This window comes from Paenibacillus albiflavus (genome assembly GCF_004344915.1).
Taxonomy (GTDB): domain Bacteria; phylum Bacillota; class Bacilli; order Paenibacillales; family NBRC-103111; genus Paenibacillus_AM; species Paenibacillus_AM albiflavus.
In genome coordinates, this window is the sequence record NZ_SKFG01000001.1 from 57,672 (window position 1) to 173,014 (window position 115,343).

Sequence of the window (115,343 nt, forward strand, 5' to 3'; positions counted from 1 at the left end):
AGCTTCTCGCTGGTAAATGTGAATAGGTTTGTAACAATTCAGCATAGTTTAAGGCTATTCCACGTTCTTTCAAACTTTTTAAAATATAATCTAATTTAAATGCAAAGACTCCGCTATTCCATAGGGCTCCTTCTGAAATTAGTTGTTTCGCCTGTCCATAAGTCGGCTTTTCTTTAAAACAACGAACAGTCTGAACATTTTTATTTTGTTCTGGCTTGTTGAAATCAGAAGGAACAATATAGCCATATTTTTCTGATGGAAAAGTAGGGTTTATTCCAATTAATGCAAGATCAGCATTGGAACCCTGTAATATTTCTCCTAAATTTTTTACATGCTGAAAAAACTCATCTTCTACGTAGGAATCAACGGGCATAACGACTACAATTTCATCCTCTGGTACACTTTTGACTGAATATAAATATAAAGAAGATAACGCAATTGCTGGATAAGTATCTCTCTTACTAGGCTCAATAACTAAAGGGACGCTAGTTCCTATTTGATTATGGATCATATCAATCTGTGATTTACTTGTAGATACGACCGTACTTCCCGTTAGATTTGTGTTTTGAAGCTGCTGCCAAGTACGTTGAAGCATAGAAATTGGCCTATTCAGCTTTTTATCTGAAGGCAATAGTTTTAAGAATTGTTTTGATCGTGAATCATTGGATAAAGGCCAAAGACGCTTTCCTGAACCGCCAGATAATAATATAAGATGCAGAATTTATCACCCCACTTTTGATAGTACGCCCTTCATTGATGTTTTCATTATCTTATGTAAATTGTAAAAAGGGGGTGAGATAGCTCTACGCCCTAAATGACTGGTTAATAACTGAATTTTGGAAAACTTTTCAAATTTGGACCCATTATCCTCTCAGCTAGCACAACGCGGCTGGATCTTCAATCCAAATAAACTTTCCAAATTCATGAATCTCTAATTACTTTGCAAGAGGTACACCAATATGTTCAAGATGCTTAATAGTCTCGTTCAGATTATGTACTTGGAAATTTAACATCACTTGTCGTTCTATTGGAAAATAACTGTCATTCTCGGTAAAGAATGAAAAGATAGTCTCATTTCTATCCTTCATCGGATATTTCGTGTGATGAATCGGCGTAGAGGGCGAGAAAAAAGAAACAGGGAGACTGCAAGGTTGGCGCCTCGTCTCCCTGTTCAACAATCATCGTGGCTTTCGCCAGCGAAAGACTAACAAGCCGTAGTTAAGTATTTCGGGAAAGAGATCGATTGCTATACCGCTTCGGCTTGGACTTGGCCGGAGGGATACGCTTCAAGGCTCTGGCGTAACTTAGCACTTTGCGGGCGATGCTCTTGTCGGCTAAGTGCCGGAAAAAATAAGGGTCGGGATTCGTGTTCAGCTCGATGATCCAAGGGCGCAGTCGGTTGTCCAATCCAATATCCGCGCCGACCATGTCGAGTTCGGGATTTGTATGGCTGAGAGCTTTGGCGGCGTCATATCCGACTTTAGAAAGGGTCTTCTCGATTTTGAACAGGTTCTCTCCGGAAACAATTGGCTTCAGTAACGTCCGAACTGCCGTCGGTTTGCCTCCGCTATGGTAATTCGTCACGATCTTCCTCGGGTGAGCGACCCTCCCGATCATGCCGGTCATCTCCCAAGCGCGCTTGCGATTGCGTTGGACCATAACGCGGATATCGAACCTGCGTCCCTTGTATTTCAATAGATGGATTCCTTTCTGAACCAAATACGGGCGTTTGCGTTTGTTGCGAACAATAGACTGATACATGGAAGAGAACGAATCGAACATGCGTTTCTTTTCTTTCCTCTGATACGAATAGGAGCCGTTGCCTTGTTCTACGCGCATGACTCCTTTGCCGTAAGTGCCCTTTTCCGGTTTGATGTAAACCATGGAATAGCGGCGAAGCATCTCACGAAGCAACTTCTCGTTCATTCTGCGGGTTTCAGGTACCAGCTTGCGGACTTTCGGGTCTTTCAAAATATCCTTTGTTTTCAGCCATTTGCTTTTGCTTAAAACGTTTTTTCGAGCGGATGTTTTCAAGCTTCGGCACCTCCTACCATGTAATATATGCCAAGCTCTATCCCCCCCAGATTCAGGCAAATGTAGAGATGGCGATGAAATTTGGGCATATAAGAAAGCTGGCTTCATCTGCGAGATTGAAGTCAGCTTAATTTACGTATGGCCTATCCGGCTACTTTGCGCTTCGGACGTAACTCTTTCTTTTGTGAAAAGACAGTGATCGATAGCGCTGGGCCAGTTTCTCGACGGTAGACTCCGACAGAGCGGATGGGCTGGTCGACAGACTTTTGTTAAGTGCGCTTTTGAGTTGAACTTTCCCGGGGTGAACGGAATATACGTAATTTCCGTACGTCTCAAATTCTGAAAATCCGAATTGCTTTTTTCGGTTGATGCTTTTCAGAATGGCTTTAAACCACTTCGCTCCGTGCCTCGCTTCGATTTTGTTCTTGAGCAACCGCAGCTTCGTTTTGTCGAATAACATGTAGTGCGTCACGAAAGAACGGGGACGTGGAGGTTTTGTTCCGAGTAGCTTGCGATAGGTGACGAAATATTCAGGCTTGCTCCAGTTCCGGCAATAGAACAGTTGCTTGCCGTCGGCGTAGAATCGGTGTGGCCGGATCAATACTGTATCGGCGTCGATAATCAAGAAATGCCGCTGTCTCGCAACGGAACTGCTGCCGAGTTTCAACAGCTGCTGGTATAACCAGCCGGATCTCTCCCATCTTTTGGAACGGTAAGCGATGTGCTTTTTTCGCAGGGGGAGAACCGTACTTTCATGAATAAAGGTACAGCCTTTGATATGGCAGACGGCTTTGATTTTGGGGCTATCCGGCGCCACGACGAAAATCCGGCCGATGGGATGCTGCACGTGTTTTCTTACACTGTCGATAACAAAGGGAAGCGTGCCCAAATCTTTGTCGATGGCCGGAATGACGACGTCGATTTTGATATCAGAGTTCGAGACCAATGAGAATTCGCTCCTTTCATAGTGGATTCTCATCAGAATATGCTTAGCCGATCTTTTTAGATTGGGGCTGTCGACCCCTCACTTTCCTGTCGACAGCCATTTTTTCCACCATGGCTCTTCGGCATTCTGGACGTATGCTTATATGCCGGAGTCGATGCACCTGATCGAAGTAAAAAGGATGAGTTAGATCCACCACCAGACGTGAAAGTGCTCATCCTTTTTTTATAGGCTACTATTCTTATAACAGGGTTCTCAGCAAGCACTTATGCTACTAGTGAATACTTTAATATTCTCTCTTAATTACAAAAAACGAGCCACGAATGGTTCCGGCCAGTTTAGATTTCTGTCTGGCAAACTTAAACTTCTCATCTAACTCCTTTGGTACCTCCATCCCCTCAGAAAGCTTAAAACCAACAGCCCGCTTCTTAGGATCATCAACCGTATACATAACATTTAGTCCAAGACCATCCTCATAAAATACGTAGGTGAACTGGATATTTTCCACCTGAAAACGGGACGTTTCTAATGGTTTGGCCGCAAACTCAATACCACGTTCTTCTTTCAAAATTCGGTTCACGTAATCAAGGTTCTCCTGACTTTCACTAGCGGGTACAACCGTAAATTCATGCTTGTATTTGTTCATAAAGTAACGGGCTTCATTCGCACGTAAACCTGCCAGCGCTTCTGCTACAGGTGAAGATTCTAAACCTACTGTAGACACATTTTTAAAATCAACGATATAGGACAACTTTATTCCTCCTCAATGTATTGCAAGCTTTACGACTTAAAACCTTCTTCGAGCAAAACTCGCATCGGAAGCATTTAGCTTTTCACAACAGGAATCCACATTTCACCAAACACTAAGCCGTCTCGCTGCCCCATCTCAACCGTTGCATTTGGCCCACCAACATAGGCATAATTCTTGATTTCTGCCAAGGCTTGACTAAAAGCAATGCCAGTAAGCTTATTACTGAGCTCATCAGCCGTCTCTGCTTCCCCTTTAACTACGAGATATTCCCCCTTAGGAAATTGGATAACTCTCGATGCTTCTGGTAACGATTTCTCTGTCATGACGCCAGCATAATGCATCATCTTGTTATTTACCGCTTCGTTCACGGCAAAAATGTAGTCATTTGTGGCTACAGCTTTCAAAGTATCAAGCCTTCCATCTTGTTCGACGGCCGACCAAAAGTCTGCCTTTTCCTTATTTATGCCGACATAGTCTGTGTAATGGCTCTTAAGCTCCGTTCCAATCCCCAATACGATAAAACTGTCTTTTTCTTCCAATGTAAATTGTGCCATATCAATACCATTCTCCTCTTTAATGATTAAATGATTTGTCTTTTCAGTAAGAAACATACCCATCCAACAACGACGGTGAAATTGTTTCTTCTAGCTTGATAGGTTTATAATAACCTTAAATCATGTCAAAAAATGATACTGTTTAGGAGCCTCTATGAAAAAAGTTGAACGGATTAATATCATCATGCGGTACATCAACAATCGCGCCCACTTTACAATTACTGAAATCATGCAAGAATTTAATATCTCTCGTTCGACAGCTATTCGAGATATCAGAGAAATTGAAGCCATGGGGATGCCACTTGTCGCTGAAGTTGGGAGGGATGGGGGTTATTTCGTCATGAACAACTCTGTCCTGCCCACTGTTCGCTTTACCGATAATGAGATTAAAGCTCTATTTATTGCCTTTATGGCCACAAGAAATCTACAACTCCCTTATCTGAAAAGTCGTCAGTCTTTAGCTGAAAAATTACTAGGACTCATCTCAGAAAACCAGCAAGATGATCTAGTTCTTTTAAATCAAATATTACTCTTTGAAGGGACGAACCCCAAAAATCCAGATCTGCTTGATCTGTCAGACCTAACCCATCCAATGTTAGAAAAACTCATTCAAATCCTTCTTCTGGATAGCTATTTATTGGTTACCATCCAAGAAGAGAGTGCAATAAGTTCTTACCCAATTTATCTGTTGCACCTTTATCGTGAAAAAAGCGTTTGGCTGATCGAAGGCTTTGATTTGAAGGAAGAAAAAAGGAGGATATTCCCTGTTGATGATCTCACTAATGTAGAAACTTACCCTGAGAAAAAAAGAATAAGTAAAAAAAAGATTTTAGAAAAGCTAAGTAAGCAGGAAGAAGTCATAAACCTTGTCGTTGAACTTGGTCCAAAGGCAATTACCCAGTTCAAAAAATACCATCCTATAAAAGTTTCAATTTCCTATACGAATCCTTACCAAACTACAGCCATTTTGAAGACTTTTATCAATGTAAACAATTCAGAAGAAATTACTGAAATAACAAACTGGCTGCTTTTCTTAGGTGGGGATATTAAGATCAGAGATGTGCCGAAAGAAGTCTTAGAAGGTTTACAAGAGAGATTATGCTTATACACCAGTAGCATTCCCAGCAATAATTTTTAAGCAAAAAAATGCGACTACCTAATAGTGGCAGTCGCGTCTGCGATACTTGTTTTCTAAGTTAGTTCTACATCTTTCTTATTTTCCCAAGGATTGCTCATATTTAGCTCGAGCTGCATTGGTCGCCTCAACCATATTGTGCAAGGAAGCAACTGTCTCCTCGAGTCCACGTGTCTTAAGTCCGCAGTCTGGATTTATCCAGAACAAATTAGGATCCAGTACCCGCAAGGCCCGATCTATCATCCCCGTCATCTCTTCTACACTCGGAACGCGAGGACTATGAATATCATAAACGCCTAAGCCTATTCCCAGCTTGTAAGTATTTTGTTCGAAGCTATGAATCAGCTCCCCGTGACTACGCGATGTTTCGATCGAAATAACATCAGCATCCATCGCCTCTATTGAATCGATCATGTCATGGAACTCGCAATAGCACATATGTGTATGAATCTGAGTTGTCTTTTGAACGGTACAAGTAGCAATGCGGAAAGCTTTTACGGCCCACGCAAGATATTCGAACTGTTCGACTGCTTTAAGCGGCAGTCCTTCGCGAATCGCAGGCTCATCAACCTGAATCATGCCAATGCCGGCCTTCTCCAACGCCTCGACTTCCTGTCTGAGAGCATAAGCCAATTGGTAAGCAATTTGTTCGCGCGGGATATCCTCACGGACAAATGACCAGTTCATGATTGTGATAGGTCCTGTTAACATTCCTTTTACAGGATGGCTTGTTTGAGATTTTGCGTACTTGGTTTCTTCAACGGTCATTTCACCAATGAAAGCTACGTCTCCGTAGATTACCGGCGGCTTAACACAACGGGAACCGTAGGATTGCACCCAGCCGTTTTGTGTAAATGCAAATCCTGCAAGCTTTTCGCCAAAAAACTCCACCATGTCGGTTCTCTCAAACTCCCCATGCACCAGAACGTCGATACCGATTTCCTCTTGAATCTTGATCCAGGCATCAATTTGCTCCCGGATAAATTCAGCATATTGTTTGTCGCTCCATTCACCTTTACGCCAGGATTGGCGCGCTTTGCGCACTTCTGTGGATTGTGGGAAGCTACCGATGGTTGTTGTCGGAAATAGCGGTAATTGCCATTTCGTCTGCTGGGCTGCATGACGTTCTGCAAATGGCGCGGAACGCACCGGCTCTTGAGCGCTGATTGCACTTACGGCTGTCTGAATCTCTTTGCGATTACGCACTGCTGATTGCTGCAGCACTTGAATGGCACGATCATATTGTTCCAGTTCCCCTTGGGTTGCCTCTTCTGAGGAGAACGCTTTGGTCATTAGAACCAGTTCGTTCAATTTTTCATCGGCAAAAGCAAGGGCGTCCTTCAATTCGGATGTGAGGTTTGCCTCGCTTTCTACAGTAACCGGTACGTGAAGCAAGCTGCACGAAGACTGAACAATCAAGCGGTCAGAAGGAACAGCCTTCGCAAGCTCTTTTAACAGCTCCAACTTTCCAGTTAACGAAGCCTTCCAAATACCGCGACCATCAATGACTCCTGCTCCCAAAACCTTTTCCTGAGGGAATCCAAATGCACCAATGGATTGCAGGTTACCTGCATAACCGTGAACGAAATCAAGCCCTATTCCATGTACAGGCAGTTTAATAATGTCACAGTAGTTCTCTACCGATTCGAAATACGTTTGCAAGATGAGCTTCAAGCCCGGTACAGCGTCGGCAAATGTTGTATAAATATGATGCAAGTGCTGTACGTCCGCATCGGATAGCTTGGTTACAAGAATCGGTTCATCTATCTGCACCCATTGAACCCCTTCTTCTGCAAGCTCCTGAAGAATTTGTACATAAAGCGGCAGCAGCTTTTCCAACCAAGCATCCGTTTCCGATGGAGCGTACCCTTTGGAAAGCTTTAAGAAGGTTAGTGGTCCAACAATAACTGGTTTTCCTTCAATACCGAGCTTTTCTTTCGCTTCACGATAAGCTGCAAGCGGTTTATTCTCGGTAAGTACCGGTGAAGCCCCTGACAGTTCGGGAACGATATAGTGATAGTTCGTATTGAACCATTTGGTCATTTCACTAGCGGCGGCATCCTTGGTTCCCCGAGCAACCCCGTAATAGACAGACAAAGGAACGACTCCGCCTGTATACGAGAAACGGCTCGGAATAATGCCAAACATCGCTGCTGTATCCAGTATATGATCGTAATAGCTGAAGTCATTGACAGGTATGAGATCGATCCCTTTTTCCTGCTGCTTGCGCAAATGATTTAACCGAATATCCTGCAGTTGCCGAAGAAACTCCGGTTCTTCCAACTTTCCTGACCAGAACGCTTCAAGCGCCTTCTTCCATTCCCTATCTGCACCAATACGTGGATAACCTAATACACTGCTTTGTACCATCGTGAGCAACTCCTCTACCAATTTGTTATAAAGAAATCTATCACACGTTGGTTGGTATAGAGTAATTGGATTAATCTATATCTAGTTATAGCCGCAGGCTATATCCTGAATTATTAGACAATAGCTTGCTTCAAGGCCTCGATATAGGCAGCTCCCAGTTTGGTTAGCACGGAATTTTTATGAGCAATCCAGCCCACATTGATGCTCTCCTCACAATCTAACGGTACAGGAATAATTTCATTTCCGTTCAAATCAGCGCTTAATATCCCTGTTGAGATCGTGTAACCGTTCAAGCCAATCAATAAATTAAAGAGTGTAGCCCTATCATGAACTCGGATGCTTTTTTGATGTGATAACGTACTAAGAATTTCTTCTGAAAAATGAAAGGAATTATACTCGCCTTGATCAAAGCAAAGGTACGGATATTGCTGCAACTGATCGATGGTCACGACCGATTGATTCGCTAACGGATTTTTGATGCTGATAAAAACATGCGGTTTGGCGGTAAACAAGCTGTGGAACTGCAAATTTGCCGCTTTGAGCAGTTTGTTAATCACTTTTTCATTAAACTCGTTCAGATATAAAATTCCGATCTCGCTGCGCAATTGTTTGACATCCTCGATAATCTCGTAGGTTCGAGTTTCCCGTAAAGCAAACTCATATTCCTCTAAGCCATGTTCTTGCACCAAACTGACAAATGCATTTACCGCAAAAGAATAATGCTGTGTGGACACAGAGAAATGTTGGGGAGAGGGCTTAGCATTAAGATATCGGCTCTCTAGCAATTCTGCCTGCTCAACTACCTGCCGCGCATAGCTTAAGAACTCCACTCCCTCTTTGGAGAGTGATATTCCTTTATTAGATCGTTCAAAAATAGAGATGTTCAGCTCTTCTTCTAAATCCCTAATTGCGTTTGAGAGGCTTGGCTGTGTAATAAACAACCTCTTGGCCGCTTCGTTAATGGAGCAACGATTGGCAACCTCAATAACATATTTTAGCTGCTGTAATGTCATGCGGATTCATCCTTCCCCATCCGTAGCAGATCAGTGGCATTATTTTAACGTTCAATAATTTAACCAAACAATAAATCTAATATCTTTTCATTCGCTAATCTATTCTTACCTATATAGGGATAGCAATGAATATGAATGGCTGGGTTGAAGTTAATTTCGATGATACTATAGTTTATATCGGATGCTTCTTCCTGTATATTCTCAATCATCATATCCACACCGCAGAATGTTGCCCTTGCAGCTTTAGCAGCTTGAATAGCAAGTTGTTTATAACTGAACGGAATATCATCAGTAAAATCGATACTATCCCCGCCTGTACTAATATTGGAGTTTTCTCGGAGATAAACCACCTCTCCAGGCTGCGGGATATCATTCCATTTCATGGAATGATTCTTTAAAAACATCTCTTCGGCTTCCCCTAATTGAATTTTCTCAAGAGGAGTTTTATAACCGCGACCTCTTAGAGGATCTTTATTCTTGTGATGAACCAACTGCTCAATTGTGTGAATCCCATCCCCCACTACATTAGCTGGTACACGATGAAGAATCCCTACCACTTCATCTCCCATAACCAGAAAGCGATATTCTCTTCCAGTCACGAATTCCTCTAATAGTACAGTTTTATCATGAGTAAACGCCATTTCAAATGCCCTAAGCATATCATCTTTTGAAAACTCACGGTTAAAAATAGTAATTCCTAATCCAAAGTTCGTGGACTTCGGTTTGATCACAATTGATTTACCACTGTACGTATCATAGCTAGATATCGCCTCATCCAAACTGTGGAATGCTTCACCAGACGGTACGCGAATACCATGCTGAGATAGGACTGCTTTCGTAATAATCTTATTCTCCATGATAAGCACCGTACTATAGCTGTCTAAGGAAGTTTTCGTCGCCTGCTTAACATACTCTTGGTGGTTACCTTGGGATAGAAGCAAGAAATTCTCTTCTCGATCCATTAAAGTGAACCTAATGCCACGTTTAACAGCTGCCTTTAGAAGTAATTGCGTCGACAATTCAAGATCTTCAAATCCAGCAAATCGATAACCAGTACGAGCACTTTCCTGAGCGTATTCTTTGGCTTTATCCAAGTGATATTCACGATAGGATGAGGTTTGGATTTGGGACTTCACGATAGATGAAAAACTCAAATCTGCATTTAATATCTTCTGCTTTTCACCGTCCAAAATGTCCAGAAATTCTTGAGCTTTAGGGAACAAAAGCTCTACCATCACTCGCATCTCATCCATACAACGTATAGCGACATTTTTCATCGGAATACAATTCTCTTGATCTTTATGAAAAGCATCGATGCTGTTCATTATCAATTGATCATGATTCAGGTTAGCCAATTGTTGATCTTCTTTCTCAAATGGTTCATCTACTTTAAGCAGCATCAAAAGAATAAATAAATGGATGAACTGCATGGTTTCTTTACTGATCCCTACTTTATGAAGAGGATTTAAATCAAGAAAACGCAGCTCCAAATATGCTACTCCATCCTCTAGAAGCTCCTGCAAAGGATCAATCCCTTTTGCGGTTTTGATGCGAACTGGACTATAAAATTCCTTTACACTCAGCAATTCGTTTGTATGGATCAACTCTGTCAGATCATGAACATAGTCATTAACTGAATGATATGAGACAGCGTAAGGCTTTGCGTTTCGATAACCGCATACGCTATTCCGAAGCGAATTCATATTGGGAAAATAATAGCTTATGTTGTCTTCCGATTGGCCTAGCGAGACACATCTCTCAATATAGGTCTTATCGAACACAGGACTCGCTCCTGTTAGGTAGATCAACAACCAGCGGTATCTTAGCAAATTACGAGCAACCCGAAAATATAGCCCATCTTTAAATTCTTTATAGGTCTCAAGTCCGTTTTGAAGGTCATAAAGTTTTCTTAGAAGTTTCTCATCAAACGAGAAATTGTAATGAATGCCACTTAGCAATTGCCTTTTACGGCCATATTTATCCGCTAATTCATGTCGATATTCATCCGCTATGGGATCATCCATTTTGGCGATGGGGATCTCCGTCTCCTTCGGTAGCATCGGCGGGTTACTGCTTGGCCATAAGTACTCTCCTTGCTCGATTAATTCCAAAGATACGATATCCTGCAAGGCTTCTAAGAAATGATAGGTCTCTTCAATGGAGCTAAAGGTTGGTGTAATCATCTCAATTTGGCTTTCGGAGAAATCCGTTTGAATATAAGGATTTTCTGTTTTACTTCCGAATGCTTTGGGATGCGGGGTTAATGCCAACTTTCCTTCTTCATCAACTCGTACATTTTCCTTTTCCAAGCCGAATTGACCTCGCAAGAGATCATCATTCACTGAATTACTGATTATATGCTCTATGAGTTCACGATTTAACGATATCATCTTCAGGACCATCCTTTATCCTTGTCTTAACTCATTGCTTGTTGAACATTCAATTTTCGCAACGATTTTTTAAACCACAAGACCAGTACAACCCCTTTAAACACACTGCTTAACGCTATTGCCATCCAAACGCCATTTAAACCAAAAGGAATGGATAAGCCTAAAGCAAGCGGAATCCTTAATGCCGTAAAAGTAATGCTAAAAATCGGTGGAATGTGGGTCTTACCTATACCGTTAAATGCTCCAACTGTCATGAGCTCCATGCACATGAACAACTGGGAGAAACCAATAATCCGCATATAATTCGCACCTAAAGCTAGACTTGCCTCATCCGATAGAAATAGGGAGAAAAGTTGCTCAGGAAATAGAATGAAAATAAGTGATATGACAAAACCGAAAACAGATGTCAGCGTTAGTGCTTTATCATAACCTTGCTTTATTCGATCCATTTTACGTGCTCCATAATTTTGCCCAAAGAAAGCCGCAATAGCACCTTGCAGACCACCAATTGTCATAAAAGAAATCGATTCAATTTGAATGCCGATCTTCTGAACAGCTATGGCATCAGCACCAAAACGAACGATGATCTTCGCAATGATGATTGAAATTATCGTAAAAGTAACCCGTTGAATGGTAATCGGAATTCCCATTCGGATGACTTCTTTCATGCGATTAGTATCCCACGCTAATGATCTGGTGATAAGCTCGGAACTCCGTGTTTTCAAGACAAATAATATCGTCACCACTATATTTGCAGTTAAAGTAGCAGTAGCTGCACCTGCGACTCCCCATCCATCAAACTTCCCGATGCCAAATATGAGGAATGGATCCAAGATGATATTCAAAATGAGACCCACAGAGTAAATATGAAAAGGCTGCTTACTGTTGCCCATAGCGTTCAGTATGGTCGCATACAAGGTGTTTAGGATCGAAAAAACGGTTCCTAAGATTGAAATGAATAAGAACTTCTTCGCCATTAACTCAATTTCAGCACTTCCCAAATCAAAGAAACTGATGAGCTGATCCCGAGCTAGTAGGATAAATAACATGTATACTAAGCTAAGCAGTATCGACATGATAAAGCCATTTTTGACATATATCTTGGCTTGATTTACCTGTCCTGCTCCCATAGAGTGAGATACTTTGATTCCAGTACCGATTGTGATCATAGTCGATAAAGCAATTGCTAAATTGATAAAGAAACTGGCAGTACCAATCGCTGCAACTGGCCCACTTCCAAGCCTGCCAACCCAGATCATATCGACAAGCCCATAAGTTGTAGAAATAAAATTAGTGGCGATTATGGGCAAGGTTAACCTCATCAAGGTTGTCATGATCGGACCTTGTGTTAAGTCTTTTGTGCCTTTCATAGCAAGTTACTTTCCTTCTCTTAAAAATAGTTCAATTCTCGCTTTAATGTCGTCTCTTACCTCACGGAATTTATCCATAATTTCTTCTTCAGTTCCTACTGCTTTCGCAGGATCATCAAATCCCCAGTGCCACTTTTGCACGTTAGGATTTGTAATGACAGGACAATGTTCATCCGCATGACCACATAGCGTTATCACATAATCTGCATGATTTAAAGTTTCAGAATCAATAACATTGGACGTATGAATAGAAATATCAATTCCAGCCTCATTCATGACTTGAATTGCTTTCGGGTTTAAACCATGAGCTTCAAGACCAGCACTTTCTACTTCATAACGATCGCTGCCTAGAGCTTTTAGCCATCCATCCGCCATCTGGCTACGACAAGAATTTCCTGTACAAAGAAAATATATTAATGGTTTACTCATCCTTTTTCTCTCCTATACCTGACTTATTTTAAGCAAGCTCGTAATACTTTCGCTTAATCCAAAGCGACACATTGACAAGCCCAATTAATACGGGAACTTCAACTAACGGTCCAATAACTGCGGCAAACGCAACTCCAGAATCCAAACCAAATACACCAATCGCAACAGCAATGGCTAATTCAAAGTTATTGCTTGCAGCCGTAAAGGATAGCGATGTGGCAACTGGATATGGAGTTCTAGATTTCTTGGATAAGTAGAAAGAAACTACAAACATAACCACAAAATAGATGATCATAGGAATGGCAATTCGCACTACATCAAGCGGCAGCTCTACAATTAATTCTGCCTTCAAGGTGAACATTAAAATGATCGTAAACAACAAAGCTATTAGTGCAAGGGGACTAATCTTTGGTATCAAAACTTGTTCATACCACTCGCGGCCCTTTATCTTAATCCCAATTATGCGTGTTAGCAGTCCAGCGGCAAATGGAATCCCAAGATAGACCAGCACACTCTTTGCAATCTGCCCCATAGAGACTTCAACAACAGCACCTTCTATACCAAACCAACCTGGTAACACAGTAATAAACACATAAGTAAAGATGGAATAGAACAAGATTTGAAAAATCGAATTAAACGCTACAAGACCTGCTGTATATTCAGGATCTCCTTTTGCCAGGTCACTCCACACCAAGACCATCGCTATACATCTTGCTAGGCCAATCATGATGAGCCCGATCATATATTCTGGCATATCACTTAGGAATAATATCGCCAATAGGAACATGAGAATCGGACCGATAATCCAGTTTTGTACCAAGGATAATATCAATACCTTCCAGTCTCTGAAGACTCTTCCGAGCTTCTCATACTTCACCTTGGCTAGCGGTGGATACATCATTACAATGAGACCAATTGCAAGAGGTATGGAAGTCGTTCCAATTTGCATACTGGATAATACTTCAGAGAAATTCGATACTAAATAACCTAATCCTAAACCTAAAGCCATTGCACCAAAAATCCAGAAAGTTAAGTACCGATCGAGAAAGGAAAGTCTTTTTGTCTTCTCTCCACTCACTTGACTCTCCTCCTATTCACATTTCATCGTTTGCAGTTTTTGCTGAATTTCTTCATCAATATCCGGTAAGCATTTAAGCGCCTCTTGGATAAATGGTTGATCAGACACATGAAGGGAGTAATAGATCCATTGTCCTCTTCTTTCCTCTTTTACAAAGCCTGCATCTTTTAGCTTACGCAAATGTTGGCTTATGTTGGGTTGGGTCGTCTGTAACAATTCAACCAAATGGCACACGCACATATCGTGTTGGTTTAAGATGGCCACAATTTTAAGACGAGTTTTATCACCAAGCAGCTTAAATTGATCTGCCATTTCCTCTATTGAAATCATTTCCCTATGTACCTCCTTCTTGTTTTACATCATTATATAATTATTTACTTATATAATCAATTGCTTATATGATATAATGAACCAAAGGAATGAATTGTCAGGAGGTACAATCATGCTAGAATCCATTCAAGTTGAATATGCAAAAGAACAAGATCTTCCACAGATCCTCGAAATTTATAATCAGGGAATTGAAAGATCGAATTGCTACTTTGGAGGAAGATATTAAGGATCTGCCTTACATGAAACAATGGTTTCTAAATCACGAGCAACGCTACTGTGTTCTAGTTGCTAAAATAAGCAATCAAATTTGTGGATGGGCTTCTCTCAATCCATATTCCCATCGTAGAGCTTATCAAGGTGTTGCAGACCTATCTATATACATACATCGGGAATATAGGGGCAAAGGTGTTGGCAAGCAACTACTCCTTCATTTGGAGGCTGCAGCTAGGCAGAACGGAATCTATAAAATTGTACTCTTTACGTTCCCGTTCAATCAGGGCGGACAAGGACTCTATCGTAAATCTGGATACCGTGAAGTGGGGATTTTCGAAAAACAAGGAATATTAGATGGAAATCCAATCGATGTCATGATTATGGAGAAGCTTTTGTAAACAAACAAAAAAATTAAAAACGGCACCTTTAGGTGCCGGTTCTGGGCTAATATAATAACCACACGAGCTTAAATGTATAAGAAAAATGCCTTTTAATTAGATATTTCCACGATGGCTTGGTAAGTCGCCTCATCTTGAACAGATTTGATCATTTAGTCGGCCAAATCTGCCCGCGTAATGCCCCGTGCCTTAGGTAGATGCTTATTAATCGTCGTTCTGTATGTCCCCGTCTTTTGTCCATTCGTCAGCCGTGGAGGGCGAACCACGGTCCAGTTCAATCCGGATTTTTGCAGCTTCTCCTCCATCCGAGCCATGTCCTCATAAGCGTATTTGAACATCGGTTGGATCACAAGCTTGATCGTTTGACGTACCATCCACGGCGTATCACTAGGAATTTCCAAGCCAGCGGAGGACAGAGAGATCAATCGGTGTACCCCCACCTCCTGCATCGCTTTCGCGATATTTCCCGTTCCTTCGGAATAAACGGACGTAGGTTTGCGATGATTGACGCCAAGCGCGGATAATACCGCGTCTTGGCCGACAATTCGTTTGCTAAATGATGCTGGATCGAGCACGTCTCCCTGAAAAATTTCCAATCGTTCGCCATGAATATAGAGGGCTTCTGGATTCCGCGCGATGACGGTCACTTCGTGGCCCGCCTCGAGCGCTTGGATGACGACTTGGCGGCCGGTTCCACCCGTAGCTCCGAATACGACTACTTTCATCGTTCTTTGCCTCCGGTAAGGCTTTCGACAACCCAACGGACAATCGCTTTGTGGCCTTCAAATGAAGGGTGAACTCCATCAATGCCCATGTATTTTGCATGCGCCGGTTGCCCGAAACCTGCTTGCGTATCGACGACCGGATCGGACATGCCACGGATCAAGTCACCGACTGCGAGAATATCTTCGTTTCTCCAACTAAGTTGCCCCATTTGAAAATACGTAAACGCGGCGACCCGCTCTTCGTCGAAGGTCGGCGGCGTGACCCATACCCAGTTGGATTTGGACCGCGCTGCGGCAATTTGCCGAATCTCATGCAAGTTCTTGGCCGTTTCCCCCAAGCTCACAAGCGGTTTCGCGGAGTCTGGGCCAACGCGCATCGTATCGTTAGCCCCGATCATGCATAAAATCCAATCAGGTTGTTTGGCGACGATTCCACTGAATCGGCTAAGAACTTGGGTGGTCGTATTACCTGAAATCCCTTCGTTAATCAGCTGAATTCCGTCCTGCGGCCTTTGCAGCTCAAGCAGGTGTCGGAGAATTTCAAACCACGAAAGCAAATCGTCCATTGTGCTTTCGCCAACTCCAACCACAGTTTCGCCCGCCTTGATCGGCAAACGGTCGACCCGAGCGGCAAAATCGGGGTATTGCAGCAGCTGCTCCGCGGCTTCTTTCGCTTGTTGCGTCAACTGGCTTTTAATGAGCAGATACGAATCGACATCCATGCCGTAAATCGCCGCCAACACTTTGTCGTCCATATTACGTGCGAAAGTCAATACTTTCTCAGGATGCTGCGATTGCACTAGTTTCGCCAATTGCGGATTCAAATTTGTTTTCATCCGTATTCGATTCTCCTTTTTTACGAAATATGAACTCTCTACTTGAACGGCTTAGCGCATGGACATGCCGCCGTTAATCTCGATAGTCTCCCCTGTCACGAATGCGGATAGGTTGGAAACTAGATATAATACGCCACCCGCTACGTCTTCTGGCAGCCCTTCTCGTCCAAGCGGGATACCCGCGATAATGGACTTGCGGATTTCTTCGTTTTTGAAACGGTCGTTCGACGTGTTGGCAATGACGCCGGGAGTGATGGCATTGATGCGAATTCCGTGACCGGCAAATTCCTTAGCCATGTTCTTCGTAAAGGCGAGCATTGCCGCTTTAGCCGACGCGTAAAGTGAGACGCCGAGACCTCCTCCGTTGTGGGCCGCGAGAGAGGCGATATTTACGATTTTGCCTCTTTTCTTTCCCACCATCCCCGGCAGAACTGCTTTGGATAAGAATACACTGGACTTGAAATTGACATCCATCATCTCGGCATAATATTCTTCCGTAAGTTCTAGTACTGGTGCCCTGCGGCTCATCTGACCGGCGTTGTTCACCAAGATGTCGATAGATGCGCCGAAGTAGGCTTGAATTTGGACAATCAAGGCGTTAATTTGATCAACCTTCGTCAAATCGGCTTGAAAGGACTCAGCCTGGCCCCCCGCATCCCGGATCTTGCGAACTGTCTCGTCCGCACCTTCCCGATTCTGCAAGTAATGGACGGCGACTAACGCCCCTTCGGACGCAAGCCGCCATGCGATCGCGCTTCCGATGCCCCCGCTACCTCCGGTTACTAGCGCCAACTGTCCGTTTATACGTATATCCATCATTTCACCCACACTCCTTTTCATCTTTTCGCTTGAATGTCTTTCGGATCATTCTTGACCGTTATGACCGAACCCCAGAACAACAGCAAGGCCACTACTGGATGTAACGCCGCAATTACACCTGTAGACGAGAAAACTTGCATCGTTAGAAACTGGAACACGACGAGAGCGAACAACCCTAAACTCACCCAGCGTTTAAACCCCTTAATTCCGCTAACGAAAGTAAGCAGGAACATGAGCAATGGAGCTAGGGCGAATATTTGGACGAACGATTTGTGTACCTCCCAATTTGAAGCATCCAAGAACGTGGCCAATCCAGCAATGAATACTTGCATCACGATGCAGGCCAGAAATGCCCAAGCTACTATTTTGAAAATGAGTCCACCGACTTTCATGCACTATTCCTCCCCTCTAACAATGATTTTGTATTGTGACAATGCTAACGATAACTTTCGGATATCACAAAGCATTGCGCATAAAAGTCACAAAACGCTCAACATGCGGTATCATTCCGCTCAATCGAATCACAAGCCAGAACGGATATGCTACAATGGTGACAAATCAGGGTAATTGGGTAAATTTGGGGGAAACAACATGAATATGAAACGCACTGTATTGATCGTCGACGATGACCATGAGATCGTGGAGTTAATGAGGGATTATCTCGAAGATGAACAGTTCGAAGTCGTGGAGGCATATAGCGCAGATCATGCGATTGAAGCATTGAAGCGCAATCGGATCGATTGTATGTTGTTGGACGTGATGATGCCCGGTCAGAGCGGGCTGGAACTTTGCAGGCAAATTCGGAAAACGCAAGATACACCGATCTTATTCCTTAGCGCGCGCGGCGAGGACATGGACAAGATCAGAGGTCTCAGTTTGGGCGGCGACGATTATATCGTGAAATCCGCGACACCCGAAGAAGTCATCGCTCGTATTAAAGCCGTGCTCCGTCGTTATGGCAAGCATGACAAGGATGCTAAGCTCGAGCTGGATTTCGGCCGTCTCGTCTTGGACATCATGGCGCACGAAGCGAGAATCGACGGCGTTCCAGTGTCTATGACGCCCAAAGAGTTCGATATTCTGTGCTTGTTCGCAGAATACCCTCGCCAAGTGTTCACGTATGAGCAATTGCTGCAGCGCTTCTGGGAAGGGATTGGAGACAAACATACTGTAACCGTTCATATCGGGAGAATTCGTGAAAAAATCGAAGAAGATCCGAGAAAACCAACGTACATCGCCAACGTTTGGGGCGTCGGTTATCGTTTCGAAGGGGTGCGACGATGAAACCACTCCGCATACGCCAGTGGATGGTGATCGGCATGCTGATAGTGCTCATCCTTCCGCGATTATCTTATGAAATACCGGGCTTGTTCGACCGGTATGTTTTGGAAAATTCCAAGTATTCTCGGCAGCAGACGGCCATGAACGACTTGATGCGCGAAGTCGGCGAATCTGATGTCGCTCGCTGGAGCGATCCTGCCTGGCAGGCTGGGATCGAAAAAACGATCGCCGCATCGCACTCGGGAATCGTCTTGTTTGATACTGATGGCCACGAATATTATCGATTTAACTCTTCGGGATCGAAATCGACCGCTGAGCGGGAATTAATCGTCATGGAGCAAGGGCAATTGCGGGGAAAAGCCCTCTTCTACGCCCCTAAACAAACGAGCGAATTGGCAACGGCGTTTGCTATTTTCGCTGGTATCTTCGCCATTTTGTTCATCGGATTTCAAATGGGGCGCGTCGTCGTGAAGCCATTGGAAGCGATGAGTGCCGCGGCTAGACGAATCGCAGACGGTGATTTGGATTTTGAGCTTCCCGCATCTACTGTTATGGAAGTAACGGACGTGCGCGCCGCTTTTCAAGCGATGGGCAAGGGGCTTCAGGAATCGCTCATCCGTCAATCCGAACTGGAGGAAGAACGACGGTTCTTCATTAGTTCGATTGCTCATGATTTAAGGACGCCCTTATTCGCGTTACGGGGGTTTTTGACGAGGCTGGAACGCGGCGATAACCCTGAGAAAGCTGCGAGATATGCCGCCATTTGCAGCAAAAAGGCCGATCAATTGGAACGTCTTGTGTCCGATCTTTTTTCATACGGACAGATGTCGTCCTTGGAGCAATTGCTGCGGCCATTGCCGCTGGACATTGGCTCTTTGTTCGAGGATATCGTAGCAGATTTTTTACCTCAGGCTAGGGACAAAAATATCAATCTTACATACGAAGCCCCGTTGGAAAACCGTGAGCTTCAAGGAGACGCCCATCTGCTGCGGCGCGCGATCGGCAATCTGATCGATAACGCCCTTCGTTATACGCCGGCAAACGGCAACATTACAATCCGATTGCGAATGGAGAAAACCCGAGCCCACTTTACTGTCGAAGATAGCGGGCCAGGCATTCCAGACCAGCAGTTGTCCCATATTTTCGATGCGTTCTACCGAGGGGACGATTCGAGAAACCCGGCAAACGGCGGGACTGGGCTTGGTCTTACGATTGCGCGTAGAATTATAAGAGCTCATAACGGTGATCTTATTGCCGAGAATCACAGCCAAGGGGGTGCCATCTTTACGGGCTGGATCAAATAAGCTCGGATGCTGTATAGTTCCTTATTAAATGAGATCCTATTATTGACCTTGGATCGGCAGCCAGCATTAACTCGCTCCAGCTTGTAATGCTCCAAGCGCTTCGCGCAAATGTTTCAATGCTTTTAGGCCATTGGTTTCCGCCTTCTTGGCCTCTTGTAAGAGATTAACTGCTTTCACGATGTTTTGTGGATCACTAGGATCTCCTCCATCAGGGAAAGGAAACAGATCAGAAAGTCCTTGTAGTGCCGATGCCACAGTTTCATAATGATGTAGAGCATCCGTTATGAATGTCCAATCATACGCTACAAATTCTTCCTTTATACCACGAAGAAATTGTACAGCAAATTGACGTAACTCCGAATAAACTGCAATATTATACGCATTAAAAAACGGGACAATCTTATCCCCTCTAAAAGCTTCGATCCAAGCATCATAAGCAGCAAGCCCTTTTGTTAAATCGCCATCTACATGTTTAATGGATTCCTTCATGTTCCCATGCTCCCATACCATATCGAGCATATTACATAATGCTGTCAGTCGGTCAATATTGTTTGGCTCGGTGAAGGCAATGAGTCCGACTTCAGAGGTTTCTCCCTTTCCAATTTGTTTGTATGGTAAGGTCTCCTCTTTTATCTTGTCTAGTGCATATAGCTGTTGCTCTTTATCATTATAACCATATACGAGTCCGAACTCCGCATGGAACAAATCCCACATGATCACCGGAAGTCCTCTATCAATCGATTCGTGAATTGTGTTGAGAACATCAGTGACGATCAGTGGTTCCACAGGAAGAAAGCTTAATACTTTTACATCATTGCCAAGATTGGATAATGCTTGCGGGAAGTTCTCTTCCCCAGCAAAAATGAACGGACCACCAATATGAACCGTTTCTTTGAAAATATTAAGAGAAAAAGCATACCCTGTCAGCGCATTGACTTCAGCAAGGGAAATACCCTTCTTTTCGCTATACTGCATCAACCCCCACAAGCAATAAGTGACCGATGGTCTTGAACCTATAAAATGACTATCACCAACCCGCTCCGTATATATTATAGGCCGTTCCAAAATTCTTTTTGTCATACATTTTTTCTCCCTTCTCTTAATCAGATGCTCGTTAATAAGATCCTTCATCACTCGACATTCGTCTATATCATGATAGATGCCATAACAGGAAAATTTCTATCATGTATTTTGAAAAAAATTAATTTTTCTAAATTCTTTTTATGTACTACGACTATTTCTAGCTGCGACATGATTATCCTGTTTTGTAGTTCAATCGGGTAGGAGGCTTCCCATTAGTTGAGTAGCCTACCTCCCATACCACTGTACGGTAGCCGTTAAAAATATAACGCAACACCATTAGAGAAATTACTCCAACCACTACAGTTCCTAATAAGCTGCGTGTAAATACAGCTGTTGCAAACGTTGGTAATGATGCAAACAAAAAAAAGTTGTTTTTTAAAGGTGAAAGTTCCCCGTTATGTATGAATAACTCTTGCCCTACCAAAGCTGCCATGACTGCGATTGGAATATATTTCAGCCAGCGCATTCCCCAATCAGGTAATTGTAGGCGGCTAAGAACAATAAGTGGCAACACTCTAGGAATGAATGTAACTATAGATGCCCCTATAATAATCAACAAAATTGACCATCTTACTTCCATTTTTCCACCACCATTCCTATTATTGCGGCAATTATTGTTGCCACTATGACACCTACACTTGCTGACGACACCAAAGTTACTCCGATAACAATGACTACAGCAATTATCGCAACACAGACATCTACAAAAATTTTCGCTCGGCTAACCATCATTAGAACCAGAAGTCCTATAAACATAGCTGGTAGAGCAAAATCTAGACCAAGCTTCTGGGGATTTGTAATCCATTCACCTAAAAACGCACCGGCTATAGTGGCAACAATCCAGTTTATATAAGCTGCTATATTTAGACCATGCATCCATCTTTCACTAATCAATTTCTTATTCGCTGCTTGATTAATGGCGACACCAAATGTTTCATCTGTGAGTAAAGAACCAATTATCATATTCTTTAAGGGTGTAAGATGACGAAAATAAGGTGATAAAGCTGCACTAAGTAAGAGGTGGCGGAGATTAACGAAAAAAACAGTAAAAATAATAGCTGCTGCCGAGGCGTTCGTTGTAACCATTCCAGCTATGATGAATTGCGCTGATCCAGCATAGACAAGTAAACTCATGAGTGTGATTTCAGCTATGCTTAGTCCTGATGTTTTTCCTATTACACCTGCAGCAAATCCTATACTCAGGTAACCTAACAACGTAGGAATGCAGTCTTTTACTCCTTGGAAGAAACTCTCTTCACTAATTACTATCCCATTATCATTAATGTGGGAATTCTCTTGCATCTTCTGATCCTCTCCTGCTGTTATTCATAATGCCCTCCATACCAATTGATTGTCCATTATATCGTTCATTCTGTTTGAATGTCTACATCGTTTTTATTAGAGTTCTCTTTTTTTATGGATCAGGTAACAAAAAAACTGACGACTCATGGTCGTCAGTTTTTCCAATTCAAATGATTGGTTAGGATGCAGAAAAGCAATAATAAACTGTGATTGAATACCATTTATGAAAAGGAGATCTCTCAGCATGCATTCAGATTTCGAAAATGCTTTTACACGAATTCACCTGTTGTATCATGCGAATCAACATGCACTTACACCCGAGGAGATACAACCCGAAATTAACAGTCACGGCTATCAATTTAGTCCAGAGAAAGTTAAACAAGAGTTGGATCATCTGACAGGCGAAGGTTACCTATCTAACGCGGGTTCCCAATACGATATAACAACAAGCGGCAAAGATGAACTGCGAAGTGTCCAGCAGCATTTGGAAACATTATATCAAGAAGTTGCAAAGAAACAAATATAAGTAGTCTTCTTATGAAGTTCGAAATCAATCTCCCGTGCGTTTTGTAAAATCGGACAGGAGATTGATTTATGTTCGATAAAGTTCTGTTGGATTTGGGATGAATTGAGACAATTCATAAATACCTAAAGTTCCTTCAATTTGAGAGATTTGTTGAACGATCCGTTCAAATCCATTCGTTTCAAAATCTTCGCGTTGGACCAGATCCAGATAACTTTGATTTTAAGATGAAATGACTTAAATTATTTTTCCATATTAAACTGTTGGAGGAATGCGCGTGCAGCTTCATTTAGAAGGAAAAACAGTACTTGTTACAGGGTCTACGTCAGGAATCGGAAAAGCGATTGCCACATCATTAGCGGCAGAAGGAGCGATCGTATTTATTAATGGTCGCAATGAAGAAAAAGTGATGAACACGATTCATGAAATTCGAAGCAGGCATGCCGGCTCTAAACTCGAAGCCGCAGTCGCGGATTTAGGAACAAAGCAAGGATGTCAACAGGTGATTGAGAAATATGCTGACGTTGACATTCTGATTAACAATCTCGGCATATTCGAAGCTACCGAATATTTTGATATTCCGGATGAAGATTGGTTTAGATTCTTCGAGGTCAACATTATGAGTGGTATTAGGCTCTCTCGCCACTACCTAAGCCGAATGATTCAGAAAAAAGAAGGCCGAGTCATCTTCATTGCCAGCGAGGCGGCCATCATGCCTTCGCAAGAAATGGCTCATTATAGTGCAACCAAAACCATGCAGCTTTCGATTTCCCGGAGCATAGCCGAGCTAGCTCGTGGAACTAATGTAACAGTCAATACCGTTATGCCTGGTTCGACTTTAACTGAAGGTATGGAGTCTTGGCTAAAGACACTGTATCCGAATGAAAAAATGACAGTAGTAGAAGCTGAGGAACGATTTATGAGAGAGAATCGACCAACATCCATCATTCAAAGGCTTATTCGACCTGAAGAAATAGCCAATCTTGTTACCTTCCTAAGCAGCCCTCTTTCCTCGGCCATTAACGGTGCCGCTTTGCGGATTGACGGAGGACTAGTACGCAGCGTGTTTTAAGATTCGCTTTTAAAAATGGATTGAGGAATTTCCTCAATCCATTATAGTATTCATGAAAGAGACCATATAGAAGTCGATCTATACGGTCTCTTTCAGCTTCTTCAATAACATTGTGGGGCCGATCACCGCCTTATACCTGAACAGCGGCACGGGCTCCTTTCTCAACAAACTGATCAGCTCCTGCTAGGGGAACTGGCATTCTTCGTTATAGCCTGACTTAGAAGTCAAAATTGTCAGGGTCCGGTCCAACCCGAAGGTTCTGGTTCAGTTCATCCATGCGTGCCATCTCTTCACTCGTCAGCTCGAAGTCGAACACCGAGGCGTTTTCGATAATCCGGAGAGTCTTCGTCGACTTGGGAATCGTGACGATACCGTGCTGTAGATCCCAGCGCAGGATAACTTGGGCGACCGATTTGCCGTGACGGATGCCGATTTCTTGCAGCATCGGGTTGTCCAGCAATTGGCCCTGCATCAGAGGCGACCATGCCTCGATCTGAATGTCATGTCGGCCGCAGAAGTCGCGGAGCGCTTGCTGGCTGAGCCGCGGATGGAGCTCGATCTGGTTCACCATCGGTTTGATCTCGGCATCTTTCATTAGGTCCTCCAGATGATGAGTCTGGAAGTTGCTGACACCGATCGCTTTGACGCGTCCGGCCTTGTACAGCGCTTCGAGCGCACGCCAAGCGCCCTTGTACTTGCCAGCCACCGGCCAATGAATCAGGTATAGATCTAGATAATCCAGCCCCAGCTTCTCCAAGCTGGTCTCATAGGCAGCGAGTGTCGCTTCATATCCGAGATCGGCGTTCCATACCTTGGAAGTGACGAACAGGTCTTCTCGGGAGAGTCCCGTTTCTTGAAGGGCTTCACGGATGGCCTGGCCTACACTGCGCTCGTTGTCATAGATGGCCGCCGTGTCGATACTGCGGTAGCCATGGGCGACAGCCGCTTTGACCGCGTCTATGAGCTCGGGACCGTCCGCGACTTTGAATACGCCGATGCCAAGCCAAGGCATTGCCTTTCCGTTATTTAGAGTCGTAGTTGCTTGCAGATGCGTTGTCATAGATAAAACCTCCAGTAAGGAAAATAGTAGATTTGAATTCATGATGTCTTGTTGTAGTTGGCAGCAGCCCTAGTCATTTTGCCGTGGCTGCTTGTGCGGCGCGAACGGACATGCCCTTGCGTTCCAGTGCCATGCTCCAGCTGGTCAGCAAAACCGCGGTAAGGACCATGACAGCGCCGATCCAGGTGGTATGAATCAAACCCATCGAATCGGTGACCACACCACCCAGATAGGCCCCAATGGCGATACCCGCATTGAATGCAGCAATGTTAACGGCGGAAGCGACATCCTTAGCTCCCGGCGCGAAGCGCTCGGCCAGCATGACGACATAAATCTGCAGCCCGGGAACGTTCATGAAGGCCAGTAGGCCAATGAAAAAGATCGTGATTAGCCCAGCTACCTTGAATGGCGCGGTTATCATCAACACTAGCAGCACAATCGCCTGCAGTATGAACATATAGAACAGAGCATTGAGCGGTCGGCGGTTGGCCACCTTTCCCCCGATAACATTGCCGATCGCAATCGCAACGCCGTAAATCAACAGAATGACCACTACTGTGCTTTCGGCAAATCCGGTTATCTCATGCAGCAATGGGGATAAATAAGTAAATACAACAAAGGTGCCTCCATATCCGAAAGCCGTGATGGCGAACGCAAGCAGCAGCCTTCCATTCGTCACCAACTTCACCTGCTCACGCACCGGGGTTGGAACTCCCTTACGTAGCGAAGCGGGAATCAAAATCAGGTTCGCGATCAGCGCGATCAGGCCGATGACGGCGATGGTGACGAAGGCCGTCCGCCAGCCCATCTGCTGGCCGATCCATGTACCGAGCGGAACGCCGGTGACGGTAGCAACCGTCAGACCAGAGAACATCATGGAGATCGCACTAGCCCGTTTGTTCTCCGGCACGAGATCGGCGGCGATGGTCGATGCAATCGACATAAATACGCCGTGCGACAATGCGGTTAGCACGCGGGCCGTCAATAGGATACCTATACTTCCGGAAACCGCCGCCAGACTGTTGCCGGCGATAAAAACAACCATAATGGCGATCAGCAGCAACTTGCGGGACACTCCTGTGGTGAGTGAGGTCAGTACAGGAGCCCCAAAGGTGACACCGAGCGCATACAGGGTTACGGTCAGTCCTGCTGTTGTTACAGATATATGAAGGTTTTCAGCGATTAGAGGCAGCAGCCCCACGCTGATAAATTCGGTAGTTCCAATCGCATAGGCGCTAATGGCGAGGGCCAGAAGCGCGAGCATACTTCGTTTTTCCATTTGCATGTTTTCTCACCTCTAATCGTGTTAATGATCAATCGTGGTACTCATCGGCCGATATATGCTATTATGAGAGGTGCAATCATCTTTGGCTAGTACGCACTTTAAAGTACTATAGGTACTAAAAAGTTCCTATAGTAAATGGAGGGCTCCGCATGAGCACAGGAATCAATAAGAAGTATAATATTTCGGTGGAAGCGACCTTGGATGTTATCGGAGGAAAATGGAAGTGTGTGATTCTTTGTCACTTGACGCGCGGAAAGAAGCGGACGAGTGAGCTTAAGCGCAGTATGCCCAGCATTACCCAGAAGATGCTAACCCAACAACTGCGGGAACTGGAGGCAGACGGGATCATCACCCGAATTACGTATAATCAAGTCCCGCCCAAGGTCGAATACGAGCTGAGCGAATATGGGTGGAGCCTTAAGCCGATTCTGGATGCGCTTTGCTCCTGAGGAGATAGCCATATTATTAAAGAATACGGCGATAAGCTCACTGTTTTGGAGGACAATATATTTAATCATTGAGATCTGAACATGGATCTTTCCACGATTCCTTTGAACAATAAAAAAAGGAATACTTGAGCTGATGCTACAAGTATTCCCGAGAGAGTACCGAGCCTAGGTACTCTCTTTCTTTGTGGGATTCAACTGAAATTTTCTCTTCGACCGGACCAACCGAATAATCTCCATGCTCCCTTCAATGCCATAAGAACAATCATCTTCTTAAGCCATCAATCATTCAATCGTACCGGTGCGGGCAATATTTACTTGCACATCCGTTTCAATCTTCGCCTGCGGGAACATGTCATGCCATTTCGCTCTGCTTAGCTCTGCGTGCCTAACCGAACTTCTGTAGATTTCGCCAAATCCAACAGTATCCGAATTGAGGCGCTGCAGCTTCTGAATCAGGTGGTTGAATTCTTCAGCCATCGACTTGGATATTTCCTGCTGCAGCAGTACCGTTGCCTCAGCGTTATTGAAGTCGTACTGATCGGTGATTTCCTGGACCTCCACATTTAATTTTACATTCACCTTAAACTCCAATTTTTCTTTAGAAATGAGCTTTATTCGAGCATTTTTATCCAAGGTAGAGATCACCACTTTCACATCACTATCAGGCAAATTCTCCCCATGAATGTATGGAAGAAGCTTTTCTCGCTTTATCCTCAACTCCTTTAACTTGGTTTTCTGTCTACCCCGCAATAGCTTGAGTAAATACCCCTCGTCCGGACTAATAGAGCCTACGAGATGATCATCATGGAACACAGCTAGACCTGAAATCTCTATTCCCCCCTCACGCTGTTTTATCATTGGAAGAACAGGATCTTTGCCGGCACTGTAAAAATCACTGCGAAAATCGTGCATGGTGCAGGAAGGAACCCACTCCTCCGTTATATGATGTTCAAGCATTTCATACAAAAACATGCCAATATTCGTAATTTTGGTATTTTTGATGTTCAGCAATTCATGCGATGTACCCTCACTTACTGACAAATAAATCATATCCCCAAAAAGCGGATCACGGGCCATATTTTCCACGATTTCAAGAATCCCTTCCTTACTCAGTTCCTCACCAAACATTACAACCCGAACCTGTCCGCTCACGATCTTATGGGACAGTTGGTTATTGCTATTGATACGTGCGCCTTTACCGCTGTTGCCGTAAGAAGAAACGATTTTCATTTTCTCTTTTGCCTGTGCCTCAGGGTTAAGGAGAGCAGATGTTATATAAAGCTCACCTTTCGATGTTCTATCAAATCCGAGTGCGATCGTTAATCCTAGCTTCTCTAGGACATTCGATTGAACACAACCTGAGAGCATACATATGCTTAACATGACAAGTAGAAGTCTATGCCATAAAGTTCTCATCCCCCATCCCTCCCTACTGCTTTCGCTTTTCTCCATTCAGCAAAGTAGGTGATTGCAAGCAGTAAGCACGGATAAACGTAGGACGCAAATAGGGCAATGACGCCGATATAATCATTCAACGCATTGATTTGTCCTCGATTTTGAAGCAGCGTCGATGCTGCAAACACGACAATAGCCACCCCATACAACGTCGCTTTTTGAGGCCAGCCAAACAATAATGAAGTACCACGGAGGAACGACCATGCCAGCAGCATCACCCCAGACAGAACAACAAACATCCATAAAGGTGTGATAACAAACTCTATTCGCTCCAAGAACGGATACTTAATGATTTTAAGTTGAGTAGTCGAACCCCAAATCGTCTTTAGTAGCTGCACGTCACTATAATAGATAATGGAGACTATCATAAGAAAGAGATACAGTATATTGGTATATAACACACTTCCCTGTGCATACTTCATCACATTTTCTTTATCCTTGACCCGCTTGTACACAAAATAGATGGCTTCAAATCCTGCTATCGTAAGTCCCATCTTCATCGCTCCGGAAAATAGCTGCGGAAGCGTAGCTTCATATATTGGCAGCATTCTGCTCCACACCGCATATTTCAGAGGATTATAATACAACAACGATATGCTCACGATGATAATAAGGCTGATGCAACTGAGCTGCAATACAACGCGGATCCCACCTAAGCTGCCATAGACCGTTAAAATGACCAAGATGAGCGAGAGCAGCCAAGTCGGAAAATCCGGGAAGACCCAGGACTGCACGATCTCTATATACGTCCGTACAATCGTCGTCATGTCGAGGAGGATATATATGAGAAACAGGATGCTTAACCCCCCGCCAATCCATCTGCCAAAGAGCTTTTGATGAATCTCATACAGATCGAGTGACTGATGTTTTCGCAGCGTAGTTACGATCGCCCAGACAGAAATGTGGGTCGCTATTCCTGCTAGTATGACTGATATCCATGCGTCTTGATGAGCAGCCTTGTAAACAAAGCGTTGGAATCCAAGTATGCCAACGCCAATTTGAGCATTGCATATTAGGAAGAACAGCATATAGGCCTGAAAATAAAATGGTTGTTTTGTTTGTCCCCCAGTTTTCATCCTTTATTACCAAAGTTGTAATTAATCATCGATATCTCCCATCCATAAAGAACGAAGCTTGAAAGACTTAACAAGCTTGCGTAGATTATGTCCCTTCGAGGTTAACCCGTGCGGCTCCGGGAGAAGCAGTTCATGGTGCGCATCTTGTTCTCTCTTCGAAGGTTTAATTGGATTAAAATACGCCTTGCCAAGGCTCGTCTGTCGAATTAAGTGCAAGGTAACGAGCAGCGAAATGAACGCGATGCCAATTCCCCCCCAAACCCCCGCAGATATGATCATGGGATAGTGAACTAGTCTTAGACTACTGCTCATCGTATAATCTGGGATTGCAAAAGAACCAAGCGCCGCCAGTGCAACGAGCAAAATAAGTATATTGCTTGTAAATCCAGCTGCAACTGCCGCCTGCCCGATAACGATACCGCCTACAATACCCATCGTTTGTCCTACCTTGGTAGGCAGTCTTGCTCCTGCTTCGCGAAGCAGTTGCATCGTAAACTCCAGAATAAGAGCCTCGAATAGGGGAGGGAATGGAACTCTTGAACGCGATTGGATTAGAGAAACAAGCAAAGATGATGGGATAATTTCATAATGGAAGGTGAGTGCTGCAACATAAGCTGGAGTTGCAAACAAAGAAATTATTAATGCCACCAATCGCAGTGCACGAAGGAAGGTCCCAAGGCTCCAACCTATATAACGATCTTCAGGTGATAGAAAAAAATCGATGAACTCATTTGGACCAATAATCGCAAGCGGACTACCGTCCGCAATAAGAACAACCTTCCCTTCCAGTAGGGAATTGCTCGCCAAATCAACACGTTCCGTCAACCTCAACTGAGGAAATACACTACCATCGTTATCCTGCAGCATATGCATCAATTCTGAGCTTCCCGTAATGTCGTTGCCCCGAATCGATTGAATTCGTTCACGCAATTGCGCTGCACACGACTGCTCTACTCGATTATCCATGTAGAATAGACTAACTGTTGTTTCTCTGACATTTCCTATTGTGTACTGTTCGTTGCACAACGCAGGGTCAGGAATAGATGAACGCAGCATCGCAGCATTTGTCCCCAAATCTTCTGTAAAACCAAGCATCGGACCAAGGATGGTCGCTTCATTCTCTGGGGCAGCCAATGACCGTTTGGGCATATTGGAAATGTTCGCTGCAACGCCACCCTGTGGAGTTGCAATATATACCCAGCCTCTCGCTACTAATGGAATGGCTTCATCCAGAGAGTTCGCTGATTGGACTTCCCCAATTGGCAGCAGGTCAGCAAGCTGATCTCCTAGCGGTGTCTTATCTAAGCACTGTAGAGGGTATACAATGAATTCAGCTAAATGTGCCTTGTCAATAAGCTCTGACACAAAGCAAACGGCTATCTCAGAAGAGATTGAGCGCACTACCACATCTGCACTTTCGTGAAAATGCATCTGTAATTGTTCTCGCAGCGCTGCCGAGAATTGGTCCATTGATCGAATCCCTCCTATGAATTAATGGCAGCAAATGAGATTAGCTGTGTCTAAATGGATAGTTAGACAAATTATTCCCTTTTGCATGAATATCATGCGGAATTGAAACGCTGGACATTGCAAACACAAAAAACCGCCACCTGAATGTATCAGGTAACGGTTCCGACTCACTAAAGCTTAACATTATAGTATATATTAGAGAATGCCCAGCCTGCCAAATGAATGAACAATACAATCCCCAGTGCAGGAGCAGCGGACAATTTGACACCACTTGCTATTAAGATAAACAGGATATAGATCGCTGCGAGCGTAATTTTCCATGCGACTGCTTGAGATTTATTTGAAATAATATGATATCTTTCATCAAGTCCCCTTCGACGTGCTGATTGCTTGCGCCCCCACCATATCCCCAATAATCCTCCAATTACAGCTAACAGTATCAGTAGTAAGACTCCAACTTGATCCCAATTCATGATTACTCACTTCCCTTATCAAAAATAAATACATCTTCTATGTAGCGATCAAACACTTTCGCAATTTTATAAGCCAATTCCAAGGATGGATTATATCGACCATTCTCAATGGATATAATCGTCTGTCTCGAAACGCCTACTCGTTCAGACAACTGTTCCTGTGTTAGCCCTAATGCTGCTCTTAGTTCTTTAATGCGATGTTCCATCCAACCCCTCCTCTATGTAAAAGAAACTTTACGTAAAGCATACTTTACTTTTAACCGTATGTCAAGCATGCTTTACATAACATTACTTTTCTTCAATTAGCCCCCATAATAAAAAGGCCTATTGTATGCAAAATATTAAGCATACATCGGCCTAAGTGAAATAAACTCTACATCAAATCACCTTCTTTGTTCCCCTCTTTTTCATATACTTGTTGCGTAAAATGATTTAGTGAAGCGATGCATTCATCCAATTTATTTTGACTTTCTACACTGGAATGCGATTGGAAAAAATCACGGTTCAAAATTTTTCGGTGCCACCTTTTGAGCCGAACCAATTCTACTTCATTTTCTTCTACTTCGTGATATGTGAATTTCCCCCTACTCGTTTCCTTCTTAATTTCTTCAAAAAAGGCATTACAGTTCTCGATAAATTCCGCATATTCGACTTCACGTTGTTGATTAAATGCGTGGATCATCTCCTCTTCAGTAATATCCGAAAACTGTTCAACCTCTAACACAATAACCTCGCCATGGTTTTCGGAAATGAGATTTTGAAGTTTAATTGCTTTCTCTTGGATACTTGATGTAAGTGGAAGTACGCATACGGATTGCTGTAAATAAAAAGCCCCAATTGATTTTAGCGTCCGCCATATACGAACACGCAATGTAGATGGCTCTGCAGGTACACGATATGATAATATAAGCCATTTCCGCTTTTCGCTCAAAAATATTTCCTCCTATTCCTTATTTTAAAAATGAAACACTTGTTGCATTTATCAAAATGTTATACTATATATAAATGTAACATTTGTTTCATTTTTGTACAACTTTAAGGGGGAATCGTCTTGGTCGTCTTGAAAATGTTTGCTTTGATTTTATCACTTGGAATGGATACGCTTATGATTTCAATGACTTTAGGGTGTATTAAAACTAAAAGTAAAACGAAAATCGCACTTACATTTGCATTTGCAGAGGCACTAATGCCATTAATTGGGCTATTCATCGGAAAAGGCGCAGGTCAACTCATTGGTAATTGGGCTTCATTAATTGGGGCAACTGCTCTATTGACGGTAGCCATTTGGTTAATCTTCTTTGAGGACGAGGATAACGCAGAAGAAAAGTTGGAAGGGAATTTGATTGGTTGGACATTATTCATAACAGCACTTAGTATCAGTTTGGATGAATTGGCAGTTGGCTTCTCAATCGGTCTTGTTGGAGTACCTATTGCGTTAACCATCAGTTTAGTTGCGCTTCAAGCATTCATTTTTACGTTTGTTGGACTTACGTTTGGTTCAAAGTTGAAAAGATATCTTGGTGAATGGTCAGAGAAATTAGCTGGCATTATTCTTGGATTGCTTGGATTGTGGATACTAGTTGATGCCATCACACATTTATTACATCATTAATCATTTTTGAGATATGTGTACACACAAAAGACTGATCCTCATGTACAGGATCAGCCTACGTTTAGCGATTCTTTTAATATACAACGATAAAAATAGGTTAGCAGCAGCTTTATCATCGGGATTTTACCTTTGCAAATGATGCTTCTCATGAATTACCTTCATATAATACTGCAAATAACCTTCAGTCATGTTGTTGATGTGAAAATGCTGGGATACGTAGTTCCGAAGTTCCCATGGTGTATACATATTCTGAATATACCGTAACTTTCCGGCCATTTCACTTGGTGTATTACATATATAGTGTGGCAGGCCATGCAGCACTTCTTTTACAGAGCCTTTGTTTAATGCAAGAACAGGGGTACCGCATGCCAGCGATTCGATCATGACCAAGCCGAAAGGCTCACTCCATTGAATTGGAAATAATACACAACGCGCATATTTCAACAAATCCTGCCGCTCCTGACCTCCGACAGGCCCAACGTAAGTCAGCTTATGGTTATTTTTCAGTTTTGGAGAAATATAGCGATTGAAATAACCCGTATCATGTTTCGGTCCTGCGATTATTAGTCGACTATTGGTCTGTTCCGCCACCTCTATAGCTTGGGCGACTCCCTTCGAAGGAACAATCCGTCCTAAAAATAACAAATAATCTTGTTTGGTAGGACTAAATTGATACGCTTCAGGAGATATGCCATTATAAATAAAAGTTCCCTTCCCCCTGCCAACCGAGTGCAAAGCCTCATTGCTTACATATACTGGATGAGATGCATCGGTCATTTTGGGAATATGGCGAGTTGATACAATAGGAATCCCCATAGATAAACTGCTCATGATTGAACTGAACGTATGATCATGGATAATGTCAACGTTCGGAGGAAGTGTTTCTTGAACATATCTTCCTATTGTGAAATCGAAAAATTCATCAAAAGGGTAACTATATAACGTACCGCTGCTGCGACTTCCGCCACGTGCATACAAGATAACCTCATGCCCTCTTTTGGCGATCTCCTCACTCAATTCGAAAACGATTCGTTCAGTCCCGCCATCTCTTGGTGGCGGTAAAATTGTAGTATTGGAGGATACTACAGCGATTTTCATGCATGGTCAGCTCCTTTCGATGTAGACATGATCTGCCTATTGCTGAGCTCGAATGGATTCGCCGGGACATGATCGTGGTGCAAATCTCGAAATTTGATTCTTGCTTCATCAGCTATCTTCTCTCCGCTTTGGTAGCTACCATAACTCCATACAGCGTGTTGTCTTAATCCATATGAATCATGTGAATTTATGTTCGTTTGATAATGATTTCTAAGAATTTGCATCCTCATGCTTTGTCTTTCTGACAAGGAATCAAGGTGCAGATCAAAATTGTTGTTCTCATTGCCAAAATTCATCAATCGTAAAGGTCCACCCTTTAGCATAATGCTGTTATTGCTTTGAGATTCAATTTCTCGCGATTGTTCATAAAAGTTCCAAAATCCGACTTGATATCCCGAATGCCTGAGTATGCCCGCATTAAAGAAAACATTCGCAAAATTCAACCATTTCTGATCAAAAAAGTTACTTGCGTACGGATCGCGTATATCTCTATTCAGTTTGTCAGACCACCACAATAGAAAGTCCTTTGCTTCATCGCTCCGTTTGAGTGCAATAAAACCACCAAAAAAAGTTCCATCATTTAATAGACTCATTTCGCGTTCATAGGCATCTGTAAAATGAACGTCTATTAGATGAGGTGTTACAACGATCGGATAATGATCTAACATGTGAATAGCTTCAGGAATCGGTCCGCAAAAATAAGTAAAACAATCTACGTAAACAACAATATCGGCACTGCGGTCGGTTTCAAACAAATGATGAAGCAATTGTGCCTTAATCGAATTTTGACTTAATGGGACAGTAAGTTTGAACATAAACCGATTAAAGTTAGGGATCGACAAGTTTTTGGCAAGAATGATCTGATCGAACAATACAGAGCTAGAAACCGCATTCGGTACTTCTTCCTCTACAAGTCCAAGGACTATTTTGACATTGGAAATATGCTTGCGTAGAGATTTGGCCATTTCCATCGCATATGGTACATGAGATAAGGTTGCCGTTGTACATACGATCATATAGTCCTGCTCCTCTTCAAATGAAAATGTCGAGTCCTTGTCTTTTTCCCCAATTTAATAATTACTTTTACTAATATGACAATACGTAAACGTCTTCTTAAATGTCTTCTTAAACGTCTTCTTTTATTAAGAGCTACTTTAAATTGCCTGGAAGTGACCTTTGATCGACCTTTAAGTACTAATGCAAGCTGTCGTTTCCTTATCGCTATCTTTCTTCTCATTCTAAATAAACGTTTGAATTTCTTCTTCATGAGTACTTTTCTCCTCCTCTTACTCCATCTGATTCTTCTTCTTTTGGTTATTCGTCGCTTACGTGGTTGTTCGATATTTTCCGGTTTCTCTTGATATTGGCCAAAAAACTCATTGTTAAGATGAAATGGATTAGGATGTTCTTTTTCCAATTTCAAATTATTGCGATAAATTAATCTGGATGCTCTTAAAATGGAAGTACCGTTTGTAAAAAATTGATACCCCCATGGGATAGAAGAAAACCGATGTCTCCCCATATCATTCAACTGTTTGACATATTCTGTTGTTAACTCGCTTAATACTTGGTGATCTTTTACGAAGTCCTCAGACTTAACATTATTCTCCATTTCGTTGATTCCATGATGATGAAGGATATACAATGGCTCACCATTAACCACAATCTGACCATTTTCTCTTCGTGAGATTTGCCGCTCGTTAAAGTTCCAACCTGCAATGTTATAGCCAGGATGCTTAATAACTTCGACATCATTAAAAAATGCGGAAACAAGATTCAGCCACTTCTGTTCTGCAAAAAGCGTATCATATTCAGCAAAATAGGCGTGCCGTTCAAGCCGCTTTGACCACCAATTAATAAAATTTTGGCCCTCGCTTGACCGCGAAACCCCAATAAGTCCTGCATTATACACGCCATATTTGAAATTGTCGTATTCATTGCCTTTGTAAATGTGTTGTGGCGTTAGGAGGATGGAGCTTCTATTAAATCGTCCTGAAAGATCATCTAACGGAGCTAAAACTTGCATATCGCTGTCCAAAAATAATACATGGTTTTCTTCCTTATATTTATTGAAAATGTAGTTCAATAGCGGAGCTTTAGCGAAACAACATGCTTCCCATGCTTCATATTTGAAAATCATTTGATCGAAGTTACCTTTCCAAGTATCCTTGCACAAAATAACTTCATCAAAAAATGGAAATTCGGCAAACTCCGGGTTCAAGCTGCGTTCCACTAGACTAACAACTACTTTGAACTCGGGGTGATGCATTTTAATAGACTGTGCCAATACTTTAGCTCTTGCTATATGGCTATTTGTCACTACTGTGCCTATAATCACGTATTCAGCCAACTCCTTTCACAGTGCCTTATAGTTTTCTAACCAATATATGCAAGTCTATTTGTAAAGTAATAGGCTATTAATCTAGGAAAAAGACCTATTTAAGGCCCTTGTCCCATATATACACAAAAAATCCTCCCACTTCGGCGTAAAGCCTTAGAGGAAGGACAACTAGTTGTCATTATGATGTAGATTCAACGAGTTTGGTAATGACCATTGTTACTTGGGAGAACGGAGTGATCGGTCCACCCTGCGTATCAACACGCAGTTCCAAAGTAGCGGTAGCTGCTGTAACGATAAATAGAGCATCTCCGGAAGTATGACCATCACCATCGAATGTTGGGCCTGCTGAGAAGCCTTGATCTTGGAATTGTCCGTTTACAAATAGCGCCATTTTAATAGTTTCATTGGCATTGAAGATACTAACCGTATAGTTAACTACATATCTTCCTGTCTTCAATACAATCGTAGAATTATCGGGTAAAAGGGTAATATCTGTTTCTCCAGCTGGTGAAAAAATATTTTCATTAAACATAACTGATGAACCTGGATTAAACGATTGGCTTGAACTAAGCGTAATATGAAAACTAGCAGCTGATACAGCCATTAATAGATCACTCACTTTCTGTCGTTAATTTTTTCTCTATCTGATCGTATTATATGAAAGTGAATTCTATCTGCTACTAATAAGAGTCTAATAGATTGTAAATAGATCGTTTAATTAATACTAGAAGAATCACCAATGATGAATTTGCTAGGTTTATTTGAGTTAATAGAACTAGAGATTTCGACTTTGGATCCGAAGATGCTTCCGTGTGCATTGAGATTTGACAGGTGAACATGATCGATCAGAATGCTGTTCTCTATCCGACAGTCGGTCAGGAAACAGTTGGGGCCAATATAAACATAAGGTCCGATAACGCTTCGAACCAGCTTTGCTGAGGGATGAATATTAACAGGTGGAATAAGCGTAACGTTTGCTTCGCGAAGTGATTGTTCATGGGTTGAAGGCATGTGTTCGTGACCTGCATCCAATTTGTATCGATTAACAGCCAGCCAACGATCCGTATTGCCAATATCAAAGAATGGCTCTGTCGTAATGCTGTACGTGACCTGTTTCCCCACATTGATAAGCATCATAATGGCATCGGTCAATTCATACTCCCCGCGCTTAGACGGCTTAAGCTGATCTATTGCCTTCCAGATATCACTACTATAAAAGGCATAAGCACCCACTATTGCCAAATTGGACTTAGGCTCAAGCGGCTTCTCTTGCAAACCAACGATTGTGTTGTTGGAAATATGAGCAATGCCGTATTGCTGTGGATCCTCCACTTCAGTTAGTAAAATGGACGCCGCGATATCTCTGTTGTCCGGTAATGCTATTAATGGCTCCAGTGCGCCTTCTATCAGATTATCACCTAGCATTAAAAAAAAGGGAGCTTCATTAATAAAGGAGTGGGCAGCTTTAACGGCATATGCTAATCCCAGCGGCTCCTCTTGCATTATATAAGTGAGTGACACCCCATAAGCTTCCCCATTACCCAGCGTTTCTGGTATCAGCTTTTGGGTGGGACTCATTACAATCCCGATTTCCCGTATCCCTAGCCTCGCAAATTTACTAATGATAGAGATAACGATAGGTTCACCGTAGACAGGAATCAAACATTTGGGCTTCGTATAAGTGAACGGCTGGAGTCGCGTACCTTTTCCAGCACATAAAATTAATCCCTTCAATAAAATAACCTCCTAACGCTAATTACCAACATCGCCTTTCTTCTAAATGGTTTTGGAAACATACACTGTTCTTGTAAATTACTATATGAATGTGATATGTATCTGCTACTAGTAAGAGTCTAAGTAGAAAGAAAAATACGCCAACACCAAAAAACCTCCGTCAGCTGACGAGGGTTTGTTAAGTTATAACTATTTTTATGTTCATCAGTACAAGAAGAACATTATTTGGCTGCAGATTTAATCGGATACCCACTTTAACCTGGCTTTGTTTTTTAAGTGATCGGGGTGCAACCGTTTTTATCGACTTCCGTGGTGTTCTCCCTCTGGCACAGATCTTTCTCTTCAATAATCTACGCTTCACTGGCTGCATCAGCTGCACTTGAGAAAATCTCCAGGGGGTTAGGTTTAGATTCTCTGTATAGTGAAAAAAACCAAAGGAAAGTGGATTCCAGCATTTGATATCACCGGCAAAGTGTACGATTTTGTTCTGAAAGTCCTGATCTGCACCAGGCAACCTGTCTTATGAGCATCATGCCCCCACAGATTTGCTGTAGGGGTATTGTTTTTGGCTCAGATGAATAAGATTAATCGATAATTTAATCTAAGGCGGAGCAAGTACTGCTCAAAGGAGGAAAGTTATGCCTAAGATGGTCTACATGATGACTAATGGGGAATCGATGAATATGGTTCTTGCTTTTAACCGAGACTTAAATGGTTTACTAACCTTTATGGGTTCTTTCCCCACATATGGCAGAGGTACTGGTACAAGGAAAATTTCACCTGTAACAGCAAACGATGGCATCGACCCCCTTGAGTCACAAGGATCGCTGTCTTTATCCCGTGATGGCCGGTTCTTATTTGCAGTTAATGCAGGCAGTAATAGTATCAGCAGCTTCATCATTACCGACAGTGGAGGACTTGTTCTCGCCGATGTGAAGCCTTCGGAAGGTATTCAGCCTAACAGCGTAGATGTATTTGGTAACCTTCTTTATGTTTCAAATGCAGGTAATGCTTCCAATCATATTGCATCCAATATTACTGGTTTTCGCATAGAAGATAATGGACGACTTACTCATATTCCGGGGTCCATCCATTATCTAAGTACGATGAATGCTCAACCAGCGCAGGTATTATTCACGCCAGATGGCAGTAAAATCGTTGTATCTGAGTTTACAACAGACCGTTTAAGTGTATTCCATGTACATAACAATGGTACTGTTACTGGACCAATCATTAACGGTTCTAATGGCACGAGACCGTTAGGTTCTTGTTTTCTATCTTCAGGAATCCTTTTAGTTACGGAGGTAGCTTCTAGCGCAGTGTCATCGTACTCTATGAGTAACAACGGGATACTGAGTGTTATCAGTGGCTCTGTTCAGAACGGCCAGCAGACAGCATGCTGGATTGCAATTACAAGGAATGAACGTTTTGCATATACCTCGAATACCCTAAGTGGCACAATATCTACCTACCGTATAGATGATAACGGAAAGTTAACGGTGCTCAGGCATATTACAAGTACACCAGTTGGCGCACCTACAGGTATACCAATAGATTCTGGAGTCAGTAAAGATGGTCGCAATTTTTACACCCTAAACGGTAATCAGGGCACAATTTCCGTATTTAGTATCCAGGATGATGGTAATCTAGTTAGCTTGCAAGTCGCTGCTTCGAGCCAATATCCATATTTTGGATCACAAGGTTTAGCTGTTCTATGATTTTCCCGATACTTTCAAAACACCAAAGAACCAACCAGAGAATTACTTCTTGGTTGGTTCCATTTCTTCTGATTTAACTGTTTCGTTCAGCAAACAGTTTCTGGAAATACTCTTTATTATACAGCATGCTTGGATGCGTAGGATGATAGGATAGTGCGATCTCATTATGTTCATTCGCCTTCTCATGATGCCCTAGTCGATCATAACAAAGGCATAGCTGCACATGCGGCAACCACGTATAAAAATGCGGATTATTCATGCCCATATTACGGCTATCCGGCTTGTAGTTTGTTGCTTCTGTATACCAGTATATCGCGGTTTGATAGTGATTTTGCTCTAAAAAATGGCTTCCCATCGTACAACAAAATTCAGCTCTCGGCTTATCGTACAACAAAGTCAGGCATATGGATTGTACCAGCTTATCTTTGTTGCCCAGCTTTGCATAGCATTCCCCCATCTTCATGCACGCTTGAATATTGTCCTCTATCCACCCTTGCTTGCCATCCAGAAATTTTTCGTAATACTGGATTGCCTTGTTATAGTGAGCATGATCGCGCAGTTCATTGGCAAAATAGTATAAATCCCTTGGTGTAAACGTCTTATCCTCTTGCTCTCGTTTGGTATAAATCTGCAAGTTGCGGTCGGTATACACTTTATCTTTACTGTGCGTAATGCCAATCTCACTGCTCTGTATATTCCCGTAGACAGCCAAGTATTCATGTACAGCACCAATCCATTGGAAGTAGCAGTCTCTTCGGACCAGACGGTTTCGCTTTAAGCTGGAAGTCACATTGCCCGCCTCGTCGAAGCCGAGATAATAATGCATGGTCACGCTATCCACATGAAGAGATAGCTTTTTCTTTAGTTGGATAAACAACAGCCGATCCTTCTCCTTAATGAAATCATCCGCGTCGAGCCATAATATATATTTTTTCGTTGCTTTGCTAAATGCATAATTGCGGGAGGCTGCGAAATCATCAATCCACTCGAAATCAAAAATTCGGTCTGTAAATTGCGCTGCAATGTCCTTCGTTCGATCCGTTGAGCCTGTATCCACTATGTTAATTTCGTCGGCGATTCCCTTAACGGATGACAAACATCTCGCAAGTGATTCTTCTTCATTCTTAACGATCATACATAAACTAATCGTGATCAATGTGTCTGCCCCCCCATCAAGCATGTCGGAATTTGAAATCCAGCATCTTTTCTATATAAGAAGGTATCACCCTGCAAAGCGATCTTATCTTGGTTCCCCTCAATCGTAAATTTCAAGCTGCAGAGCTTTTTCATGAGTTTGCTGGTAAACACCTGACCCTGTTCGAGCCAAATGACATACGACCCTATTGCTTGAGTGAACGCATAGCGGTAAGGAGCTTCCTCATCTTCCTGTATGGGAAATCTAAATACATGAGGCGTATAGTTACTGGCAATCTCGACCGTCTTGTCAGTCGAACCCAAATCAACAATAATAATTTCATCTACCTCGTCCAGAATCGATTCCAAAGATCGACTAAGTGTCAACTCGGCATCTTGTGTAACCATGCACAGGCTAACCTTTGGTAGTTCCTTATAAATAAGCTGATGAATGTCATTCCCCCACTTCTCCCATGCTCTGTGGCTATTTTGCAATAACAAGATGCCCAGACTGGTTTCCTGCAAATGTTTCATCGTCGCATGACCAATATGGTGAATAAAGGAATCATGGACCACTCTTAGCAAATATCCGCTGCGTAAAGCGCGTAAGCAAAGATCATCGTCCTCGTAGTTGCCCAAACCAAACGTTTCGTCAAAAAGTCCAATATCATCCAACACAGAGCGTTTCGTTAATAAACAAAACCCAACCAAACGCCTTACATCCATATAACAACCTGCGTTCTCTTCACAGTGGCGCCGTGCGAACGAGTCTATTCCGCTCACATCGGTATAAGGTATTGGAATTTGCTGATGGCCGCTCGAATAATTCGTAACAGGGCCAACCATTCCCACTCTTTCATCTTCATACAGAACACTCAGCATATTGTCCAGCCAATGTTCCGTTACGATCGTATCGTTATTTAGAAAAAGAATGGTCTCTCCCTTTGATAATTCAATCCCCTGGTTGCAACCTTTGGCAAAGCCAAGATTTTCGTTATTGGCATGAACGATTACATCGGGCTGTGTGTTTAAAAAAGCAACCGTACCGTCCGTCGATCCATTATCGATAACAATAAGTTCATAATCCTGGGTATGTTCACGAATGCTTAGCAAACACTTATTAGTTAATGGAAGCTGGTTATTGGTCAATATTATGATGCTGGTTGTCACTACATCACCTCTTTATTAGTAGGCTCCAAGCTGCATGGATAATGATTGCACGTACTATTAGAGGTATATGCTGGTAGTTGATATTGTGTAACCTATTTTGGAGATCAAGGATTCATATTGGGTATTTTACGTGTGGATTCCCCTAAAATTTACTCTGGCGCTTTACCACAAAAAAGTGTATGATGGGAACTTGTCAGTACACTTTTCGTAGATAAACAGATTTAATTTCATACTTTTCAACATTTGCAAAAGGGGTTCTTCATCATGACTAGACATAAATTAGGATTTTGGCTTCTGACAGCTCTTGTGGTCGGCAATATGGTCGGTTCCGGGATCTTCATGCTGCCTCGATCTCTTTCGGAAGCGGCAAGTCCTGCCGGCGTCATTCTCGCTTGGACTGCAACTGGACTCGGCGTACTTACACTAGCGTTAGTCTTCGGCAGCTTGACTGTCCGTAAACCTGAACTTAGCGGAGGTCCCCAAATCTATGCCAAGGAGCTGTTTCGTGAAGGCTCCAATAGATCCCTATTAACTGGCTTTATGGCTACTTGGGGATATTGGATCGGTAATATCGCAGGTTTTGTGGCGGTGATCACGACCTTCGCGAGCTACCTATCCGCTTTTTTTCCGGTCCTTACTAGTGACAAGGAATGGTTCAAATTGGGAAGTATCACGATACAAGCCGGCAATGTACTAACGTTTCTCGTTTGCTCAATACTGCTGTGGGGGACGCATGCCATCTGTCTCAAGGGTATGAAAGGTGCAAGTTTGTTAAACCTCATTGCCACCACGACCAAAGTCATTGGCTTTGCTCTTTTTATCATAATTGCCCTGTTTGCGTTCCAAAAGAGCAACATCGGACCATTTCTGGCTCCGCGTACAAATGACAGCGGCCAGACACTCGGTTTACTATCTCAGGTTAATGCTGCTGCGATTGCAACGCTGTGGGCTTTCATCGGCGTGGAATCCGCCATGGTATTTGCCTCGCGTGCCCGCCGCAAGCAGGATATCCGCCGTGCGACAATTGCAGGGCTGCTAATTGCCATCGTACTTTATGTCGGCATCAGCGTCTTGACGATGGGGTTGCTTACACAAAACCAATTGATAGCTTCCCAAAACCCGCTGGTGGACGGCATATCTAGTGTGCTTGGCCCAGTCGCTGGTAAACTGCTCGCCGGTCTTGGCTTAGTCAGTCTGCTCGGCTCCACAATCGGCTGGGTGCTTCTAAGCAGCGAGGTACCGTTCCAGGCAGCCAAGCTGGGTGTGTTCCTGCCGTCTTTTAGCAAAGAAAATAACAAGGGAATGCCTAAGAAATCACTTTGGGTCTCCAACACAATCGGTCAGATATTGCTGTTCTCCACGATCTCTGGCTCCATCTCGGTTGCGTTTGATTTTATCATCTACATCGCTACGCTCGCCTATTTGCTGCCTTACCTGATCGCATCGATATATCACCTCAAGCTAACCTGGACCGGTGAAACTTACTCACTGCGTAAAGAACGTGTGACCGAAGGAATAATAGCGGCTCTGGCAGCTATTTACTCACTGTGGGTCATTGTAGCAGGCACGGCGAACCTCAAGACATTTCTGCTTGGTGTTGCGTTGATTGCGAGCGGCATTCTATTCTATCCGCTTCTGCTGCGCTATCGGAAATTGTAGTTAATAACAATATGGAATGCTGAAAAGGCGATCATCATCAGATGGACGCCTTTTTTGGGGTTCAAACCTCATCCCGAATGTTGAAAAATTGTAGCATCACAGAAATTTGGACGTATCCTATACTAACGATTTTAGAAAGGAGTTAAAAATGAACATAAACGAAAATAATCCTCCATTACAAATTAGTCAATTGTATGGATTCATTGATCAGGTAGATGGTTGGTTGACCGGCTATGAACAATCAGCACTTCTGCATTTACCGGCTTTAGTTGATCATTTAGATGGGGAAATCATTGAGATTGGTTCGTTTAAAGGAAAAAGCACAGCAGCCCTTGGTCTCGGGAGTAAGTGGATTAGTAATCAAAAACGTTCGATCTATGCTATTGATCCTTTTATTCCAAGTACTGAATATGGAGAATACTATAATGATTTTCAAAAAAATATACTAGGATTTCAACTTGAGAATTATGTCGTTATCATAAAAAAATATAGTCATGAAGCACTCCTTGAATGCCCTAAGCGTATTTCAGCTCTATTTATTGATGGAAATCACAACTATTTAGACGTAAAGAGAGATATAGAACTTTATTCGCCAAGAGTTGTTGCCGGTGGAATGATTGCATTTCATGACTACAATGTTTATCACGGTGTCCAAAGAGCAGTTGATGAACTTTGTGTGAGTAAAGAATATGTATATGTTTGTGATTACGACAGTTTGCGTCTCATTCGTAAATTAAACTAGACTTCATAATATAATACAAACCCTCAATTCTTTATTAATAAGAAATTGAGGGTTTTTCAATTCTGAGGGATTCATGGCAATACAACTATTTTGTCACTGCAAGAAGAGCATAGGTTGGCATACTCAATACACCTTTCTAAGGAATCATCCGATTCCATTGGCCACCACCTGATCGCCCCCACCCGCGACTTTGATGCAAAGGTTTCGACTTCTGCTGGAACATTGCCTACAACCACGACTTCAAACTCTTGAAAGCCCGTTTCTATTCCCTTTTGAAGCGTCTTTAGTAATTCAGTATGCTCTTCTTTAGAAGAGGAATAAGGAATCGGAAAGAGAATCGATTTTTTTGAAAAGTCTTCGCAATTCACATGAGCGGATTTCCGTGCTGGATGATCTGTTGTTGTCTCCCATACACGACTATCTTCTACACTTTCAGGTAGATCCAATTCTATCAATCTTTCCTGTATTTTCTGATGATAATAACTTTCTAGTTCATTGACGAGGATTTGTATCTGCTGATTTCTATGAAAAGTAGAGTTATCCCCATCTTCATTTCGATATTGGATATAAAGTAAATGAGGAATCAATACAAATTTCGTGGAAAGAAAAGTCCGCATGAGTATATCGTAGTCGTCTGAAACCAATAGTTCCTCACGATGACCTCCGATCAGATGATAACATTCCCTCGTCCATGCACGAGGATGATTCGGTAACCCTACCAAATGACGAATGGTAACCCCGTTAATTGTAGTTTGTTTCAACACATTTTGCCATCGATTCATTGCATGGATCCATACACGGTAATACACACTGTATCCAAAGCCGCAATCCCAACCATACCATTGAGCATAATTGTTCTCTGCATATACCTCTACGTTCTCCCCATAAGCAAAACCACACTCAGGATGCTGCCTAAATGCCTGGACAATCTTCTCGAGACAGTCAGGGGTTAACTCATCATCATGATCTAACTCGACCAATATTTCCCCTGTGCATAAACCTGCTGCATACCGTTTGGTTGCTCCAATGTAACCATTGCGAGAATCTTGGCGATACCTTCTTACCCGAGGATCTTTTAAAGGAAGTAAGTATTTGCCATAGGTTACATCCTTATCACCGGAGTCATCAACAATCACCCATTCCCAATTAGAGTACGTTTGATTCAAAAGAGAATTATAAGGTCGCTGTATTTTTTTATTAGATTTAAAGCTAGCTGTGAATACAGATATTAGAGGAGTGTCCGAAGAAAATCTAGTTAAAGGTATAGCTTTGTTGTCAGGTAGTGGATCTGTACTGCTCAGCCAACAAAAAAATAATTTATCAGGTTGTATTTCTTCCGGAGAATTATAATGTAACCATCGTTTTCTTTCGTGATAAGGTAATGAATTCAACGTATGAAATTCCTCAAGCTCAGTTCCCAATGATAGATAGACACGGGGGTTTTTAGGTTTTATTTTCACCAATGAATCGTTAGCTTTATATATTTTCAATGTAATACCAGATTCACCCAGTCTAATGAGCATGTCTTCCCATCCATCCCATGATTTCATTCCAGAAATAAATAGATGAGCTGTCAATAGTGGAGTATGATTCGATAACATATTCTTCCACCTCTTCATAGTTTTCTGTTCCATTTCTTCTTTATGTTATGAAAGAAAGAGCACATTGTTTAGACTAATGTCTGCCTATCCCCATCATTTTATTGCAATTTCAGGTATATGCCTTTACTCATTTATAGCTTTAATCATACGATACATAAGTTTAAGAGAAGGAGGTTAGAAAAATGACTCCTAGAGATGATCAATCCAAAAAGGTAAGTATAAAATTAAGGATTAGCGATTGTGGTTGCAAGCGTAGAAAACGTAAATGTAAGCGTAAGCGTAGAAGATGTAATTGCAATGTGAAGCAAAAAGTTAATGTAACGCAAAAAGTTAATGTGAAAGTTAAAGGTTCAAGTACCTCTGTGAATTAAACAAGCGAAATGCGCATCAATAGAAATGGTGGTATAGAGGGTTATTCCTGTATCGCCATTTCTTTTTTATTCGGGTTTTCATCTCTATGGGACATCCCCTTTCTGAATTAATATAATATCTATATCAAAAAGAGGGCCAATCCATCATTTATGTTGCTAGGTTAGGTAAATACCTTTACTCATTTATAGTTACTTTCATACCATACATAAGTATAAAAGAAGGAGGTTAGAAAATGCACCCCATACGACCCAAAAAGGAATGCAATAAATGTGGGAAAAAAATTTGCAGATGCAATGTGAAGCAAAAGGTTAATGTGAAGCAAAAAGTTAATGTGAAAGTAAAAGGGGTTCAGGGGCCACAGGGGCCACAGGGACCTCAGGGACCTCAAGGGCCTCAAGGGCCTACTGGTGCTACTGGTAATACTGGCGCTACTGGTGCTACTGGTAATACTGGTGCTACTGGAGCTACTGGAGCTACTGGTGCTACTGGTAATACTGGCGCTACTGGTGCTACTGGTGCTACTGGCACTACTGGTGCTACTGGAGCTACTGGAGCTACTGGTACTACTGGTGCTACTGGTAATACTGGCGCTACAGGTGCTACTGGAACTACTGGAGCTACTGGTGCTACTGGTGCTACTGGTGCTACTGGCGCTACTGGTGGTACAGGTGCTACTGGTGCAACGGGTGCTACTGGTGCTACTGGTGCTACTGGAGCTACTGGCGCTACTGGAGCAACGGGTGCTGGAGCTACCGGTGCTACTGGTGCAACGGGTGCTACTGGCGCTACTGGTGCAACGGGTGCTGGAGCAACTGGTGCTACTGGTGCTACTGGTGCTACTGGCGCTACTGGTGCAACGGGTGCTACTGGTGGTACTGGTGGTACTGGCGCTACTGGAGCTACTGGTGCTACTGGTGCAACGGGTGCTACTGGTGCTACTGGTGGTACGGGTGCTACTGGTGGTACGGGTGCTACTGGCGCTACAGGTGCTACTGGTGCTACTGGTGCTACTGGTGCAACGGGTGCTACTGGTGCTACTGGCGCTACTGGTGCTACTGGTGCTACTGGTGCAACGGGTGCTACTGGTGCTACTGGCGCTACAGGTGCAACGGGTGCTACTGGTGCTACTGGCGCTACTGGCGCTACTGGTGCCACTGGTGCCACAGGTGCTACGGGAGAAGAAGAACTTGTGATTTTCTTGGCTTCAGACCAATCAATTGGCAATGGCGATTTCATGGGATTAGGTACGTCACAGGGTGGAGCAGATGGATTTGTAAGGGATACTGTGGTTATACCACAGAACTCAACAATTACAGGCTTATTTTTCAATATACGCGATAAAGCTTTAGACGCTACTGATACGATTAGTGCTGAGATCTTTAGGAGTACGGACGGCGGGTTCACTTTTGCAGGTACAGGGATTATAGCGACAGTAAATGGCCCGAACCCCCCACATTTCTTTGCATCAACGACCGCAAGTTTTCCAGTCAATATAGGCGATTTGTTATCTGTACAAGTAAATTCTAACGCTGGGGCCTTATCCCATGGAGCAGCAGCTACTATCACATTAAGTATACCCTAACGGGTAACCCCAACTACACGAGAATACGATAAGCGGTAAAGTGGCATGAAAGGTGACTTTTATGCCACTTTGTCCCTTTCAGGAGTAAAAAATAATGCTCGTTCTATCGTACAGGGTGGGGTGGCGAACGTACAAAACAAAAAACCACCAAGATCTTGAACTGCACCCCATTGTTAGTCACTCTCTAACTATTGGGCACACAGTTCATTTGATAGGTGGTCTATTTCTCAACTCATCATCATTTATTTGGAATGGTAATTCCATTCAACTCTAGTGCCTTTTTTACCGCCTCCAGGTATTGATATCCATAGCGGCTATCGGGTTCCAGATAGGCTCCTTCCCCCCATTCATTCCACGCATTAATAAATACAAAATCACTATTGTACAGTGTTCTAGCACGCAGAATTTGTTGACTGAGATAGTTAGTGAATTTTCCAGGATTTGCACCCTGAAATATGAGAGCTTTATTTCCTAGACGGGGAGTATTATCCCAATCCACAAACGCTCCAGGGAAGACCTGTTTATTCGTTTCGGGCGGATTCCTAGACAGAAGCGATGTCCATAATTTGTCGTAGTCCATCACCCCAATATCCTGTTCTTGATTATCTTTTATCACTTTCCAGAGATCTTGGCATCCCCCATGAATCCACGTATAATGAGGTTCAAACTCGACGCTGGCATCGAATCCGTTAACGTTCGGAATAGGAAATCCATTTAATGTCTCTACAAAGTAAATACCATCGAGCCCGTTTTCTGTGGCAAGCTGGTTCCAATATTGAAGCATGGCTTCGCACTTTGGTATACCACCTGGTTGGTAAATGATAAAAACAGGCTTGTTATCAACCCGAATATATCTTTCATCCTTAAAAGCTTGTAATAAATAGTCAAAGTGCTGCTTCCAGTCTTGTTCGTCACCATAATCTTGTGGCATAAGCACATGACCGCTTAATCCGTCCCATCTGCGGGTCCATGGTTCATTGGCCCACGAAAGGCAAAAGGGCAAGTCAGGTTCACCCGTCCTCAGTACTTCGTTAAACGGTGTTTCCAGTAATTGCTTTCCTTTAAACCAGTAATGATAGTAGCAAAATCCGTAGATTCCGTATTGTTTTGCCAGCTCGGCCTGCCTCTTACGCGCGGAGGGATCAGATAAATCGTAGTAGTAGTTCTGATAGGGTTCACGCGGCTGATAATGCTGTGGGAATCGTGAGGAAGCTTTTTTCGTATTTGTCCATTCTGTAAATCCTTCTCCCCACCAACTATCATTTTCTGGAATCCTGTGAAATTGGGGTAAGTAAAATGCAATAATCTTCACAATTTTTCCCTCCTCGTTAGACAACAATCCAACCCTTACAGGCCTAGACCCTCAAAATCAATGCTACTTGCCAGTTTGTTCGCTTTGGCCAATGATCCGTGAGTACCAGCATCTGTCCACCAGCCTTGAATCACATCGTATGTTAACTCATTATTCTCAAGGTATTTATTATTAACATCCGTTATTTCGAGTTCTCCACGATCAGATGGTTTAAGAGTTTTGATAATATCAAATACTCGGCTGTCATACATATAAATGCCAGTTACCGCATACCCACTCTTCGGGATTTTGGGCTTCTCTTCAATAGATATGATTCGATCATTCTTAAACTCAGGTACACCATACCGCTCAGGATCAGAGACCTCTTTAATTAGAATTTTGGCGCCTTTCGACTGCTTAATAAAATTTTCCACGTATGATCCAATATGGTCATTGAAGACATTGTCACCCAGTATAACGGTAAAGAGATCTGTCCCGATAAAGGTCTCAGCCAATCCGATCGCTTGGGCAATCCCACCTGCCTCATCTTGAACCTTATAAGTAAATTCTGTTCCAAACTCTCGCCCGTTCCCTAAGTGATTTACAACAGAGCCCATATGTTCCTTACCCGTCACGATAAGGATTTCGTGGATGTTGGCCTGCAGCAGTTTATATATAGGATGATAGATCATGGGATACTTTCCTACTGGCAATAAATGTTTATTTGTGACTTTTGTAAGGGGGTACAACCTGGAACCGGTCCCTCCCGCAAGAATGACACCTTTCATTGTCACCATCCTTTTTTATTCATGTTATGTTTCTCAAACTGGTTTGTTACGGAAAAAAATGGTTTCATTCTGTAGTGATGAGATTTTCAACGAGCATTGTTAGAATGAGCTTTATAACTAAAAGAGCTGTCCCTAGATCGGTCAAGATCTTGGAACAGCTCTCTTTTGATAGGGCTTTTTTCATAAGAGCCCTGATTATTTTAAGATATGATAACTTCGAATGAATGCTGTTACATTGCCCAAACAACAAGCTCCTTGTGGATTATTAACGTCACAACCACAACGGTTAGCTTGCACTTGATCTCGTATATGGTCAATTGGATGCTGACTTTTCAGATCAGCTTGCATTAATCGTTCTCTTGTCCATCCAAAGCAGTAGCAAACAGGAACATCCACTGCATCGTCCTTTTGGAATACAGTGACTTTGACCATATCTTTGCTAAAGGTCTGTACACTGCTAAAATACACAACATCGCAAGACGAATTTCCACAAAAAACGTAGGTCAATTCAGGTTGAATCCTTTCTAGCGCTGCTGGTTTAAGCATTGCTTTTAACGTAATCAATTGAACACTTTTACCCTTTTGCTTGCATACAGGGCATAGATTAGTTGTGGTTGGATTCTCGATAGACGTTTGACAACAGCTATCCATTTACGATCACTCCTCATGCAATATTCATTACCTTCAATGATACCACGTAATATTGTTATGATCATAACTAAATCATTTGCAGATTAATCACTAGTATTGGTATTCTTTCGAATTCAATAGATTTCGTACAGTATCTTAAAACATATGAATTTTCCACGGTAGTTTAATAACCTGCTAGACAAATAGACAGTTCCACTTAAATGCAGTCTTCATATCATACATGGAAGAGCATACTACCATTTAGAGATGCCTATCACAAAATAAAAGAATAGGAGTTGAAAGAAATTGGCAGACTTTATTTTTGTGAATTTTGTGCTTGTACCTGGTGAGGTGATTACTAACGGATCTCCAATCAGAATCGGTGACGGGATCGTTACTCAGCAAGGTTCTGCGATCGTGCGTAACAATGACACAGAACTCAACCTGACGCAAGCCGGATTTTATCTAGTAAATTACTCGGTTAGTAATTTCACCCCAGGCAACACACGTATTGAAACTATTATCAATCTGCGTAACACCAATCTAAACGAAACTTTAGCCATCGGACCTTCGTCAACCGTTTCAGGTGACACCGTTGCTACAGCTGCTTCTACTGAGATTCTGCAAGCATTTTCTGGTATAAACAATATTTTCAAAGTTCTCAATCATTCAAATAACAATCTGACAGAAGGCGCTCGTATAAACTTAACTATTTTTAAAATCGCTTAAATGCAATACGCCAATCCAATGTTCTGCATAGGATTGGCTTTATCTTTATAGGAAAAAAGAGAGGCATTGCCCCTCTTTATTCCTATATTTAATTTACTTCAAGTATCTACCCGTAATCGACTGCTCCGCATGGATGATCTGTGAAGGTATGCCCTCGAACACCACCTGGCCGCCCTTGTTGCCTCCGTCCGGTCCCATATCGATGATCCAATCCGCTTGGCTGATCACATCGATGTTATGCTCGATGACTATCACTGTATTGCCAGCGTCCACGAGTCGGTTCATGATCCCTAGCAGATGATCGATATCTGACATATGCAGTCCCGTCGTAGGCTCATCCATTACATAAATGCTGCCTTTCTTATGCAGCTCGCTTGCCAGCTTGATGCGCTGACATTCCCCGCCTGAGAGCGTGCTTAGCGGCTGGCCGAGTGTAATATAGTTCAGCCCCACATCGCTCATCGCCTGGAGCTTGCGCACAACCTCTTTTAACTCGAAAAATTCCAATGCCTGCTCCACCGTCATCTCCAGCACTTCTGCAATTGATTTACCGTTCAACTTGTAAGCAAGCACCTCCTCCTTGAACCGTCTTCCTCCGCATACTTCGCATGGCAGCTTCACGCTGTCAAAGTATGATAGGTCGGTATACACAACACCCAGCCCTTGGCAGTTCTCGCAAGCCCCCTTGGAGTTGAAGCTGAACAAGCCTTGGTTCACCTTATTCGCGGAAGCAAACGCCTTGCGCACATCATCCATTATGCCCGTGTAAGTCGCAGGATTCGAACGAGTTGACACCCCTACCGCCGATTGGTCGATAACAATTGCGTCTGTATGCTGACTGAGGAATACTTCGTTAATGAGCGTACTCTTACCCGAGCCGGCAACACCTGTAACTACTGTCAGCACTCCGGTTGGAATATCTACGCTTACGTTCCGCAGGTTATGAAGTGTGGCATCCTTAATGGATAACTTGCCAGTTGGCTGCCTGCATTCATGCTTGAGTTGGAGTGGTCGCTTCATATGAGTTCCTGTCAGTGTACCTGCCTCCAGCAAGCCTTGAACGTCTCCCTCAAACACGATGCTACCGCCGCGGCTGCCGGCGTGTGGCCCAACATCGACGATATGATCCGCGATCTTGATCACATCGGGATCATGCTCGACGACAATCACGGTATTTCCCTTGTCGCGTAGCTTCTGCAGCAATTCATTTAACCGGTGCACATCGCGGGGGTGCAGGCCAACACTTGGCTCATCAAAGATGTAGGTGACATCCACCAGACTTCCGCTCAGATGCTTCACCATCTTGACGCGCTGTGACTCCCCACCAGATAATGTATCCGTCTCACGGTCTAGCGTTAGGTAATCAAGTCCAATATCGACCAGATGCTGCAGCCGCTCTCTCAGTGATTTGACGATTGGCGCTGCGACAGCATCGTCAATCTCTCGAATGACGCTGATGAGCTGGCCGACCTCCAAGGAGGACATCTCTGCAATGTTGAGTCCATTGATCCTGCAGCCAAGCGCGGCCTGACTGAGTCTCGCTCCGTGGCAGCTTGAGCAAGTACCCTCGATGATGAATGGCGCAACAGTTTGTTGCGTGCGCTCAGACATCGTTTTCACATCCCGTTTGATGTACTTGTTCGTAAACTTCTCGATGCAGCCTTCCACCGTAATGTTCACAGACTTCCCGCCAAACTGCGTCGCCACCTTCTTCGCCTTGCCGTATAGCAGTTGATCAAGCTCCTCCTCCGAATAATCACTCAGCTTCTTGTCAGGATCAAATGGCCCCGATTGCACAAGCATCGTCTGATCTAAACTGTCCGCCGAATAACCCGGTAACATGATTGCACCTTCATTTAAGGACTTTGACTTATCCAGCGCCTTGCTCATGTCAACGCGTAAGCTGCGACCAATTCCGTTACACTCAGGACACATGCCTTGCGGATCGTTAAACGAGAACATTTGCGCCGGTCCAACATAAGGCTGTCCCACTCGGGAGAAGAGAAGACGGAGAATCGGAGAAATATCGGTAATCGTTCCCATCGTAGAATGAGAACCGCCACCCAGCCGCTTCTGATCCACAATAACAGCCATGCTCAGGTTCTCGATTGCGTCTGCATCCGGTTGAGGGAAACGCGGGAGAAAGGTGCGTACGAACATGCTGAAGTTTTCGTTTAGCAAACGCTGAGATTCGGCAGCAATCGTATCGAAAACAATGGATGACTTACCAGATCCGGATACTCCTGTGAAGATCGTGATCTTCCGCTTAGGAATGCGCAAGGATACGTTCTTCAGATTGTTTTCCCTCGCACCCGAGATTACGATATATTCCTGATTAGATTCGCTCATGCTTATCAACCTTTCGATCATGTTAATTTCAAATAATATTAACATTGTACCATTTATCGTACATTGATAGTCGAGCAAACCGAACTTGCACCTATTATTGGTCGTAGCATCCAGTATTTTATTCTATACTTTTCAATGATCCAATCATATTGATATTAGTCACTTTTCTCCTAAGCAGTAAGTTAGCTAGGATGGTGAGTATGAATGCAAGAATAACGGCTATCAATATAACAAATATATTAAATTTATCTGGGATTTGTTGATGGGTACTAGACAGTGCCTTTACAATAAAAGTATAAATATAGCGACTGATCGGTATAGCTACAATTACCGATAAGGTGGTTAGTATGATGTTTTCAAAAAAGATAAGTCTGTTTATTCTATTTTTTTGATAGCCTAATACCTTAAGTGTTGCAAGCTCACGATTCCTTTCATAAATGTTGATGGAAGATATCGTATATACGGCGCTAAAGGAGAGTATGACGGCACAAATGGTAAACATGATAAATACAAAACTGTTTTGTTTCAAAATATATTGAGCTGATTTCTTTAGACCCGTCTTATCTGCAATTGTATCTACATGAGGATCTTGTTCAAAGAAGTTACGAACACTTATAAGATCTGTAGAGCTATTTGCTTCAACTAAAAGCGAGGTTGGACTATAGTTGATGTCAAAGCTTTTTAAATAGGCTGGTGTCATATAAAACGACGGATTCGAATACTGTGAAGATATTTGTAAAACCTTCGTATCTACAGTTTTATTATTAAGCTCTGGTGCTGTGAACTTTATTTGGATGATATCCCCTTCTACAATATGATATTTGTCGGCGTAAGATTTGGGTACCAGCACACCATTGTTTTCTAAAGATATCTCATTGTCATTTTCGTCAAAGAAATGAATGAGACTATTTTCTTTTTCAGTAACAACTAAAGTGGCATTTTCTTTTTTATCATCTTTTATGAATTCAACAGGAAAGTAAGATAAATCATAACTATTTTTAATACTGGAGGGTAGTTTTAACGTATCAGAAGATGTTCCGATCGTATAATCTACTCTTAAATCATAGGTATAAACATCTTCAACTTGGTTCGCTACTTTTTGCAAGGCCGCTTGAGTGCCAAAAGCAGTGATCAATAAAACAGTGCTTACAATAACACCGATAGAGCTCGCTAAAGCTTTTGGTTTATTTAAGAAAATATTTCTCAAAATGAGTTTATAACTGTAGGAAATGCGGCTCCATAGACCTGGAACTCTTTCTATCAATAGCTTTTTCATCGTCTTTGGCGGTTTAGGACGCATAGCCTGAGCAGCACGTTCTTTTAAAATGGTTCTACCACTTAAGTAACATGCTAGGACTCCAAAAGCACTAGAGAAAATGATGGGGGGAATAATTGAATAAAAAGAAAGTGAGTATGTAATGTCAGGCAGAGAGTGAGACCTTGCACTCGACCCAGTTATCATTGGAATAAATACAGTAGCGGCAATGGCACTACCTAGGATTGAGCCTATTATACCTGCCAGTACAGGATATCCCATGTAATGTAGCCTGATTTTTCTGTTTTTTATACCCAAAGCTTTCATAATACCTACTTGATTTCTTTGAGAATCTATAATCCTCGACATGGTTAGAAATAGGATAGTAGCTGAAATCAAAAAGAGAACTAAAGGTACAACCTTACTCATCATACCATTATTATAAATCGTTTGATTTAATTTAGAATAACTGAAAGTCCGTTCTTTACTTACTTGGTTTAAATAAGAAAGTTGTTTGGATTGTACTTCAATGGATTGACCTAATTTATCAATATTGTAACCATCTTGCGCATCAATCACGATTTCATTATAGTAAAAGCCATCTGCGATTTCAGGTATTGTCTCCTCCGCAATATAAGCTACTCCGTAGGCTTTATGGTCTTGTGTTTCGTTCTTTTTTACATGTTCAACATTCTCGCACAAGCCGCTAATGATAAACTTTAAATCTCTTCCATTCGTATTTATACTGATTTGATCACCGACATGATACTGATGTTCTTTTGCATAATGGGAATCTAATAAGATTTCATCCTTTTTTGTCGGAATACTACCCTCAATCATAGTAGGCGTATTTATTTCATTGTTTACAGGGATCGAGTGAATTTTTATTGAAGTTTTATAATCTTCAATGGCTTGCGTGGCATCAAAGGTATAACGTCCTTCTATTTTTTTAATACCTTCAACTTTGCTTAAACCAGCTACATCATCTTTGGAAATTTGACTATAATACACATTTAAGTCACTTAAATTATGTTCTTTATAGTAATCCTTCGTATAAGCACTAAGCTTATCGCTATAAGTTACCAGCCCCCCATAGAAAAAAGCTCCTACAGCGATAACCAAAACTAAGGCTATAAATTGCCCAATCGATTGTTTAATATCCCTTACTAATTTTAAAAATAATTTCATAATTACCACTCGATCCCTTCGACACTTTGTTTTTCATCATTAATTGTAATGCTTTCTATCATTCCGCTCTTCACTTTAATAATTTTATCGGCCATAGGAGCAATTGCGGAATTATGCGTTACCAAGATGACGCACTTTTTCGTTTCCTTGTTCAAATCCTGAAGAAGCTTCAAAACGGACTTGCCCGTCACATAATCCAAAGCGCCAGTTGGTTCATCACAGAGTAAAAGTAAAGGATTTTTGGCAACAGCTCGAGCTATAGCCACTCTTTGTTGTTCTCCTCCAGAGAGCTGGGAAGGGAAGTTTTTGATTCGATTCGTCAATCCAACTTTATGTAATATGTCTTTAGCATCCAGATGGTCTTTACATACTTCAGTGGCAAATTCAACATTCTCCAGCGCGTTTAAATTCGGAATTAAGTTATAGAATTGAAATACAAAGCCAACTTTCTCTCCGCGATATGATGTTAATTTCCTTTCTCCGAAGCTTGTTATTTCTTGTTCACCAACAAACACTTGACCTGAAGTAGCCGTATCCATTCCGCCAAGTATATTCAAAAGTGTACTTTTGCCGGCACCGCTTGCACCCAATATAACGACGAATTCTCCCTCTGATATAGAAAAATTAACACCATCCAAAGCCTTGATTGGCACTTCTCCTACTTTGTATTCTTTCGTTACTTGTTTGAATTCGATTAGTTTTTTCACTTCTTACATCTCCTCGTATCGTATTAATTGAAATTTCTGAAGTTATCCTTTGCTAAGTCTTTTTGCCATTAGCATATTAGTATGTTACTCATGTAGCATACTATAATGCACGTGCAAATTATTGTCAATTACCGATCGAATGTTCGTAATATCGATCGAGCCAACGGATATTGACAATTGAATGCACATAAACTATGGTATGTTAGATAGGTAACATACTAATAAGATGAATGGTGAGGCAATGAACGTCACTTTCGACGATAAGCAACCGATTTTTCAGCAGGTAGCCGATATAATTGAAGACGATATTCTGAACGGCACTTTCCTAGTGGACGAGCAAATTCTTTCTGTGGCTCAGTTTTCTCAGCTGTTTCAAATCAATCCGGCAACCGTAGTGAAGGGGATCGGCCTGCTCGTAGATGAAGGTATCCTATACAAAAAAAGAGGGCTTGGCATGTATGTCGCTGCTGATGCTAATCAGAAGATTCAGATTAAGCGAAAAGATCGTTTCTATAAGGAACTGCTGTCCAATCTGCTTAATGAAGCCGACAAACTCGGGCTGACAACCGAACATATCATTGACATGATCAGACAGTTGAGGAAGGAATGAACGAACCTTGAGCATTGCATTAACTTGCCACAATTTAAACAAACAATACGGTCGAACTTACGCATTGCGTAATCTGGATATGCAGTTGGAGGAAAACGTCATTTACGGCTTGCTCGGACGAAATGGCGCCGGCAAAACGACTTTGCTTAACATGATCGCAGGTGGTGCCTTCCCGAACAGCGGCACAATCGAGGTACGAGGAAAAAAGCTGGGCAAAGGAGAACTTCCGAAGGATTTCTGTTTCGTACGCGAGAATTACAAACACTTCGGAGGAGCGCGGGTTATCGAGACTTTGCAGTTTGCTGCGAATTTTCATCCCAATTGGGACTGGACGTTAGCTCATGAGTTACTCAAAACATTTCAGCTCGATCCGCACAAAAAAATCAAACAGCTCTCAAGAGGCACGGAATCGATCGTGGGTAACATTATCGGATTGGCCAGCCGGGCACCGCTGACGTTATACGACGAGCCGGTACTCGGACTCGATGTCTTGATGCGGGAAAAGTTTTACAAGGCGCTTCTAGAGGATTACGCCAATCACCCTCGTACGATTTTACTGTCTACGCATTTGATTGACGAAATTGCCCCAGTCGTAGAAAAAATTTATATCGTTGATGCTGGCTCCCTCCTGCTTCATGATGAGATGGATCGGATACGTACGGCAGCTCATCTGATACGGGGAAATTTGGAGGCAGTAGCTTCGTTTATAGAAGGTAAGCGCGTATTGCATACGGAAACCTATGGCCGCGGCACACTTGCCGCTATTTACGAAAAGTTGGACGATGGGGACAAGCAACAGGCGCGCGAGTTGGACATTTCGATTGATCCTCTGTCGCTTCAAAAGTTTTTCTCGTATTTGGTCGAAGGAGGTCACTAGATTGGGTGCATTGGCCGTTCATATAAAGGCAACCTATTTGCAACTGAGGATTTATATCTTGAGCATAATTATTTTTATCCTGATTGGAAGACTGACGCTTTTCATTTTTAGTATCTTTATAGATTTGAGCCAAAGTAAAGGCCTTTCGGTAGGCAACATGCTGATTATTATTTTGCTCCTTATCGCTATCGCGCTGCCGCTCAGTTATTACAAACGTATCGTACATGTGGGCGCAAGCAGGGAGCAATATTTCAAGGGACTTCAATTCGTCTTTGCCGTCTGGGCAGCAGCCATCGCTTTGTTCAATTCTTTATGGCTTGTGTTTGAAGTGAATGTGCTCCATACGAACACCGTTGATCTTATTAAAGCATTTCATTGGGATGACTTTGGCTTGGCTGGTTCTTTTCTTTACCAAACCGCCTTTTATTTGATGGTGATGGCGCTTCTAAGCATGTTGGTCTCTGGTTACTACCACCCTGTCGGTTGGCTACTGTCGGCTCTGCTTATTGCGGCGATCCCAATCGGAACGGCGATTCCTTCGCTGCGCGTTCATGTCGTCTTTTTTTTCAAAACTCTGTTATTTAGCAGCTCGCTGCTGGCGGGTGTCGGAATTAACCTTATGTTTTATATCATTTTCGTAGCCGGCGGCTGGTTTTTTACTAGAAAAAGAACCTACTAAAAGCCCTAAAAATTTATCGCCCAAGAAAAGTGGCCTATTACCCGAAAGAGATGATGCTTATTAGGCATTATCTCTTTTTAAATCGAAACAAAAAAACGGCATCTCTGCCGTTCACGGCTTTGAAATAATTTTGATTAATACACTTGACCTTAGGTCTGACCTAAGGTGTATGGTTAAGATATTCCAAGCCTCATCCCTAGGAGTGAATTTTATGAAGAGTGAAATTACGATAAGTGAATTAGCCAAGCTTATGAATGTGTCTGTTCATCAACTTCGTTATTTTGAAGAAAAAGGAGTTCTTCAACCTGCTTACACCGGTAATAATCAGTATAGAATGTACAGCATCGATCAAGTTTACCAACTAGCGCATATTTTATTGCTTCGCAGACTGGGTGTACCTGTTCAGTCCATTAAAGAATGTATGACCTCCTATTCTGCGGATCAATATCGGAAGCTTCTTCATCACTCCCTGCGGGAAGTGGATGCTGAGATGCAACGACTCAAAGAGCTTCATCAGTTCATCAACAAAGTTTTGCATGAACAAGAAAGCTTTAGCTTGCACCCAAATCAATACCAAATAAAGTGGCGAGATACTTCCTATTTTACACGTTGGATTGAAATGGATTCACACACAAAGCTTAATGCCACACTACTGGTCGGACAGGCGGAGCGTGTTCCGAATTTATTTGAATCGGACATTCATTATTTGTATGAGTCGAACACCGTTACCTTGTACCTGGAAACGCAGGCGACTGGCGATTTTTCTTTACCTGAGGGTAATTACCTTTCCATACAGTGCCTTGATAATGAAGATGATGAGCTCGAGCATATGATTGAACAGTTTTACGACTATGCTGCTGGGCAGTCTTATGTCATAGCAGGACCACTGATCCTTATTGAAAAATCCTATTTATCCTTATTTAGCCAAAGCAAGTTGCACTATGAGCTACAAGCCTTGATTGAACCAACTGCAAATTCCGAAAGGAATGATCGACAATGACGGTATCGACAATAACCATTGAACCTATGCAAGTTAAGTACAATCCACAGGTCAGCCGATTGCTTGTTCATGGATTTCGCGGGAAATTTCATAATCTGACGAACATGAATGATGACGATCTCTCTCTTTTTTTTGAAAAGCTATTGGACCATTATCCTACGGAACCAGCAAGTCAAAGAATGGTCGCCCTACAAGAGGGAGAAGTGATCGGAACGATATGTATCAAATGGAAGCCTGAATCTGACATGAAACAAAGGCAGGACCGCCCTTCGTGGAAGAGCTTCAATAGGTTTGGTAAATGGAACCTGTTTAAAATGTTGATCGGTTTATATTTACTAGACCATAAACCACAGGCTGGAGAATGTTATATTGCAGACGTTGTTGTCCATCCGGATCATCGAAGCAAGGGAGTTGGAAAGCTGTTTCTGCAGTGGGCACAGCATTTTGTGCAAACGGAGCCGAACTTAGATGTGCTGTCCTTGCACGTCGTAGGCAATAATCAACGTGCCAAGCATTTATACGAGCTCCATTCATTCCAGACTCATTTACAAAAGAATAGCTTAGTGGGGCATCTTTTGTTCAATGAATCAAAATGGGATTATATGGTCCTCAAACTAAAATGACCTATTCTTATTTGCTTTTGAGCTTGCTTATTGTTTATCCTATACGAGAAAGTCAAAAAGGGATGTGATATCGATGAATATTGAAGCACTGTTTGAGCAATATGGATATGCATTCCTGTTCGTAGGATTACTGCTGGAGTTCATTGCTCTTCCCTTTCCAGGGGAATTAACAATGCTGTACGTAGGTTATTTGTCTTATCTGGGTGTAATAGACGGATGGACGGCACTTTTATTAGCGTTTACTGGAACTACCTTAGGAATGACCGTGACGTATTTTGTCGGTCTAAAAGTAGGAATGCCTTTTATTCAACGCGTTGGCAAATGGGTGTTTATTACACCAAGCAAATTCGATAAAACGCAAAAATGGTTTAACAAGCGAGGTAATTTCCTTATATTCATCGGTTATTTTATCCCTGGAGTTCGGCATGTGACTGGTTATTTGACAGGCATTTTGGGCTCTTCGTTTCGGACCTTTGCGACCTATGCTTACAGCGGCGCCTTATTTTGGTGTATTTGTTTCATCGGCTTGGGATACGTGTTTGGCTCACAGAGGGACAATTTGTTCTACGCCGTTGAGCGTTATTCTTGGCGTATCGTAATCATCTTGGTCTTGATTGCAGCTGTTGTCTGGCTAGTAAAACGAATGGTTCTATCGTCACGTCACAAAATACCAAAAAGCGATGAAGTCGAATGAGTCAATCGAAAGCGCATCGAATGATGATTACACAACAAAGAGGACGCTTTGCGACCAAAGCATCCTCTTCATTCATGATCTTCCTATTCTCTTTCACTTCATTGCAATTATTACTTAATTAACTCTAGTGGAACAGGAACGAATGCCTCAACTTTCTCTCCGTTCAGCACTCTCTTCGCTGACTCAATACCCACACTACCGATCAATTCCGGTTTTTGCGCGACAGTTGCCGACATTTCTTTATTTTTCACGGCTGCAACTGCATCGCTCGTCGCATCGAACCCGATCACAACAATATCTTTTAATCCAGCGGCTTTAATCGCTTGCAATGCACCAAGTGCCATTTCATCATTTTGGGCGAACACACCTTTAATGTTTTTGTTGCCTTGAAGAATGTTTTCCATGACAGATAAGCCTTGTGCGCGGTCAAAATTAGCCGTTTGCTTAGCTACTACATTCAAATCGCTGCCAATTGCTTTCTCAAATCCTGCTCCTCTTTCACGAGCTGCGGAAGAACCTGGTACGCCTTCCAATTGAACAACGTTAGCGCCTTTGCCCACCAATTCAAGCATATATTGTCCAGCCATTTCTCCTCCCGCTGCATTATCGGAAGCGATGTGAGACACAACCTCTCCACCATTCGCGCTGCGATCGAGCGTGATAACTGGAATCTGCGCTTTGTTCGCGGACTTAATAATCGAAGATACCGCATCGGAATCAGTTGGATTGATAAGCAATATCCCTACTTTTTTCTGAATTAAATCTTCAACATCACTCGCCTGCTTCGCAGCATCATTCTGCGCATCAACTACGATAAGTTCCATGCCGAGTTCCTTCGCCTTCTGCTCAGCGCCTTCTTTTAGAGATACGAAGAAAGGATTGTTCAATGTCGAGACCGAAAGGCCGATTTTATTCGAAGACGTTGTAGTTCCTTCATTTCCGTCCGTGCTTGTTTTTTCGCCCGGTGCAGTTGTTGAGCAACCTGCAATTAGGACCATGACCATTACTGTAGCTAGCAGCAAAGAAGTAAATTTTTTCATTTAAAAATCCCCCTAAGATGTTTTAGTTACGCAGCTTTCTTGCGATCAATCAATACCGCCAACAAGATGACAGCACCTTTGACGACCTGTTGGAAAAACGAGGACACCCCTAACAAATTCAGACCATTATTCAGTACACCAATAATTAGTGCACCTACTAACGTACCGACAATCCAACCTTTTCCTCCCGACAAGCTTGTCCCACCTAATACAACCGCTGCGATGGCATCAAGCTCGTACGATCCTCCTGCGGTCGGTTGAGCGGAGTTCAATCTCGAAGTAAGGACAATACCTGCAAGTGCAGCAAGCAATCCTGACAACGAATAGACCCACACTTTAATCTTAGTTACCTTTACTCCAGCTAATCTAGATGCCTCTTCATTCCCCCCAATGGCATACGTTTGGCGGCCAAACGTTGTTTTCCGCAGAATAAAATATAAGATGAAAAAGGTAATAAGCATTGTAATTACAGGAATCGGAATTCCCAAGAAATAGCCTTGTCCAAACATCATAAAGCCAGCATTGTCATCAAACCCGGTAATCGGCTTTCCATCCATGTACACTAACGTTAATCCCCGATAAATGGTCATCGTAGCCAGCGTTGCAATAAATGGTGCCACTTTTCCTTTGGTGATGACAAGGCCATTTATCGCGCCCATAACCAAACCTGCTGAGAGACCAAGGAATACTGCTAGAATCGTAGGCATCCCCGATACCATACTGCCCGCAACAATCGAGCTAGATAAGGCGAAAATCGAACCGACAGACAAGTCAATTCCGCCTGTAAGAATAACAAAGGTCATCCCGAAGGCAATGAGCGCATTAATAGAAACTTGGCGCAAGACGTTAAACAAGTTAGATGGTTCGATAAAACTCGGATTGAGAATAGTAATGACAACAATAATAAGCGCTAGACCAAGAAACGAACCGAATTTTTGCAAAACAGCCGAATTTATTCTGGCAGTCTTCATGATTATTTTCCTCCCGTTGCAAGACTCATGATGCTTTCTTGTGTTGCTTCTTCTCGTGACAAGATACCTTTAATGGTACCTTCATGCACAACTGCGATCCGATCGCTCATTCCAAGCACTTCTGGCAATTCGGAAGAGACCATAATGATTGCCACGCCTTGCTCGGTTAATTGATTCATAATAGAGTAGATTTCTTTCTTAGCGCCGACGTCTACGCCGCGTGTTGGTTCGTCGAGAATTAGTAACTGCGGCTGCGTCCCGAGCCACTTGGCAATGACAACCTTCTGCTGATTGCCTCCACTCAAAAACCTAACATGCTGCGATGATCCCGAAGCCTTTACATTAAGCTGCTGCATGAGCTGATCGACAAGCACCTTTTCCTTCGGGCGGTTGATCACGCCTGCATGAGATAAACTCTCTAAATTCGCCAATGCAATATTATCGTTAATAGAGAAGTCAAGCAGCAAGCCCTTCGTTTTGCGATCCTCGGTAATATATCCGATCCGCCGCGCTATCGCATCGTGCGGACTCTTCACTCGAACCGATTCACCCTTGATTTTGAGTGTTCCTCCTGTCGTCGGCTCCAAGCCAAAGATCGCATTCATGATTTCCGTGCGACCTGCACCCATCAGTCCTGCAAAGCCCAGGATTTCACCTTTACGTACTGTGAAGGATACTTTATCGAATTTACGTGACGACAATTGCTCCGCTTCCAGAAAAACATCTCCAGGCTTGCTAGTCCGACTAGGAAAGCGCTCTCCAATACTGCGACCAACCATCATCCGAACCACATCATCAAAGGAAGTATCCACAATTTGCTTCGTATCCACATACGTCCCATCCCGTAAAATGGTAATTCGATCACACATAGCGAAAATTTCTTCCATCCGATGTGAAATGTATACAATGGACACTCCGCTTGCTTTCAGCTTCCTCATCACATCAAACAAGGTTTGAATCTCACGTTCTGTTAATGCTGCGGTTGGCTCATCCATAATAATGACCTTTGCGTCAGTCATAAGCGCCTTTGCAATTTCGATCATTTGCTGTTGTCCTACAGACAGCTCTTCCGCAAGCTTCTTCGGATCTAACGAAATGCCGAGCGACGCCATCTTCTCTGCCGTAATCCGATTCATTTCTTTCGTCTTCATGATTCCCAAAGAACCTGATTTAAGCTCCCGTCCAAGAAATAAATTCTCTGCGACAGTCAAATACGGTAATATATTCAACTCTTGATGAATAAACGAAATGCCATTCCGTTCTGCATCCTTCGGATTTTTGAAAGTACGCGGTTTGCCATCGATAAGGATTTCTCCTTCATCATGCGCATACATACCAGTCAATATTTTCATTAAGGTCGATTTCCCGGCACCATTCTCCCCCATCAAAGCGTGAATTTCACCTTCAACTAGTGAGAACTTAACTTGACGTAGTACTTGGTTGCCATGAAATGCCTTGGAGATTTGCTTCATTTCAATGTTCATCTGCAAGCACCCCCTTTTTTTAAAAAATAACGCCTGAGTAAAGAATAATATTGGCAAAAGGTGTAGCTTCTCCAGTTCTAATGACCGCATGCGAATCTGATGATCGTTGTTTCAGTTCGCTATGGGAAACCAGTTGAAGCGAATCCCCGAATATTGCACGCAGCTCTTCATACATGACCGGATTATTGTCCAGCATTTCTTCCGCAATAATAGCAGCTTCCACCTTCATATCGCTTAGTATAACTTTTAATGTATCCATAAATGACGGTTTACCGAGTTCTAGTGCTAAATCGATTCGTTCCATATTCCGCGGAATAGGTAATCCGCAATCTGCAATGACGATTGAATCCGTATGTCCTAATTGACTCAATACTTGAGAAATATGACTATTGAGAACTCCGTTTCTTTTCACTTTAATTTCCTCCAGTATCACCTTAGCTGTTAGAACGGTTACAAAATGTTTGTGTAATGTGTAACCGTTTACACACATAGTACATTTTTTTGAAACCGCTGTCAATGGATAATTATTATTCCCCTAAATACTAGGTTATTGACTCCCAATATGTGCTATAATGTGGTTGTGGAAACGATATCATGTGAAGAGGTTATTATCATGTCTACTATTCGAGATGTTAGTAAATTAGCCGGAGTTTCAGTTGCTACCATTTCTAGATACCTCAATCAAAGTGGTTATGTTAGTAAGGAAGCAGAAGAAACTATTTTGGCCGCTATACAGAAGCTTAATTATAAACCGAACAACATAGCCCGAAGCTTAGCTGGCAAAAGAACAGCCACTATCGCACTACTTGTACCCGATATATTAAATCCGTTTTTTCCGGAGATCGCTCGCGCTGCTGAAGATGTCGCAAGTCGTCTCGGATACACACTTATTCTGTGCAATACGGACTATAATCCGGATAAGGAACGAAATTACATCGATGTGCTCATCAATAAGCGTATCGACGGGATTATCATTTCCTCGTATACGATCCGACCTGAACAAATCTATGCGCTGGAAGCGGAGAACATCCCTGTCGTTGTCATCGATAATGCGTGGGAAGATACGCCTATTGTTTCGATCACATCAGCCAATCGAACAGGCGGCCAGATGGCTGCCCAGCATTTACTGGATTCCGGTTGTCAGAAAATAGCGCATATCTGCGGCCCCTATCATATTACAGCAGCTAAAAATCGCATGTTAGGGTATGAGGATGTATGCAAACAGCAAGAATGGTTTACACCTAGTTTGATGGTTTACGGGGATTTCAGCGTCAGCGGTGGCTATAGTGCGATGCGTGAATTGTACGCAAAGCATCCTGATATCGAAGGCGTGTTCGCTGGCAATGATCTGATGGCTGCTGGTGCGATGAAGGCATTGCATGAGTTCAGCGTGCGGATCCCTGATCAAGTAAAAGTCATTGGTTATGACGGTATTCATATGGATATGTTCTACCCCGAACTCTCTACGATTGCACAGCCGATCTATTCGATCGGAGAACGTGCCATGATGTATCTTGATCAAATGATTAAAGAACATCCATTAGAGAAAAAGAACTATCTAATCGATGTTCAATTAATCGTTAATGCATCTTCGCGCTCGTTATAAAATTACATTCTGAACAACAAAGAACCCCCACGATGCCGTTAATAAACAGCAATGTGGGGGTTCTTTGCAAATACTACAAGCTCGAGATAACCTCATCATACGTAGGCATACCCTCTTGCGCGCCAAATTTCGTTACCGACAAAGCTGATGCGCGAACAGCAAACTTAAGGCAGCGTTCTAACTCCCATCCTTGTGCAAGACCGAATGATAGTGCGCCATTAAAACAATCGCCCGCACCAGTCGTATCTGCTACTTGTACTTTGTATGCAGGAATACTTGCCATTCGCCCCGATTTTAAAAAGGCACAGCCTTTCTCTCCAAGCGTTACGATAACTTGCGTGTTATAACGCTCTTTCCATTCCATCATCGCCTGCTCTAACTGCGCTTCCGTTTCAAGTGAATGTCCGCAAAGCGTGGCAAATTCCGTCTCATTCGGCGTAATATAATCCACAAGCTGCAGTAATGCTTCCGGAAGCTCTTGCGCTGGCGCTGGATTCAGCACCGTCGTGACACCAAATTGCTTTGCTAGCTTTAACGCACTGTACACGGTTTCCATAGGTACTTCAAGCTGTGTCAGCAGAATATCCGCTTGCTCGATTTCATGCGCATAGCGGCTAACAAGCTCTGGTGTACACAACCCGTTCGCCCCAGGAATAACGACGATACAATTATCTCCCGAAGTATGGTATATATTCGCAACACCTGTTGGTGTTCCCTCGATTGTTTCAACACACTGCGTATTAACACCACTTTGTTCCAGCTCTCGCAGCGTACCCTGTCCAAAGAAGTCATCCCCCACAGCGCCGATCAGAATCGACTCCGCACCTAAGCGGGCAGCTCCTACCGCTTGATTCGCTCCTTTGCCTCCTGACAAATATTCAATTCCCTCACCTTGAATAGTTTCCCCTAATACGGGCATTCTGTTGGTAGATACAACAATATCTCTATTAATGCTGCCAACTACAACAATTTTACTTGTCATTGTACTCCCTCCGAGTTGTCATGATAGAAACTTGAGCAGATGATGTGTAACCGTTTACACACAAGATAACATACTACTAAACATTATGTCAATGAAGGATAAATTGGTCGAGGCATCTTCAAAATAAGAAAAGAAAGGGCAATCGCTATGCTCAGCGAATGCCCTTAGGTTTAATATTAAAAGATCTTACTAGGCTCGACTCCCCTTGATCGCAAGCTTGCCGTATTTCGTATCGGCTACTGCCGTCAAGTTATCTCCGTAAATAGTTCCTTTTGCCGTATAAGGAATCTTGGCAATTAGCTTCTTGATCTCCCCCGAGAATTCGAACTCATTGCCCTCGACCTTCCCGCCAGAAAATACATTGCTGCCTCTGAAGATGTTTAATGAGCCGCTAAGTGCGTTACCTTCCTGCGTGAAGGTAATAGTTCCTTTTTCCATACCCATTGGAGTTTGCATCGTAATGTTATACGTTCCGTCCATCGCTTGCTTCCTCCCTTATCTGTATGAGGTATTCAATGCTCTGAGCAAGGTGCGAACATCATACCTGTGAGGTGTTACCGGACAAATCTTCTTATTTAATCCCATCAAAGTATATACGGCAATTCTAGCCGCGCGGATCGAATATTCTTCCGTAAACACCATGTCCTCTGGAATTTCAACGAACTGACTGATCATCGCCAGGTTTGTGGAGCCTTCTGGCACTACTTGTGGACGATCACTCATCGCACGCGGTTGGAACTGAGCATCAATGTATGGCATCATACATGGTATAACGTTCACGACACTATCCATGATTTCATCCATTTCCTCTTCCATATGCAGATGATGCAGCAGTTCAATCAGCATCTCTTTACCTGTACAATCCCGCATTGGTTTCTTGACATAATCGCCCACTTTATCTGTGTACAGACCATATCCCCAGAAAATTGTAGTGTCAGCCGGTTGATTTTTAAAATGAGGCTGAGCGGCAACGACAATCGACATCAACCAACTAGAATCTTTGAATGTCATTAGAGCACCACTACCGGGTTTGTTACGGGAATATTTCTCGATCATCTTAAGTAGCTTGTTGCCCTTGCAAGTAACCGTGAAGGATTCCCAGTTCGTTTCCTCTGCATTTCCGAAGAATGGAGTCGGATTGCCAAGTCCCTCTTTCTTGGCTGCAATCTTTGCCCACAAATCGCCTGACATCGGATTCTCTGGCAGCATCTTAGCAGGTGTGTTCAGATCACCTAATGTCGCATTATCCGTCATACAGCCATTTGTTATGATACACAAATCACCCTCACGAAGCTGGATTATTCCCGGTTTGCCCTCTTGCTCATAATGGATAGCTGTTACTGTAATACCATCGCCTTCTTCAAAATCGAGATCCGTTACTGTATATTTCAAGCTGAAATCAACGCCGAAACCATCTAGGTATGTCTTGATCGGCAATATAATCGAATCATATTGGTTATAAGGAGTACGTGTAACCCCTTCAAGTGTTTGAATACGAGAAAATTCAAACATCATCCGATTCATATAGCGTTTGAATTCAAACAAGCTGGACCATTTTTGGAAAGCAAATGTCGTCTGCCACATATACCAGAAGTTCGTTTCGAAAAAGTGTGGTGTTTCCGCAAACCAATCGCAGATCCGCAAGTTGTCCAATTTCTCCTCCGGTGTGATCATCAATCTCCCAAGCGCTAATCGATCCGCTGTATCAAAGCCCATGGACATGACATCCAGAACCTCTCCGTCTTTGTCAATCAAGCGAGCATTCGCATGTGTAGGATGAGCATGGTCAAAAGCTAGAATCTCATCGCATACGGACACGCCTTCTTGCTCAATTGAAGGAATGGAAGATAGCAGTTCCCATGTATTTTCATAGGTTTCTTCGTTTAACATACGACCGCCGCGGCATACGAAACCATTCGTTGTATCTCCAGCACCGTCGTTGCTTCCTCCGAGGATGTGCATCCCTTCTAAAATATGAATGTTCTCACCTGGAAAATCACAATCACGTACAAGATAGGATGCACCCGCCAGTGATGCTAGTCCGCCTCCAACAAAGTAAACTTGTCTGTTTCCGTGTTCTTTTTTCATCGATGTAACCTCCATATGTTGATGTATTTGTTTCTGTGAAACCAATATACTGCACATATGGGTCGTTTACCTTAGACAACAAAAGGGCCGTGTATAAAATTTATACACAGCCCCCACATTGTCTAAAAATAAGGGTAAAGTAATCCCCTTATGATTATCTTTTTACGTACTTGTTGATTGCCTTTTCCATATCGCCTTCAATCAGGACGCTTAATCGGTCAATCATTACCCTTGGATCTTCACTCATGTCATTTCGGATCCACTCGAGCATAATACCGATAAACGCATAGGTGTAAAAATTCGCGATAAAGTCCTTATCTTCCACCCTCACCTGCATATTGGCGTTGACTTCTTCAATAACAGACATCAGCAGATCGAATACCGCTTGGTGAAGAAACAGCTCCAAATGTTCTCGTCCCATTGATCGATACGTGCTCATGCAGAACTTCTTGTTATCCAGTACATATTGAAATATTTTCAGAAATCCCTGTTGCCAAGTGTTGTATGTACGATAATTAGAAATACTATCCAATGCTTCCCTCTTATAAATCCAACCCAATAGATCATATATATCTTGAAAATGATAATAGAACGTTTGGCGATTCACACCGCAATCAGCAACAAGATCTTTAACTGTTATTTTATCTAATGATGATCGTTCCATCATTGCTTTTAGAGATGCGGCCAAAGCATTTTTAGTCATCAGGGACATATCGCACAACTCCTTTCAAGCTATAAAGAGTACCTATAAAGATAGTAAACTCCTATTTATTATAACTGAGCCGTGCCAAGCGGTACAAACCTTTAACCTGATTTAAGCATGACATTTATCTTCAATAAGTAAACTAAATCACACGCTTTGCATATGGAAGCAACCGGATCAAACTAGCAACAATGAAACAAATTACAACCGAAAGAATTGAGACGATAATCCACTTGATGGCAGCAGGCAAAGTATTTCCGTGAAAAGCAATTGTCCACCCGACGATAATCGGTGGATGTATCAAATAGACAGTATAGGCATTATTCGATAGCCATTTAGTAAAAACATTGATGGTATTCATACGTAATCGGAACCAATTAAGCAAAGATAAGATAATTCCGAAACAGACGAATGGCTCCCACATTGCATAAAGGAATGCTTGTACATTGAAACCGCCATTAAAGTTGATGTTTCCATCTAGTCCCCCAGTTAAGATTAGTCCGAGGGGTAATACTGGAATCATACAAATTGCAGACCATTTCCATATATTCAATAATTTCTGTGGAATTTCTTCTAGCCAATTGTTTCTTTGTGCAACAATACCCGCAATAAATAGCAAGATGTAAGATGGAAAGTACCCTAGCTGTAATTCCAATGGACCTTCGCCGGTTGGATATACGAAACGCACTACAAAGGCGATAAATCCAGTAACAATTGCTAGTCCAAATAAGGTCTTACCAGTTGGAAACGAAATTGTTCTCTTTATTTCTGGTTTACTCTTTACTATGATTCGAAAGAGCACATAGAGTAATGCAAAGTAAATAGATGCTTCTAAAAACCAAGCTGGTCCAAAAAATGTTTCCCGAAAACTCCAAACGTTGGCGTTATAGAACTCAGCTACAGTTTGTGTAGATCGAAAATGCGCAAACCAAACGGTCATTGGACCGATCAAGAAATAATAAATGAGAAGAGGAATACCCAGACGAACAAATCTATCTCTTATAAACCTGATAGCGCCTTTTCTCTCATACGATATTGAAATAAAATAGGAGGAAATAAAAAAGAATAAACCCATAAAGAAAGACTGGCATACTGCTGTAAAGATCGTTAGTAAAACAATAGTCCCATTAAATTCACTTTTATCGACATCCTCTAAAATCCAAGATCCTGCTGCACCATAAGCAATAGAGGTATGGAATACAACAACAAGTATGGTTAGAAACACCCGCAAGTTATCTATGTAACCTATTCTCAAATTCATGATTGATCCACCTTTTTGTCAGTTTAAAAAACATCACGATACCAATTATCAATGTTATGACAGATATAAATTGAGATGTAGACAAATAACCGATAAAACCTCGATAATCGTCTCGATAAAACTCGATGATGAATCTACCTATACTATATAGGATGAGATACAATGCGCCAACTTTTCCATCGCTTCTACCTTTTTTAGCATACATGATTAATATAAATGCAATCAAAAAATCCCCCGCACTTGAAAACAATTGAGTGGGTATCAACTTAACTCCGTTAGGAGCAATTTCTGAGTGCTCAAACGCAATACCGATAAAGGAATCCGTTTCACTGCCATAACAACATCCAGCGAGAAAACAACCAATTCTACCAAATCCTTGTGCGATCGCAACCGATGGAATTAATAGATCAAAATATTTCAAAAAACTGATTTTCTTCTTTTTACAATATAGAATTGCTGCCAGTAATCCACTTAAAATTCCTCCATAAACAACAAATCCACTTCCAGATAATATTTGCATCGGATCTTTAATCATCGTTTCAATCTCCACTAATATGTAGAGTAATTTTGCACCAATGAATCCAAATATAAGAACAATAAAAGTCAAATCATACACAACATTGACATCGAGATTATTCTTTGCCCGCTTAGCTGCTACCCACAAGGCGCAAAATACGCCTATAGCTATCATGAGACCATAGCCATGGATTTCAACAGGTCCTATTGCAAAAATATCATTATACATACGATTGTCTCCTTTACACTATAGATCAAAGCGAAATATTAATTTCCATTAAGATACTACACATTGTAGTATGATAATCCAACAAAATGGTGGGTCATGAGCTACCACTCCCACCTATCATCATTAGAATCAAGAACAAACAGGATAACAACAACGGCCTGAGCAGTGCTATCTGCACTTTCACTGTCTTGTCAGGCTCTAGTATCTGCATGATTCTGTAATCGATCGCAGACTCCGTAAAATGAACCGCAATCTCACGCCGTTGTATTTCTCCTAATTTGATTAACTTCATCAGAACATTGCCTAAATGCAATTCAGTGCCCATCTGCTTGATCGCGAAACGATCTGCCAACAACTCTTTGCAAATTTTATAATAATGAAAGACTGGTTTGATGATCGGCAAATACCCGAAGGCATCCACAAGTAGAGTTGAAAGAAACAATTTGGGATTGTCATGATTACGGCAATGAAACCATTCATGCAGCAAGATCGCTTGCACTTCTCTTTCATCGAATAATCTAATAACTCCTGTCGAAATGATTATTTTAGGCCTCAGCATGCCCATTGTTAGAGCGATAAACGCATCGTCTTGTACAACGATAATTTCCGTCCCCCAACTACGGTACTTATAATTGAGTTCTTTCGTTAATTTGGATTGAGTCTCTGCGCGAAAAATTCGAAGCCAGTGTCTCGATAAATACCATTGTCTAGCAACCCGCCAAATGATTCGGCTAAGCGCATACACTAGGACGAGGTCAAACAAGATATATGTAATTGCCAGATTATGTGAGCTGATGTCCCTGATTTGATGCGTTACTACAAATCCCATCTGAATGATAAGCATCCCTACAAAAAAGATCATCAGCACATACATCAATTTCATTTTTACGATATGGCTCATGATTTTTTCCTGCTTTTCATTTCGTTTAATTTTCTTTCCAGCTTGGAAATCACTTCTGGATCGGCATCATCCAGCGCATCGATCATATGATTAACAACGATACTTCCAAAATCCTGAATGAGTCCTTGCGACACAGTTCTCGTTTGTTCTTCCAGAAAATGTTCTTTCGATTGCAACGGACTGAATTTCGCTACCCGCGCTCTTCCGGTACCAACCGTCGCTCTAGTAAGATGACCTTTCTCATGCAATCGGTTCATGACCGTCATGACCGTGTTGATTGTAATAGGGGTTTCTTGATTTAAGATAGTCTGGACTTCTTTACAGCTTAACCCTTCTGATAACCATAAAATATCCATTATTTTGGCCTCAAGCGGTCCAAAAAAACGATTCAGTCCTTCCCCATCCACATTCATTCTTTTGATCTGCACTATCTTCACATCCTTATACTACATAGTGTAGTATGTATGAGTATCGAATGTCAAACAAAAGGCTGCCGATAATATCGACAGCCTTCTCTTAGGTAATTATGCTAATTCCTAACTACCCTATCAGTAAGAAATACAGAAGTACCAAAATACCTAGTACAATACGGTAGTAGCCAAATGCTTTAAAATCATGCTTTTTAATATACCCCATCAGGAACTTGATTGCCAGAATCGACACGATAAAAGATACGATCATGCCGGTTAGCAGGATAGCTAGCTCTGTGCCCGTAAAGTGGAAACCGAATTTAACAAGCTTAAGCAAGCTGGCTCCAAACATGACGGGTATGGCTAAGAAAAAAGTAAACTCTGCTGCTACAAATCGGGATGTTCCGATCAGAATCGCTCCGATAATTGTAGCGCCTGAGCGTGACGTACCTGGTATAAGGGCTAAAACTTGAAATATACCAATGATGAATGCCATTCGATATGTCAGCTGCGATAAATGATTTACAAGAGGCTTTCTGTTTTTATTCCGGTTTTCCACAACAATAAATAGAATACCATATACGATGAGCGTGATCGCAACCGTAACATAATTGTAGAAGATGTTTTCAATATCATTGTCAAATAGAAAACCAATCACACCAGCAGGAACGCAGGCAACCAATACCTTGAACCATAATGAATAAGTTTCATTTTTCTCAATCCTCGTCTTACTAGGCGAAAATGGATTGAGCTTATGAAAATATAAAATAACGACGGCCATAATGGCGCCAAGCTGTACCACAACCAAGAACATTTCCTTAAAGGCAGCAGATACATTTAATTGGATAAACTCATCGACTAGTATCATATGCCCAGTACTACTAATTGGAAGCCATTCGGTGATTCCTTCCACCACGCCTAATATAAAGGCTTTAAAAATTTCAATAAAATCCATTATGTAACCTCGATTCCAGATTATTTAATTTGAGCTTAAACGAAACAAGCTATCATATCATCTACAAGATAACACGATAGCTTTATGTTTGTCGACGGCCTAGAATCATATAGTGATTATTCTTCTATAATTGCAAAATAATCTTGGCAATCGAGAAGTATATGATGAGTCCAGTTCCATCCACTAATGTCGTAATAAATGGACCTGAGATGACGGCGGGATCTGCTTTCAATTTATGTAAAATTAAAGGTAGAATCGCGGCGACAAAGGAAGCCCAGAGAACGATCGTCATGCATGTAATGCCTACAACGAGTCCAATATTCGTCTCAACCCCAAGCATCCAAGCCCTGGCATATGCGATTAATGAAATCGAAGCACCTGTCATGAGACCTGTGGTTATTTCCTTCCTTATTACCTTAAAAATGTCACGGAATTGCACTTCTCCAACTGCCAGCGCCCGTACAAGAGTAGAAACGGTTTGTGTCCCTGTGTTTCCTCCTGTTCCGATCAACAGCGGAATAAAGAACGACAGTGCGATAACTTCGCTTAACGTTTCCTCATAGTGTCTCAGCACTGTTCCTGTATAGGCTTCGGCCGCAAATAATACAAGCAACCAAATGATTCGCTTTCTATAAAGCTGGAAAACAGAAGATTTAAAATAAGTTGCTGTTAACGGCTGGCTACCTCCTAACTTTTGAATATCCTCAGTTGCTTCTTCTTGAATGACATCGATCAAATCATCGACATTGATAACGCCAATTAAGCGGTTTTGTTCATCAACGACGGGAAGCGCAACCAAATCATATCGTGATAGAAGTTCGGCGGCTTTCTCTTGTTCCATGGATGCAGGTACATAAATGACATCTTCCGTTACGATTTTTGATATTTCGGTATTTGGTTCTGTTAGAATGAGTTCCTTAAGCGAGACTACTCCCCGAAGCTCTCCTTTATTACCTGTCACGTAAACATAGGAAGTAATCTCTGCATCATGTCCGATCTTACGGAAATGCTGCATGGTTTGCTCAATTGTCCATGAACTGCGTGCAGCAATATAATCGACTGTCGCTAAACTGCCCGCGGTATGCTCGGGAAAGGTCATTAATGTCTGAACCTTTGCCCGATAATCCTCTGGCAGATAATTCAAGAGCTTTACTGCTTGATATCGATGAATAGCAAGCATCATATCGGCTACTACGTCACTCGACATCTCGTTAAGTATTTGTGAAGTTATCGTCTCTTCTAAATTATATAGAATACGATACTGCAACTCAGGTTCTAAATACTCCATTATCTCCGCACATAATGGTGCGGGCACGATTTTCATTAATTTCAATTGTTCCGCTTTATCAAGCTCTTCAACGCAGCTCGCCAAATCAAACGGTCTGAACAATTCAACATATGAAATTAAGGACTCTTCATCGGATTCCATAATTTTGCTTTTTAATTCTTCGAGATGAATCATGTAGGATACTCCTTTCGGTTATGATGCTGTAAATGTAAGAATAAGTGCAGCAACTCCGTAATAAACAAACAGTGCTAATATATCGTTAATCGTTGTAACTACGGGACCAGATGCAACTGCTGGATCTATTTTGAAACGCTCAACGATTAAGGGTAGAGCAGCTCCAGTTATCGTTCCAAACAGAATAGAGATAGACAATGCTATTCCGACGATCAAGCCGAAAAGCGGTTTCGATCCAAATAAGAGGACGGCAAGTAGTGATGCGACTAGTCCGCAAACGACTCCCGTCATAACACCAATACCTGCTTCCTTAGCAAGCAAATTCCATCTTTCTTTGCTTTTCAATGGACTCAATGTCATTTTTCTAATTACAACAGATAAAGACTGAATACCGCTGTTTCCACTCATACCGAGAATGACAGGAATGAAAAGTCCTAACAGTACAAACTGCTCCAACGATGCAATATAAGGGGCCGTGAGCCTAGCCATTACAAAGCCCACCGCAGTTAACCCTATGAGCCAAGGTAATCTTTGACTAACTGATCTAAAATTATCGGAGGCTAAGAAGAGTCCTTTTTTGATCCCAGCAATATGATGAATTCGCTGCTCCATCCTCTCTTCCAATAAATCGAGAACGTCATCTACTGTTATTATGCCAATCATAACCCCATGAGCATCCGTAACAGGGAGAACATGGAGATCATATTTTTTTATGATCTCGGCAGCTTTTGCCTGTCCAGCGTGCTCTTCAATAGAGAATATATTTCGATTCATAATCTCATTGATTTCGATGTTTAAAGGGGCTCGCAATAGTTCACGCATCGATACACTACCGATTAAATGAAGATCATGATCCGTCACAAACAGATAATTAACATGTCCCTCTTCCGTGGAGTGTCGTAAGCTGTTTAGCACCTTTTCAACTGTATCTGTTACATATACAGAACTAAATATCGTATTTGTGATCGCGCCTACCGCATTAACCGGATACTTCAGAAGTCGTTCCACTTTTGTTCTAGCACCTGACTCCATGGATTCAAGAAGTGAAATCGCTTTTCGCTCCGATATATGTCTTAGGAAAACGGCTGTTTCTTTGGGCAGCATGGAATTCAGCAATTCAGATACATATTTAACATCAAGACTTGGCATAATTAGCCTTCTATCTTCCAAATTCATTTCCTGAAACAATCCTGCAAACTCACGTGGCTGCAAGTATTGAAGGACCTTCTGCCGATACCATTCATCAAGTCCCAAAAAGAAGGCTGCTTGGTCAACTGCATGCAGATTCATAAAAGCAGAATGGAATTGTTGACTATTTTCTTCTGTTAAAGAGGATAAAAGGAGATTGGTTGTTTCTTCTTTACGTCTAGTTAGTTTGGCATTCATATAGGTTCATTCCCTCCATCTAATGTCATAAACTTGGGGGATCGTTGTGAATAATTGAGCTATTCCTTATGTCTTCGATTAGTATCCCTAGTAAATTTAATAAAAATTCCATTGTTTACATGTTAAGCGTCAATATTCACATGATGCTTTTTTATTTTATATTTATATGTAAAATAAAAGGTTATAAAAAGTTAAAATTCCTTTTCCCTATTTGACAAACAAAAAAGAGCTGCCTCATGGCAAGCTCTTATGCTGATAATTCTATTTCGTCTTGGTGAATATTTACACTTAAAGCGAGTCCGATTGCAATCATATTCGTAAGCAGTGAGCTGCCTCCATAGCTAATGAAAGGCAATGAAATTCCAGTTAACGGAACCAGACCGATATGCATGCCAATGTTTACAAATATTTGAAAAACAAGCATACCTATAAGTCCTACAACAAGATATGAACCCCCTAATTCTTTACTTTGGACTACAATCATAACCAATCGGTAAACCAAAAATAAATAAAGCAACAGGAGTACTGCAGAACCCACAAATCCATATTTCTCGCCAATTACAACAAAGATCGAATCAGAATAGGCATATGGAATATAACCTTGCTGCAAATAATAGCCATTATCTCCAATGATTCCACCTGATGCTATCGCATTCATCGCATTTGTAATATGCCATGATTTATCTGGGTCATTGACCGGATCTAGAAAAGTCTGTATTCTTTCCATTTGATGCGGTTTTACGATTTTGGCTAATAATTCATAATCTGCATAATACAACCATAAAATTAGGCCTACCACAAGGGCAACAATACCGATACAGATAACAAAATAAATCATGCGCATGTTGCCCATCCATACCATACCTATCAGAATTCCAATAAATACAAGTGAAGTTCCTAGATCAGGTTGCTGCATAATAAGCACGGTTGGAATCAAAAAAACAATGCAGATCGGCAGTAAATCTTGAAACAGTCGCAACGGCTGCCCTGCTCGCTTCTGCAATAAATAGGCAACTAATAGGATTGTAAATAATTTGACTAGCTCAGATGGTTGTAATTGCTGACCACCAATGCTTATCCAACGAACTGCACCGTTAATATTCTCTCCTTTAAACTTGACTAAAAGTAGTAATGCAATTCCGATTCCATATAAAACATAAGCGAGTTTGCCCATTAATAGTTTGTAATCAAATACTGCCACTAATAGCATCGGCAAGCAGAAAACCGCGAATAATACCAAATTGCTAATATACAAACCATTTAATCTGGTCTCCGAAGTTGCACCGTTTATCGCTATCGTACCAATTGTGATTAGACATACCATGAAGATTATGGTTGGGAAATCTAATTTTTTGAGTTTGCTAAAATAATAATGTAACATATCGAAACCTCTATCTTTGCTTCTTGTGAATGTGATCTAGTTCTTGACGTTTTCGATTGTTATCTCTAGAGATACTTAATAGAATACCAGTACAAGCCATACTTAGAATTAAGGAGGAGCCTCCATAGCTAATAAAAGGTAGCGGTACCCCAGTAATGGGGAGACTGCCTGTTACTGCCCCAATATTCAACACAAATTGTGTAAATATTAAGGTAATCACGCCCATACCAAGCATGACGCCAAATAGATCATTACATTTAATTGCTGCTGTAAACCCTCTCCAAATATACAGAAAGTAAATAATGACAAGTGAAAAAGTGCCGATAAACCCTAATTCTTCACCTACAATGGCAAAAATAAAATCCGTGTGGGCTTCAGGCAAATAAAATAGCTTCTGCACACTCAGTCCTAACCCTGTTCCTGTGAACCCACCATGACCCATAGCATAGAGTGATTGACTTAATTGGTAACCCGAATCGGAAATGTCATCGAATGGATTCAAAAAAGAACTGATCCGCCTCAGACGGTAGCTTTTATTGATTGCAAGATAAATGAAAACGGGAACAAGTCCCAAACTGAGCGTGAAAAGCTGGCGCAAATCTGCACCGCCGACAATGATGATCGTACATGTTATGGATAACAAGATTAACACGGTACCGAAATCTGGTTGCAGATAAACTAGCAAGAGAATAAGTCCTATCATCAGAATAATAGGAAGTAGTCCCTTTTTGAATGATCGAAAATGTTCGCCTTTTTTGCTGATCAAAGCAGATAAGTAGACGATAATTGCAAACTTGGTAAATTCAGTAGGCTGAAAGTTAAAACCACCTATCACGAACCATCTTGTTGCACCATTTATATTACCGCCGCCAATTAATACCAGACATAGCAACAGTAATGATGTCACTAGCAGGAGTGGCCCAGCTTTCTTCCAGACACGGAAAGGAATATTCATACAAATGAGCATAAACAATAGGCCAACAGATGCAAACAAACCCTGTCTATGCACATAATACCAAGGAGTTTCATGATTAAAAACTGCTTTGGGCCAACTAGCACTAAAGATCATAACGAGACCAAAGCCAACCAACAATATCGTCACAAATAGAAGCAGATAATCAGGACGACCTCTTGTAGAAATTGTAATACTCACCCCACGATCAATCGTGACTTAAGTGGAATTATGATTGGATGGGAGATCATCAAAATCAAGATGTCCCTGGTAGCCTTTTTTTACCTTTAGCTCCACACCATTGTTAATCCATTCGTAAATCTCCAGACCATTCCCCCCTGCACCCATCGTCCAGCCAAGAATAATTTCTGCACAACCATCCTTGTTAAGATCAGAAAGCCCGACATAATCCAATCCGTAACCGAATCCCTTCGTATCCCAAACGATTCTCCACTTTTCATTCTGCTGTTTAAGAAGCACGGCTTTGAGCGTCCTTTCGTTGATCACGCCCACATCATATATCACTAGTGCCTCTGAAATCCCGTCTCCATCCACATCTCCGAATGAAATGCCGCTTGTCCCTTCTCCATGGGTTGAGGTTAATAAGCGTGCTCCTTCAGGCAGTAAATTTCTAAGACTATGACTGAAGGTGTCATTGTGAAGATTTCCTTGCGAGACTGGAGGCTTGATCAAATCAATTGGGGTAGCAATCATTCCACAACCGCTAATCCCGAGTAATGCAGTCACAGTAATTCCCGATAGAATTAACCTTTTCAACATATGGTTACCCTGCTCCTTACTTGTCACTGTTATGACCTCTATTCTATAATCTTAAGCAAAATAAAAGGTTATGAAAAAGTTAAAGTTCGCAGATCTCCTTATTTCGGCAAATAAATCTCGACTTTCGTACCCTTTCCTATATGACTTTCTATTTGAAGATCTCCGTGGTGCATCTTGATAATTTGTTGTGATATCGATAGTCCCAAGCCAGTTCCAGCCCCTTGGTTGTTTCCCTTATAAAACTTCTGGAATACATGTGCCAAGTCGTGTTCCTCGATTCCCGATCCCGTATCCTCGACCGTAATCATGACCTGTTCCTCTCTTGAGGAAGCTGACACTTTTATAGTTCCACCAGGGCCAGTATATTTAAGTGAGTTATCGATAAGATTAATCAGCACCTGCTTCAATCGATTTTCGTCGGCTTGAATGATAGGAAGCGTATCGTCAACCTGGACCACCATGCTAACGTTCTGCCTAGAGGCCCTTGGAGCAAGCTGTTTGCCAATATAGTGAAGAAATTCTGGCATTTGAATAGGTGTCAGATTCAACTCGATTCGTCCATTATCCAATTTAGAAAAATCAAGTAATTCATCAACCATACGAGTTAATCTGTCTGCTTCCATATCGATAATTTCAAGACCGTCATCGGGCAAGGTCTTACCATTCTCTTTATACGATTTTAAAGTAATGATCCAGCCTTTAATGGAGGTTAAAGGCGTACGCAGTTCATGAGAGACTGAGGTAATAAAATCATTTTTGAGCTGTTCATTTCGCTGGATTTTGGCGGCCATCGTGTTTAAAGTATCTGCCAACGTTCCTAGTTCATCGTGATATCGTTTTTCCACTCTTGCGGTAAAATCTCCTTTAGTCATTTGCTCCGCCGCTCGTTTAAGCTGAATGATAGATCCCGTAATTGTCCTAGACAGGACGATACCAAGAAGAGCAACAATAGCAACAACCAGCAGGCCAGCAAATATACATATTGTAGCAATTCGGTTGATTGTTTCCTTGACTGCTGACAGAGAAGTTACGAACCTGACTACCCCCACATTTACATCTTTAGCCGTTAAAGGGTAAGATACAGCCAATATCTCTTCATGTATAGATGGCTCATTACCCTTCCAAGTACCAATATTCCCTTCGTGTGCTGCTTGCACATCTGGGTATCTCAGCATATTCTCACCAGGTTGATCTCTTGATGTATCCTGAAGTAGTTGTCCTGTCGAACTTATAATTTGAACTTGTGCAGCTGTATTTTGAGCAAAACCTGCCAAGAGACTTTCAGATTGCTTGTCTAGATCCTCATCCGAAAAATATTGATGAAAAAAAGAAGCGGATATTTCCGCTTGATTGAGCAGAATACGCTCCACATTGTGATAATAATAATATTTCACTGAAACAATTAGAAATATTTCTAGAATAAGCACCGTAATAAGAATGACCGCGAGATAGCTTCCTACTAATCTTTTTTGGATTCCCAATTATTCAACAATCCTTTCTAAAGCGGTATCCAAGTCCCCATACAGTCTCGATTAATTGCGGTTTGGAGCAGTCATCTTCAATCTTTTCTCTTAGCCTGCGAACGTGGACATCTACGGTTTTGGTGTCGCCTACATAATCTTCCCCCCAAATTAGATTCAAAAGTTCATTTCGGGATAAAGTTTTATCGGGGTTTTCTAGGAATGCCTTGACCATATAATATTCCTTCGGAGTTAATTCTATTTGGCAGTCGTTTTTAAATAGCTTATTAGCATCTAAATCAAGCCGTATTGAACCAAACTCAATTATTTTTCTTTGAGCATCGACCACATTCTGTGTACGTCGCAATATCGTTCTAATTCTTGCTACAAGCTCTAATGGATTAAACGGTTTTACGATATAGTCGTCAGCACCTAATTCAAGACCCTTGATTTTGTCTAGATCTTGTCCACGAGCAGTCAGAAAAATAATTACGATCTCCGGATCGATCTCTCTAAGCTTCTGGCATAACGTAAAGCCATCCATATCGGGAAGCATGATGTCAAGCACAACAACATCCATTTTTGTCGCAGCAAATTTTTGTAAAGCTATCTTTCCGTTAGCGGCTTCAGTGGTTTTGAATCCACTGTTTTCCAAATTCAGGGTTATAAACCGTCTTATATTATCATCGTCCTCTACAATGAGTACTTGGTTTCGAATTGTATTTTCCATTGTTTCCTCCTTCTCCCCCAAAGCTCATAGAAAAACAAAAAAGCTCCCTGTACAGAGAGCGCTTAGGCACGAATCCTATATTGTTCAATCTTACATGTAAAACAAACCCATCAAACTCACTATTCATTCAATTAGAACGAAAATGATGAAGGTGTGGAGGGACATGTTGGATCATAACAACAGGACGCTTCTCTTTACAAGTACTACTATAGATGGAATTTCGACTCGGACTACTCTCCATTTGCATGTTCCCCCCTCTATCAAGAAGAAACGGTTTCACCGGCCATAAAGGCGGGGTCGTTTCTTAAGGTATAACTTAGAATTTATGACACGAATGTTATAAATTCTATTATACTAATAAAGCCCTCCAGGATACCTAGGGGCTAAGATACAAGTACTATATACTTTACATTCGAATATTACCTTCAATTGGTGAACTTGTCAAATTGATCACAACTCATGCATTAATTGATTGATCCGATCGATTACTTGATTTTCATCATTTGCGACTTGTTCAGATGCAACTCTTAATAACTCAGTATGATTCCCAATACATATGGAATGTTTGGCATGCTGGAACATAGACACATCATTCGCATCATTTCCAAAAGCAATATATTCCTTTGGTTCCAATCCTAATTTTTGTAGTCCAGCCCATTTATGAATACCACTTGGACTCATATCTATAATATTTTCAGAACCATGCCTATAAATAACGATCGGCAGCTTCTGTAATTCACTCCATAACCGTTGTGGCTCAGAAGTATGTAAAATGACTACTTTTACGATTTCAGTTAATTCTTCCAGACGTTTATTCTGCGCTCTCTTGTCTGGGTCCAGATTTCTCCTAATCGGATGTTCTTGATCACCTGAATAAGAATAATCCCATTGGCTATCAATTAAATAATCCGCTTGAAATTCATGTATTAAACGAATAATGTTATCTTTCGTCTCTTGGTCAAAATGAACAGTAGAGATGATGCTACCTCCTGCCGCCACAAAAGAACCATTCCCCCCTACCATCGCAAATTGCTGCATATGTGGTGGCAAGACTGGCAGGAGATCGCGAATCGGTCTTGCTGATGCAAATATTAATTCGTGTCCTTGCGTTGCCAGGACATCGAGAACTTGAACCATATTGGTACTTAATGGTTTTCCTGCAAAACAAATGGTTCCATCCAGATCAAAAACAATTTTCACGTTTGGTTCCTCCCTCTTTTTTTCTTATCATAACAATTATTTGTATAATAAAAAGGACAGATGTCCGAAATGGGGAGAAAAATATGAAAACGAAATATGATCAAAATCAGATACAGGACTATATAGCTACCTATCAATTGGATCAAATATTCTCTCAAGCTAGTGCAATTCCCATTCAGCTTCGTACATATGAGAGAAACGAAATTGTTTTAAAGGAAGGAGATGAACTTGATGGTATCTATTTTCAAGTCGAAGGAAGAACCAAGGTGTCTTCCAGTATAGAGACCGGTAAAGCATTGCTGCTACGGTTCTGTCATCCTTTATCTGTATTTGGGGACGTTGAACTGATTCAGAAGGTTGTTATTCAATCCCAAGTAGAGGCAACTGAGCCCACTACTTTCTTATTCATTAATAAACGAACCGTTGAGACAGAGCTTATGTTAGACCGTAATTTCCTATACGAACTGCTGAAGTATCTTTCCTATAAACTGCAAACCTGCACAACTGCTTCGAGAATCAATTTATTGGCATCTGTAGAGGAACGCTTTGCCAGCTACTTATTAACGACACGGTTGCAAAATGAGTTCGGCAAAGAGATTTTAACACCACATGTTCCAGAGATTGCCTCATTGATCGGTACAACACCTCGGCATTTGAATCGGGTAATTCAAAAATTCATTACGATGAATGTGCTTAATAAAGAAAAGAAAAAGATAAGCATTCTAGATTGGGATCGCTTGGATGAGATTTCAAATGGATTACGTTATGAATAAACGGCAAAAAAAAGAGCAGCTCTTGTGTAGGACAAGGGCTGCTTCTTCCCCTATACGGGATATACGGGATGCTTACGTGAGCCAGACACCGTTGTATGTAAAGAATAGGCTTCAAACCGCCTGATCAGCTCCTCTCGCAGTTCCCCTGCAGGGACTATTCCGTCAATTACCATATCAGAGGCAAGACGATATAAGTCAATATTTTTACGGTAATCTTCTTGTCTTTCGGCAATAAATTCTGCACGTTCAGACTCTGCAATCTCGGCAATCTTATTCGCATATACGGCATTTATCGCTGCTTCAGGTCCCATAACGGCAATTTGCGCTGAGGGTAAGGCAAGGCAGCAATCAGGCTCGAATGCAGGTCCAGCCATTGCATATAAACCTGCGCCATACGCTTTGCGGACAATAACCGAAATTTTGGGAACAGTAGCTTCGGATACTGCTGCGATCATTTTGGCGCCGTGTCGAATGATTCCCGCTTGTTCGACTTTGGTGCCGACCATAAAGCCTGGGACATCGACGAGAAATAACAGCGGGATGTGAAAGGCATCGCATAAACAGATGAACTTGGCTGCCTTATCAGCAGAATCGTGAAACAAAATGCCTCCTTTGGCACGTGGCTGATTCGCGATAATTCCGATCGTCTCCCCATCTAGACGCGCAAATCCTGTTATCAGCTCCTTGGCAAATAACTTTTTGATTTCAAAAAAAGAATCCTCATCAATCAGATGTTCAATCAATTCATACATGTCAAAAGAAGTATACTGATTGTCTGGAATAATTTCTTCAATGGTTAGCTCATCATCTTTAATCGGTAGTGAGTGATATATGGGAGGCTTATTCCTGCAATTAGAAGGTAAATAGCTGAGATAGTCCCTTGCAAGCTCAATCGCTTCAACTTCACTATAGGCAAGTACGTCCCCGCATCCAGAAATAGAGCAATGCATTTTGGCTCCTCCTAGCTCTTCAAGCGTCGCCTTTTCACCGACGACGATTTCAACGATCCTTGGAGAACCAAGATACATGGACGCATTCCCATCAACCATAATGACAATATCGCAAAATGCTGGAATATAAGCTCCGCCTGCTGCTGAGGGTCCAAATAAGATACACACTTGTGGGATTACGCCCGAAAGCTTCACCTGATTATAGAAAATTCGCCCCGCACCTCTTCGCCCAGGATACATCTCCACCTGATCCGTAATTCGTGCTCCTGCAGAATCGACTAAGTAAAGCAGCGGTACTAGCATTTTCTCTGCTGTCTCTTGCATGCGAATCATTTTCTCAACTGTTCGTGCTCCCCAAGAGCCAGCTTTGACGGTTGAGTCATTGGCGATAACGCATACCGTTTGTCCATTTATTTTGCCGATCGCTGTTACGACGCCATCTGCTGGCAGGTCAGGATCAGTACAGTTCGCGAAAAGCGCATCTTCAAATTCACAATCTTCGTCAAATAACAATTCTAATCGATCACGAACAAATAACTTCCCTTGGTCTGAATTTTTCTCGTGATACTTGGGAGCACCGCCTTGCTCGATCTGCTCTATACGCTGCCGTAATCGATCTTCCTGCTCTTCATATCCCCTTGTCATCTTCATCTACTCCCCTTTAAAAATCGGGCGGCGCTGCTCCCGAAATGCTCGCAATCCTTCCAAGCGATCTTTCGTAGGTACAGTAACTTCATAGGCTATTTGCTCGATGGAAAGTCCCGTTCTGATGTCCTTTCCCCATCCATGATCAATTGCGATTTTGGACTGTGACACTGCAATTGGGGCATTCCTTGCAATTTGTTCAGCGATAGCAAGCACTTGTTCGAGTAATGTATCTGGCGGCGCAACATATTCAACAAGACCGATGCGAAGTGCTTCCTCGGCTTCGATTCTACGCGCTGTATAGATCAGCTCTTTGGCGCGCCCCATGCCAATAAGTCGTGGCAGGCGCTGAGTTCCGCCAGCACCCGGGATAATGCCAAGCGAAGTTTCGGTTAGACCGAGCTTGGCTGTCTGCGCTGCGATCCGAAGATCGCAGGCAAGCGCTATTTCCAGCCCTCCACCGAAAGCAGCACCATTAATGGCCGCAATTATCGGCTTCGGAAGTGATTCCAACTGGAAGATTGTATCGCGAATGAGCGCAACGGCAGCATACACTTCCGTCTCACTCATGTCCATTCGTTCCTTTAAGTCGGCTCCAGCACAGAATACCTTATCCCCTGCTCCCATAAGTATGACACAACGTACGGACAGATTTGATCGACACTCTTCTATAGCACTCTGCAATTCAATCAGCAACTGTTTAGATAATGAATTGGCAGCTTGTGGGCGATTCAACTTCAGAATCGCAACACCCTGACTGCTAATTGAAACCTGAACGGTTTGTTCCATAGCTAAATCCGCCTAACATCCAATTTGACTTGCGATCACCATTCGCTGAATCTCCGAAGTGCCTTCCCCAATCTCGAGCAGCTTCGCATCACGGAAGAATCGCTCAACCTCGTACTCCCGCATATAGCCATATCCTCCATGCGTTTGTACGGCTTGATTGCATACATTCATGCACATTTCCGTTGCAAACAGCTTTGCCATTGCTGCTTCTTTCTTGAATGATCTTCCCTTATCTTTGAGCCATGCCGCTTTATAGACCATGTTGCGGGCAAGCTCGATATTCATTGCCATATCCGCAAGCTTAAAGCGAATCGCTTGAAATGCCGACAAGCTTCGGCCAAATTGCTTGCGCTGCTTGGCATATTCAAGTGTTTTATCAAAAGCGCCTTGGGCAATTCCAACAGCCATCGCGCCGATTCCAATTCGTCCTCCATCAAGCGTAGCGAGAAATTGCTTATAGCCGTTGCCAAGCGTACCGAGCAAGTTATGTCTAGGCACACGAACCTGATCAAATATCAGTTCAGTTGTGTTAGATGCATGCAGTCCCATTTTTTCATAGTTGTTTATCACCGTAAATCCAGGCGAATCTGACGGTACAATAAAGGCGCTAATCCCATTCGTACCTTGGGAACGATCCGTTACTGCGGTAAGAACGATATGTCGTGCATAGCTGGCATTCGTGATAAAGCATTTAGTGCCATTAATGACCCAATCTTCACCATCTAACACGGCTGTTGTGCGCGTACCTCCCGCATCCGATCCTGCGTCAGGCTCTGTAAGTCCGAAAGCACCAAGCGATTCACCGCTGCATATTTTTGTTAAGTAGGTTTCCTTCTGCTCATGGGTTCCAAATAAATGAAGTGGTGCACCACCCAAAGAAATGTGAGCGGAATACGTAATCCCTGTCGATGCGCAGACCCGACTTAATTCTTCAACCACTATGGCAAAACTGATTGTATCCGCCCCTCCACCTCCATATGCTTCTGGAAAAGGCAGGCCCATCAGCCCCAGTTTGGCTAATTTATCGCAGATCTCTTTCGGGAACGTGCCTGTTCGGTCTCTGTCAATCGCACCAGGTGCTACTTCTTCGTTCGCAAATTCATGGATTAAATTCCGAATCATCTGCTGTTCCGTTGTCAGATCAAAATGCATCGCTCCACAACCTTTCTTTTAAGACTTGGGGAAATTAACACTGTCTTCTATTTCGACTTCCATGCGCATTAAATTGGATGCGAAGCATTTGCCGAGATTATCCAACCTCAGCGTAGCTGAGCCTCCGCCATCCAACGCATCTTTGCACACAAAGTTCATCGCATATAAATTAGGCAAGGTATAGCGAAGCACTTCACCTTTCACTAATCCGCTAAAATGTTCTTTTACCCTCTGAGGAGTAACTTCAATAAGCAAGGTATCATACAATTGTTTATTGGGTGCGAATAGGGCGATATTCACCGTATTTCCTTTATCGCCTGAACGCGCTTGCACCAGATGGCGGAGCTGTACCTTTGTCATAGCTGCACCTCCGTGACTGTTACGCTAACATTTGATTCAATTACTTCGCGAGGTACAAGACAGGACCACATCCCGAGCAATTCACGTGGTTTCATTAGGCCGAGAAAACCACCCATCGATGGTGGTCCGTTCAGCATAAGGGGTGGAAATAGTCTGCCTAACTTGGCTGCTTCCTCTTTGCTATCTGTCCGAATGGCAAGCCGCAAATATACTTCATTCAAATCTTGCGTAGGTTCTTGTGCGAGTGGTCCATGTAGAGAATTATAGCCGAGGTAGTCTGTTTGCATTTTTGCTGCCTGCAAACCACTTCGCTCAATCTGCTTGCGGATGATTCGATCCGCTGCTTGTGCCTTGGCTAATGCATCGGGCCACGAATAACCGCATATGGCTTGCCCAAGCCAACCGTCTGCGTAACCCATAACCACTTTTAGATAATCAGGCCGTTTCGTTCCTCTAGCACCTGTTACATGAACACGATTCGGTCCAATATTCGTCAAATTTACTTCCTTCAGATCCAATACGACATCAGGTGTTAAATAGGCAGACGGATCATGGATCTCATACAGCAATTGCTCCTTGACCGTATCTACAGATACAAGTCCCCCAGTTCCTTCTGTTTTGGTCAGCACGAATTCCCCATCTTCACGCATTTCCGCAATAGGAAAGCCTATACGATCCAAATCCTCGATTGATCGCCAATCGCCGCTGAAGTTACCGCCTGTTGCTTGCCCCGAGCACTCCATCAAATGTCCCATAAGAATGCCTTGCCCAAGCCGATCCCAATCATCTGGCTGCCAATTAAATTCATAGATGAGTGGAGCTAGGAAAAGTGCAGAGTCAGTCGTCCGCCCTGTTATCACAATATCTGCTCCCTGACGCAGCGCTGCTACGATAGGCTCGGAACCCAAATAGGCGTTTGCAAACATGATTTTATCGCTTACAAGTTCAAAGCTTCTTCCATCTTCTTGATGTGTTAAGGGTATCCCTTGCTGTCTCCAACTATCTAAGTGATCAAGCACATCATCTCCCGTAACGACCGCAACCTTCAAACCTTCTAAACCTAGTTCCCGTGCGATTCGAATTACTTCTTGCCCCGCACCAATAGGGTTCATGCCCCCTGCATTGGTCAACAACTTAAACCCTTTCTCCTTTACATAAGGAAGCAGCTTTCGCATGGCTTGAGGAATATCTGTCGCATACCCTCTCGTTGAATCTTTTTGCCTATCCTTTTGCAATATAGCAAGCGTCAATTCCGCTAGACTATCAAAACAAAGATACTGAATACCTCCTCTCGCCGCAGTTTCGATTGCAGGTATAAGGGTATCTCCGTAAAAACCTTGCCCTGCCCCAATACGAATTGTTCTCATTGCATCCCCCATGAATCGTTATTCGGTCATATCTGTAACAATATATGGGTTAGAAGCTTATTCTATTCGATTATAAAAAAAGAGCCTCCGTCCGTAAGAACGGTAGACTCTTTTTGCTGCTAATAATTTCGTGAAGCCATACTATCTAAACTTTGAAAGACATACCCTTGTTCCCTAGCGGAATCAATGATTTTACCCAATGCTTCCGTATTATCTCGGGAAATCGAGTGAAGTAAGATAACAGCTCCAGGATGAAGCTGGTCTATAATTTTCTTGTACGCATAGCCGCTGCCTTTTTGGTCGTTAACATCCCAATCTTTATAAGCAATTGACCAGAATACATGCGTATACCCTAACTCCTTGCAAACACTTATCGAGCGCTCACTAAAGGTTCCTTTCGGCGGCCTCAAGTATTTCATTTCCTTTTGACTCGTTAAACTTACGACACTTTGCTTTAATTTATCCAGTTCGTCCTTTATTTTCTCGTTAGAGATTTGAGACATATCTGGATGGGTCCAAGTATGGTTGCCCACTAAGTGTCCTTCGTTAACCATTCGCTTCACTAATTCGGATTGATCCTTAACATAATGACCTGTAACAAAAAAGGCAGCTGGAACTTGTTTAGCCTTTAATACATCCAGTATTTTGGTTGTATATCCATTTTCATAACCGTTGTCAAACGTAAGGTACAGCTCTTTTCGGCTTGTGTCTCCTAAAAAGATCGCCTCATGCCTCTGCAAAATCTCTTTAAATCCTTCATAGTCGATGGAGGCGAGCTTTCCAGACTTGCTTTTTTGAAATCCAAAGTTGTACGGTCTGTCTAAACTCGCTGCGTTTGCTGTTAACGGAAACAAGACAAAACAAAGTGTTAGCCATACACAAAGAATTCGAGTTTTTTTCAATCAACAATCATTCCATTCTCCAAATTCGGATGTTTTGGAGTAATATGCCGCAGTTTGAAATGCAGTATACATGTATGGATATCCATTTTATTGTCAATTACTTCGCTTGAATATATCCTTCTGCTTTAAGCAATTCGGCGATCAGAACAGCACCGCCAGCTGCCCCGCGAAGCGTATTATGGGATAGACCCACAAATTTATAATCATAGATGGAATCTTCGCGCAATCTACCAACGGAAACGCCCATTCCACGTTCGATGTCACGATCCAGCTTTGTCTGTGGTCTATTATCTTCTTCAAAATATGTGATGAACTGCTTCGGTGCACTTGGCAGCTCAAGCTCCTGCGGACGTCCTTTGAACTTCAGCCAACGCTCCAAAATTTCATCCTTGGAAGGCTTGTTCTCGAACGAAGCGAATACAGTAGCCAAATGTCCATCCGTAACAGGGACACGAATACACTGCGTTGTAATTAAAGGAGCACTTGCTTTTATAATTTGACCATTATCGATGTGACCCCAAATACGAAGCGGCTCCTGTTCACTCTTCTCTTCTTCGCCACCGATGTAAGGAATCACATTATCCAGCATCTCAGGCCAATCTGTAAAGTTCTTGCCTGCTCCAGAAATCGCTTGATACGTCGATGCTACTACTTGTGTTGGTTTGAAATCTAACAGAGCATTCAGCGCTGGCACATAGCTTTGGATTGAGCAGTTTGGTTTCACCGCGATAAAGCCAGTCGAAGTTCCTAGACGTTTTCTTTGAGCCGCAATCACTTCAATATGCTGCGGGTTAATTTCTGGAATAACCATCGGAATGTCTGGTGTCCAGCGGTGAGCGGAGTTGTTGGAAATAACAGGCGTACCTGTTTTGGCATAGGCTTCTTCCAATGCTTTGATTTGATCCTTCGGCATATCTACAGCGCAGAAAATGAAATCAACCTGAGACGCAACTTCTTCCACCTTGGAAGCGTCTAGAACGACAATGTTCTTCACTTCTTCTGGGATTGGGCAAGCCAACTTCCATCTTCCTTGTACGGATTCTTCGTAAGTTCTGCCTGCCGATTTACTGCTTGCAGCAATCGTTGTTACCTCAAACCAAGGATGTTGATCCAGAAGTTCAATAAACCGCTGACCAACCATTCCTGTTCCTCCAACAATACCGACTCTCAATTTGTGTGTCATCAAATATTCGTTCCTTTCATAATGGCATTATTAATGGCAACCTATTCGAGCTGTGTAGAATGGTGATTATTTTATTGCTTAGATGTGTTGCAGGATAATAAAAAAATCCCACCCCCAAGACTTATAAGTCTTAGGGACGAGATTTGAATGCTCGTGGTACCACCCTGATTTACTAATATGTCGCCATATTAGCCTCCTCAAGTACGGCATTACATCGTAATGCTTATACTTTAGCTCTGTAACAGGAGCTCCTGGCACATCATCCTCTTCTTCAGATTCCGATGCACTGCTCTGAGTCTTTGTTCGATAAAACATTCTTTACTCCTTTGCAGCTGACGGAGCTCTCTGTAAAAGAATGAATTTATGTACTCTTCTCTTCATCGCATTTGAATATTGCAATAATATTAGCAGATAATTGAGGGGAGGTAAATATAAATTATTAAACTTCTCTACAAAAAATAGTGTAACCGCCACGACTCATACGAATATCAACATAGTATTGCCTACTTTCATAAAGAAACGTTAAGGGCTGCACACTGCTCACAAACTGGACTTGTTTCTTGTTCTCAGCAGCGTATTGCTCTATGGCTTGGCAAATTGTTTGCTTCGAAGGATAAGTCAACGCATCATCTATTTCAATATGAAATCCTTTTTTAAAAAATCGATTAAATAATCTTCTTCTAATTGTCATCGTGACTCACATCCTGACTGATAATTATGTAATGTTATGATATCTATTTAAAAAGATTTCCATGTAATGTCAATTGATAAAGTACCTATCGGTTTATCAGCAGGAAGCCAATTTTTCTTGGCTGCCAGTTCTGGCTTACGAAAACAAACGAGAGATTGATAGTATCCAAAAGCACGGCAGATTTCAGGTCTAGCCGAGTGAATGCCACATTTATCTTGATTCAGATCATAAAAAATACAGGTGCCATAATGTCTAGGCTGCTTCTCAAGCGCCAATCGAGTTTTTGCAGGCATCGATTTTACTTTGATTCGGATTCGTTTAAAATCTTGTTCTGTAATTGGTACAGGGCCACAACATAACCCCTTACAACCTTGGCATGGCAAGCTATCCATTGTATCCCTCAATTCCTAGTGATATGACATGGTCAAGAGAATAAAAAAAGCCCCGCTTGAACGGAACTTATCTTATCAAAAATTTCCAATAGCGACAACATTTTTAGAAGAATTTGATGAGCTTTGTCTATTTTTTCAAATGATAAGGTACTGTTGTCACAATGACATTTCTATTAAATAATAAATGTGTTCGAATAAATAGACTGGATTGGTTATGCAAAATATTATGCCAGCCTTTCTTCGGAATGAACTGTGGAATGATTACCGTTACCTGATAATTGGATTCTCCAGCTTTGCGTTGAACGGTATCGATAAACTTCGTTAATGGCGTAATAATGCTTCTATATGGCGAATGAAGCGATACTAGTCTCACATCTGGCTGCCATTTATTCCATTTTTCCTCGAAAATAATTTCATCTTCTCTTTCAAAAGGAACATGAACCGCAATAATTTGATGCGGCGATAACGATTTCGCATAGTTCAGCGAGTTTTCAACGGCATGTGTGATGCCTGCTACTGGAACGATAATGACATTCCCTTCTATAGGCGCTGGAGGCTCGCAAGTTGTGATTCTTAACTGTTCACCAACTGCATCATAGTGCTTCTTAATTTGATAGCATACAGCAATGATCAGCGGCAAGAAGATTAACACATACCACACTTGTGTGAATTTGGTTAAGAAGAACATCAGCATAACAATAAAGCTAATAGCTGCGCCAGTCGAATTAATAATTAACTTGGTCACCCATCCTTTGGGCTTTTCACGAATCCATTTGACCATCATTCCTGTTTGCGCGAGCGTAAATGGAATGAATACCCCGACGGCATACAGTGGGATTAAATGCTCAGTCTTGCCTTCAAAAGCAATGATTAAGATAATCGACATTACCGCTAGAAAAATAATGCCATTCGAATATCCTAAACGATCCCCACGCATCGTGAACATTCTTGGGATGAATTTATCTTTGGCAAGATTCACAGCAAGCAATGGAAATGCTGAATATCCCGTATTAGCGGCAAGAATTAAGATTAAGGCTGTCGTTCCTTGGATAAAGTAATACATCACATTTCGACCAAAGGTTTGTTCAGCAATTTGTGAAACGACCGTTACTTCGTTTTTCGGTGCAATGCCGTAATAATAGGCCAAAAATACGATACCTGCAAATAAGATCGCGAGTAATGAGCCCATCGCAACTAATGTCTTGGCTGCATTATTCGGAGCAGGATCTTTGAAGTTCGGAATAGCATTCGAGATCGCTTCGACTCCTGTTAAGGCAGAGCTGCCTGATGCAAAAGCTCGCAAAAGTATAAATAAGCTAATGCCAGTTACAGGTGTTCCGATAGGTACATGCAATGCAGGTGATACATGCCCTGTTACAATCTGATAGATTCCTACACCGATTAGAATGAACAAGGCAAATACGAATATATAAACAGGATAAGCTAAAATAGTAGCCGATTCGGTAACCCCTCGTAAATTCAAAATGGTGATAAAGAGAACAAATACAATGGCAATGGTTACATTATGCTCATGTAAACTAGGAAAAGCGGATGTGATTGCATCTGTACCTGCTGATACACTTACGGCCACGGTCAGAATATAATCGACTAACAATGAGCCCCCTGCTATTAAACCAGGATACATGCCCAGGTTTTCCTTAGAGACAACATAGGCGCCTCCGCCATGAGGATATGCAAATATGATTTGTCTATAGGACAAGATTAGCGCAGTTAAGAGAATTAAAACGCCAATTCCTATCGGAATTGAATACCAGAATGCTGTCGCGCTAATCGTAACTAAGACTAGCAAAATTTGTTCTGGACCATACGCAACTGAGGATAGAGCATCTGATGAAAGAATTGCTAATGCTTTCGTTTTCGTAATCTTTTGTTCTCCTAATGCTGTCGATTTAAGCGGTCTTCCAATCAATAATCTCTTTAACATAGACATTGTCATGTTAGTCTGGCTCCCCTTTTTTGGCAACAAGAAGAAACGGCTTCGCCTTCCTTAATGGAGGCGCGTTTCTTAAGGTGATACTTAGAATTTATACTACGAAAGTTATAAATTCTATATCACAAAAAACCACAGAGGCTTGAACCTCTGTGGCCCATGTAAACATGATCACAGTATCCATATCCTCTCTCATCAACGCTTACGAGGTTAGCTGTCGGATTCGGATGGCGAGAGCCATGTGAATGATCATGATGCTGCAACAGCACGATGGATCTTTCACGTTGGTTCCCCCGTTTTCCCTTAAGGAAAACTCAGCGAATTATTTTCAAGAATGAATATAACGCTAGAAAGGTTACCTTGTAAAATGTGAAAAAATGAAAGGGAAGGAACTAACAGGCGATACGAATTCAAGTAATCGCTTACACTAGCTATGCTCTTTCATTCTCTATGACAATCTCATTCATTCTTTGATTATCACGTAAATTCACCTTTTGGAAAAAAATAGATTCTTTGACATGTTGGTTATATTTCAAATACTCATGGTGTGCTTGGATATTTAACTACCGGCCACTTCTGCTTGCGCAGTGCGTCGATTAATTCTGGGCCAACGTTTAAATTCGATTGAACGAGTTCATGAGGAGTTAGCGCCATCCACTGATTCAGGGACACATCAGCGAATCGGTCGCTTTTGAACATCTCCAGAAACCATAAGGTTTGGTTCCCCGTGTTCTGAATATAGTGACCAAAGGCAAAAGGAACATAGCCGACATCCCCTGATCTGAAATCAAAGGTGCGAGCCGACCCATTCGGACCAAATACAGTCATACGCCCTTGTCCTGTCAGATAATATTGCCATTCATCGTTATTAGGATGCCAGTGGAGTTCTCGCATTGCACCCGGTTCAATTTCAACTAGTGCTGCTGAAATGGTTTTGGATATAGGAAAATTAGAGGAATCTACGATTCTAACGCTTCCTCCTGGGGTCCGAAGCGGCTTCTGTGCAAGCAACTGATGCTTAAAGCTCAAAGGTACTGTGCCATTAGGTGACTGAATTTGCTGACTTTCAATGGAGCCCGGAACTTTATCTTGATAAATGTAGACTTGCTTAGTAGGAATACTGTTAAAAGTACTCTCGGGTACACCAAAATTGGCAGATAGTACATCTTTGGGCGTATGCGCAAACCAATCTGAAATCGATAACGTGCTCAGATCTGAGAAATGACCGTCATCGAAAACAAGCAGAAATTCGCAACCTTCCTCTAGCCCTTGGATGGAGTGTGGCACACCTGCCGGGAAGTACCAGAGATCGCCCTGACTGACATCCGCGATGAAATTTCTCCCGTCTTGATCAACTGCCGTTATGCGGGCTGTACCTAACAGCATATAGGACCATTCTGCTTGCTGATGCCAGTGGAGTTCTCGAACGCCTCCCGGTGTCAGCCGCATGTTCACACCCGCAAGCGTAGTTGCAATTGGCAGTTCTCTAATGGTGACTTCTCTTGACCATCCACCATGATTTAATTGCATGTGGGTATCCGAGAACGAAAATCTCATATTCGGTATCAAACCTGCATCCGTAATAGGTGGGATGAACATATTGGTGTTCTCCATATCTCGCATAACATCCCGAGGACCGAAGTCTGGTGCACCAGCTCCATCTTCTCTTATGGGTTGTGGTATATTAGAATAATGATTCCGTTCCTTGTCTTGGTTATCCATCGAACATGCACCTCTCAATTTGATCATGATTTGGAGGAATCTGCATCTGATCTATAGCCTCAATAAGGTAATTTATGATATTAGAGTCATATGTATAACTGGATTGGATACTCTAGCCAATTTAGAAATTACGCCCTCCTATAATACCCATTTTGTATGAAAGGGGATTTATTTTAATGATGATCTACAGTCGTCTTGCCATCATGATGCCGCCGTTTCCCTAGCTAAGCTCTCATATTCTTGTTGTTCTAGGATATAGGCTTGTAGGAGGGCTAAATCACAATGAAAAAATATGCAGCACCATCTTTATTATTAATGATCGTACTTGTGGCTTTTCCACAAATTAGTGAGACAATATATACACCTTCTTTACCTGATATTTCAACAGCACTTGGTGTTTCGAATGGTTCCATACAATTAACATTAAGTATCTATTTTATCGGATTTGCTTTAGGGGTCTTCTGCTGGGGATGCCTCTCGGATTTTATCGGACGGAGACCTGCCATGTTAGGTGGCCTGATTATATACGGCCTCGGTTGCTTGATGTGTTTCTACTCGGAATCCATTAGCTTACTTCTTGTCAGTCGTTTCATTCAAGCATTCGGAGCTGCGACTGGATCAATCATCACACAAACGATGCTTCGTGAAAGTGTATCGGGAAATAAACGACATGTTATGTTTGCCCAAATATCCGCTGTTATTGCCTTTACACCTGCAGTTGGACCACTTATTGGAGGCTGGGTTGATGAGGTTTTAGGCTATAAGGCAGTCTTCTTTACGCTAGTAATCATGAGCGTCTTATTGTTTATATACGCGTTCATAAAGTTGCCAGAAACAATGAATGATTCTGCAAGAACAAAGATTGCGATTCTACCAATCATCCGCAGAATGATTGTTTCACCACGTGTATTGGTATTCGGATTACTCATAGGCGGCATCAATGGGGTTATTTTCAGCTACTATGCAGAAGCTCCTTTTATATTCATTGATCGCTTCCAATTATCACCTGGTGTCTTTGGCTTCTTAGGCATCATTGTAGCCTTAGCGTCTATTGTAGGAGCAATCCTATCGAGAAGGCTTCTCACCATCTATGCACCAGAGAAAATTATTCATATCGGTTGTCTAGTAATGACGATTGGGGCGATTCTATTAACTGCTGCTAGCTGCCTTCACACGATGCCAGATATGTTCATCTGCATTTGTATGTTAATTACCATCTTTATGATGTTGATGGGAGCAGGGATTGCGTTACCAAACTGTCTAAGTCTTGCTCTTGTTTCATTTCAAGATGTTGTTGGAACTGCAGGTGCGATTTTTAGCTTAGGGTATTATTTGCTAGTTAGTATCGTGACCTGGGGAATGAGCGCTCTTCATAACGGCTCCTTGATTACAATGCCGATCTACTTCTTAGTCATTAGCAGTGTCATGTGGTTATCTGGCAGAAAGTTTATTTCAAAGGAATAACACATTCAATTTTTCAACAAATATTGAAACAAAGAAGCAGCTCCCCGAAGCTGCTTCTTCTGTTATTTGAACCACTTTCTATTTATTCTAATGTTGTTCGATCTCACTTTTGGTGAATTCATAGAAACCCTTTGCATCTTCCCAAGTCGAAAATCCTGCCTGTGCCTGAATATCACTGCCTCCACCCTTGCCATTATAGGAAGTTAGATTCGATTTGAGGAATGCCCCGCATGAGAACTCCGACTTGCTGCTTTGTGCTAGTACAACTTTATTCTCAAGAGCGGAAGCTAGTAACACACCGCCATTATGCAGGGAGCAAATTTTGTTAGCTAAATTTTGCAGATCCTTAAGCGATTTATCTTCATATGTGCTTGCGATCAGATTTCCTCGAACGTTTGCGACTAATTCTTGTACAGCATAATCATCAAGCTTGTCTTTGCATAAGACTAGATCAGCTTGAAGCTGTTTCTGCTCCTTCTCCGATTTATCGATCCGATCCAGAATACTATCCTTATTCGAGTTAAATTTAACAAACAGCGCATTTAAAATCCGCTGACTCTCCACGAATTCATCTAAAGCACGGTTTCCGCACTTAAAGTAAATCCGAGTATTGCCCTTCTGCTTGTCCGCTTTGAGCAGCTTAATGATGCCAATTTCTCCAGTAGCCGAGACATGTGTACCACCGCATGCATTATATTCAATATCCTGGATTTCAACAATTCGAATGTTCTCTGTCACATTCGTCTGCTTAACCAACTGAAGCTGATTGACCTCTTCTTCCGTAACAAAATAGCTTCGAATAGGATGATTAAGATATATGTGACGATTGACTTCGCGCTCAATGGCTTCAAGCTGTTCCAAGCTTACTTCAGATGCTTCAATATCAATCGTGCAATAATCAACGCCTAAGTGGAAGCTTGCCGTCTTAAACTGGAACTTGTCCAGGCTTACTGCAGATAACAGATGCTGTCCGCTATGCTGCTGCATATGATCGAATCTTCTTTGCCAATCAATGGAACAACTTACGATTCTTTCTTCAGGTAGACGTTCTAATTTATGTAAGATTTGATTGTCTTCATTCACCACATCAAGCACGGTAATTCCTTGAATCGTTCCTAAATCACAGGGTTGTCCCCCACCATGCGGATAGAAAGCAGTATCTTGTAAAATGACATAGTATCCATTTTCGAGCTTTTTCGTTTCTACAATCGTTGTTTCCCAGTTTGTTAAATAAGCAGAATCGTAATAGAGTTGTGTAGTCATGCTTGATCTCCTAACTATATATAGGTTAATTAATTAACACATTGTACTATTTTTAAACAGCTTATAGTAATAATAATTCTCCTGATCTAGATCGATGCTACTCAGAAAATCAAAGCCGCATTTTTGTATTACTCGATTGGAAGCAATATTACGTTCAAGTGCAATTGCACAAAGTTCCTCTAAGTTGGTATTATGAAACAAATACTTTGTAAAGCCTTGAACCGCTTGCGTTGTAAAACCGCGATTGGCATATTTATTTGAGATGATGTAGAAAATCTCTCGGTTGGGTGGAGGTAATTCTTCTTTTATACCCGTACCACAGCAACCAATAATCTCTCCAGTTTCCTTGGAAATAATTATTAATCGGAGGTAGAGCGATCCTAAGTCTTCACCTTTTGTTATGGCTTGATAGAATTGCTGATTGTCTTTACTTTCATAATTCAAAAACCAGTAGAATCTTTGCTCAATCGTATGCTCCCACCATGGCAGGTACTCTAAAACTTCCGGTTGTTGCGTAATCGCGTGAAGCTCCTGCATGTCTTCCTCTCGATACTCTCTTAAAATAACGTCCTTACAATCGATCATAAATAGGTTGTTTGTCGAGTCTGATATTGTATTTAAGTTCATATTTAGTCTCCTTAGGATCAAAAATAGCAGTTATTTGATCATGAAGTATTGAATCTTATGTACACATTGTTATTTTAGGGGATATTAGATAAGTAATTACTTATAAAATCGTTAGCAGCATTCATCGTACTAGGATGGAAGTATTCGATATAAGATGCATTCCCATTTGGACGTTGTAATTCTATTTCTAAGGGCGTCTCCTCACCATTCGAAATAAGTAAGTTATGATCTATTCTTGGCAAATAACCTTCTGCATTGAAAAGAACTGTATATCCCATCTGAAAATAACCGTCCGAAGGTCCGGAGGTTAGGCTTGGTAAAGAAATGGTGTGTGATCCTTGATTAATAACGAATATCTGCTTGATTTCGGACACAACTGCACTACCATAATTTATTTCTTGTCTCGTTTGTTTGTCTATGAGCTTGATTTTCCAAGTACCAAACTTTTGAATAGCCATGCTTGGTGCTTGACTGGCTTGCAAGCAGCCGAGCAATAAGACGATGACAATCATTATAAAACTCTTATTAGTCATAGATAGCCTCCCAAAAAATAGACTACCTTATTATACCAATTGTATTGAGCAGTTGGATACAATTAATCGTTTATGCCGCTAATTATTTCTCTAATTAAACAAGAAACTCCAAATTTACTCTTGGAGTTCCTTGTATCGTTTATTTAATTTCTCCTGATGGGCCTGGAAGATATCATCCAGTTTGATGTCGTATTTATTAGCGATCACAATAATATTGCCAAGGACATCGCCTAATTCTTCTACGAGTTCCTGCTTCTTCTCCTGAATGGAGCCGTCGTTCTCATCAGGGCGATCTCTTCCGATCTCTAGTGCACGTATCGCTCTAGCAACTTCCCCTGTTTCCTCGGCAAGAAAACCAATTCGGATGAAGATGTCTAATTTAGACCATCCTCTTGCTTCGTAGTATTCTTTTACCCATTGCTGAAATTCATTTACGTCCATGTTGTTCCCCTTAGTTAGTAGTAAATTGAGATTAATGTAATCTATTATAATATAATAAAGGAAACCATATCATCTTGACTTTCAGCACAATAGAAACTATGTATTAATTTTTCTTCTGAAATAATGCCGTCCACAAGCCTGAGGAGCCAAATAGATCACTGGGCTGCTCGATCTCCTGCATTTGACGAATCTCAATCAGTACCAAATCCTTAAATATATTGGTTAACTTCTCAGGATTATAGCCTAGTCCACCTCTTAGGCTAAGCTGGCGATAAACCTCCCAATCCGATTGATCGGAACCACCTAACAGACCATTTTCTACAAAACAAGTAATGCCAAAATATCCATTAGGCTTAAGTGCCTTACTTATCAAATCAACATAGTTCAGTCTGCGATGCGGCGCAATGTGATGGAAGCAGCCTGAGTCGTAGATGAGATCATATTCCTCTTCCTCTACTTCCAATTCAAATATATTCTTCTGCATAAAATGTACGGACACATTCTGCTCTTGCGCTCTTTCTTTCCCCCATTGGATGGCTTCACTTGAAAGGTCCACTGCATCCACTTCATACCCCTGCTGCGCTAAGTAAATCGCATTACGCCCTGGCCCAGCGCCAAGTTCGAGAGCCTTGCCTCCAATACCTAAGATATTGTTCTGTAAATATTTCACCAAATTCTCATCAGGAGCTTGCACGAAGAAAGGCACAGGACGTTTGCGATCCGAGTAGAACGAATCCCAGTTAAATTTCGATTGTTCCTGCAATAAACTGTCGAGCATGACCAATACATCTTCCTGACTGCGAATTGTTTCCATCATGATATGACCTCCAATAATTACGTAATTACGTAAAATGATATTACATAAATAATATACCAAAGTCACATCATCATGTAAATGACTTCCACAATAGACTTATCCACAAAAAAAACCATTAGCTAAATAGCTAATGGTCTATTGAAGATACCGGGCGATAATCCGGACTAGCCTTGCAGGAAACTCATTTAGACTCGCAATATCCAAAAATTTCTCATGCCCATAGATTTCATTAAGTAATTCCTTGTCTTGACCTATAGCGGCTGCAAGAAAAGTGATACCTTTGCGTTCATACTCCTCTATCGTTTGTTGCATATCTGTTACCGCATAGCTTCCCGTATAATCGTCCATTGCTTTTGGCTGTCCATCACTTATGCTAATCAACAGCTTTGTATGTTGTTGCGAAGCAACTAACCGCTCGGCCATTATTCGTAAAGCCATTCCATCACGATTATTGCTTCTGGCACGAATTTGCATCAATCGGAATCGATCATTGGGATCTGTTTTGTCAAAGTCGGCATAAGCGAAGATCGACATTTGTTCCAGCTTGGAGACATCCGCAGTATCCCCATAGATCAATACGGGTATATTACAAATTTGGCAAAATTCATATACTGCGACTACTGCTCGTTTGGCTGCCTCTAATCTTCCAAAAGCGGACATAGAGGCTGATTCATCAATCCTTACACCAACAACAAGGGAGGGAGATTCAGTTGGCGGTCGTTTTTTTGAAAAATATCGATAATCCCCATAGGCAACACTGTCTGCTTGAAATTTACTTCCATAATAATGGTTCCTCGCAAATTCAGCAGATTCCTCATGTTCCAAGATCGGAAGCGTCTTTCTGGCAATTTCCCTTACGATAGGCATGAGCTCTTTACTAAGGCTGACGTATTCCTCTTGGTTTACCTGATCGTAATCAGGACGGTGCACAATGAGCTTCACTTTATCATGAATGGAGGTAGACACAGCCTCCCTTGCTGATCGATTCAGTTTTTTGCGAAAATGACGCTCTTGTTGTTTCGCAGACTCTGACATTGGCTCAGGATTCGTTTGATGATATTTGGGAGAACCATTTTCTAAAGAGTCTGATCTTTCCATGTAGGTAGAATCATCCATTACTTGAGAAGAGCTTTCGTCACTATCTGCATACTTTTTTAAGATAACCCCTTGTTCCTCTACTTGGTTATTACTATCAATTTCTGCGTCGTCAACCTTTCCAGATGTCTTGAGTTCTAATGTATCGCTAAATTTTCGTTTTTTTTTACTTCGAACTGAATTTCTTCCAAGCTGGCAAACAAGCCATGTTTTTGGAGCGCTTCTTCCAATATCTTGATCTCTTCAGAATCGGTTGTTATCTTGTAGATGACCTTGTGATAAAGGGATTCTTTCGCAGAAGTACCTCCAGCAACCGCATCCACCCAGTAAAAAAATGAGCGCATACCGGCTACGCCTTTAATCGCGTTGGCACGAGCTGTTTTATCCAAAATCATTATGATGTCCGCCAAAACACCAAGGACATTCTCATCCTTATAGCCGGTTTTGGCCATTGCACGCTCCATCATGATTTCTTTGGTTGGCAGATCCATTTTCTCTGTGTGCTGTACCCGATCACGAAGTGCTTCATTAAGTGGCCTAGTCCCTGTATAACTGCGGTTTGTCGTGATGACTGCTATGAAGTCAGGATGTCTGCGTATGATTTCTGTAGGAAGATTGATACTTCCATCAAGCTCCAAAGCAGAGTTTAGCGCCATCAATACTGCAGCGTCACGAATAACAGTTGGTTCTTGTATTTCTAGTAGATAGCCTTGTCGATAGGCTCTGACGATTTCGGAAGGATAAAATCGATACTCCACCTCATCGCCTTCACTATTCTCCTTAATCTGCTGTAGTAATTTTCTCATCTGTATTGCAGCCTGTTCCTGCGTAACTCCCATCACGTCCATTAAGATTTCAGTTATGCTCTGAAAACCGCTGCTGTCGTATAATGCTTTTAATACCGTTTGCTCCATTGGCTCCATTGTCTCTAATCGATCAGAAGAGAGGACTGGCAGGATCGCTCCAATAATATCTGATTTATCCATATCGGCAAAACAGGTCACTTTTGTATACGGCAATCCAAAATTGGCTGATAAAGCCTTGGCAAGTTGTGTTTTCCCTGAGCCTGCGTCACCTTCTAACAGAATATTGGCAATTTTCATTTCACCGCGATTCCAGTTCCGCTTTATCTCGTTACTAATACGCCGTTCTTCTTCACTGACTTTATGCGATAACGGCTTATGCCAGATCAGCTTTTGTTCATCATCCGTCAGTTGCCTTGCGGGTGACAATAAGTGTTCATTAGTGTCGTTCATATTACGTCTCCTTCCTATCATGATGCTGGATCTCTCTCAACTTTATTTCTTTTCTCGCTAATTATAGGAATAAGCAAAAGCGCACCGATAACAAGCAAGCCTCCGCTCACCATAAACACCACCTGCAGGGAAAACATATCCTTCAGATAGCCGGATATGAACATGCCAACCACCATCATCCCCACAAAAACAGGAGTTATCGTTCCAGATACTCTCCCAATAAATGCCCCTTCCGTGTTCCGAACAATAAGCGTCTGAATTCCGCCTTGAATGCAAGGGTAAAACAAACCGCTGATCACCATAATGACGATTGTGAGCCAAATCATCGTAGAAGCTCCTAATCCAATCGTGCAGACGGAGGCGACAAGCAATCCCACCATGAGCAACAACTGTGGCTTCACCTTTTTGGCTACCCCCATTATGACAACACCACCTGCCAGCATGGCTGCCCCATTGGCCATAACCGGCCACTGCAGAAATTGTTTGTCCTGTCCCAAATTCTCGATGACAAGGAAGATCTGAAGCGGCTGAGTCAGTCCTGATGCCAGACCAACAGCAGAGAAAGTCACACAGAGTGTTCTTAAGTATTGATTGGACCTGATATAGCGTAGCCCGTCTGTCAACTCCTTTATAAAACCGCTGGCATCCCGAGACTTCGGTTCTGCCGTGTCACGGGGAAGCGACGATAATATAAGGGATGACCCTAGGAACAGAACTGCCGTCAGGATCAGAGATACGTTAATGCCAAACTGTATGAAAATAAATGTACCTATAACTGGACCCAAAACCATAAAGACAGCGACAAGAGTTTGGGACAATGCCATCACACCCTGCAGTTGTTCGGCTGGCACATGCCGCTTGTATAGTTTCATGCCCGAAGGCTGAGAAAATTGAGACAAGCTAGCGGAAACAAACGATCCGATGAGAAGTGCAACCCATCCACCATTCATGATGGCAAGCAGCACAGTTACAACGGACAAGGAAGACAGCAGATCGCTCCATACCATTGTCCGCTTCGGCAGCCATCGGTCTGCAAAGGTCCCCCCAATAAGGCCAAATATAAAGATCGGAGCGAATTCTGCTACCGAAATCAGTGATACATAAACCGGATTATTATTCGTCAAGTTAGTAACATAAAGAAGTACGGCATAATTCCGGATCCAAATTCCGAGCTGCAGCAGCACCCGGGAGAGGATTATAGTTCGGACATACCGATTGGAAAACATTTTAATAACCCATCTCCTTTAACATTCTTGATAATGTGCGTAGTCTCTCACCGATCATCTCACCATCGTCGCTCAAAGCTTGGTTGAACAGCTTAATATCTTCATTGATTCTGTCATTGTCGGTACTTATCGCCACGGTCATGGCATTCCCTTGAAGACCAACCCGGTCGATGACAGGCTCTTGTGGGTCATATAAATGTTCATATCTGTAAGCTTCGCTAAAGTGCACCAAAGACCGACAAATCAGAATGGATAAATCCAGAACTCGATGTAGAGGCAGCTCCTCCGATTGTCTTGACCATTTTTCTCCCGTGTATCTCCATACCTTGGCAGAAATATCAACCTTTCCTCTATCGTTCCACTGCGCCAGTCCCAGGGACAAACCTTTCGCATCTGTATTTTGAGCCAATCGTCCATCAACCTGCTCATAGTTTTCCACCACAACAACAGGCTTGTGTTTTAAGTTAGTAGGTATTTTCATCTTGAATTCCTCTTTTCATTTTACTAATTTACTAAATTACTGATTCACTAATTTACTAAAGCAATTGTATATTGTAATTTGCTGTAAGTCAACAAAAAAGAACCACGTTCATACGTGGTCCTTTTACGCTTTGCATTATGGAGTTACAGGCATTGAAAATCCATACTTCAGGAATACTTCCATCGCTTCCTTGGTCTGAAGGTAGTTATACAATTCTTCTGCTTCCTTGGCATGAGCAGAAGCTTGGACGATTCCGATCGGATATTCTATTGGTGTATAGGATGCTTGATCGATCGTATAAGCAAGTTGTACTTTATCGGAAGTTAAGGCATCCGTCTTGTATACAAATCCGACATCCACGTTCCCTGTTTCTACGTATTGGAGAACTTGTCTTACATCTTTGGCTTGTACAAGCTTAGGTTGCAAAGCATCCCACACTCCAGCACGGGTCAGTGCTTCTTTCGCATAGCTTCCGGCTGGAACGGATTCTGGAATCCCGATTGCGATTTTTAGAATATCCTTATTTTGCAGTTCATTTACTCCTTTAAGTGTCATCTTAACCTTACTATCGGAAGCTGTAATCGCAACAAGCTCATTAGCAAGTAATTTTGTATGCTGATCTTGTTTGATCAATTGCTTGTCGACAAGTGCTTGCATATTCTTGGTCGCTGCTGAGATGAATAGATCTACGGGTGCTCCCTGCTCGATTTGTTGCTGCAAAGTACCAGAAGCTGCAAAGTTGAAAAGAAGGTTTACTCCCTTATTATTTTTCTCATAGTTAGACTTAATTTCTTGCAGAGCATCCGTTAGACTTGCAGCAGCGGAAATGGTCAAATCGACTGATTTGGTATTTGTCTGCGGGGTTGAACCTGTTTGATTTGCTTCACTTGGTTTCTCTCCGCATGCTGATAATAGCAGGAGTACCGCAAATAATAGCGCGAATATCCCCATGCTTTTCTTTAATCTAGGTTTTATCAAAATACTCTCTCTCCGATCTTCATTCTATTCGATCACAAAATATTCTTCTGGATGATTAATAATCCACTGATTCATCTGGTTAATGGATTTCGTTGATAAGGATTGATAGCTTGTATAGAATTCTTGCATCGTCATGCGAAGTTCCTCGTCTTTATCCAAATCAGTTGGAGATGCTTGACTCCACTCATCATTAACCTTATTCCTCTGTTCGATTGCAAGCTTAACCTGTTCTAGTAGTTCAATCAACTTCAGATCCTTAAAATAGCGTAATCCGTGTATGATGCCGTCCCAAGCTTTCATTTCGGTTATGTAATACGCTGCAAACCAATATAACTCTGACGTACTGTTAACATGATTATGAAACGCATAAAATAAATATAGGGCTTGCTGGCCCTCATTCAATTGCTTATACATTTCAGTCTTGGCAGCAAAGTCTTTGCCTCGTACCGCTAATAACATTGGCTCAATGCATAACCAGCTTAGTTGATTGGATTTAAGATCATTTTGTTTAATCGTTGTAATCATGAATGCCTCCTTTTAGTTCACGATATCATTGATTCTACTTCATGTAAATTATTGTATACTGAATAACATAGATTACACTTTCATATTTGGAGGGTTAACAACGCATATGGATCTTGAAACCATGTATCGAACCTATAAACCGTTATTACTTTCTGTAGCTTACCGCATGCTCGGTTCTTATACGGAAGCAGAAGATGCCGTACAGGACGTCTTTATCACTGTTCGCGGAGTTCAACTTGATTCTATCAGTAATCTCCAAGCCTATTTAGTCAAAATGATGACCAATCATTCTTTAAATATATTGAAATCTGCGCGCCGCAAAAGAGAACTATATACTGGCCCCTGGTTGCCAGAACCAGTGATCACCTCTGATGGTAGTGAGCCTTCTGAGTTCCTGATTCAACAAGAAAGCTTTGGATATGCCCTGCTTGTACTCATGGAGAAGCTAACGCCGATCGAGCGTGCGGTATTTGTTTTGAAGGAATCGCTTGGTTATGATTATCGTGAAATTGCCGAACTTCTTGGCAAAACGGAGGCTGCATGCCGTAAAATGCTTAGTCGTTCCAAAGACAAGATTGGAACTGATTCAACATTAGTCTCGTATTCGGAGCATTCGGAACGATTTGTACAAGCCTTTGCCAAAGCTATAGAAACTGGGAAATTCACATCCTTCATTCAGTTACTAACCGAAGATGCTGTGCTGTTTAGTGATGGTGGCGGCAAGGTTCGCGCAGCACTATTCCCAATCTTGGGAAAAGACCGAGTTCGTGCATTACTGGAGGGGATCTACGCGAAAGGTTCTTTACAAGGAGACGTACAAATAGTTTCAATCAGTGGTCAACCGGGGATTGTGATCAAACGGTCAGAATTTCCACCAAAGGCAATATGTTTTGGACTTGATTCCATTGGCAGGAGTATAGCAACCGTATATCTGATCATGAATCCTGATAAATTAACACATTTCAAAAATTAATTTCATTGAATATCCAAAAAATAGGTCACAAAATAAAGAGCTATGTTGTCTTATCTATGTAGAGTAAATATTTCATATATAACGGAGGGAATTACAATGGAATTAAGAATGAATCCACGAGAAGCAAATCCTGACGCGTATCAAATGATGCAGAAACTCGAAGGTTATATCAAATCATCTGGACTTGATCGTATCCTGTATGAATTGATCAAAATTCGCACTTCACAAATCAATGGCTGCGCCTTCTGCCTGGATATGCATACATCAGTAATTAGAAAGATGGGCGAATCCGAACAGCGTGTTTACCTTGTTAGTGTGTGGAGAGATACCCCATATTTTACAGACAAAGAAAGAGTCGTTCTGGAGTTAACGGAAGCAGTTACTCAAATTGCAAATAACGGCGTATCCCAGAGCTTGTATGAGAAAGTGAACGAGCATTTTACAGACGAAGAGTATGTAACGTTGATCATGGCGATTAACACTATCAATTGTTGGAATCGCATTATGATCTCAACGGGTATGTTCCCTGGATGTAATCAATAAATGTCCGATAAAAAATTAAGCTCAAGGTCCAATGTGGCCTTGGGCTTATTTATAACATAACCTAACATGTCCTTATAGCTCCAGTTCCCATCGTTCTTCTGTTATCTCTTGATTCGACAGAATCTCTTTGCGTAATTCACAAATCTTAAACCCGAACTCTTCGTACAAATTTCTAGCTGCAAGCAATGCGCTATTCGTCCATAAAATGACTTTATGGTATTTGCAATTGATTGCATGCTGAATAGCTTTATGGAGCAATTCTCTTCCATGCCCATTGCCACGACATTCAGGCTCAATAAGAAGCCAACGCAACTGAGCAACATCCGCTCCAGAATCGACAATTCCTATAGAACCGCGTCTTTGACCATCGACTTCAAGAATCCATATTTGTTCTCGTTTGACGTTGCAATTTTCCATAAAATGATTGACGGACTGGATGATGAAATTTCGGAAAGAATCATCAAAATGATACTCGCGACTGTATATTCTCCAATGTGAATTGACGATGTACTCATAATCTTCCGCATTTTGAATGGTCCGAATCAATTTGCTTCCCCCTATTGCTCTACAAACTTATTCTGTATTACGATTCATATGCAGAGCGTTTATCTTTATTGTGTATTTTCCATGAAAAAGTACTTATCTCACTAATGAATATATTATTCGCCATTAATCGTCAATTTACCTTCTATAAAGTATCATTTTTGGAAATCATCAATAGTAAAGAAGTCCCTGTACTTTGATATATAATAATCAGCACCTGAGGTATTATTTTGAAATAGACAGGTTCTAATTCCTAAAGCTTTAGCTGGCAAAATATCTATGTCACGATCTCCAATTGCGAGATCAATCTGATATTTATCATGGAGATACTGGTAGGAACTTGGGTCAGGTTTCTTAGGATATCCATCGTCTCTTGAAACGATTTCCTTAATGTATTTATTCAATCCATAGTATTTCAAACATGTCTCTACAACATCGCGTTTATTGTGGGTCATGATTACATTGATGTTTGCATGTCGTAATACATCTTCTACATCTGCAAAAGGCTGCGTATCCGTTGGATGCATATTCCCTTCTTTATCAAAAATCTCTTTCATCTGCACATCTGTTAATTGATAATACTCTCTTGCATGGGTAAAAGAGATTTTGAGATGAGATAGAATTTCTTCATCTGAATGCTCCTGACCGATTGTTTCCCTGAAAATTCTTGTAAAAACAGGATAAGAATCAATAATTGTTCCATCAAAGTCCCATAGTATATTCATTGGTATCATATCGTTTAGCTCCATTTGTATATTGATAATCCCAGTTCATTTATTTAACTTTTCTTACCATAAAGCTTTCGGAATCTGTCACAAAATCAAACTGCTGATACAATCCCTGTGCATCCTGAGTTCTTAATACTCCAGTCAAATTCCTGAAATCGTCAGAGGTCGTGATACATTCAAGCAATTTCTTTCCAATGCCATTGCCTCTATAGGCTTCATCAATAAATACGTCACATAAATAATACATCGTTGCATGATCAGTAATGATTCTTGCATATCCAACCTGTTTACCTTCATGATAAACGCCATAACAAATTGAGTTTTCAATGGATCGCTCAATATTGTCCTCCGTCCTTCTATTCGCCCAATAGCTTCTACGGAGAAAATCCTTGATTGTTTTCAAATCTAACAACGCTTTATTATCACTTATTAGAAAATCATTAAATTTGATCTCCATTATTCGGAGCACCTCCTTTAACTTATCTTCCTCCGCCAGTTATCAAAACCACCTTGCCTCCAAAATCGTACATACATATTACTTCGCAAAATTATATTTTAGCGATAAAACGTTGATAGCCGAATTCCAATCACACTTTGAATATTTTTATCATGTAAAATTTATTACGTACTGATACTATAATTCATTCCGAATTGGACTAATCCTAATTTCTGTGCTACTTGCTGTGAACTAAGATTATCCCATGAAGTACTATAAATAGGGATTAATCGCAAACGAAATATTTCATTTCCCCAATGATGTACGACTTTCTGCGCAATTCCCTGCCCCCTGAAAGGTTCTGCAGTATTCAAGCTTGCCTCTGCTGCTCTCCTTGTCTTACGGGCACAACAGCATACGGATACAGCTTCTTCATTCACAATGTATGCCACAATAGGAGCACGATCTTCAAGCTCAGTAATTAAGTGTCCATAATATTTTATGAGCAAATGTTTATTTGAAACATCAATAAGGGTAATCGAACTATCTACACCCATGATCTCAACTTGTTTGAACCGATATGCGGGTCCTATCCAAAGATTTGTAACATTGTGATATTTCTCCATGACTCTGCATAGCTCAATGATCGGGATGGAATCCGATGTATATGCATTAACTTCATCTATAACAAATTGAGGAATATCATGTCTAAAATATGTATAAGTTGAACTCTTCGTCTTTCCAATAAAAATAGCTGGAGGGCTAATTGAGGTTCTTTCATTAATTCTAATAATTCTGGAATCTTCATTCAGCACATATAAAGTAGATGCTTGAATATTCATCAATTCACTGTCATTCAGATCTATGCTATCCACCCCTTTCTTATAAATGCTTTAAACATTACTTCTTATTATAGTGAATTTTGATCACATCATTTTGTAAGATCATTTCATCCTGCTTGAATTCAATTTTAAATGGTTGGTTTTCGATTAATACCTGCTGATCCGTGTTCCATTCATAATTCATATCTTTATGTAGATCGCTGAACTTTTTTTGTAAACTGCCATCTTGTTGTTTAACCATTACGAATGACTTCGCTTCAATAGTGGTCTCACTGATTTCTAAATAATTATAATGTCCTATTTCTACATCACTGCCAGCTTCCTGACTTGCTTGATCAGCTTCCCAAACGCCAAGAAATCTTGATTTATTGCTTTGTGTGCAACTGGTTAACAGAATTGAAAGTACGAATAAAAGGATGACTATGGTTAATTTTTTCATACGAAACTCCTTTCATCCGCAAACTAACCTTTTCATTCCAAATTAAGGTTTTGTTCTAATTCCCTCTTTTGTCGCAAATGATGAGTAAAATGCATACTAATCAAATCAAACCATTCTCGTGCGTTCAGCCAGCCAAAACCGTCATGCTTAGCTTTATAGTTTGCATTGATACTGTTGATTTTGCTTTCCCACTCCATCATCTTCTGCCTGACTTGATCGAGCCCAATGATTAGCTCTTCTTTACTTTCCGAATTGCTAGGTGTGTTCTCAGGCTCTGGTAGCTTGATTCTGATCGGAGGAAATCCGCCAAGTTTAAATATCTTGTCTCCACCCTCTGTCTTTCCAAGCTGTTGCTCTTTGCTTGCAGCTGCACATATTTCTACATTGTCCAGATAATAAAGAGATGTAAGGATGATGTGACTATACATTTGGCCAATAGACCAGACATCTTGCTTAGGTTTAAATCGAAGCTGCTCTAATGAATAGCTATGCAAATTGTCTTGATAGGTCTGAATCAATTGTAAGTAAGTCATTCGGATCCCTCCATTATTTTGGGGATTTAGTACAATGGCAATTTCATCTTGATTCCTACGATTTCATGACCATCATGACCATTCATGATCTTCATGCCATATGGACAGAATCCCAGCTTATTATAAAGCAATAACGCTTTCGTATTGGAATTATGGCAAACTAAATGTAATTCCTTAAGCTTTAGCTCGTTCCTTGCTTTTTCGATCATAACCTCAATCAGATAGCGTCCTGCTCCCTTTCCCCTGTACGCTGGATTAACAATGACATTGCCTAACCAGCCATGATCTCCTGCACTGAGGTCATATAAGTTGCAATAAGCAGCTAAACTGCCATCAGATTCAATAACCGTAGGCAATGCTCGCGTCTGGCTTACTTCAAACAGATGCACTGGATCCAGTGGAAATGTCCCACTCGGAAACATATAGAATTGCTCCATTTTATTTTCTGGAAAAGCAGATATGAGTACAAAATCTTCTTCAATTACGTTCCTGTATGTATACATATTTATCCCCTATTACTCTAATGAGTGATATGTTAATTCTTTGATTGACCTGAATTCTTAAGATTGTCTATCATTAAATCTACTTAATAAAATAATTCATTAATTCTTCATCATATCCTTGATTCTTATATATTAGTGCATTCTTCTCTACACCATAAGTTTCAAATCCTAGTTTCTTATAAAGCTCAGCCGCTACCTTATTTGATTGTGTGACACCTAGGCTTATTTGCATTAATCCTTCTATTTCTTTTCCTCTTGTCAATATTTCCTTAATCAGACTTTGAGCGATCCCTTTTCCTCGGTGCTCGGCGGATACGTAAACGCCCCATATCATGCCTTTGTGCTTGACCTTTATTCCTTGTTCTCGTCTAAATCCAGCAATGCCGACAAGTTGCCCATTCTCTGTAAATGCCCCTAGTATATAATTGTCCTTATCATTCTTGATTCGCTTTTCTACATCCTCCAAAGGCGTTTGAACTGAATCTTCGTATGAACTGCTGAATGCTTCTGGATGATTTTTTAAAGCTTCCAACCTTAACCCCCAAAATAGTTGGACATGTTTCGGATTTAACTCATTGATTAGTATCATTAATTAATTTCCTCCTGATTTAAATTATTTAAATACACAGAACCTTCTAGTTATTTATTTTATTAGATCTAAATGTATACATCATCCAGAATCCAATGTCCTCAAATCCAATTCGTTTATAGATTGCTCCTGCTGCAGGATTATCATAGAACAAACATAGATCTTTTCCTTCTAGCAAAAGCTGACTACAAAGCTTGAGCATACATTTTGTTGCATGTCCCCTTTTTTTATAGTTTTCTAATGTAGCGACCCCTACAACCATTGCTGACACTGAATTTTCTGCTGCGGTTGAAGCTGTTGATACCATTTTTCCATCTTCCATTATAAAAAATGAACGTGAGGTTCCGTCAGTCAGTGTTCGACGTAGTCTTTCTATTGTAATGATAGAATCACTAAATTCTGGAACTGAGTTTCGTAATTCCACAAGTGCTTCTGCATCATGAGGAAACGCTTGTTGTACATTTGAAAAATCAACATTATTTTTATCCGAAGTTAATCTCGTACACTTGGCGTAATAGGTTTGTCTTTTTGTTTTAAATTGTTTATATAAGTATGGCTCAATTTTTTCAGTGATTTCTTTTAGTCCAGACATGAACTTAGCAGGTTCATTCGATATAATCTCAGCAAATCCTTCAGCATTAAATGATTCGACTGCAAATGGTATGAAGTTTTCCTGATATTTTAACAAGACAGCAATTAGTTCTCCACTATCGTTAAACTCTCCCCATAGCTTTTGGAATTCTTGATCATATCCGTATGCCTCAATGTCACCAATAATAAATAAATTTTCTGCACTTCTAGTTTTTAATAAATTAATACAAACCTCATGATCACTTTGTTTTAGTCTTCTTATCATCGTTCTCTCCCCTTATTAGAAAACTTGCAACAAAAAAATATTTTCATCATTTTATAACAAAAAGAACAAACTGAGAAGAATTTTTTTTGTGATTTTTTTGAAATACTTTCATAAACATCTTGCTTTAATGTCCACTTGCTTCAAATAGGGAATCATTAAGTTTCTGAATCTGCATCAATGACACGTTTATATTCCTAATCCAAATTATTTCAATACAAAGAATATTCTAGGTTACCCTTCTTCTTACAGATGCATATTATACCTAAAATTAATTGGAAAGGAGAATAAAATGTCAACCGATATTCCTATAACAGGGTTTATTGTCCATTCAGAAGATGGAGATTTAGAGCACACACATAAATTATACATCACTTCATGGAATGGAAGGCCATTACACGTCCATCAATTTGCGGGTACTACTTCCTATAATGTTGGTCACAGTCATGATTATTCGGCGACTACAGCACCAGCTCTCAGTAGTGTACCGCATACACATGAGTATTTTGCTACGACCACATTCGATGCTGGTCATTCGCATGTAATTAAAGGAACGACAGGTCCTGCAATTCCTATTCCAGGAGGAGGACATATTCACCGATTTGAAGGAATCACGACTGTAAATGGCTCTACTCCTCATACTCATAGTTACAAAGGGCAGACAGGAAATGAAATAGCTTATGCTTAAGAAAGAAAAGGGCTTAATTCACTGAGATGAAACCTCAATGAATTAAGCTCCCTTTATTCATATTCCATATTTTCTTGCTAATTCTTTCTGAGGGATTTTCCAAAGCTCTATCCACTTTTTGATAGCGGTAACAATAATGATTAACCCTAAGACCAACATAATGATGGATAGAACGCCATTTATCATACT

At 41.8% G+C, this 115,343-nt stretch carries 115 protein-coding genes, 5 pseudogenes, 1 riboswitch and 1 other annotated feature (2 of these 122 cut by a window edge); of the genes and pseudogenes, 25 read left to right on the forward strand and 95 right to left on the reverse strand.

Annotated features, from left to right (window positions below):
- The 6 genes and pseudogenes from E0485_RS00310 to E0485_RS00335 all read right to left on the reverse strand — a co-directional run.
- Positions 1–718, reverse strand: partial view of a sugar phosphate nucleotidyltransferase gene (locus E0485_RS00310; RefSeq protein WP_132415406.1) — the 5' portion only. Its footprint begins 704 nt before the window's first position; the window shows 718 of its 1,422 coding nt (coding positions 1–718); the start codon lies at positions 716–718; its stop codon lies beyond the left edge, outside the window.
- Between the two features lie 220 nt (positions 719–938).
- Positions 939–1,073, reverse strand: a pseudogene (locus E0485_RS00315) (VOC family protein); the annotation flags it as partial.
- A 145-nt stretch (positions 1,074–1,218) separates the two neighbouring features.
- A complete protein-coding gene (locus tag E0485_RS00320) occupies positions 1,219–2,034 on the reverse strand; it encodes a YheC/YheD family protein (RefSeq protein WP_132415409.1) in 816 nt (271 codons plus the stop codon).
- A gap of 151 nt (positions 2,035–2,185) precedes the next feature.
- On the reverse strand, positions 2,186–2,980 hold the full coding sequence (locus E0485_RS00325) for a DUF6492 family protein (protein WP_407944816.1): 795 nt from the start codon (positions 2,978–2,980) through the stop codon (positions 2,186–2,188).
- 283 nt (positions 2,981–3,263) lie between these two features.
- Positions 3,264–3,728 carry a phage tail protein gene (locus E0485_RS00330; protein WP_132415415.1) on the reverse strand — a complete coding sequence of 155 codons (465 nt, stop codon included), beginning with the start codon at positions 3,726–3,728 and terminating at the stop codon, positions 3,264–3,266.
- A 74-nt stretch (positions 3,729–3,802) separates the two neighbouring features.
- Entirely contained in the window at positions 3,803–4,282 is a 480-nt protein-coding gene (locus E0485_RS00335) for a GyrI-like domain-containing protein (protein ID WP_132415418.1), read from the reverse strand.
- Between the two features lie 154 nt (positions 4,283–4,436).
- On the opposite strand from E0485_RS00335, the gene E0485_RS00340 reads away from it, so the two are divergent.
- Positions 4,437–5,420 carry a helix-turn-helix transcriptional regulator gene (locus E0485_RS00340; RefSeq protein ID WP_132415421.1) on the forward strand — a complete coding sequence of 328 codons (984 nt, stop codon included), beginning with the start codon at positions 4,437–4,439 and terminating at the stop codon, positions 5,418–5,420.
- A 75-nt stretch (positions 5,421–5,495) separates the two neighbouring features.
- Here E0485_RS00340 and metE read toward each other — a convergent pair whose 3' ends face one another.
- The 7 genes from metE to E0485_RS00375 form a co-directional block, all read right to left on the reverse strand.
- A complete protein-coding gene (gene metE, locus E0485_RS00345) occupies positions 5,496–7,787 on the reverse strand; it encodes a 5-methyltetrahydropteroyltriglutamate--homocysteine S-methyltransferase (RefSeq protein ID WP_132415424.1) in 2,292 nt (763 codons plus the stop codon).
- 113 nt (positions 7,788–7,900) lie between these two features.
- Positions 7,901–8,800 (reverse strand): LysR family transcriptional regulator, encoded by a 900-nt coding sequence (locus E0485_RS00350; RefSeq protein ID WP_132415426.1) that lies wholly within the window; start codon positions 8,798–8,800, stop codon positions 7,901–7,903.
- A gap of 59 nt (positions 8,801–8,859) precedes the next feature.
- On the reverse strand, positions 8,860–11,190 hold the full coding sequence (gene gshAB, locus E0485_RS00355) for a bifunctional glutamate--cysteine ligase GshA/glutathione synthetase GshB (protein WP_132415428.1): 2,331 nt from the start codon (positions 11,188–11,190) through the stop codon (positions 8,860–8,862).
- A gap of 26 nt (positions 11,191–11,216) precedes the next feature.
- Positions 11,217–12,560, reverse strand: a complete 1,344-nt coding sequence (locus E0485_RS00360; RefSeq protein WP_132415430.1) for an MATE family efflux transporter — start codon at positions 12,558–12,560, stop codon at positions 11,217–11,219.
- Positions 12,561–12,566: 6 nt separating this feature from the next.
- Entirely contained in the window at positions 12,567–12,989 is a 423-nt protein-coding gene (gene arsC, locus E0485_RS00365) for an arsenate reductase (thioredoxin) (protein WP_132415432.1), read from the reverse strand.
- A 28-nt stretch (positions 12,990–13,017) separates the two neighbouring features.
- Positions 13,018–14,067 (reverse strand): ACR3 family arsenite efflux transporter, encoded by a 1,050-nt coding sequence (gene arsB, locus E0485_RS00370; RefSeq protein ID WP_132415434.1) that lies wholly within the window; start codon positions 14,065–14,067, stop codon positions 13,018–13,020.
- A 12-nt stretch (positions 14,068–14,079) separates the two neighbouring features.
- A complete protein-coding gene (locus E0485_RS00375; RefSeq protein WP_132415437.1) occupies positions 14,080–14,397 on the reverse strand; it encodes an ArsR/SmtB family transcription factor in 318 nt (105 codons plus the stop codon).
- Positions 14,398–14,509: 112 nt separating this feature from the next.
- Between E0485_RS00375 and E0485_RS00380 the strand changes: the two are divergent.
- A pseudogene (locus E0485_RS00380) lies at positions 14,510–15,008 on the forward strand (arsinothricin resistance N-acetyltransferase ArsN1 family A).
- Positions 15,009–15,160: 152 nt separating this feature from the next.
- Here E0485_RS00380 and E0485_RS00385 read toward each other — a convergent pair.
- From E0485_RS00385 to E0485_RS00400, 4 genes are read right to left on the reverse strand one after another with little or no spacing between them, the layout of a single operon-like run.
- Positions 15,161–15,769, reverse strand: a complete 609-nt coding sequence (locus E0485_RS00385; protein ID WP_132415439.1) for an NAD(P)-dependent oxidoreductase — start codon at positions 15,767–15,769, stop codon at positions 15,161–15,163.
- Positions 15,730–16,569, reverse strand: coding sequence for an SGNH/GDSL hydrolase family protein (locus tag E0485_RS00390; RefSeq protein ID WP_132415441.1), 840 nt, complete (start codon positions 16,567–16,569; stop codon positions 15,730–15,732). Before E0485_RS00390 ends, E0485_RS00385 begins: the two co-directional genes overlap by 40 nt.
- A gap of 51 nt (positions 16,570–16,620) precedes the next feature.
- Positions 16,621–17,385, reverse strand: a complete 765-nt coding sequence (locus tag E0485_RS00395; RefSeq protein ID WP_132416408.1) for an SDR family NAD(P)-dependent oxidoreductase — start codon at positions 17,383–17,385, stop codon at positions 16,621–16,623.
- Between the two features lie 20 nt (positions 17,386–17,405).
- The gene (locus E0485_RS00400) at positions 17,406–17,780 is read right to left on the reverse strand and encodes a DUF6220 domain-containing protein (RefSeq protein ID WP_132415443.1); all 375 of its coding nucleotides are present in this window, start codon (positions 17,778–17,780) and stop codon (positions 17,406–17,408) included.
- Between the two features lie 199 nt (positions 17,781–17,979).
- On the opposite strand from E0485_RS00400, the gene E0485_RS00405 reads away from it, so the two are divergent.
- Positions 17,980–18,672 carry a response regulator transcription factor gene (locus tag E0485_RS00405; protein WP_132415445.1) on the forward strand — a complete coding sequence of 231 codons (693 nt, stop codon included), beginning with the start codon at positions 17,980–17,982 and terminating at the stop codon, positions 18,670–18,672.
- Positions 18,669–19,973: a sensor histidine kinase gene (locus tag E0485_RS00410; RefSeq protein WP_132415447.1), complete on the forward strand. Its 1,305-nt coding sequence runs from the start codon at positions 18,669–18,671 to the stop codon at positions 19,971–19,973. The genes E0485_RS00405 and E0485_RS00410 overlap by 4 nt, the downstream gene beginning before the upstream one ends.
- Before the next feature lie 66 nt (positions 19,974–20,039).
- Here E0485_RS00410 and E0485_RS00415 read toward each other — a convergent pair whose 3' ends face one another.
- From E0485_RS00415 to E0485_RS00425, 3 genes and pseudogenes are all read right to left on the reverse strand, one after another.
- Entirely contained in the window at positions 20,040–21,053 is a 1,014-nt protein-coding gene (locus E0485_RS00415) for a hypothetical protein (RefSeq protein WP_132415449.1), read from the reverse strand.
- Between the two features lie 259 nt (positions 21,054–21,312).
- Positions 21,313–21,636 (reverse strand): annotated as a pseudogene (locus tag E0485_RS00420) (AzlD domain-containing protein); the annotation flags it as partial.
- Positions 21,627–22,358 (reverse strand): AzlC family ABC transporter permease, encoded by a 732-nt coding sequence (locus E0485_RS00425; protein WP_132415453.1) that lies wholly within the window; start codon positions 22,356–22,358, stop codon positions 21,627–21,629. The gene E0485_RS00425 and the pseudogene E0485_RS00420, both read right to left, overlap by 10 nt.
- Positions 22,359–22,602: 244 nt before the next feature.
- On the opposite strand from E0485_RS00425, the gene E0485_RS00430 reads away from it, so the two are divergent.
- Both E0485_RS00430 and E0485_RS00435 read left to right on the forward strand, forming a co-directional pair.
- Positions 22,603–22,884 carry a hypothetical protein gene (locus tag E0485_RS00430; protein ID WP_132415455.1) on the forward strand — a complete coding sequence of 94 codons (282 nt, stop codon included), beginning with the start codon at positions 22,603–22,605 and terminating at the stop codon, positions 22,882–22,884.
- A 274-nt stretch (positions 22,885–23,158) separates the two neighbouring features.
- Positions 23,159–23,953 carry an SDR family NAD(P)-dependent oxidoreductase gene (locus tag E0485_RS00435; RefSeq protein WP_132415457.1) on the forward strand — a complete coding sequence of 265 codons (795 nt, stop codon included), beginning with the start codon at positions 23,159–23,161 and terminating at the stop codon, positions 23,951–23,953.
- Positions 23,954–24,170: 217 nt separating this feature from the next.
- Here the strand turns inward: E0485_RS00435 and E0485_RS00440 are convergent, their stop codons facing one another.
- Positions 24,171–25,013: an aldo/keto reductase gene (locus tag E0485_RS00440; RefSeq protein ID WP_132415459.1), complete on the reverse strand. Its 843-nt coding sequence runs from the start codon at positions 25,011–25,013 to the stop codon at positions 24,171–24,173.
- Positions 25,014–25,086: 73 nt separating this feature from the next.
- Positions 25,087–26,298, reverse strand: a complete 1,212-nt coding sequence (locus E0485_RS00445; protein WP_132415461.1) for an MFS transporter — start codon at positions 26,296–26,298, stop codon at positions 25,087–25,089.
- A 149-nt stretch (positions 26,299–26,447) separates the two neighbouring features.
- Here E0485_RS00445 and E0485_RS00450 point away from each other — a divergent pair.
- Positions 26,448–26,819 (forward strand): annotated as a pseudogene (locus tag E0485_RS00450) (winged helix-turn-helix transcriptional regulator).
- Between the two features lie 210 nt (positions 26,820–27,029).
- Here E0485_RS00450 and E0485_RS00455 read toward each other — a convergent pair.
- The 6 genes from E0485_RS00455 to E0485_RS00480 all read right to left on the reverse strand — a co-directional run bounded on the left by E0485_RS00455 (position 27,030) and on the right by E0485_RS00480 (position 32,152).
- Complete coding sequence (locus E0485_RS00455) at positions 27,030–28,163, reverse strand: Ger(x)C family spore germination protein (RefSeq protein ID WP_132415463.1); 1,134 nt, start codon at positions 28,161–28,163, stop codon at positions 27,030–27,032.
- Positions 28,160–29,278, reverse strand: a complete 1,119-nt coding sequence (locus E0485_RS00460) for a GerAB/ArcD/ProY family transporter (protein ID WP_132415465.1) — start codon at positions 29,276–29,278, stop codon at positions 28,160–28,162. Before E0485_RS00460 ends, E0485_RS00455 begins: the two co-directional genes overlap by 4 nt.
- A gap of 21 nt (positions 29,279–29,299) precedes the next feature.
- A complete protein-coding gene (locus E0485_RS00465; protein WP_235857335.1) occupies positions 29,300–30,748 on the reverse strand; it encodes a spore germination protein in 1,449 nt (482 codons plus the stop codon).
- Positions 30,749–30,918: 170 nt separating this feature from the next.
- Positions 30,919–31,221 carry a hypothetical protein gene (locus tag E0485_RS00470; RefSeq protein ID WP_132415469.1) on the reverse strand — a complete coding sequence of 101 codons (303 nt, stop codon included), beginning with the start codon at positions 31,219–31,221 and terminating at the stop codon, positions 30,919–30,921.
- 2 nt (positions 31,222–31,223) lie between these two features.
- Positions 31,224–31,427, reverse strand: coding sequence for a helix-turn-helix transcriptional regulator (locus E0485_RS00475; protein ID WP_132415471.1), 204 nt, complete (start codon positions 31,425–31,427; stop codon positions 31,224–31,226).
- A gap of 167 nt (positions 31,428–31,594) precedes the next feature.
- A complete protein-coding gene (locus E0485_RS00480; protein WP_132415473.1) occupies positions 31,595–32,152 on the reverse strand; it encodes a Chromate resistance protein ChrB in 558 nt (185 codons plus the stop codon).
- A gap of 120 nt (positions 32,153–32,272) precedes the next feature.
- On the opposite strand from E0485_RS00480, the gene E0485_RS00485 reads away from it, so the two are divergent.
- Positions 32,273–32,833, forward strand: coding sequence for a manganese efflux pump MntP (locus E0485_RS00485; protein ID WP_132415475.1), 561 nt, complete (start codon positions 32,273–32,275; stop codon positions 32,831–32,833).
- Positions 32,834–32,956: 123 nt separating this feature from the next.
- On the opposite strand, the gene E0485_RS00490 is transcribed toward E0485_RS00485, so the two are convergent.
- The 5 genes from E0485_RS00490 to E0485_RS00510 all read right to left on the reverse strand — a co-directional run bounded on the left by E0485_RS00490 (position 32,957) and on the right by E0485_RS00510 (position 38,006).
- Positions 32,957–33,931 carry a glycosyltransferase gene (locus tag E0485_RS00490; protein WP_132415477.1) on the reverse strand — a complete coding sequence of 325 codons (975 nt, stop codon included), beginning with the start codon at positions 33,929–33,931 and terminating at the stop codon, positions 32,957–32,959.
- Positions 33,928–34,947, reverse strand: coding sequence for a hypothetical protein (locus E0485_RS00495; protein WP_132415479.1), 1,020 nt, complete (start codon positions 34,945–34,947; stop codon positions 33,928–33,930). The genes E0485_RS00490 and E0485_RS00495 overlap by 4 nt, the downstream gene beginning before the upstream one ends.
- Positions 34,944–36,269: a hypothetical protein gene (locus tag E0485_RS00500; RefSeq protein WP_132415481.1), complete on the reverse strand. Its 1,326-nt coding sequence runs from the start codon at positions 36,267–36,269 to the stop codon at positions 34,944–34,946. The genes E0485_RS00495 and E0485_RS00500 overlap by 4 nt, the downstream gene beginning before the upstream one ends.
- Positions 36,270–36,450: 181 nt before the next feature.
- On the reverse strand, positions 36,451–36,876 hold the full coding sequence (locus tag E0485_RS00505; RefSeq protein WP_132415483.1) for a hypothetical protein: 426 nt from the start codon (positions 36,874–36,876) through the stop codon (positions 36,451–36,453).
- Between the two features lie 110 nt (positions 36,877–36,986).
- Positions 36,987–38,006 carry a sugar phosphate nucleotidyltransferase gene (locus E0485_RS00510; protein ID WP_132415485.1) on the reverse strand — a complete coding sequence of 340 codons (1,020 nt, stop codon included), beginning with the start codon at positions 38,004–38,006 and terminating at the stop codon, positions 36,987–36,989.
- 638 nt (positions 38,007–38,644) lie between these two features.
- Between E0485_RS00510 and E0485_RS00515 the strand changes: the two genes are divergently transcribed.
- Positions 38,645–39,724, forward strand: coding sequence for a lactonase family protein (locus tag E0485_RS00515; RefSeq protein WP_132415487.1), 1,080 nt, complete (start codon positions 38,645–38,647; stop codon positions 39,722–39,724).
- 73 nt (positions 39,725–39,797) lie between these two features.
- Here the strand turns inward: E0485_RS00515 and E0485_RS00520 are convergent, their stop codons facing one another.
- Positions 39,798–40,880: a tetratricopeptide repeat-containing glycosyltransferase family 2 protein gene (locus tag E0485_RS00520; protein WP_132415489.1), complete on the reverse strand. Its 1,083-nt coding sequence runs from the start codon at positions 40,878–40,880 to the stop codon at positions 39,798–39,800.
- Complete coding sequence (locus E0485_RS00525; RefSeq protein ID WP_132415491.1) at positions 40,877–42,028, reverse strand: glycosyltransferase family 2 protein; 1,152 nt, start codon at positions 42,026–42,028, stop codon at positions 40,877–40,879. The genes E0485_RS00520 and E0485_RS00525 overlap by 4 nt, the downstream gene beginning before the upstream one ends.
- A gap of 264 nt (positions 42,029–42,292) precedes the next feature.
- Between E0485_RS00525 and E0485_RS00530 the strand changes: the two genes are divergently transcribed.
- Together E0485_RS00530 and E0485_RS00535 are read left to right on the forward strand one after the other, a co-directional pair.
- Entirely contained in the window at positions 42,293–43,687 is a 1,395-nt protein-coding gene (locus E0485_RS00530) for an amino acid permease (protein ID WP_132415493.1), read from the forward strand.
- A 148-nt stretch (positions 43,688–43,835) separates the two neighbouring features.
- A complete protein-coding gene (locus E0485_RS00535) occupies positions 43,836–44,429 on the forward strand; it encodes a class I SAM-dependent methyltransferase (protein ID WP_132415495.1) in 594 nt (197 codons plus the stop codon).
- A 71-nt stretch (positions 44,430–44,500) separates the two neighbouring features.
- On the opposite strand, the gene E0485_RS00540 is transcribed toward E0485_RS00535, so the two are convergent.
- A complete protein-coding gene (locus tag E0485_RS00540) occupies positions 44,501–46,030 on the reverse strand; it encodes a glycosyltransferase (RefSeq protein ID WP_132415497.1) in 1,530 nt (509 codons plus the stop codon).
- Between the two features lie 604 nt (positions 46,031–46,634).
- Between E0485_RS00540 and E0485_RS25660 the strand changes: the two genes are divergently transcribed.
- Positions 46,635–47,984: a hypothetical protein gene (locus E0485_RS25660; RefSeq protein WP_328591230.1), complete on the forward strand. Its 1,350-nt coding sequence runs from the start codon at positions 46,635–46,637 to the stop codon at positions 47,982–47,984.
- Between the two features lie 238 nt (positions 47,985–48,222).
- Here E0485_RS25660 and E0485_RS00550 read toward each other — a convergent pair whose 3' ends face one another.
- The 3 genes from E0485_RS00550 to E0485_RS00560 all read right to left on the reverse strand — a co-directional run bounded on the left by E0485_RS00550 (position 48,223) and on the right by E0485_RS00560 (position 50,714).
- Positions 48,223–49,296, reverse strand: coding sequence for a glycosyltransferase WbsX family protein (locus tag E0485_RS00550; RefSeq protein WP_132415499.1), 1,074 nt, complete (start codon positions 49,294–49,296; stop codon positions 48,223–48,225).
- A 35-nt stretch (positions 49,297–49,331) separates the two neighbouring features.
- Positions 49,332–50,063: a sugar phosphate nucleotidyltransferase gene (locus E0485_RS00555; RefSeq protein WP_132415501.1), complete on the reverse strand. Its 732-nt coding sequence runs from the start codon at positions 50,061–50,063 to the stop codon at positions 49,332–49,334.
- A gap of 195 nt (positions 50,064–50,258) precedes the next feature.
- On the reverse strand, positions 50,259–50,714 hold the full coding sequence (locus tag E0485_RS00560; protein ID WP_132415503.1) for a putative iron-sulfur cluster-binding metallochaperone: 456 nt from the start codon (positions 50,712–50,714) through the stop codon (positions 50,259–50,261).
- A 285-nt stretch (positions 50,715–50,999) separates the two neighbouring features.
- On the opposite strand from E0485_RS00560, the gene E0485_RS00565 reads away from it, so the two are divergent.
- Positions 51,000–51,422: a hypothetical protein gene (locus tag E0485_RS00565; RefSeq protein WP_132415505.1), complete on the forward strand. Its 423-nt coding sequence runs from the start codon at positions 51,000–51,002 to the stop codon at positions 51,420–51,422.
- Positions 51,423–51,515: 93 nt separating this feature from the next.
- Here the strand turns inward: E0485_RS00565 and E0485_RS00570 are convergent, their stop codons facing one another.
- From E0485_RS00570 to E0485_RS00580, 3 genes are all read right to left on the reverse strand, one after another.
- On the reverse strand, positions 51,516–53,771 hold the full coding sequence (locus E0485_RS00570; RefSeq protein ID WP_132415507.1) for an ATP-binding cassette domain-containing protein: 2,256 nt from the start codon (positions 53,769–53,771) through the stop codon (positions 51,516–51,518).
- A 118-nt stretch (positions 53,772–53,889) separates the two neighbouring features.
- Positions 53,890–56,214 carry an ABC transporter permease gene (locus E0485_RS00575; RefSeq protein WP_132415509.1) on the reverse strand — a complete coding sequence of 775 codons (2,325 nt, stop codon included), beginning with the start codon at positions 56,212–56,214 and terminating at the stop codon, positions 53,890–53,892.
- 2 nt (positions 56,215–56,216) lie between these two features.
- The gene (locus E0485_RS00580; RefSeq protein WP_132415511.1) at positions 56,217–56,921 is read right to left on the reverse strand and encodes an ABC transporter ATP-binding protein; all 705 of its coding nucleotides are present in this window, start codon (positions 56,919–56,921) and stop codon (positions 56,217–56,219) included.
- A 241-nt stretch (positions 56,922–57,162) separates the two neighbouring features.
- Here E0485_RS00580 and E0485_RS00585 point away from each other — a divergent pair, with 241 nt between their 5' ends.
- The 6 genes from E0485_RS00585 to E0485_RS00610 all read left to right on the forward strand — a co-directional run bounded on the left by E0485_RS00585 (position 57,163) and on the right by E0485_RS00610 (position 61,404).
- A complete protein-coding gene (locus tag E0485_RS00585; protein WP_207910910.1) occupies positions 57,163–57,531 on the forward strand; it encodes a GntR family transcriptional regulator in 369 nt (122 codons plus the stop codon).
- A 7-nt stretch (positions 57,532–57,538) separates the two neighbouring features.
- A complete protein-coding gene (locus tag E0485_RS00590) occupies positions 57,539–58,408 on the forward strand; it encodes an ATP-binding cassette domain-containing protein (RefSeq protein ID WP_132415515.1) in 870 nt (289 codons plus the stop codon).
- A 1-nt stretch (position 58,409) separates the two neighbouring features.
- Complete coding sequence (locus tag E0485_RS00595) at positions 58,410–59,087, forward strand: hypothetical protein (RefSeq protein ID WP_132415517.1); 678 nt, start codon at positions 58,410–58,412, stop codon at positions 59,085–59,087.
- A gap of 211 nt (positions 59,088–59,298) precedes the next feature.
- Positions 59,299–60,087 (forward strand): MerR family transcriptional regulator, encoded by a 789-nt coding sequence (locus E0485_RS00600; protein WP_132415519.1) that lies wholly within the window; start codon positions 59,299–59,301, stop codon positions 60,085–60,087.
- Complete coding sequence (locus E0485_RS00605; RefSeq protein ID WP_132415521.1) at positions 60,084–60,710, forward strand: GNAT family N-acetyltransferase; 627 nt, start codon at positions 60,084–60,086, stop codon at positions 60,708–60,710. Before E0485_RS00600 ends, E0485_RS00605 begins: the two co-directional genes overlap by 4 nt.
- A 73-nt stretch (positions 60,711–60,783) precedes the next feature.
- Entirely contained in the window at positions 60,784–61,404 is a 621-nt protein-coding gene (locus tag E0485_RS00610) for a DedA family protein (RefSeq protein ID WP_132415523.1), read from the forward strand.
- A gap of 110 nt (positions 61,405–61,514) precedes the next feature.
- Here E0485_RS00610 and rbsB read toward each other — a convergent pair whose 3' ends face one another.
- From rbsB to rbsD, 4 genes are read right to left on the reverse strand one after another with little or no spacing between them, the layout of a single operon-like run.
- Positions 61,515–62,444, reverse strand: coding sequence for a ribose ABC transporter substrate-binding protein RbsB (rbsB, locus tag E0485_RS00615; protein WP_132415525.1), 930 nt, complete (start codon positions 62,442–62,444; stop codon positions 61,515–61,517).
- 26 nt (positions 62,445–62,470) lie between these two features.
- Positions 62,471–63,415 carry an ABC transporter permease subunit gene (locus E0485_RS00620; RefSeq protein WP_132415527.1) on the reverse strand — a complete coding sequence of 315 codons (945 nt, stop codon included), beginning with the start codon at positions 63,413–63,415 and terminating at the stop codon, positions 62,471–62,473.
- 2 nt (positions 63,416–63,417) lie between these two features.
- On the reverse strand, positions 63,418–64,899 hold the full coding sequence (locus tag E0485_RS00625) for a sugar ABC transporter ATP-binding protein (RefSeq protein ID WP_132415529.1): 1,482 nt from the start codon (positions 64,897–64,899) through the stop codon (positions 63,418–63,420).
- A 19-nt stretch (positions 64,900–64,918) separates the two neighbouring features.
- Positions 64,919–65,311 (reverse strand): D-ribose pyranase, encoded by a 393-nt coding sequence (rbsD, locus tag E0485_RS00630; protein WP_132415531.1) that lies wholly within the window; start codon positions 65,309–65,311, stop codon positions 64,919–64,921.
- Between the two features lie 201 nt (positions 65,312–65,512).
- Here rbsD and E0485_RS00635 point away from each other — a divergent pair, with 201 nt between their 5' ends.
- Positions 65,513–66,505 carry a LacI family DNA-binding transcriptional regulator gene (locus tag E0485_RS00635; RefSeq protein WP_165921034.1) on the forward strand — a complete coding sequence of 331 codons (993 nt, stop codon included), beginning with the start codon at positions 65,513–65,515 and terminating at the stop codon, positions 66,503–66,505.
- A 73-nt stretch (positions 66,506–66,578) separates the two neighbouring features.
- Here the strand turns inward: E0485_RS00635 and rbsK are convergent, their stop codons facing one another.
- From rbsK to E0485_RS00720, 17 genes are all read right to left on the reverse strand, one after another.
- On the reverse strand, positions 66,579–67,487 hold the full coding sequence (gene rbsK / locus E0485_RS00640) for a ribokinase (RefSeq protein ID WP_132415535.1): 909 nt from the start codon (positions 67,485–67,487) through the stop codon (positions 66,579–66,581).
- A 189-nt stretch (positions 67,488–67,676) separates the two neighbouring features.
- Positions 67,677–67,967: a hypothetical protein gene (locus tag E0485_RS00645; protein ID WP_132415537.1), complete on the reverse strand. Its 291-nt coding sequence runs from the start codon at positions 67,965–67,967 to the stop codon at positions 67,677–67,679.
- Positions 67,968–67,982: 15 nt separating this feature from the next.
- Positions 67,983–69,590, reverse strand: a complete 1,608-nt coding sequence (locus E0485_RS00650) for an oleate hydratase (RefSeq protein ID WP_207910919.1) — start codon at positions 69,588–69,590, stop codon at positions 67,983–67,985.
- A 139-nt stretch (positions 69,591–69,729) separates the two neighbouring features.
- Entirely contained in the window at positions 69,730–70,287 is a 558-nt protein-coding gene (locus E0485_RS00655; protein ID WP_132415541.1) for a TetR/AcrR family transcriptional regulator, read from the reverse strand.
- 133 nt (positions 70,288–70,420) lie between these two features.
- On the reverse strand, positions 70,421–71,539 hold the full coding sequence (locus E0485_RS00660; protein ID WP_132415543.1) for an acyltransferase family protein: 1,119 nt from the start codon (positions 71,537–71,539) through the stop codon (positions 70,421–70,423).
- On the reverse strand, positions 71,511–72,284 hold the full coding sequence (locus E0485_RS00665) for a prolipoprotein diacylglyceryl transferase (protein WP_132415545.1): 774 nt from the start codon (positions 72,282–72,284) through the stop codon (positions 71,511–71,513). Before E0485_RS00665 ends, E0485_RS00660 begins: the two co-directional genes overlap by 29 nt.
- A 94-nt stretch (positions 72,285–72,378) precedes the next feature.
- Entirely contained in the window at positions 72,379–73,185 is an 807-nt protein-coding gene (locus tag E0485_RS00670) for a M56 family metallopeptidase (protein WP_132415547.1), read from the reverse strand.
- The gene (locus E0485_RS00675; protein ID WP_132415549.1) at positions 73,182–73,613 is read right to left on the reverse strand and encodes a BlaI/MecI/CopY family transcriptional regulator; all 432 of its coding nucleotides are present in this window, start codon (positions 73,611–73,613) and stop codon (positions 73,182–73,184) included. Before E0485_RS00675 ends, E0485_RS00670 begins: the two co-directional genes overlap by 4 nt.
- Positions 73,614–73,725: 112 nt before the next feature.
- Positions 73,726–74,550 (reverse strand): undecaprenyl-diphosphate phosphatase, encoded by an 825-nt coding sequence (locus E0485_RS00680; protein ID WP_132415551.1) that lies wholly within the window; start codon positions 74,548–74,550, stop codon positions 73,726–73,728.
- Between the two features lie 124 nt (positions 74,551–74,674).
- A complete protein-coding gene (mgtE, locus tag E0485_RS00685) occupies positions 74,675–76,012 on the reverse strand; it encodes a magnesium transporter (RefSeq protein WP_132415553.1) in 1,338 nt (445 codons plus the stop codon).
- Between the two features lie 18 nt (positions 76,013–76,030).
- Entirely contained in the window at positions 76,031–77,398 is a 1,368-nt protein-coding gene (gene mgtE / locus E0485_RS00690; protein WP_132415555.1) for a magnesium transporter, read from the reverse strand.
- A 247-nt stretch (positions 77,399–77,645) separates the two neighbouring features.
- Positions 77,646–78,779 (reverse strand): FtsW/RodA/SpoVE family cell cycle protein, encoded by a 1,134-nt coding sequence (locus tag E0485_RS00695; protein ID WP_132415557.1) that lies wholly within the window; start codon positions 78,777–78,779, stop codon positions 77,646–77,648.
- Positions 78,780–78,789: 10 nt separating this feature from the next.
- A complete protein-coding gene (gene ftsW / locus E0485_RS00700; protein ID WP_328591231.1) occupies positions 78,790–79,932 on the reverse strand; it encodes a putative lipid II flippase FtsW in 1,143 nt (380 codons plus the stop codon).
- Positions 79,933–79,950: 18 nt separating this feature from the next.
- Positions 79,951–80,511, reverse strand: coding sequence for a hypothetical protein (locus tag E0485_RS00705; protein ID WP_132415559.1), 561 nt, complete (start codon positions 80,509–80,511; stop codon positions 79,951–79,953).
- A gap of 98 nt (positions 80,512–80,609) precedes the next feature.
- The gene (locus E0485_RS00710; RefSeq protein WP_132415561.1) at positions 80,610–81,992 is read right to left on the reverse strand and encodes a sensor histidine kinase; all 1,383 of its coding nucleotides are present in this window, start codon (positions 81,990–81,992) and stop codon (positions 80,610–80,612) included.
- Between the two features lie 4 nt (positions 81,993–81,996).
- Entirely contained in the window at positions 81,997–82,701 is a 705-nt protein-coding gene (locus E0485_RS00715; RefSeq protein ID WP_132415563.1) for a response regulator transcription factor, read from the reverse strand.
- Between the two features lie 450 nt (positions 82,702–83,151).
- On the reverse strand, positions 83,152–83,901 hold the full coding sequence (locus E0485_RS00720) for an HAD-IIB family hydrolase (protein ID WP_132415565.1): 750 nt from the start codon (positions 83,899–83,901) through the stop codon (positions 83,152–83,154).
- 83 nt (positions 83,902–83,984) lie between these two features.
- On the opposite strand from E0485_RS00720, the gene E0485_RS00725 reads away from it, so the two are divergent.
- Entirely contained in the window at positions 83,985–84,674 is a 690-nt protein-coding gene (locus E0485_RS00725) for a Crp/Fnr family transcriptional regulator (RefSeq protein WP_132415567.1), read from the forward strand.
- 50 nt (positions 84,675–84,724) lie between these two features.
- Here E0485_RS00725 and E0485_RS00730 read toward each other — a convergent pair whose 3' ends face one another.
- From E0485_RS00730 to E0485_RS00780, 11 genes are all read right to left on the reverse strand, one after another.
- A complete protein-coding gene (locus E0485_RS00730; RefSeq protein ID WP_132416412.1) occupies positions 84,725–86,269 on the reverse strand; it encodes an acyl-CoA carboxylase subunit beta in 1,545 nt (514 codons plus the stop codon).
- 6 nt (positions 86,270–86,275) lie between these two features.
- On the reverse strand, positions 86,276–87,058 hold the full coding sequence (locus tag E0485_RS00735) for an enoyl-CoA hydratase (RefSeq protein ID WP_132415569.1): 783 nt from the start codon (positions 87,056–87,058) through the stop codon (positions 86,276–86,278).
- A 12-nt stretch (positions 87,059–87,070) separates the two neighbouring features.
- The gene (locus E0485_RS00740) at positions 87,071–88,210 is read right to left on the reverse strand and encodes an acyl-CoA dehydrogenase (protein WP_132415571.1); all 1,140 of its coding nucleotides are present in this window, start codon (positions 88,208–88,210) and stop codon (positions 87,071–87,073) included.
- Positions 88,211–88,228: 18 nt separating this feature from the next.
- A complete protein-coding gene (locus E0485_RS00745) occupies positions 88,229–88,570 on the reverse strand; it encodes an AtuA-related protein (RefSeq protein ID WP_132415573.1) in 342 nt (113 codons plus the stop codon).
- Complete coding sequence (locus tag E0485_RS00750; RefSeq protein ID WP_132415575.1) at positions 88,567–89,937, reverse strand: acyclic terpene utilization AtuA family protein; 1,371 nt, start codon at positions 89,935–89,937, stop codon at positions 88,567–88,569. Before E0485_RS00750 ends, E0485_RS00745 begins: the two co-directional genes overlap by 4 nt.
- 119 nt (positions 89,938–90,056) lie before the next feature.
- Positions 90,057–90,839, reverse strand: a complete 783-nt coding sequence (pdaA, locus tag E0485_RS00755; RefSeq protein ID WP_132415577.1) for a delta-lactam-biosynthetic de-N-acetylase — start codon at positions 90,837–90,839, stop codon at positions 90,057–90,059.
- A 97-nt stretch (positions 90,840–90,936) separates the two neighbouring features.
- Positions 90,937–92,022 carry an aspartate-semialdehyde dehydrogenase gene (gene asd, locus E0485_RS00760; protein WP_132415579.1) on the reverse strand — a complete coding sequence of 362 codons (1,086 nt, stop codon included), beginning with the start codon at positions 92,020–92,022 and terminating at the stop codon, positions 90,937–90,939.
- 129 nt (positions 92,023–92,151) lie between these two features.
- Positions 92,152–92,412 (reverse strand) — a binding site (T-box leader).
- Between the two features lie 49 nt (positions 92,413–92,461).
- Entirely contained in the window at positions 92,462–92,713 is a 252-nt protein-coding gene (locus E0485_RS00765; protein ID WP_132415581.1) for a DUF4318 domain-containing protein, read from the reverse strand.
- A gap of 47 nt (positions 92,714–92,760) precedes the next feature.
- Positions 92,761–93,105: a YkgJ family cysteine cluster protein gene (locus E0485_RS00770; protein WP_132415583.1), complete on the reverse strand. Its 345-nt coding sequence runs from the start codon at positions 93,103–93,105 to the stop codon at positions 92,761–92,763.
- A 127-nt stretch (positions 93,106–93,232) separates the two neighbouring features.
- Complete coding sequence (locus E0485_RS00775) at positions 93,233–95,056, reverse strand: APC family permease (protein ID WP_132416414.1); 1,824 nt, start codon at positions 95,054–95,056, stop codon at positions 93,233–93,235.
- Between the two features lie 184 nt (positions 95,057–95,240).
- Positions 95,241–95,386, reverse strand: a riboswitch (cyclic di-AMP (ydaO/yuaA leader).
- 210 nt (positions 95,387–95,596) lie between these two features.
- A complete protein-coding gene (locus tag E0485_RS00780; protein ID WP_132415585.1) occupies positions 95,597–96,778 on the reverse strand; it encodes an oxalate decarboxylase family bicupin in 1,182 nt (393 codons plus the stop codon).
- A 282-nt stretch (positions 96,779–97,060) separates the two neighbouring features.
- Between E0485_RS00780 and E0485_RS00785 the strand changes: the two genes are divergently transcribed.
- The gene (locus E0485_RS00785; protein ID WP_132415587.1) at positions 97,061–98,242 is read left to right on the forward strand and encodes a multidrug effflux MFS transporter; all 1,182 of its coding nucleotides are present in this window, start codon (positions 97,061–97,063) and stop codon (positions 98,240–98,242) included.
- Positions 98,243–98,329: 87 nt separating this feature from the next.
- On the opposite strand, the gene E0485_RS00790 is transcribed toward E0485_RS00785, so the two are convergent.
- The 11 genes from E0485_RS00790 to E0485_RS00840 form a co-directional block, all read right to left on the reverse strand.
- The gene (locus E0485_RS00790) at positions 98,330–99,505 is read right to left on the reverse strand and encodes an alanyl-tRNA editing protein (protein ID WP_132415589.1); all 1,176 of its coding nucleotides are present in this window, start codon (positions 99,503–99,505) and stop codon (positions 98,330–98,332) included.
- Positions 99,506–99,538: 33 nt separating this feature from the next.
- Entirely contained in the window at positions 99,539–100,132 is a 594-nt protein-coding gene (locus E0485_RS00795) for a GNAT family N-acetyltransferase (protein WP_132415591.1), read from the reverse strand.
- A 74-nt stretch (positions 100,133–100,206) separates the two neighbouring features.
- Positions 100,207–100,665, reverse strand: a complete 459-nt coding sequence (locus tag E0485_RS00800; RefSeq protein ID WP_132415593.1) for a hypothetical protein — start codon at positions 100,663–100,665, stop codon at positions 100,207–100,209.
- A gap of 114 nt (positions 100,666–100,779) precedes the next feature.
- Positions 100,780–101,106, reverse strand: a complete 327-nt coding sequence (locus E0485_RS00805) for a MazG nucleotide pyrophosphohydrolase domain-containing protein (protein WP_132415595.1) — start codon at positions 101,104–101,106, stop codon at positions 100,780–100,782.
- Between the two features lie 103 nt (positions 101,107–101,209).
- Positions 101,210–101,923: a class I SAM-dependent methyltransferase gene (locus E0485_RS00810; protein ID WP_132415597.1), complete on the reverse strand. Its 714-nt coding sequence runs from the start codon at positions 101,921–101,923 to the stop codon at positions 101,210–101,212.
- Positions 101,924–102,058: 135 nt separating this feature from the next.
- Positions 102,059–103,021 carry a vWA domain-containing protein gene (locus E0485_RS25385; protein WP_235857338.1) on the reverse strand — a complete coding sequence of 321 codons (963 nt, stop codon included), beginning with the start codon at positions 103,019–103,021 and terminating at the stop codon, positions 102,059–102,061.
- Between the two features lie 134 nt (positions 103,022–103,155).
- A complete protein-coding gene (locus tag E0485_RS25390; protein ID WP_132415601.1) occupies positions 103,156–104,274 on the reverse strand; it encodes an AAA family ATPase in 1,119 nt (372 codons plus the stop codon).
- Positions 104,275–104,291: 17 nt separating this feature from the next.
- A complete protein-coding gene (locus E0485_RS00825; protein WP_132415603.1) occupies positions 104,292–105,500 on the reverse strand; it encodes an MFS transporter in 1,209 nt (402 codons plus the stop codon).
- A 1-nt stretch (position 105,501) separates the two neighbouring features.
- Positions 105,502–105,981: a DUF6530 family protein gene (locus tag E0485_RS00830; RefSeq protein ID WP_132415605.1), complete on the reverse strand. Its 480-nt coding sequence runs from the start codon at positions 105,979–105,981 to the stop codon at positions 105,502–105,504.
- A 135-nt stretch (positions 105,982–106,116) separates the two neighbouring features.
- Complete coding sequence (gene modA, locus E0485_RS00835; protein ID WP_235857366.1) at positions 106,117–106,956, reverse strand: molybdate ABC transporter substrate-binding protein; 840 nt, start codon at positions 106,954–106,956, stop codon at positions 106,117–106,119.
- Positions 106,957–106,983: 27 nt separating this feature from the next.
- Positions 106,984–107,484 (reverse strand): hypothetical protein, encoded by a 501-nt coding sequence (locus tag E0485_RS00840; RefSeq protein ID WP_132415607.1) that lies wholly within the window; start codon positions 107,482–107,484, stop codon positions 106,984–106,986.
- A gap of 106 nt (positions 107,485–107,590) precedes the next feature.
- On the opposite strand from E0485_RS00840, the gene sigJ reads away from it, so the two are divergent.
- Together sigJ and E0485_RS00850 are read left to right on the forward strand one after the other, a co-directional pair.
- The gene (gene sigJ, locus E0485_RS00845) at positions 107,591–108,457 is read left to right on the forward strand and encodes an RNA polymerase sigma factor SigJ (protein ID WP_132415608.1); all 867 of its coding nucleotides are present in this window, start codon (positions 107,591–107,593) and stop codon (positions 108,455–108,457) included.
- Between the two features lie 96 nt (positions 108,458–108,553).
- Positions 108,554–109,000 (forward strand): carboxymuconolactone decarboxylase family protein, encoded by a 447-nt coding sequence (locus tag E0485_RS00850; protein ID WP_132415609.1) that lies wholly within the window; start codon positions 108,554–108,556, stop codon positions 108,998–109,000.
- Between the two features lie 72 nt (positions 109,001–109,072).
- Here the strand turns inward: E0485_RS00850 and E0485_RS00855 are convergent, their stop codons facing one another.
- The 9 genes from E0485_RS00855 to E0485_RS00895 all read right to left on the reverse strand — a co-directional run bounded on the left by E0485_RS00855 (position 109,073) and on the right by E0485_RS00895 (position 114,469).
- The gene (locus E0485_RS00855) at positions 109,073–109,546 is read right to left on the reverse strand and encodes a GNAT family N-acetyltransferase (RefSeq protein WP_132415610.1); all 474 of its coding nucleotides are present in this window, start codon (positions 109,544–109,546) and stop codon (positions 109,073–109,075) included.
- Between the two features lie 152 nt (positions 109,547–109,698).
- Entirely contained in the window at positions 109,699–110,268 is a 570-nt protein-coding gene (locus E0485_RS00860) for an HAD-IA family hydrolase (RefSeq protein ID WP_132416418.1), read from the reverse strand.
- 49 nt (positions 110,269–110,317) lie between these two features.
- Positions 110,318–110,728: a GNAT family N-acetyltransferase gene (locus E0485_RS00865; protein ID WP_132415611.1), complete on the reverse strand. Its 411-nt coding sequence runs from the start codon at positions 110,726–110,728 to the stop codon at positions 110,318–110,320.
- Positions 110,729–110,892: 164 nt separating this feature from the next.
- Complete coding sequence (locus tag E0485_RS00870) at positions 110,893–111,582, reverse strand: GNAT family N-acetyltransferase (protein WP_132415612.1); 690 nt, start codon at positions 111,580–111,582, stop codon at positions 110,893–110,895.
- Positions 111,583–111,607: 25 nt separating this feature from the next.
- Positions 111,608–111,988 (reverse strand): hypothetical protein, encoded by a 381-nt coding sequence (locus E0485_RS00875; RefSeq protein ID WP_132415613.1) that lies wholly within the window; start codon positions 111,986–111,988, stop codon positions 111,608–111,610.
- 32 nt (positions 111,989–112,020) lie between these two features.
- Positions 112,021–112,521, reverse strand: a complete 501-nt coding sequence (locus E0485_RS00880) for a DinB family protein (protein WP_132415614.1) — start codon at positions 112,519–112,521, stop codon at positions 112,021–112,023.
- A 26-nt stretch (positions 112,522–112,547) separates the two neighbouring features.
- Positions 112,548–113,024 (reverse strand): GNAT family N-acetyltransferase, encoded by a 477-nt coding sequence (locus E0485_RS00885; RefSeq protein WP_132415615.1) that lies wholly within the window; start codon positions 113,022–113,024, stop codon positions 112,548–112,550.
- A gap of 79 nt (positions 113,025–113,103) precedes the next feature.
- Complete coding sequence (locus tag E0485_RS00890; RefSeq protein ID WP_235857339.1) at positions 113,104–113,556, reverse strand: GNAT family N-acetyltransferase; 453 nt, start codon at positions 113,554–113,556, stop codon at positions 113,104–113,106.
- 103 nt (positions 113,557–113,659) lie between these two features.
- Positions 113,660–114,469 (reverse strand): GNAT family N-acetyltransferase, encoded by an 810-nt coding sequence (locus E0485_RS00895; protein ID WP_132415617.1) that lies wholly within the window; start codon positions 114,467–114,469, stop codon positions 113,660–113,662.
- A 289-nt stretch (positions 114,470–114,758) separates the two neighbouring features.
- Here E0485_RS00895 and E0485_RS00900 point away from each other — a divergent pair, with 289 nt between their 5' ends.
- Positions 114,759–115,154 (forward strand): YmaF family protein, encoded by a 396-nt coding sequence (locus E0485_RS00900; RefSeq protein WP_132415619.1) that lies wholly within the window; start codon positions 114,759–114,761, stop codon positions 115,152–115,154.
- Between the two features lie 57 nt (positions 115,155–115,211).
- Here the strand turns inward: E0485_RS00900 and E0485_RS00905 are convergent.
- Positions 115,212–115,343, reverse strand: a pseudogene (locus E0485_RS00905) (carbon starvation CstA family protein); its annotated part runs 375 nt beyond the window's last position; the annotation flags it as partial.

Excerpts from the sequence above, each read along its gene's own strand:
- E0485_RS00535 (WP_132415495.1), top strand. The coding sequence starts at position 43,836 with ATGAACATAAACGAAAATAATCCTCCATTACAAATTAGTCAATTGTAT.
- E0485_RS00515 (WP_132415487.1), top strand. The coding sequence starts at position 38,645 with ATGCCTAAGATGGTCTACATGATGACTAATGGGGAATCGATGAATATG.
- E0485_RS00605 (WP_132415521.1), top strand. The coding sequence starts at position 60,084 with ATGACGGTATCGACAATAACCATTGAACCTATGCAAGTTAAGTACAAT.
- E0485_RS00695 (WP_132415557.1), bottom strand. The coding sequence starts at position 78,779 with ATGTTACATTATTATTTTAGCAAACTCAAAAAATTAGATTTCCCAACC.
- E0485_RS00790 (WP_132415589.1), bottom strand. The coding sequence starts at position 99,505 with ATGACTACACAACTCTATTACGATTCTGCTTATTTAACAAACTGGGAA.
- E0485_RS00570 (WP_132415507.1), bottom strand. The coding sequence starts at position 53,771 with ATGAGCGAATCTAATCAGGAATATATCGTAATCTCGGGTGCGAGGGAA.
- E0485_RS00575 (WP_132415509.1), bottom strand. The coding sequence starts at position 56,214 with ATGAAATTATTTTTAAAATTAGTAAGGGATATTAAACAATCGATTGGG.
- E0485_RS00505 (WP_132415483.1), bottom strand. The coding sequence starts at position 36,876 with ATGGCTGTATCAGCTGCTAGTTTTCATATTACGCTTAGTTCAAGCCAA.
- E0485_RS00880 (WP_132415614.1), bottom strand. The coding sequence starts at position 112,521 with ATGACTTACTTACAATTGATTCAGACCTATCAAGACAATTTGCATAGC.
- E0485_RS00645 (WP_132415537.1), bottom strand. The coding sequence starts at position 67,967 with ATGGACGGAACGTATAACATTACGATGCAAACTCCAATGGGTATGGAA.
- E0485_RS00400 (WP_132415443.1), bottom strand. The coding sequence starts at position 17,780 with ATGAAAGTCGGTGGACTCATTTTCAAAATAGTAGCTTGGGCATTTCTG.
- E0485_RS00430 (WP_132415455.1), top strand. The coding sequence starts at position 22,603 with ATGCATTCAGATTTCGAAAATGCTTTTACACGAATTCACCTGTTGTAT.
- E0485_RS00460 (WP_132415465.1), bottom strand. The coding sequence starts at position 29,278 with ATGAAAACTGGGGGACAAACAAAACAACCATTTTATTTTCAGGCCTAT.
- E0485_RS00395 (WP_132416408.1), bottom strand. The coding sequence starts at position 17,385 with ATGGATATACGTATAAACGGACAGTTGGCGCTAGTAACCGGAGGTAGC.
- E0485_RS00785 (WP_132415587.1), top strand. The coding sequence starts at position 97,061 with ATGAAAAAATATGCAGCACCATCTTTATTATTAATGATCGTACTTGTG.
- asd (WP_132415579.1), bottom strand. The coding sequence starts at position 92,022 with ATGACACACAAATTGAGAGTCGGTATTGTTGGAGGAACAGGAATGGTT.
- E0485_RS00625 (WP_132415529.1), bottom strand. The coding sequence starts at position 64,899 with ATGAACATTGAAATGAAGCAAATCTCCAAGGCATTTCATGGCAACCAA.
- E0485_RS00875 (WP_132415613.1), bottom strand. The coding sequence starts at position 111,988 with ATGAAAAAATTAACCATAGTCATCCTTTTATTCGTACTTTCAATTCTG.
- E0485_RS00350 (WP_132415426.1), bottom strand. The coding sequence starts at position 8,800 with ATGACATTACAGCAGCTAAAATATGTTATTGAGGTTGCCAATCGTTGC.
- E0485_RS00765 (WP_132415581.1), bottom strand. The coding sequence starts at position 92,713 with ATGACAATTAGAAGAAGATTATTTAATCGATTTTTTAAAAAAGGATTT.
- E0485_RS00490 (WP_132415477.1), bottom strand. The coding sequence starts at position 33,931 with ATGAAAATCGCTGTAGTATCCTCCAATACTACAATTTTACCGCCACCA.
- E0485_RS00470 (WP_132415469.1), bottom strand. The coding sequence starts at position 31,221 with ATGAATTGGGATCAAGTTGGAGTCTTACTACTGATACTGTTAGCTGTA.
- E0485_RS00825 (WP_132415603.1), bottom strand. The coding sequence starts at position 105,500 with ATGTTTTCCAATCGGTATGTCCGAACTATAATCCTCTCCCGGGTGCTG.
- E0485_RS00770 (WP_132415583.1), bottom strand. The coding sequence starts at position 93,105 with ATGGATAGCTTGCCATGCCAAGGTTGTAAGGGGTTATGTTGTGGCCCT.
- gshAB (WP_132415428.1), bottom strand. The coding sequence starts at position 11,190 with ATGATATCGTTAAATCGTGAACTCATAGAGCATATAATCAGTAATTCA.
- mgtE (WP_132415553.1), bottom strand. The coding sequence starts at position 76,012 with ATGATTCATCTCGAAGAATTAAAAAGCAAAATTATGGAATCCGATGAA.
- E0485_RS00885 (WP_132415615.1), bottom strand. The coding sequence starts at position 113,024 with ATGTATACATACAGGAACGTAATTGAAGAAGATTTTGTACTCATATCT.
- arsC (WP_132415432.1), bottom strand. The coding sequence starts at position 12,989 with ATGAGTAAACCATTAATATATTTTCTTTGTACAGGAAATTCTTGTCGT.
- rbsB (WP_132415525.1), bottom strand. The coding sequence starts at position 62,444 with ATGAAAAAATTTACTTCTTTGCTGCTAGCTACAGTAATGGTCATGGTC.
- E0485_RS00850 (WP_132415609.1), top strand. The coding sequence starts at position 108,554 with ATGGAATTAAGAATGAATCCACGAGAAGCAAATCCTGACGCGTATCAA.
- E0485_RS00900 (WP_132415619.1), top strand. The coding sequence starts at position 114,759 with ATGTCAACCGATATTCCTATAACAGGGTTTATTGTCCATTCAGAAGAT.
- E0485_RS00660 (WP_132415543.1), bottom strand. The coding sequence starts at position 71,539 with ATGAATTTGAGAATAGGTTACATAGATAACTTGCGGGTGTTTCTAACC.
- E0485_RS00585 (WP_207910910.1), top strand. The coding sequence starts at position 57,163 with ATGAACGTCACTTTCGACGATAAGCAACCGATTTTTCAGCAGGTAGCC.
- E0485_RS00830 (WP_132415605.1), bottom strand. The coding sequence starts at position 105,981 with ATGAAAATACCTACTAACTTAAAACACAAGCCTGTTGTTGTGGTGGAA.
- E0485_RS00745 (WP_132415573.1), bottom strand. The coding sequence starts at position 88,570 with ATGACAAAGGTACAGCTCCGCCATCTGGTGCAAGCGCGTTCAGGCGAT.
- E0485_RS00410 (WP_132415447.1), top strand. The coding sequence starts at position 18,669 with ATGAAACCACTCCGCATACGCCAGTGGATGGTGATCGGCATGCTGATA.
- sigJ (WP_132415608.1), top strand. The coding sequence starts at position 107,591 with ATGGATCTTGAAACCATGTATCGAACCTATAAACCGTTATTACTTTCT.
- E0485_RS00475 (WP_132415471.1), bottom strand. The coding sequence starts at position 31,427 with ATGGAACATCGCATTAAAGAACTAAGAGCAGCATTAGGGCTAACACAG.
- E0485_RS00405 (WP_132415445.1), top strand. The coding sequence starts at position 17,980 with ATGAATATGAAACGCACTGTATTGATCGTCGACGATGACCATGAGATC.
- E0485_RS00800 (WP_132415593.1), bottom strand. The coding sequence starts at position 100,665 with ATGACTAATAAGAGTTTTATAATGATTGTCATCGTCTTATTGCTCGGC.
- E0485_RS00600 (WP_132415519.1), top strand. The coding sequence starts at position 59,299 with ATGAAGAGTGAAATTACGATAAGTGAATTAGCCAAGCTTATGAATGTG.
- E0485_RS00670 (WP_132415547.1), bottom strand. The coding sequence starts at position 73,185 with ATGAGCCATATCGTAAAAATGAAATTGATGTATGTGCTGATGATCTTT.
- E0485_RS00705 (WP_132415559.1), bottom strand. The coding sequence starts at position 80,511 with ATGTTGAAAAGGTTAATTCTATCGGGAATTACTGTGACTGCATTACTC.
- E0485_RS00360 (WP_132415430.1), bottom strand. The coding sequence starts at position 12,560 with ATGAAAGGCACAAAAGACTTAACACAAGGTCCGATCATGACAACCTTG.
- E0485_RS00750 (WP_132415575.1), bottom strand. The coding sequence starts at position 89,937 with ATGAGAACAATTCGTATTGGGGCAGGGCAAGGTTTTTACGGAGATACC.
- E0485_RS00665 (WP_132415545.1), bottom strand. The coding sequence starts at position 72,284 with ATGTATAATGATATTTTTGCAATAGGACCTGTTGAAATCCATGGCTAT.
- E0485_RS00730 (WP_132416412.1), bottom strand. The coding sequence starts at position 86,269 with ATGACAAGGGGATATGAAGAGCAGGAAGATCGATTACGGCAGCGTATA.
- E0485_RS00740 (WP_132415571.1), bottom strand. The coding sequence starts at position 88,210 with ATGCATTTTGATCTGACAACGGAACAGCAGATGATTCGGAATTTAATC.
- E0485_RS00540 (WP_132415497.1), bottom strand. The coding sequence starts at position 46,030 with ATGTTATCGAATCATACTCCACTATTGACAGCTCATCTATTTATTTCT.
- E0485_RS00445 (WP_132415461.1), bottom strand. The coding sequence starts at position 26,298 with ATGCAAATGGAAAAACGAAGTATGCTCGCGCTTCTGGCCCTCGCCATT.
- E0485_RS00390 (WP_132415441.1), bottom strand. The coding sequence starts at position 16,569 with ATGAAAACAAATTTGAATCCGCAATTGGCGAAACTAGTGCAATCGCAG.
- E0485_RS00425 (WP_132415453.1), bottom strand. The coding sequence starts at position 22,358 with ATGCAAGAGAATTCCCACATTAATGATAATGGGATAGTAATTAGTGAA.
- E0485_RS00805 (WP_132415595.1), bottom strand. The coding sequence starts at position 101,106 with ATGGACGTAAATGAATTTCAGCAATGGGTAAAAGAATACTACGAAGCA.
- E0485_RS00735 (WP_132415569.1), bottom strand. The coding sequence starts at position 87,058 with ATGGAACAAACCGTTCAGGTTTCAATTAGCAGTCAGGGTGTTGCGATT.
- E0485_RS25390 (WP_132415601.1), bottom strand. The coding sequence starts at position 104,274 with ATGAACGACACTAATGAACACTTATTGTCACCCGCAAGGCAACTGACG.
- mgtE (WP_132415555.1), bottom strand. The coding sequence starts at position 77,398 with ATGAATGCCAAACTAACTAGACGTAAAGAAGAAACAACCAATCTCCTT.
- E0485_RS00780 (WP_132415585.1), bottom strand. The coding sequence starts at position 96,778 with ATGGATAACCAAGACAAGGAACGGAATCATTATTCTAATATACCACAA.
- metE (WP_132415424.1), bottom strand. The coding sequence starts at position 7,787 with ATGGTACAAAGCAGTGTATTAGGTTATCCACGTATTGGTGCAGATAGG.
- E0485_RS00725 (WP_132415567.1), top strand. The coding sequence starts at position 83,985 with ATGAAAACGAAATATGATCAAAATCAGATACAGGACTATATAGCTACC.
- E0485_RS00860 (WP_132416418.1), bottom strand. The coding sequence starts at position 110,268 with ATGAATATACTATGGGACTTTGATGGAACAATTATTGATTCTTATCCT.
- rbsK (WP_132415535.1), bottom strand. The coding sequence starts at position 67,487 with ATGACAAGTAAAATTGTTGTAGTTGGCAGCATTAATAGAGATATTGTT.
- E0485_RS00495 (WP_132415479.1), bottom strand. The coding sequence starts at position 34,947 with ATGATCGTATGTACAACGGCAACCTTATCTCATGTACCATATGCGATG.
- E0485_RS00795 (WP_132415591.1), bottom strand. The coding sequence starts at position 100,132 with ATGAACTTAAATACAATATCAGACTCGACAAACAACCTATTTATGATC.
- E0485_RS00455 (WP_132415463.1), bottom strand. The coding sequence starts at position 28,163 with ATGAGAACTTTATGGCATAGACTTCTACTTGTCATGTTAAGCATATGT.
- E0485_RS00560 (WP_132415503.1), bottom strand. The coding sequence starts at position 50,714 with ATGGATAGCTGTTGTCAAACGTCTATCGAGAATCCAACCACAACTAAT.
- E0485_RS00555 (WP_132415501.1), bottom strand. The coding sequence starts at position 50,063 with ATGAAAGGTGTCATTCTTGCGGGAGGGACCGGTTCCAGGTTGTACCCC.
- E0485_RS00620 (WP_132415527.1), bottom strand. The coding sequence starts at position 63,415 with ATGAAGACTGCCAGAATAAATTCGGCTGTTTTGCAAAAATTCGGTTCG.
- E0485_RS00895 (WP_132415617.1), bottom strand. The coding sequence starts at position 114,469 with ATGATAAGAAGACTAAAACAAAGTGATCATGAGGTTTGTATTAATTTA.
- E0485_RS00650 (WP_207910919.1), bottom strand. The coding sequence starts at position 69,590 with ATGGAGGTTACATCGATGAAAAAAGAACACGGAAACAGACAAGTTTAC.
- E0485_RS00465 (WP_235857335.1), bottom strand. The coding sequence starts at position 30,748 with ATGGACCAATTCTCGGCAGCGCTGCGAGAACAATTACAGATGCATTTT.
- E0485_RS00865 (WP_132415611.1), bottom strand. The coding sequence starts at position 110,728 with ATGGAGATCAAATTTAATGATTTTCTAATAAGTGATAATAAAGCGTTG.
- E0485_RS00715 (WP_132415563.1), bottom strand. The coding sequence starts at position 82,701 with ATGGAAAATACAATTCGAAACCAAGTACTCATTGTAGAGGACGATGAT.
- E0485_RS25385 (WP_235857338.1), bottom strand. The coding sequence starts at position 103,021 with ATGGAAAGATCAGACTCTTTAGAAAATGGTTCTCCCAAATATCATCAA.
- E0485_RS00375 (WP_132415437.1), bottom strand. The coding sequence starts at position 14,397 with ATGATTTCAATAGAGGAAATGGCAGATCAATTTAAGCTGCTTGGTGAT.
- E0485_RS00530 (WP_132415493.1), top strand. The coding sequence starts at position 42,293 with ATGACTAGACATAAATTAGGATTTTGGCTTCTGACAGCTCTTGTGGTC.
- E0485_RS00810 (WP_132415597.1), bottom strand. The coding sequence starts at position 101,923 with ATGATGGAAACAATTCGCAGTCAGGAAGATGTATTGGTCATGCTCGAC.
- E0485_RS00340 (WP_132415421.1), top strand. The coding sequence starts at position 4,437 with ATGAAAAAAGTTGAACGGATTAATATCATCATGCGGTACATCAACAAT.
- E0485_RS00655 (WP_132415541.1), bottom strand. The coding sequence starts at position 70,287 with ATGTCCCTGATGACTAAAAATGCTTTGGCCGCATCTCTAAAAGCAATG.
- E0485_RS00610 (WP_132415523.1), top strand. The coding sequence starts at position 60,784 with ATGAATATTGAAGCACTGTTTGAGCAATATGGATATGCATTCCTGTTC.
- E0485_RS00680 (WP_132415551.1), bottom strand. The coding sequence starts at position 74,550 with ATGGATTTTATTGAAATTTTTAAAGCCTTTATATTAGGCGTGGTGGAA.
- E0485_RS25660 (WP_328591230.1), top strand. The coding sequence starts at position 46,635 with ATGCACCCCATACGACCCAAAAAGGAATGCAATAAATGTGGGAAAAAA.
- E0485_RS00775 (WP_132416414.1), bottom strand. The coding sequence starts at position 95,056 with ATGTCTATGTTAAAGAGATTATTGATTGGAAGACCGCTTAAATCGACA.
- E0485_RS00635 (WP_165921034.1), top strand. The coding sequence starts at position 65,513 with ATGTCTACTATTCGAGATGTTAGTAAATTAGCCGGAGTTTCAGTTGCT.
- E0485_RS00415 (WP_132415449.1), bottom strand. The coding sequence starts at position 21,053 with ATGACAAAAAGAATTTTGGAACGGCCTATAATATATACGGAGCGGGTT.
- E0485_RS00840 (WP_132415607.1), bottom strand. The coding sequence starts at position 107,484 with ATGATTACAACGATTAAACAAAATGATCTTAAATCCAATCAACTAAGC.
- E0485_RS00335 (WP_132415418.1), bottom strand. The coding sequence starts at position 4,282 with ATGGCACAATTTACATTGGAAGAAAAAGACAGTTTTATCGTATTGGGG.
- E0485_RS00440 (WP_132415459.1), bottom strand. The coding sequence starts at position 25,013 with ATGACAACGCATCTGCAAGCAACTACGACTCTAAATAACGGAAAGGCA.